This is a genomic window from Candidatus Defluviilinea gracilis (assembly GCF_057138825.1).
In genome coordinates, this window is sequence record NZ_DBNHEF010000046.1 from 1 (window position 1) to 115,343 (window position 115,343).

108 protein-coding genes (1 of these 108 running past the window's edge) are annotated in these 115,343 nt (G+C 51.8%); 33 read left to right on the forward strand and 75 right to left on the reverse strand.

Going from position 1 to position 115,343, the window contains the following annotated elements:
* The 7 genes from AC16KF_RS05685 to AC16KF_RS05715 all read left to right on the forward strand — a co-directional run.
* Positions 1-213, forward strand: a 213-nt coding sequence (locus tag AC16KF_RS05685; protein WP_484036328.1) for a transposase, incomplete at its 5' end; no start/stop codon positions are given.
* A 62-nt stretch (positions 214-275) separates the two neighbouring features.
* A complete protein-coding gene (locus AC16KF_RS05690) occupies positions 276-509 on the forward strand; it encodes a hypothetical protein (RefSeq protein WP_484036329.1) in 234 nt (77 codons plus the stop codon).
* 53 nt (positions 510-562) lie between these two features.
* Entirely contained in the window at positions 563-904 is a 342-nt protein-coding gene (locus tag AC16KF_RS05695) for an endonuclease domain-containing protein (protein ID WP_484036442.1), read from the forward strand.
* Between the two features lie 3 nt (positions 905-907).
* Entirely contained in the window at positions 908-1,297 is a 390-nt protein-coding gene (locus tag AC16KF_RS05700) for a hypothetical protein (protein WP_484036330.1), read from the forward strand.
* 147 nt (positions 1,298-1,444) lie between these two features.
* Positions 1,445-1,696, forward strand: a complete 252-nt coding sequence (locus tag AC16KF_RS05705) for a DUF433 domain-containing protein (protein WP_484036331.1) — start codon at positions 1,445-1,447, stop codon at positions 1,694-1,696.
* Complete coding sequence (locus tag AC16KF_RS05710) at positions 1,693-2,064, forward strand: DUF5615 family PIN-like protein (protein ID WP_484036332.1); 372 nt, start codon at positions 1,693-1,695, stop codon at positions 2,062-2,064. The genes AC16KF_RS05705 and AC16KF_RS05710 overlap by 4 nt, the downstream gene beginning before the upstream one ends.
* On the forward strand, positions 2,061-2,189 hold the full coding sequence (locus tag AC16KF_RS05715) for a DUF559 domain-containing protein (RefSeq protein WP_484036443.1): 129 nt from the start codon (positions 2,061-2,063) through the stop codon (positions 2,187-2,189). The genes AC16KF_RS05710 and AC16KF_RS05715 overlap by 4 nt, the downstream gene beginning before the upstream one ends.
* 153 nt (positions 2,190-2,342) lie before the next feature.
* Here the strand turns inward: AC16KF_RS05715 and AC16KF_RS05720 are convergent, their stop codons facing one another.
* From AC16KF_RS05720 to AC16KF_RS05880, 33 genes are all read right to left on the reverse strand, one after another.
* Entirely contained in the window at positions 2,343-4,331 is a 1,989-nt protein-coding gene (locus AC16KF_RS05720) for a hypothetical protein (RefSeq protein ID WP_484036333.1), read from the reverse strand.
* A gap of 99 nt (positions 4,332-4,430) precedes the next feature.
* On the reverse strand, positions 4,431-5,246 hold the full coding sequence (locus tag AC16KF_RS05725; RefSeq protein WP_484036334.1) for a class I SAM-dependent methyltransferase: 816 nt from the start codon (positions 5,244-5,246) through the stop codon (positions 4,431-4,433).
* A 197-nt stretch (positions 5,247-5,443) separates the two neighbouring features.
* The gene (gene rffA, locus AC16KF_RS05730) at positions 5,444-6,574 is read right to left on the reverse strand and encodes a dTDP-4-amino-4,6-dideoxygalactose transaminase (protein WP_484036335.1); all 1,131 of its coding nucleotides are present in this window, start codon (positions 6,572-6,574) and stop codon (positions 5,444-5,446) included.
* Positions 6,575-6,695: 121 nt separating this feature from the next.
* Complete coding sequence (locus AC16KF_RS05735) at positions 6,696-8,882, reverse strand: hypothetical protein (protein WP_484036336.1); 2,187 nt, start codon at positions 8,880-8,882, stop codon at positions 6,696-6,698.
* A 247-nt stretch (positions 8,883-9,129) separates the two neighbouring features.
* Positions 9,130-10,248, reverse strand: a complete 1,119-nt coding sequence (locus AC16KF_RS05740) for a glycosyltransferase (RefSeq protein WP_484036337.1) — start codon at positions 10,246-10,248, stop codon at positions 9,130-9,132.
* Entirely contained in the window at positions 10,248-11,399 is a 1,152-nt protein-coding gene (locus tag AC16KF_RS05745; protein WP_484036338.1) for an N-acetyl sugar amidotransferase, read from the reverse strand. The genes AC16KF_RS05740 and AC16KF_RS05745 overlap by 1 nt, the downstream gene beginning before the upstream one ends.
* A 93-nt stretch (positions 11,400-11,492) precedes the next feature.
* Positions 11,493-12,251 carry an AglZ/HisF2 family acetamidino modification protein gene (locus tag AC16KF_RS05750; protein ID WP_484036339.1) on the reverse strand — a complete coding sequence of 253 codons (759 nt, stop codon included), beginning with the start codon at positions 12,249-12,251 and terminating at the stop codon, positions 11,493-11,495.
* Positions 12,248-12,868 (reverse strand): imidazole glycerol phosphate synthase subunit HisH, encoded by a 621-nt coding sequence (gene hisH, locus AC16KF_RS05755; RefSeq protein ID WP_484036340.1) that lies wholly within the window; start codon positions 12,866-12,868, stop codon positions 12,248-12,250. Before hisH ends, AC16KF_RS05750 begins: the two co-directional genes overlap by 4 nt.
* A 55-nt stretch (positions 12,869-12,923) precedes the next feature.
* Entirely contained in the window at positions 12,924-14,375 is a 1,452-nt protein-coding gene (locus AC16KF_RS05760) for a lipopolysaccharide biosynthesis protein (protein WP_484036341.1), read from the reverse strand.
* Positions 14,376-14,578: 203 nt separating this feature from the next.
* On the reverse strand, positions 14,579-15,871 hold the full coding sequence (locus AC16KF_RS05765; protein WP_484036342.1) for an oligosaccharide flippase family protein: 1,293 nt from the start codon (positions 15,869-15,871) through the stop codon (positions 14,579-14,581).
* A gap of 188 nt (positions 15,872-16,059) precedes the next feature.
* Positions 16,060-18,087, reverse strand: a complete 2,028-nt coding sequence (locus AC16KF_RS05770; protein ID WP_484036343.1) for a hypothetical protein — start codon at positions 18,085-18,087, stop codon at positions 16,060-16,062.
* A 42-nt stretch (positions 18,088-18,129) separates the two neighbouring features.
* Entirely contained in the window at positions 18,130-19,440 is a 1,311-nt protein-coding gene (locus AC16KF_RS05775; RefSeq protein WP_484036344.1) for a hypothetical protein, read from the reverse strand.
* A gap of 22 nt (positions 19,441-19,462) precedes the next feature.
* A complete protein-coding gene (locus tag AC16KF_RS05780) occupies positions 19,463-24,094 on the reverse strand; it encodes an ArnT family glycosyltransferase (protein WP_484036345.1) in 4,632 nt (1,543 codons plus the stop codon).
* 78 nt (positions 24,095-24,172) lie between these two features.
* Positions 24,173-25,126: a glycosyltransferase family 2 protein gene (locus tag AC16KF_RS05785; RefSeq protein ID WP_484036346.1), complete on the reverse strand. Its 954-nt coding sequence runs from the start codon at positions 25,124-25,126 to the stop codon at positions 24,173-24,175.
* 176 nt (positions 25,127-25,302) lie between these two features.
* On the reverse strand, positions 25,303-25,428 hold the full coding sequence (locus tag AC16KF_RS05790) for a hypothetical protein (protein WP_484036347.1): 126 nt from the start codon (positions 25,426-25,428) through the stop codon (positions 25,303-25,305).
* Between the two features lie 42 nt (positions 25,429-25,470).
* Positions 25,471-27,822: a fused MFS/spermidine synthase gene (locus AC16KF_RS05795; RefSeq protein WP_484036348.1), complete on the reverse strand. Its 2,352-nt coding sequence runs from the start codon at positions 27,820-27,822 to the stop codon at positions 25,471-25,473.
* Between the two features lie 323 nt (positions 27,823-28,145).
* Positions 28,146-29,468 carry a nucleotide sugar dehydrogenase gene (locus AC16KF_RS05800; RefSeq protein ID WP_484036349.1) on the reverse strand — a complete coding sequence of 441 codons (1,323 nt, stop codon included), beginning with the start codon at positions 29,466-29,468 and terminating at the stop codon, positions 28,146-28,148.
* Positions 29,465-30,460 carry a Gfo/Idh/MocA family protein gene (locus AC16KF_RS05805; protein ID WP_484036350.1) on the reverse strand — a complete coding sequence of 332 codons (996 nt, stop codon included), beginning with the start codon at positions 30,458-30,460 and terminating at the stop codon, positions 29,465-29,467. Before AC16KF_RS05805 ends, AC16KF_RS05800 begins: the two co-directional genes overlap by 4 nt.
* Entirely contained in the window at positions 30,457-31,542 is a 1,086-nt protein-coding gene (locus AC16KF_RS05810; protein WP_484036444.1) for a DegT/DnrJ/EryC1/StrS family aminotransferase, read from the reverse strand. The genes AC16KF_RS05805 and AC16KF_RS05810 overlap by 4 nt, the downstream gene beginning before the upstream one ends.
* Positions 31,539-32,144, reverse strand: coding sequence for an acyltransferase (locus AC16KF_RS05815; protein ID WP_484036351.1), 606 nt, complete (start codon positions 32,142-32,144; stop codon positions 31,539-31,541). Before AC16KF_RS05815 ends, AC16KF_RS05810 begins: the two co-directional genes overlap by 4 nt.
* Positions 32,144-32,623 (reverse strand): winged helix-turn-helix transcriptional regulator, encoded by a 480-nt coding sequence (locus AC16KF_RS05820; RefSeq protein ID WP_484036352.1) that lies wholly within the window; start codon positions 32,621-32,623, stop codon positions 32,144-32,146. The genes AC16KF_RS05815 and AC16KF_RS05820 overlap by 1 nt, the downstream gene beginning before the upstream one ends.
* Positions 32,624-32,743: 120 nt before the next feature.
* Positions 32,744-33,808, reverse strand: coding sequence for a non-hydrolyzing UDP-N-acetylglucosamine 2-epimerase (wecB, locus tag AC16KF_RS05825; protein ID WP_484036353.1), 1,065 nt, complete (start codon positions 33,806-33,808; stop codon positions 32,744-32,746).
* Positions 33,809-33,811: 3 nt separating this feature from the next.
* A complete protein-coding gene (locus AC16KF_RS05830) occupies positions 33,812-34,219 on the reverse strand; it encodes a MaoC family dehydratase (protein WP_484036354.1) in 408 nt (135 codons plus the stop codon).
* Positions 34,219-35,091 carry a glucose-1-phosphate thymidylyltransferase RfbA gene (gene rfbA, locus AC16KF_RS05835; protein ID WP_484036355.1) on the reverse strand — a complete coding sequence of 291 codons (873 nt, stop codon included), beginning with the start codon at positions 35,089-35,091 and terminating at the stop codon, positions 34,219-34,221. The genes AC16KF_RS05830 and rfbA overlap by 1 nt, the downstream gene beginning before the upstream one ends.
* Positions 35,088-36,203, reverse strand: a complete 1,116-nt coding sequence (rfbB, locus tag AC16KF_RS05840) for a dTDP-glucose 4,6-dehydratase (RefSeq protein ID WP_484036356.1) — start codon at positions 36,201-36,203, stop codon at positions 35,088-35,090. Before rfbB ends, rfbA begins: the two co-directional genes overlap by 4 nt.
* A 224-nt stretch (positions 36,204-36,427) precedes the next feature.
* Positions 36,428-37,555, reverse strand: coding sequence for a glycosyltransferase family 4 protein (locus AC16KF_RS05845; RefSeq protein ID WP_484036357.1), 1,128 nt, complete (start codon positions 37,553-37,555; stop codon positions 36,428-36,430).
* A 2-nt stretch (positions 37,556-37,557) separates the two neighbouring features.
* On the reverse strand, positions 37,558-38,478 hold the full coding sequence (locus tag AC16KF_RS05850) for a lysylphosphatidylglycerol synthase transmembrane domain-containing protein (protein ID WP_484036358.1): 921 nt from the start codon (positions 38,476-38,478) through the stop codon (positions 37,558-37,560).
* Positions 38,475-39,434, reverse strand: a complete 960-nt coding sequence (locus AC16KF_RS05855) for a glycosyltransferase family 2 protein (protein ID WP_484036359.1) — start codon at positions 39,432-39,434, stop codon at positions 38,475-38,477. Before AC16KF_RS05855 ends, AC16KF_RS05850 begins: the two co-directional genes overlap by 4 nt.
* Positions 39,431-41,269 carry a hypothetical protein gene (locus AC16KF_RS05860; protein WP_484036360.1) on the reverse strand — a complete coding sequence of 613 codons (1,839 nt, stop codon included), beginning with the start codon at positions 41,267-41,269 and terminating at the stop codon, positions 39,431-39,433. Before AC16KF_RS05860 ends, AC16KF_RS05855 begins: the two co-directional genes overlap by 4 nt.
* Before the next feature lie 6 nt (positions 41,270-41,275).
* Positions 41,276-42,238, reverse strand: a complete 963-nt coding sequence (gene gmd, locus AC16KF_RS05865) for a GDP-mannose 4,6-dehydratase (protein WP_484036361.1) — start codon at positions 42,236-42,238, stop codon at positions 41,276-41,278.
* Positions 42,239-42,304: 66 nt separating this feature from the next.
* Positions 42,305-43,930 (reverse strand): hypothetical protein, encoded by a 1,626-nt coding sequence (locus AC16KF_RS05870; RefSeq protein ID WP_484036362.1) that lies wholly within the window; start codon positions 43,928-43,930, stop codon positions 42,305-42,307.
* A gap of 35 nt (positions 43,931-43,965) precedes the next feature.
* A complete protein-coding gene (locus tag AC16KF_RS05875; RefSeq protein ID WP_484036363.1) occupies positions 43,966-44,388 on the reverse strand; it encodes a CoA-binding protein in 423 nt (140 codons plus the stop codon).
* 210 nt (positions 44,389-44,598) lie between these two features.
* Entirely contained in the window at positions 44,599-45,978 is a 1,380-nt protein-coding gene (locus tag AC16KF_RS05880; protein WP_484036364.1) for a sensor histidine kinase, read from the reverse strand.
* A 44-nt stretch (positions 45,979-46,022) separates the two neighbouring features.
* Here AC16KF_RS05880 and AC16KF_RS05885 point away from each other — a divergent pair, with 44 nt between their 5' ends.
* Together AC16KF_RS05885 and AC16KF_RS05890 are read left to right on the forward strand one after the other, a co-directional pair.
* On the forward strand, positions 46,023-46,316 hold the full coding sequence (locus AC16KF_RS05885) for a BrnT family toxin (RefSeq protein WP_484036365.1): 294 nt from the start codon (positions 46,023-46,025) through the stop codon (positions 46,314-46,316).
* Entirely contained in the window at positions 46,279-46,530 is a 252-nt protein-coding gene (locus tag AC16KF_RS05890; protein WP_484036366.1) for a BrnA antitoxin family protein, read from the forward strand. The genes AC16KF_RS05885 and AC16KF_RS05890 overlap by 38 nt, the downstream gene beginning before the upstream one ends.
* 189 nt (positions 46,531-46,719) lie before the next feature.
* On the opposite strand, the gene AC16KF_RS05895 is transcribed toward AC16KF_RS05890, so the two are convergent.
* Positions 46,720-48,372 carry an FAD-dependent oxidoreductase gene (locus AC16KF_RS05895; protein WP_484036367.1) on the reverse strand — a complete coding sequence of 551 codons (1,653 nt, stop codon included), beginning with the start codon at positions 48,370-48,372 and terminating at the stop codon, positions 46,720-46,722.
* A 170-nt stretch (positions 48,373-48,542) separates the two neighbouring features.
* Here AC16KF_RS05895 and AC16KF_RS05900 point away from each other — a divergent pair, with 170 nt between their 5' ends.
* A complete protein-coding gene (locus tag AC16KF_RS05900; protein WP_484036368.1) occupies positions 48,543-49,457 on the forward strand; it encodes a VOC family protein in 915 nt (304 codons plus the stop codon).
* Between the two features lie 108 nt (positions 49,458-49,565).
* Here AC16KF_RS05900 and AC16KF_RS05905 read toward each other — a convergent pair whose 3' ends face one another.
* Complete coding sequence (locus AC16KF_RS05905; RefSeq protein ID WP_484036369.1) at positions 49,566-51,158, reverse strand: phytoene desaturase family protein; 1,593 nt, start codon at positions 51,156-51,158, stop codon at positions 49,566-49,568.
* A 306-nt stretch (positions 51,159-51,464) separates the two neighbouring features.
* Between AC16KF_RS05905 and AC16KF_RS05910 the strand changes: the two genes are divergently transcribed.
* Complete coding sequence (locus AC16KF_RS05910; RefSeq protein WP_484036370.1) at positions 51,465-52,010, forward strand: hypothetical protein; 546 nt, start codon at positions 51,465-51,467, stop codon at positions 52,008-52,010.
* A 168-nt stretch (positions 52,011-52,178) separates the two neighbouring features.
* Here AC16KF_RS05910 and AC16KF_RS05915 read toward each other — a convergent pair whose 3' ends face one another.
* Positions 52,179-53,774 carry a phytoene desaturase family protein gene (locus AC16KF_RS05915; RefSeq protein WP_484036371.1) on the reverse strand — a complete coding sequence of 532 codons (1,596 nt, stop codon included), beginning with the start codon at positions 53,772-53,774 and terminating at the stop codon, positions 52,179-52,181.
* Between the two features lie 767 nt (positions 53,775-54,541).
* Positions 54,542-55,303 carry a phosphate ABC transporter ATP-binding protein PstB gene (pstB, locus tag AC16KF_RS05920; protein WP_484036372.1) on the reverse strand — a complete coding sequence of 254 codons (762 nt, stop codon included), beginning with the start codon at positions 55,301-55,303 and terminating at the stop codon, positions 54,542-54,544.
* A gap of 435 nt (positions 55,304-55,738) precedes the next feature.
* On the opposite strand from pstB, the gene AC16KF_RS05925 reads away from it, so the two are divergent.
* The 11 genes from AC16KF_RS05925 (at position 55,739) to AC16KF_RS05975 (ending at position 63,045) form a co-directional block, all read left to right on the forward strand.
* Positions 55,739-56,608, forward strand: coding sequence for a phosphate ABC transporter substrate-binding protein (locus tag AC16KF_RS05925; protein ID WP_484036373.1), 870 nt, complete (start codon positions 55,739-55,741; stop codon positions 56,606-56,608).
* 172 nt (positions 56,609-56,780) lie between these two features.
* The gene (gene pstC / locus AC16KF_RS05930) at positions 56,781-57,677 is read left to right on the forward strand and encodes a phosphate ABC transporter permease subunit PstC (RefSeq protein WP_484036374.1); all 897 of its coding nucleotides are present in this window, start codon (positions 56,781-56,783) and stop codon (positions 57,675-57,677) included.
* Between the two features lie 159 nt (positions 57,678-57,836).
* The gene (locus AC16KF_RS05935) at positions 57,837-59,003 is read left to right on the forward strand and encodes an ATP-binding protein (protein WP_484036375.1); all 1,167 of its coding nucleotides are present in this window, start codon (positions 57,837-57,839) and stop codon (positions 59,001-59,003) included.
* Complete coding sequence (gene pstA / locus AC16KF_RS05940; RefSeq protein ID WP_484036376.1) at positions 59,000-59,872, forward strand: phosphate ABC transporter permease PstA; 873 nt, start codon at positions 59,000-59,002, stop codon at positions 59,870-59,872. The genes AC16KF_RS05935 and pstA overlap by 4 nt, the downstream gene beginning before the upstream one ends.
* Positions 59,873-59,931: 59 nt before the next feature.
* On the forward strand, positions 59,932-60,687 hold the full coding sequence (locus AC16KF_RS05945; RefSeq protein WP_484036377.1) for a phosphate ABC transporter ATP-binding protein: 756 nt from the start codon (positions 59,932-59,934) through the stop codon (positions 60,685-60,687).
* Between the two features lie 350 nt (positions 60,688-61,037).
* On the forward strand, positions 61,038-61,268 hold the full coding sequence (locus AC16KF_RS05950) for a DUF433 domain-containing protein (protein WP_484036378.1): 231 nt from the start codon (positions 61,038-61,040) through the stop codon (positions 61,266-61,268).
* On the forward strand, positions 61,265-61,627 hold the full coding sequence (locus AC16KF_RS05955) for a DUF5615 family PIN-like protein (protein WP_484036379.1): 363 nt from the start codon (positions 61,265-61,267) through the stop codon (positions 61,625-61,627). The genes AC16KF_RS05950 and AC16KF_RS05955 overlap by 4 nt, the downstream gene beginning before the upstream one ends.
* A gap of 353 nt (positions 61,628-61,980) precedes the next feature.
* Complete coding sequence (locus AC16KF_RS05960; RefSeq protein WP_484036380.1) at positions 61,981-62,250, forward strand: BrnT family toxin; 270 nt, start codon at positions 61,981-61,983, stop codon at positions 62,248-62,250.
* The gene (locus tag AC16KF_RS05965) at positions 62,247-62,501 is read left to right on the forward strand and encodes a BrnA antitoxin family protein (RefSeq protein ID WP_484036381.1); all 255 of its coding nucleotides are present in this window, start codon (positions 62,247-62,249) and stop codon (positions 62,499-62,501) included. Before AC16KF_RS05960 ends, AC16KF_RS05965 begins: the two co-directional genes overlap by 4 nt.
* Positions 62,502-62,605: 104 nt before the next feature.
* Entirely contained in the window at positions 62,606-62,818 is a 213-nt protein-coding gene (locus tag AC16KF_RS05970) for a type II toxin-antitoxin system HicB family antitoxin (protein ID WP_484036382.1), read from the forward strand.
* Complete coding sequence (locus tag AC16KF_RS05975) at positions 62,818-63,045, forward strand: type II toxin-antitoxin system HicA family toxin (RefSeq protein WP_484036445.1); 228 nt, start codon at positions 62,818-62,820, stop codon at positions 63,043-63,045. The genes AC16KF_RS05970 and AC16KF_RS05975 overlap by 1 nt, the downstream gene beginning before the upstream one ends.
* 383 nt (positions 63,046-63,428) lie before the next feature.
* Here AC16KF_RS05975 and AC16KF_RS05980 read toward each other — a convergent pair whose 3' ends face one another.
* The 15 genes from AC16KF_RS05980 to AC16KF_RS06050 all read right to left on the reverse strand — a co-directional run bounded on the left by AC16KF_RS05980 (position 63,429) and on the right by AC16KF_RS06050 (position 81,418).
* Entirely contained in the window at positions 63,429-64,331 is a 903-nt protein-coding gene (locus tag AC16KF_RS05980) for an Ig domain-containing protein (RefSeq protein WP_484036383.1), read from the reverse strand.
* 10 nt (positions 64,332-64,341) lie between these two features.
* Positions 64,342-65,322 (reverse strand): hypothetical protein, encoded by a 981-nt coding sequence (locus tag AC16KF_RS05985; protein WP_484036384.1) that lies wholly within the window; start codon positions 65,320-65,322, stop codon positions 64,342-64,344.
* Positions 65,323-65,337: 15 nt separating this feature from the next.
* Entirely contained in the window at positions 65,338-66,324 is a 987-nt protein-coding gene (locus AC16KF_RS05990; protein ID WP_484036385.1) for a hypothetical protein, read from the reverse strand.
* A gap of 264 nt (positions 66,325-66,588) precedes the next feature.
* Complete coding sequence (locus AC16KF_RS05995; RefSeq protein WP_484036386.1) at positions 66,589-68,925, reverse strand: molybdopterin cofactor-binding domain-containing protein; 2,337 nt, start codon at positions 68,923-68,925, stop codon at positions 66,589-66,591.
* 79 nt (positions 68,926-69,004) lie between these two features.
* Positions 69,005-69,787, reverse strand: a complete 783-nt coding sequence (locus AC16KF_RS06000; RefSeq protein WP_484036387.1) for a cyclase family protein — start codon at positions 69,785-69,787, stop codon at positions 69,005-69,007.
* 59 nt (positions 69,788-69,846) lie between these two features.
* The gene (locus AC16KF_RS06005) at positions 69,847-70,338 is read right to left on the reverse strand and encodes a four helix bundle protein (protein WP_484036388.1); all 492 of its coding nucleotides are present in this window, start codon (positions 70,336-70,338) and stop codon (positions 69,847-69,849) included.
* A gap of 44 nt (positions 70,339-70,382) precedes the next feature.
* On the reverse strand, positions 70,383-71,585 hold the full coding sequence (locus tag AC16KF_RS06010; RefSeq protein ID WP_484036389.1) for a YlbE family protein: 1,203 nt from the start codon (positions 71,583-71,585) through the stop codon (positions 70,383-70,385).
* Positions 71,586-71,699: 114 nt separating this feature from the next.
* Positions 71,700-73,373, reverse strand: coding sequence for an acyl-CoA synthetase FdrA (fdrA, locus tag AC16KF_RS06015; protein WP_484036390.1), 1,674 nt, complete (start codon positions 73,371-73,373; stop codon positions 71,700-71,702).
* 79 nt (positions 73,374-73,452) lie between these two features.
* Complete coding sequence (locus tag AC16KF_RS06020; protein WP_484036391.1) at positions 73,453-74,784, reverse strand: amidase; 1,332 nt, start codon at positions 74,782-74,784, stop codon at positions 73,453-73,455.
* 227 nt (positions 74,785-75,011) lie between these two features.
* The gene (locus AC16KF_RS06025) at positions 75,012-75,533 is read right to left on the reverse strand and encodes a (2Fe-2S)-binding protein (protein WP_484036392.1); all 522 of its coding nucleotides are present in this window, start codon (positions 75,531-75,533) and stop codon (positions 75,012-75,014) included.
* Positions 75,534-75,546: 13 nt separating this feature from the next.
* Positions 75,547-76,425 carry an FAD binding domain-containing protein gene (locus AC16KF_RS06030; protein ID WP_484036393.1) on the reverse strand — a complete coding sequence of 293 codons (879 nt, stop codon included), beginning with the start codon at positions 76,423-76,425 and terminating at the stop codon, positions 75,547-75,549.
* 62 nt (positions 76,426-76,487) lie between these two features.
* Complete coding sequence (locus AC16KF_RS06035) at positions 76,488-77,558, reverse strand: XdhC family protein (RefSeq protein ID WP_484036394.1); 1,071 nt, start codon at positions 77,556-77,558, stop codon at positions 76,488-76,490.
* A 55-nt stretch (positions 77,559-77,613) separates the two neighbouring features.
* Positions 77,614-78,915 (reverse strand): isocitrate lyase, encoded by a 1,302-nt coding sequence (gene aceA / locus AC16KF_RS06040; RefSeq protein WP_484036395.1) that lies wholly within the window; start codon positions 78,913-78,915, stop codon positions 77,614-77,616.
* Positions 78,916-79,010: 95 nt separating this feature from the next.
* Positions 79,011-80,588: a malate synthase A gene (aceB, locus tag AC16KF_RS06045; protein ID WP_484036396.1), complete on the reverse strand. Its 1,578-nt coding sequence runs from the start codon at positions 80,586-80,588 to the stop codon at positions 79,011-79,013.
* Positions 80,589-80,971: 383 nt separating this feature from the next.
* The gene (locus tag AC16KF_RS06050) at positions 80,972-81,418 is read right to left on the reverse strand and encodes an SRPBCC family protein (protein WP_484036397.1); all 447 of its coding nucleotides are present in this window, start codon (positions 81,416-81,418) and stop codon (positions 80,972-80,974) included.
* A 406-nt stretch (positions 81,419-81,824) separates the two neighbouring features.
* Here AC16KF_RS06050 and AC16KF_RS06055 point away from each other — a divergent pair, with 406 nt between their 5' ends.
* On the forward strand, positions 81,825-83,189 hold the full coding sequence (locus tag AC16KF_RS06055; protein WP_484036398.1) for a uracil-xanthine permease family protein: 1,365 nt from the start codon (positions 81,825-81,827) through the stop codon (positions 83,187-83,189).
* A gap of 211 nt (positions 83,190-83,400) precedes the next feature.
* Here the strand turns inward: AC16KF_RS06055 and aroQ are convergent, their stop codons facing one another.
* The 9 genes from aroQ to aroH all read right to left on the reverse strand — a co-directional run bounded on the left by aroQ (position 83,401) and on the right by aroH (position 92,108).
* Positions 83,401-83,826: a type II 3-dehydroquinate dehydratase gene (gene aroQ, locus AC16KF_RS06060; protein ID WP_484036399.1), complete on the reverse strand. Its 426-nt coding sequence runs from the start codon at positions 83,824-83,826 to the stop codon at positions 83,401-83,403.
* A 58-nt stretch (positions 83,827-83,884) separates the two neighbouring features.
* Positions 83,885-85,399, reverse strand: coding sequence for a 3-dehydroquinate synthase (gene aroB / locus AC16KF_RS06065; protein WP_484036400.1), 1,515 nt, complete (start codon positions 85,397-85,399; stop codon positions 83,885-83,887).
* Between the two features lie 44 nt (positions 85,400-85,443).
* On the reverse strand, positions 85,444-85,923 hold the full coding sequence (locus AC16KF_RS06070) for a VanZ family protein (protein ID WP_484036401.1): 480 nt from the start codon (positions 85,921-85,923) through the stop codon (positions 85,444-85,446).
* A 156-nt stretch (positions 85,924-86,079) separates the two neighbouring features.
* The gene (gene aroC, locus AC16KF_RS06075; protein WP_484036402.1) at positions 86,080-87,255 is read right to left on the reverse strand and encodes a chorismate synthase; all 1,176 of its coding nucleotides are present in this window, start codon (positions 87,253-87,255) and stop codon (positions 86,080-86,082) included.
* Between the two features lie 96 nt (positions 87,256-87,351).
* Entirely contained in the window at positions 87,352-88,233 is an 882-nt protein-coding gene (aroE, locus tag AC16KF_RS06080; protein ID WP_484036403.1) for a shikimate dehydrogenase, read from the reverse strand.
* Between the two features lie 63 nt (positions 88,234-88,296).
* Positions 88,297-89,667 (reverse strand): 3-phosphoshikimate 1-carboxyvinyltransferase, encoded by a 1,371-nt coding sequence (gene aroA / locus AC16KF_RS06085; protein WP_484036404.1) that lies wholly within the window; start codon positions 89,665-89,667, stop codon positions 88,297-88,299.
* Between the two features lie 43 nt (positions 89,668-89,710).
* Complete coding sequence (locus tag AC16KF_RS06090) at positions 89,711-90,580, reverse strand: prephenate dehydrogenase (RefSeq protein WP_484036405.1); 870 nt, start codon at positions 90,578-90,580, stop codon at positions 89,711-89,713.
* Between the two features lie 3 nt (positions 90,581-90,583).
* Complete coding sequence (gene aroF, locus AC16KF_RS06095; RefSeq protein ID WP_484036406.1) at positions 90,584-91,630, reverse strand: 3-deoxy-7-phosphoheptulonate synthase; 1,047 nt, start codon at positions 91,628-91,630, stop codon at positions 90,584-90,586.
* A 106-nt stretch (positions 91,631-91,736) separates the two neighbouring features.
* Positions 91,737-92,108, reverse strand: coding sequence for a chorismate mutase (gene aroH, locus AC16KF_RS06100; protein WP_484036407.1), 372 nt, complete (start codon positions 92,106-92,108; stop codon positions 91,737-91,739).
* Positions 92,109-92,536: 428 nt separating this feature from the next.
* Here aroH and AC16KF_RS06105 point away from each other — a divergent pair, with 428 nt between their 5' ends.
* From AC16KF_RS06105 to AC16KF_RS06135, 7 genes are all read left to right on the forward strand, one after another.
* Positions 92,537-93,730 (forward strand): hypothetical protein, encoded by a 1,194-nt coding sequence (locus AC16KF_RS06105; protein WP_484036408.1) that lies wholly within the window; start codon positions 92,537-92,539, stop codon positions 93,728-93,730.
* A complete protein-coding gene (locus AC16KF_RS06110) occupies positions 93,727-95,070 on the forward strand; it encodes an Hsp70 family protein (RefSeq protein ID WP_484036409.1) in 1,344 nt (447 codons plus the stop codon). The genes AC16KF_RS06105 and AC16KF_RS06110 overlap by 4 nt, the downstream gene beginning before the upstream one ends.
* Positions 95,071-95,290: 220 nt before the next feature.
* On the forward strand, positions 95,291-95,596 hold the full coding sequence (locus AC16KF_RS06115) for a hypothetical protein (RefSeq protein WP_484036410.1): 306 nt from the start codon (positions 95,291-95,293) through the stop codon (positions 95,594-95,596).
* Positions 95,547-95,846 (forward strand): hypothetical protein, encoded by a 300-nt coding sequence (locus AC16KF_RS06120; RefSeq protein WP_484036411.1) that lies wholly within the window; start codon positions 95,547-95,549, stop codon positions 95,844-95,846. Before AC16KF_RS06115 ends, AC16KF_RS06120 begins: the two co-directional genes overlap by 50 nt.
* 90 nt (positions 95,847-95,936) lie before the next feature.
* On the forward strand, positions 95,937-97,028 hold the full coding sequence (locus tag AC16KF_RS06125; protein ID WP_484036412.1) for an alpha/beta fold hydrolase: 1,092 nt from the start codon (positions 95,937-95,939) through the stop codon (positions 97,026-97,028).
* 100 nt (positions 97,029-97,128) lie between these two features.
* Positions 97,129-97,515, forward strand: coding sequence for a DUF6632 domain-containing protein (locus tag AC16KF_RS06130; RefSeq protein WP_484036413.1), 387 nt, complete (start codon positions 97,129-97,131; stop codon positions 97,513-97,515).
* A gap of 93 nt (positions 97,516-97,608) precedes the next feature.
* The gene (locus tag AC16KF_RS06135; protein WP_484036414.1) at positions 97,609-97,992 is read left to right on the forward strand and encodes a nuclear transport factor 2 family protein; all 384 of its coding nucleotides are present in this window, start codon (positions 97,609-97,611) and stop codon (positions 97,990-97,992) included.
* Between the two features lie 185 nt (positions 97,993-98,177).
* Here AC16KF_RS06135 and trpA read toward each other — a convergent pair whose 3' ends face one another.
* The 8 genes from trpA to trpE all read right to left on the reverse strand — a co-directional run bounded on the left by trpA (position 98,178) and on the right by trpE (position 107,286).
* Entirely contained in the window at positions 98,178-98,972 is a 795-nt protein-coding gene (gene trpA / locus AC16KF_RS06140) for a tryptophan synthase subunit alpha (RefSeq protein ID WP_484036415.1), read from the reverse strand.
* A 174-nt stretch (positions 98,973-99,146) separates the two neighbouring features.
* A complete protein-coding gene (locus AC16KF_RS06145) occupies positions 99,147-99,812 on the reverse strand; it encodes a hypothetical protein (protein WP_484036416.1) in 666 nt (221 codons plus the stop codon).
* A gap of 58 nt (positions 99,813-99,870) precedes the next feature.
* The gene (trpB, locus tag AC16KF_RS06150) at positions 99,871-101,061 is read right to left on the reverse strand and encodes a tryptophan synthase subunit beta (RefSeq protein WP_484036417.1); all 1,191 of its coding nucleotides are present in this window, start codon (positions 101,059-101,061) and stop codon (positions 99,871-99,873) included.
* Between the two features lie 55 nt (positions 101,062-101,116).
* A complete protein-coding gene (locus AC16KF_RS06155; protein ID WP_484036418.1) occupies positions 101,117-101,743 on the reverse strand; it encodes a phosphoribosylanthranilate isomerase in 627 nt (208 codons plus the stop codon).
* Between the two features lie 279 nt (positions 101,744-102,022).
* On the reverse strand, positions 102,023-102,832 hold the full coding sequence (trpC, locus tag AC16KF_RS06160; RefSeq protein ID WP_484036419.1) for an indole-3-glycerol phosphate synthase TrpC: 810 nt from the start codon (positions 102,830-102,832) through the stop codon (positions 102,023-102,025).
* Positions 102,829-104,442 (reverse strand): anthranilate phosphoribosyltransferase, encoded by a 1,614-nt coding sequence (gene trpD / locus AC16KF_RS06165; protein WP_484036420.1) that lies wholly within the window; start codon positions 104,440-104,442, stop codon positions 102,829-102,831. The genes trpC and trpD overlap by 4 nt, the downstream gene beginning before the upstream one ends.
* Positions 104,443-104,515: 73 nt before the next feature.
* Positions 104,516-105,568: a tryptophan--tRNA ligase gene (gene trpS, locus AC16KF_RS06170; RefSeq protein WP_484036421.1), complete on the reverse strand. Its 1,053-nt coding sequence runs from the start codon at positions 105,566-105,568 to the stop codon at positions 104,516-104,518.
* A 245-nt stretch (positions 105,569-105,813) separates the two neighbouring features.
* Positions 105,814-107,286 (reverse strand): anthranilate synthase component I, encoded by a 1,473-nt coding sequence (trpE, locus tag AC16KF_RS06175; protein ID WP_484036422.1) that lies wholly within the window; start codon positions 107,284-107,286, stop codon positions 105,814-105,816.
* A 683-nt stretch (positions 107,287-107,969) separates the two neighbouring features.
* Between trpE and AC16KF_RS06180 the strand changes: the two genes are divergently transcribed.
* From AC16KF_RS06180 to AC16KF_RS06190, 3 genes are read left to right on the forward strand one after another with little or no spacing between them, the layout of a single operon-like run.
* Entirely contained in the window at positions 107,970-108,911 is a 942-nt protein-coding gene (locus AC16KF_RS06180; RefSeq protein WP_484036423.1) for a DNA cytosine methyltransferase, read from the forward strand.
* Positions 108,908-109,909 carry a restriction endonuclease gene (locus AC16KF_RS06185; protein WP_484036424.1) on the forward strand — a complete coding sequence of 334 codons (1,002 nt, stop codon included), beginning with the start codon at positions 108,908-108,910 and terminating at the stop codon, positions 109,907-109,909. Before AC16KF_RS06180 ends, AC16KF_RS06185 begins: the two co-directional genes overlap by 4 nt.
* 14 nt (positions 109,910-109,923) lie before the next feature.
* Positions 109,924-110,343, forward strand: coding sequence for a very short patch repair endonuclease (locus tag AC16KF_RS06190; RefSeq protein ID WP_484036425.1), 420 nt, complete (start codon positions 109,924-109,926; stop codon positions 110,341-110,343).
* A gap of 11 nt (positions 110,344-110,354) precedes the next feature.
* Here AC16KF_RS06190 and AC16KF_RS06195 read toward each other — a convergent pair whose 3' ends face one another.
* From AC16KF_RS06195 to cimA, 6 genes are all read right to left on the reverse strand, one after another.
* Entirely contained in the window at positions 110,355-110,897 is a 543-nt protein-coding gene (locus AC16KF_RS06195; protein ID WP_484036426.1) for an MOSC domain-containing protein, read from the reverse strand.
* Between the two features lie 66 nt (positions 110,898-110,963).
* Entirely contained in the window at positions 110,964-111,218 is a 255-nt protein-coding gene (locus tag AC16KF_RS06200; RefSeq protein WP_484036427.1) for a CopG family antitoxin, read from the reverse strand.
* A 63-nt stretch (positions 111,219-111,281) separates the two neighbouring features.
* Positions 111,282-111,818 carry a hypothetical protein gene (locus AC16KF_RS06205; RefSeq protein ID WP_484036428.1) on the reverse strand — a complete coding sequence of 179 codons (537 nt, stop codon included), beginning with the start codon at positions 111,816-111,818 and terminating at the stop codon, positions 111,282-111,284.
* A 125-nt stretch (positions 111,819-111,943) separates the two neighbouring features.
* A complete protein-coding gene (locus AC16KF_RS06210; RefSeq protein ID WP_484036429.1) occupies positions 111,944-112,858 on the reverse strand; it encodes a branched-chain amino acid transaminase in 915 nt (304 codons plus the stop codon).
* A gap of 41 nt (positions 112,859-112,899) precedes the next feature.
* Positions 112,900-113,997, reverse strand: coding sequence for a 3-isopropylmalate dehydrogenase (gene leuB, locus AC16KF_RS06215; protein ID WP_484036430.1), 1,098 nt, complete (start codon positions 113,995-113,997; stop codon positions 112,900-112,902).
* A gap of 73 nt (positions 113,998-114,070) precedes the next feature.
* Positions 114,071-115,343, reverse strand: the 3' portion of a protein-coding gene (gene cimA / locus AC16KF_RS06220) for a citramalate synthase (protein ID WP_484036431.1). The gene runs 290 nt beyond the window's last position; only the last 1,273 of its 1,563 coding nucleotides appear in the window; its start codon lies beyond the right edge, outside the window; it ends in the stop codon at positions 114,071-114,073.

Sequence of the window (115,343 nt, forward strand, 5' to 3'; positions counted from 1 at the left end):
AATGAACTGCACTGGGTCTTGGATGTGGCTTTGCGGGAAGACCATAGTCGTGTGCGTAAAGATCAAGCTCCTGAAAACTTCGCCGTCCTTCGCCACATTGCGCTCAATCTGCTCAAACAGGAGAAAACCGCCAAAGGCGGTATGCATGCCAAGCAACTCCAAGCCGCTTGGAACCAGGATTACCTCCTCAAAGTCCTCGCCTCACCGATTTAGATGCGATTGCCCTACAGAGAGTTGGCTTTGGCAGGAAATTTTCGTGGTAACATCTCATTGAAATGATTGTACATCCTCCACGTCACCTTGTATGGAGCACGGACACGATTGATTTAAGTGATCCGTTCCAGAAACGCTGGCTGTTGCGTCAGACCTTGATGCGCGGGCGGGCGGAGGATGTCCGCGCACTGGATTTGGAAGAAATCAGGCGGGAACTTGACCAGTTGAATTTGCCAAAAGAGATCGAAAGCCTATGGCGGCGGTTCCTGGAGTATCTAGATGCCAGAGACAATTAAGGGTTTCGGAACGCTAACTCCTCTCCAATTGGACTGGGCGGTTAAATTATTGGATAAATCAACGAAGAAGTAGACGTGGTTGCCGCCGCGAGATGACTCCTGCCGAGAAACCGCGAAGCGTGTGGCAGGAAGTACGCGCGAAGAAGTTGGGAGTTCGGTTTAGACGGCAACAAGACATCGCGGGGTTCATCGTGGACTTTTACTGTCACAAGGCGGCGTTGGTCGTTGAAGTTGATGGGGATGTCCACGATTTGCAGAAGGAGGAGGATGAGAGGCGGGAGAAAGTTTTACACGAGATGAGGTTGGGGATTGTCAGATTCGAGAATGATGAGGTGGTGAAGAGTCTGTCCGCGGTGGTGAACAAAATAAAAGCAATGATTTCGTCAGAGAGTTAATCCATGCCAAGGAAATCCAAGAGAAGTCTACAAGATGTCGTTGGAAAAGAAACCTACGATGTGTGGGTGGACATGCTCCGTGAACTTGTACCGAACGGGCGGACACATCGTCTTTCGGTCGTTGTCGCGGGGATGTTGGAATACGCTGTGGATAAGTCCATGCAGATCAAACACAGGAACGAAAAAGAGCACTCGGTTGCTATGTCATTGATTGACGCAACTGATACAAGCGATCCTGATTCCATCAAAGAATTAATCCATGATGTTGTGGATCGGTTGTTCAAGGATGCGGGTGTGGAATATAAGAGAGTCAGCAAACGCGGCGAGCATTACAGTATTGCCGATGAAATCTACAATGAATTTTCAGGCTGGTACGATTATCCGTGGGATTAAGGCGTTTGTTTTGGGAATGATGAGGTGGTGAGGACGCGGAGCGGTCCGCGGTGGTGGGGAGGATAAAGCCATTTCTGACGAAACCAACATGATTTCCAACCTTGTAAACGGGTAAAATATGGACTGGCATAAGCAAAGGAGTCCAAGATGGAAATTCGACATTACAAATTTGACCGTATTACCCTTGACCCTGAAGTCTGCTTTGGGAAGCCGTGCATTCGCGGGATGCGGATGCCTGTCGCTTCGGTGTTGGGCTATCTGAGTTCGGGGATGGGGATCAAAGATATTCTCAAATCGTGGCCCGAACTGGAAACCGATGATATTTATCAGGCATTGGCATATGCTTCGTGGGCAATGGAGGAGAGTGTATTGCCCGTGCCTGGGTCGGTGGCGGGATGAACTTTCTGCTCAACATGAACGTCAATCGTGACATGGCCGCGCCGTTACAACAGCGCGGTCATGTTTGTCGTCATGCGGGCGATATAGGGATGTCGCGTTCAAAGGATGTTGAGATCGTTGCAGAAGCCAAAAAGACAGGCGAGACCATACTGACACATGATTTGGATTATGGAAATCTGCTGGCTTTTTCTGGCGAAAGCGCGCCCTTGGTGCTCATTTTGCGGGTACGAGATTTACGCACAGATGAGATTATGTCTCGTTTTGACATTGCCTGGAGTGAAATTGAATCTCCGTTGAACGAAGGCGCAATCGTTTCTCTTTCCGATAAAAGTCTACGGATAAGAAACCTGCCCATTGAGCTTGAATAGTCAAAGAACTCCGCCGCGAGATGACGCCTGCCGAGAAGATTCTGTGGCAGGAAGTCCGCGCGAAGAAGTTGGGAGTTCGATTTAGACAGCAACAGGTTATTGCGGGATTCATCGTTGATTTCTAAAGAATGCTAACTCTGGCTGGCATATATCAAATCTTTTTCGGTACGATGTGGCCATAGTTAATCGCGAAGTGTTTCGAAAGGTCGGCACACTGATCAACATCGGCACGTACGATTCCCAATCATCGACATAGCCTTCGCCTTTTATCAACCAGTTTACGGACACACCCTCTCCCCCTCCTGCGGGACATACAAAGCGATCTCATCCTCAGGGAAGGACTCTTCAAGCCGATAGTTGCACAGAATCGGGCGCATGATGCCGCGCACCCAGGCGTTGTTCTCCTCTGAGAACGCGCGGCGGCGGGCAAGGATCTTGAACGTCAGCGGGTCAACGACGATCAGGTCGAAGCGCTGGGATTCCATCTCTTCCTTGAAGTGAGCGAGGAATTCCTCGTTGTTCGACATCGCCATTTCCATCAGTTCTTCACGCTCGTATTCAGGGACAAGGGTCACATCCTGCAACATTCCCATTGAGATGAGATGCCGTTGCGTGATGAAGAGAATCTCGCCGCCGTCCGCATTGACCTCGTCCACGTGGGACTGCAAACTTTGCAAGACCGCGTCGGTTCGGGAGGGGTCGTAGGTTTTGAAGGCGATGCTCGATTGAGTCAAAAACAGGATGGGGATGACAATGACTGACATTGCGTTGCCCCAAGGTAGCGGAATGAATTCCGCAGTCCGTGTTTCCGCAGTCCGTGTTTCAGGCGTGTACCGAGCAAAGACCAAATACGAAAACACGATCAATAGCATGGTGAAATACGCGTCGAGGTTGTGCAGGTCCGCGCCGCCGCCGATCTTGAGGCTGACGATCAGACCGCCGACGAACAACGCGAGCAACGCGGCAACGATGAAAAATATTCGCACGGGATGCCAGTCCGCGCGGCGGGAGCGGAATTGAGCGTACAGCACGATCCACATTGGGAGGGAGACAAAAATTGCGGCGGGCAAAATGCCGAACGCGTAGGATTCATTCGGTAACAAGCGATACCACAACAAAGGCGACGATAAACTGGTGAAAAAATCTTCGGGGTTGGGGATGCCCGAAAAGGCGATGTAGATCTGCATCGAAGCGAACGCGGTTAGAGTCCCAACGAAAAACCATGAAGCGGGTTTGAAAATATATCGCCAGAAATTTTTTCCGTTGAACGGCACTTCCAACAAATACAACACGGCGGCGATCATGCCTGGCACCACGTACCAGTTGACGCGACTCGTCCCAGCCCAGAGAGAAGCCAAAAGAACGGCGAACCAAGCCCGCGTCGAGGAATGAGGCGAGAATATCCAGAGGAGAATCAGCACGGGGATTGCCAAATGCAAATAGATGGGTCCCATCAACACAAAGAGAATCATCCACATGCCTGCAAAAATTTTCACGCCGCGATTCTGAATCGAGAGGCGCGAGAGCAACGCGGGCGCGATCAATCCCGCGAGCGCGAGTCGCAAAAACGTTTGCCAGAAACGATGCGCCCACAACGGCGCGTCGAATAAATACGGCGGCGCGAGCAACGCGTGCAATGTTGGATGAAGGATCGGCAATGCAAATTGTTCGCCGAAAATTTTGCGCGAGAGAAACAGCGACGGATAATAATAGCGGCTCGTCTCCGACCAGCCCATCGAAAACGGATACGCGGTGATGGATGAAATGTTGGCGAGAAGCAAAAGCAAAACCGATTGACACAACATGAACACGATCAGCGCGATTGACCAATCGATTTCTTTGCGAAAAATTTTTACGCCCCACATGCCCGCGAGCGCGCACATCCAAAAGACGAGCAGTCGCACCCACGCCTCGCCGCCGAGAATTTGTTGAAAAAAAGAATTTGCGATGACAAGCGGGAAGCCCGCCAATGCGACGACGATGATAACGATGCCAAACTTTTTTTGGATGAAACCCAACGCTTCGACTCGACCCCATAGCTGGTCGCCCGCTTTCGTGAAACTGACTCCCAGCCCCAACAGCGCCAGCAACGCGAGAATCGCAAGCGCGGCGATCCCCGCCTGCCATGAGGTTTGTGTTGAAAGATTTACATCCAACTTCGCGGCGAGATTAATGAGATTCCAAATCGAAAGGAGAGGAAGCGCGGCGGTGATGATGAGGATCACGCGCCAGAATGTTGAACGGGAGGGAGGGGTGATGAGGTTCATAAATTCTTGGGCATGTCACCCTGAGCGTTAGCGAAGGGTCTCCAAGATTATCGTGGAGATTCTTCGCCGCAAAAACCAAGAGCGCGGCTCAGAATGACATTACCTTGAAGCAATCACCCGAATCGTTGCGGCGGTGTCTTCGTCCATGTTTCCGCTGACGAACTCGGGTTTGACGTGCGGCTGAAGTTTGATGAACGCATCTTTTTCACTGGTGAGGATCTCGATCTCGACATTGGCAAAACAATCCTCGAACGCTTTGCGATAATTCCACAAGCGATAGCGGTTGTGATTGCTGGACGGGTTCAGCCAATTCCTCCACACACTTTCGGAGAACCTCAGCATCTCGAAAGGATATTTGAAGAAGTGGTCGCGCAAGTCCACAAAATGGATGTGCAGACCGTTGGGCTTGGTCAACGCGGCGAGGGCGCGCGTGATGCCTTCCACATCGTCCACGTGTTCGTAGACCGAACTGCTCAACACAAAATCCACTGGCGGGATGTCGCCGCGTTTCTGCAGATCGCGGATGTCATCTTCGAGCAAGGTCATCCACTCAGGGCGCGGACGCCATCCGCTTTTGTCGGCGAAGAAATATTTATCTTCTGCGCCATACAAACGACGGTTGTGCGGTTCATCGGGCGGCGCGTACTTGTCGCACAGAATGACATGTTCCGCGCCTTCTTTCAGCAAGCCGAAGCCCATGTCGAAGCGACCGCCGTAGCCGAAGACGAGGACGCGTTTATCTTTGAACGAGAGTCCGCGCGCCGACAGCACATCCGCGTAACGTTGGACGGCGGCGAACGGGTTGCTCGTTTCAAGCCCAGGGCGGATGATGATGCTCCGCAACAACAATGCCCGCACAAGTTTTTCGGGCATGAAGTGACGGATGAGGCGAGGGAGGAGGTAGGAGAGGTTCAATGAAAAAACCAAAAATTATTTTCAATCGTACTTCGGTAGTTGAGTAGGGCGAAGCCCGTATCGAGACCACCACGCCGTAAAGTAATTTCGTAACAAAAGTTTGTATGCATACTTGTGGTTTCGATACGTCCTTCGACTTCGTGGCGCGAACATCACGCGCCACTCCGCTCAGGACTACTCAACCACCGAGGTAGGAATCAAACGGAAAATTCTTTCAACGCGGCGATGACGGTCTTCTGTTCATCTTCGGTCATGTTCGTATAAAACGGCAGGCGGATCAATTGGTCGCTGACCTGTTCGGTGACGGGACAATCGCCTGCTTTGCCGCCGTACTTCTCACCCATCGGCGAGAGATGCAACGGCAAATAATGGAACACCGCTTGAATGCCGCGTTCTTTGAGGTGAGCGATGGCTTTTGTCCGCGCTTCGAGGTTGGGGAAGAGCATGTAGAACATGTGATAGGTCTGTTCGCAATGCGCGGGGACGAACGGCATCTGCACGTGGTTCTCCTCCGCCCAGTCGGCGAGTTCCTTGTAGTACGTTTCCCAAATCCGTTTTCGCGCGGACTGAATCTCCTCGCGCTTCTCGAGTTGCGCCAGCAAATGCGCCGCGAGAATTTCGGAGGGCAGATAACTCGAACCGAGATTCACCCACGTGTATTTATCCACCTGTCCGCGGAAGAAGCGACTGCGGTTCGTCCCTTTTTCGCGCAGGATTTCGGCGTCCTCAAAATATTTCTCGTCGTTGATCAGCAACGCGCCTCCCTCTCCCGACGTGAGATTCTTCGTCTCGTGGAAGGACTGCGTCGCCATCACGCCGAACGTGCCGAGGTCTTTGCCTTTGTACTTGCCGAACAGTCCGTGCGCGTTGTCTTCGATGACGGGGATGTTGTGACGGTTCGCGATCTCCATGATCGCGTCCATTTCACAGCCGACGCCTGCGTAATGGACGACAACGATGGCGCGCGTCTGCGGCGTGATCAACGCCTCCAGCTTGGATTCGTCGAGGTTGAGCGTGTCAGGTCGAACGTCGGCAAAGACCGCTTTCGCGCCGCGCAGGACGAACGCGTTGATCGTCGAAACGAATGTGAACGAAGGGACGATGACTTCATCCCCTTCTTTTAAATCCAACAACAGCGCGGACATTTCCAGCGCATGCGTGCAGGAGGTGGTGAGCAACGCTTTGGGAACGTTCATCGCTTCTTCGAGGATCGCGTGCGACTTTTTAGTGAAGTTCCCATCGCCCGCAAGATGCGACGATTGAACGGCTTGCTGAATGTATTCGAGTTCGTTGCCGACGTTGGTGGGTCGGTTGAATGGAATGGGCATTAACTGATCTCCTTGAACTATTTGATCTATTCCTCAGCCACAGAGTCCACAGAGACCTTTGAGAAAAAACTCTTGTTTTCTCTGCGCGCTCTGTGGCGAAAAGACTTTGGCAAAAGGTCTATTATTCCAAATATTTCGCGCACGCTGAAATATCTTCTTTCGGCACGAGCAATTGGATTCTAACTTTTTTCAGCGTGTTCACAGGTTCATAAAAACACAACACAGGCGCGGAAACCCACTCGACCCAGGCATTATTTTCCTCGCCGAAATTATCTTCTTCGGTTTGAATCCGTTCGTGGAGGGGGTTGGTGATGATGAGCGAGAAACGATGCGCGGCGAGGTCGCGATAAAAATTTTGAAAATACGATTCGCTCGCGCTCATCGCTTCGTTGATCAGCACCTTTTTATCATACTCTGGCACAAGCGGAACGCCCGTGACGTATTTGAACGTGAGCAGTTGCCGCTGGTCAATAAAAAGAATGTCGCCGTTCGGCGCGGCTTCCTCGATCGCGTTGCGGATATCTTTCAACGCCTTATCTGAATCATTTTCATACGGAAGCAATTCAGGGAACGGACCTTGCGGCGGGATGTCGGCGAGAGTCATCACCCACGTCATATCTTCCTCCGCCACGCGATTCGGCGCGAGAAATTTCATCGGGTAATATGCGGGGTACACAACCATGAAGAGCAACACGAGTCGCATCCACACAGGCGAGGCGGCGCTTTCGAGAATCCATTTCGCGCCCGACTGATGCCACGCCATCGCGCCCGCGAATAGCAAGCCGATGATAAACATGTCCATGTTGTGCAGGTCGCCGCCGCCGCCGATCTTCACGCTGACGATCAAGCCGACGACGAGAAACGCAAGCAACGGCAGGATGACCGCGAGTTTCTGCAAAAAGGTCAACGCCCAGCGCCGCGTCACAGATAAATAAACGAGAACCGCGATCAACGGCACCACCGCGAACAGTAAGCCGAGCAAAATCCCTTCGGGGTATGTGGCATTCGGGAATAGGCGATACCATAACAACTCTTGCGAACCCGCCTCCGAACTAACGCCCGACAACGTCACACCCGAACCAAGACTGGAGACATCTGTCGATTCTGTCCCACCTGCGATTAACGTCGTTATTCGAGTAATCCACGCGGGGATAAAGAACGGCGCGGCATATCCGCCGAGTATGCCTGCCACGCCGACTGAAATTGCGCGCGCCCAGACGGTACGATCCGTCGAACCGCTAAGCCCGCTAAGCGCGCGAAGTTTTAAATCTTTCTTTGCGCTCTTCGCGCTCTTAGCGGTTAATTTTGACGCACTGCTGAACTCCAGCATCGCCGCCCACATGCCTGGCGCGAACATCCATGTGTAGCGACTCACTTCCGCAAAATAACTTGTGACAAAGATCAACGGAACTGCCAGCCACAACGGTTTGCCCCACGCGAACGCGACGAAGATCGCGCACCACAACAACGGCGGGTGGATGGGACCTTGAAGCACAAAGATCATCGTCCACAACGAAACGAGAATCCATTGCCAGCGTTTAAATTGCGCGGACTTGAACGCGACGAGACCGAGGATGAAATATGGAACAGCGTTTACCAGTCCCGTCCACAAACGGGCTTGCATGATGGTGACGTTCGGGAGCAGGAACGGAATCCCGCCGATGAACTGCCTGCCCACATCGAGCAACACAGGGATGGACTTGTCTTCGGGGTAGATATAAATGTCGCGCCCGAACATGATCGAATAATCCCACCAGCGATTTCCCTCCGACCAGCCCAGCGAGAACGGATAACTTGTCACGTTACCCAGCGAGAGGATAAAGACCGCCGCACCTGAGATCAGCGTCAACGCGGAGACTATCCCAAGCCATTCAATCGCGTTTTCATCAGAGCGAGTCAACAAGAAGCCGAGCAGAATCGCAGAGACCGCCCACAACAGCCAGCGGAGATATTGTCCGTGCAGGACGAGTCCCCAGGCGGTGTATTGCAGGATCCAAATGGGAAGGACGAGCACGACCGCACTCAACACCCAGCGCAACGCGCCAAGTTTGTTACGGAGTTTCGCAACGCGGGCGAGCGCAGAATTGAATTTTTCATTGCGCCAAGCCGCGAGGATCGTCCCTTCGAGGCAGAGTATGCAGAACAACTCGAACAGCACAAACGCGACAAACCACTTAAGCGAAAACAAGCCCAGCCATTCGCCTGTCCCCCATGTGATGTTATAGAATTCAAGGCTGGCGGCGGTTAATAAAAATGTGGCAAGCGCGATGACGAGCAATCGCAAATACAGTTCACGGGTGTTTGGCATTCGTTTCTCAAATCCATTTTTGTACACGGATAACACGGGTTTCACAGATTCTCATGAAAAAAATTCATTGTGTACGCGTTTGATTTTCTGCTTTGTATCGGCGGGCTAAAGCCCTGCCTCAGTTCGTGAAAGTCCGCTAAAGCGGACTCTTTGCGCCAGCCCCGAAGGGCTTCCATTCGCTGAGCCTTGGATTGAGCCTGTCGAAATTAGGCGGCTTCAGCTCCGCTCATTGCAAATAGTTCAGTAATTAAAAATCCGTGTTTGTCCGCGCGATCCGTGTACCAGAAAGAATCTCTTCAAAAAATTTCAGGCGGAGTTCTTCCTTGCGGGTCGAGTCAATTCTTTCTTTCAGCGCGGCGCGATCCGCGCGGACGCCGCGCATGCGATACGCAAACTCGCGGATGGCTTCTCCGTGGGTCTGAATGTTATCCTCTTTATTGGGAATCTTCAACAGGAAATCGAAACCCGCGTCGTCGAGGTCGGTGTCGGTGTATGCCGCCACGAGCGGAAGCCCCAACGCGAGACATTCGCGGCTCTTCAACGTGGATGCCTCATTCAATTGAATGCGATGCAACGCCAGCGAACTGATCGCAACGTCGGCACGAGCAAGCACTTTCAAATATTCATCCGATGAAAGATAACCATGCAGATATAAATTCGGCGGCAATGGTTCATGTTCAGGCAACGTATCATAACCGACGATGTCAAGTTGCACATCCGAGAAGCGACGCGCGAATTCAACGAGTTTGTCCACACCATGCCAGATATACCCAGGGCTTCCGATAAAAACCAATCGCGGCAATTCATTCGATGGCGCGGGCAATGGAGTAAACGAATCAACGTCAATGCCGTTGGCAATGACGCGCGTGGGCTTGCGATACAAAGCAAAGGCGGGAGAAACTTCCAATTCGCGCGAGACAGCCACAAGTCCGCGCACGAGGCGCAGAAAAATTCCGCGCGTGAGTCGGTTGTACAAACTATACATCCCGCCCAAATCTTCGTGCTGGGTCAAATCGTTCGTGTTGATCTCTTCGATCACGGGCGCGATCCGCATCAGGCGATGCGCGGGGTACACATAAATTCCGTAACGCAAATAGATGATGTCGGGCTTGAACTTTTTCACAGCATCGACAAGTTGACGCGCGGCGCGGATGCGATCGATCTCGGTGAAAATTTTTCCGCGCGATTCATACGGGATGACCTCCGCTTCGATCAACCTTTCGGCTGGTTCGCCCGTGGACGCGTGCATGAACAGCCGAGCCTCGTGCCCCATGCCGCGCCACGTTTCCAGTTGACTTTGCATCTTCTTCCCCACACCCGAATTTTTTGTGCGCGCCCAATGCAAACTGACATACGCGATGCGCATCACGCCTCAGCCTGATGCGCGCGTTTTTGGCGCGCGCGATACCAATCGCGCCCGATGTTGTACAACCCCTTCAACAGCGGACCTTCGACGACGCGCCCGTACGACGGATAATCCCAAAATGTTTTCTTCGGCGCATTGAGGATCAACTCGAACTCGTCATCGGTGAGACCGAGTTTCTTGACGACATACTCGCGGTCTTCCTCTTGCATCGTGGGTTGATACGTCGGCTTATCGAGTTCCTTCAACGCGGCGTCGCGTGTCGTTTCGCCTGAGCAGATCAAACTTGAAAGATGCGAGCGGCGTTTGTCGTAGCCGAACTTCGTGGGCAGAATGTATCCCTGATAAAAGCGCGTGTAAATCGATTCATAATGCTTGCCGCCGTAATATCGCCAGCCCAACTCTTGTTCGAGGATTTTCATGGCTTCGGTCTTGTTGAAATCAATATAATTCAAAATGTCCACGCGGCGATGCGTAAGCAAGCGGCGATAATACGTGAAGAAACCAATGTGCGGAAAAGTCTTGAGCCTGCCGCGCCCGAAGAGTTGATTTACACTGCGGATGTATTTCCAATCGAAATGTCCCTGCGACCAGGCGCGCGGCAAATGTGTTTCAGTGCGGACGTTGAATCCCGACACGATGTACTTCACGTTGAGTTTGTCCGCGAGGTCGCCCAACACCGCCCAGATGGCATGATCGCTGGGAATCTCCGAATCAGGCGTGGATGATCTGAGGAACGCAACTTGCAAACCTTTAAACTCTTCCCAGTCCAGCACTTCGGTGTGGAGGTCAATGCCGAGGCGTTTCAACGTCTCTTCGATATTTTTGACGGCGAGTTCCGAATCCCAGCCGTTGTCCATGTGCACCGCCAGCGGACGCAGTCCCATCTTCTTGACGAGATACGCCACGTACGTGCTGTCCACGCCGCCGCTCACACCGATGAGACAGTCATACGGTTTGCCGCGCCCGTCGCGCTTCATCTGCTCCACAAGTTTTTGCAGATGCTCCTCGCCCGCCTTACCCGCGATCACTTTTTGTTTCATCAAACGGTCATGGTCGTGGCAATGATTACACACACCGTTCTCATCGAAAACGATGTTAGGGTCGGTCGTGTCCATCAAACAGCGCGTGCAGATACGATACTTAGAACTCATTCGATCTCCCAAAACATCAGCCACGGATTTCACGAATTTTCACGGATTGTTTTTTTCCTTTGTGTTCTTCGTGTCCTTCGTGGTGAAAAATTATTACGGAATTGCTTTCTTCAACTCTTCCTGCGTGGGATAACTGATCAACACGCCTCGCAGCGGACCTTGGAACACGAACATGCTCCCCGCCGCCGCGGCGGACGCGCCAGCCTTTACCGCCTCCGCCAGATGTTGAACATTCCCCGCGCCGCCGCACGCGACGACTGGCACAGTCACCGCTTCTGCCACGCGCGTGATGAGGTCGAGGTCGTAGCCTTGCATCGTGCCGTCGCGGTCAATCGAGTTGACAAAAATTTCGCCCGCGCCTTGCTTCTCCATGTCCACGGCAAACTTCACGGGGTCGAGACCCGTGCCTTTCTTGCCCGCGCGCGTGAAGACTTCGTATTTGCCGAACAGCGTTTTCTTCACGTCAATCGAAATGACCACCGCCTGACTCCCCGCGTGATCTGCCGCGGCGCGGACGAGCGACGGGTTCTCCACCGCCGACGTGTTCAACACAAATTTCTCCACGCCGATGGACAGCAACTGCTTCACATCGTCCATGTCGCGGATGCCACCGCCGTACCCCAACGGCATAAAACATTCGCTCGTGATCTTTTTTAGCAACTCGAAATTCGGGCGGCGGTTTTCGGTGGTGGCGAGGATGTCGAGGAAGATCAACTCGTCCACTTCTTTGTCGTTGAAGATGCGCACGATGTTGATCGGGTCGCCGAGATATTTCGGGTCTTTGAACTTGACCGTCTTGACGAGTCCTTCGCCCTTCAACAACATGCACGGAATGACACGCGGGCGGATCATGACACACGCTCCGCAAAATTTTTCAGCAACTGCAACCCGAACTTGTGACTCTTCTCAGGGTGAAACTGCGCGCCGACGATGTTGCCCTTGCCCAGAATCGAATGGATGGTCACGCCGTACTCGGTCTCGGCAAGCACCGCGTCGGTGTCTTTCGCAACCACATGATACGAGTGGACGAAATAAAAACGCGAATCGGCAGGCAGACCATCCACGAGCGGATGTTGCCGCCGCACGTGAATCTCGTTCCATCCCATGTGCGGGATTTTGAGATTCGCGTGTTCTCCGTCGAATTTGAAGCGGATGGTCTCCGCATCGAACCACCCCAAGCCTGCTTCAGTTCCCTCTTCGGACCCTCTCGTCATCAGTTGAAGCCCCACGCATAAACCAAGCACGGGAATTTTCTTCTCCAACACAAGTTCACCGACTACTGGAACCAACCCCGTCTCGCGGAATTTTTTCATCGCCGCATCGAACGCGCCTACGCCAGGCAGGATCAACTTCTCGGCATCTCGAATCACCGCAGGGTCAGACGACGGCTCCGCTTTGAAGCCCGCCTTCTTGAACATATTTTTGATCGAGCCGAGGTTGCCGACTCCATAATCTACGATGACGATCATTGTTTCCTTTTGTGATCCGCGCAAACCAGACAGCCAGAATAATTCCTTACAAGAATCATAGCCATTTGCCAAACCCGCCAACCATCGAAAAAAGCTTCGATCGAAGAGTAGGCTTTGTAAGAACTAAAACGACATAATAGAGCGCAAGCAAAATCAAACTTGCCAGGACTACCAACGCAGGCGACTCGGCCCAAAACATTTTCGCCGGTAGCAGCGCCACCAGGATCATTGCGCTCAAATATATCATCTCAAAAAGCCAACCGGTGATTTTCTTCACAGAGACATTGCAAGCCTTGAGTATCCAAAGAGCAATCGCGGCATAGCAAATTACGCCTGTGATGGAAAATAAAGCAATGGCAATTCGGGCATCCTTTACCATCACGCCCACAATAATTGAAAGGATACGAGTTCCCAAAAGCGCAACATTAAAGCCCAGTCCAACCTCCTGCCTGCCCAACGTATTGAGAATACCATGTAAAGGCGAACTGATAAAAACAAACAAAGTCCATAACCCGAGAAGTTGTGCGTAGCGACCGGCTTCAACCCAGTTGGAGCCAAAAATCACCGTAAATATTTCCTGCCCGGAAACCATCAACACCACAACCGGGCAAACAGCAACGAGTATTAAAGTATATGTAACGTCTTCCACCATCGGAGCGAGAAGCCCGTCTTTTTTTTTCTGCTCCGCCTCCTGAAAAAACACTTGCGCGACAGATGTGCCAATCAATGAAAACGGCGAAAATACAACCCTCATCGCGAGTCCAAAATATCCAACCGCTTCAACAGAAAAATAGCGGGCAAGCACAAACGAAGGGAGTTGCCAGGATAACGTATTGAGCAAACCAGATGGAATATCGAAAAGCGGGTATTTTTTAAAGTATCGAATACCGAACCACATTCTTTTCCAATGCAAGGTAGGGAGTAGATCATGTATCCCCCAAAACCTCAACATTAATAATAGCGCAAACATGAAGCTTCCGGCGACTGTAGAAGCAATAAGAACAACTCCCCCAGCCTCTGTCAACCAACCCAGAATTAATATACTCCCCACCAGAACCCCAGAGGATACTATTCTCGCAATTGCTATTTTGCCAAAATTGCCGGCCCGTGATGTCCAAAAATATAATCCGTTCCCGACCCCTGAAAACAATACGACCAAAGGAACCAGATACAGAAAACTTTCAAATTCGGGAAGGTTGATCCAGTTCGCAAAAACACCGCCCCAGATCTTGACCGCAATCAAGGTCACGATGGACGAGAAGAATGAAAAAAATATACTGATGCCCAACTGCGACATCGCCTGTTCTTCATCATCAGCATTAATGATGGAAAATTCATACCGAAAACTGGCTATGCTCCCTAACACGGTTTGAATGGCAATAAAGACGGACCAAAAACCGAATTCATCGACGCTAAACATCCGGGTTATGAGAGGGGTTGCCAGAATAAGAAATGCCTGGCTAATACCAGCGCCAGCCATCAACTTGACCACATTCTTGGAAAACATTGGACCAGTCCTCAGAAATCGATGAAATCGCCATATCGCATACCACAGGGTTCAAAAAAAAGATCTCGTTGTAAGCCGGCTCACCTTGTAACCCTACGATCTATACAACTCTTGGTTTTATTGATTTGTGGTCGCTCAAGACGCCCGCACGGGGGTGGCGCGGGAAGTTGTCCGCGCCGTGAGTGATTCATTCACTCCTAGACTCAGACTCGGATACCAATGACACGGTAAGTCAACCATCGCATAAAAACAATTTGCAAAGCGAACGTCAAGCCGGTGCCAACTGCCGATCCAATCATCCCAAATGGGGGAACCAGTAGAATATTCAGGATTAGATTCGTAAGGAAAATAAGGAATATCAACAACGTCTGACTGGCAGGGTAACCCGTTTGATTAAATATCATTAGGAGCGGCAAATATCCCCCACCCAGTATCGCGCCTACCATAAGAATATACAGAGGCGCCTGCGAGGCGACGATATCCGGGTTTGGAAAAACCATATACAGCAACGGATATCCCAAACAGACAAGAACGCCCAATGGAACCAGGGCGAGATACGACAAATTCCTGATCTTCCAAAGAAACTTTTGAAAAACTTCTCGGCTCTGAGAGAAATAGTTTTGGGTGATGAGCGGATTCACAACCGTTCGAATCACGGTTGGGAGCTGTGAAAATCCTTCTACGACCAGGGCGGCGAAACTGTAGATTCCCACCACCCGATCAGTCGCGAACAAGCCCAATATAATCACATCGATACGCGTGTTGACATCCAATAAGATGTTTCCGCCCGCGGCTTTTAAGCCAAACACCGCATGCGAATGGTAGAGATCCCGGTACGATAAACATTGACGAAGATCCAGGTAATTGCGCGCAGGAACCAGCATGATGAATAACAACAAACCCTCCGCGCAAGAGAAAATAACAGGCACATAATAACCCGGGGCATCCAACCAAACGAGAAGCAGAAGAAAAAATAGCATGAAAATGAACCGTAACGCCTGAAAAATTGCGTATGCTTTCATCTTGCTTAATCCATTGAACAAGGCAAGCATGGTCTTGTTCAGGGAGAAAAACATCAGCCCCGGAGCAATGCATGCGACACCGATACTCACCTCCGGGCTTCCCAGAGCGGAACCGAAATAATCGCTCAATGCAAAAGCGAGCATTGCAAAAAGCATGGATGTCAAAAACGTAAGGATAAAACCTGATGAGAAGATTTTCTTTACATCATCCATCTCGTTGTGCGATTGCGAAACCGATTTAAGCACCGAAAGGTGAACGCCCCCCACCGCCACCTGCGACAGCAAAATGTATATCGCATACACCTGATTAAAGATCCCCAAAACGGCAACGTCATAGAAAAAGGCTACAACAAAATTCAGACCGAGCCCAACGCCGGCGATGATCCCAAAACTCGCCATATTCCACAAAATACCGTTTAGCTGTTGAGGAGATTTGACAATACCAGGAGGTAATACAAAAAACAATTTATTCACAAGATAGCGAATCCGTCCATACGGGTGAGTTTTAACGCGTCGAGGCTTTATTCACCAAAGCAGGTTCGTCTCCCTTCGCAAAATTCGCGGCTGTAGCGGGGAGGTCAACCAAAACGGCAAGCAAACTTCAGGGCATATTGCCATGCTTGAAGATGTATCTTCCACTTCGGTCAGCATCCATGCCAGGGTTAGCCATCATGTTTTTTATATAGCTTTTGAGCGGAGTTTATCTTTCGCATGGCAAAATCAAAATCGATCCCGAGAATATCGCAGTACCATTGAATACTGTCATAGCGGGGTTGGTTTTCTTCCCGCGACCGCGCCAACGCGTCTTCTCGAGAGAGCATCCCCTCGCGGATCTGGTTGCTTCGGAAGGTGTCATTCTCCGTGAGCCCGGCCATCGTATAGTAGATATAGTTGTAGAAAGAAGCCGTGCCGTCCCCAATGCGCCAGGTTGTTTTTGTATCTGCGGCCCGTTCCCAGTTGTACTCTTCGAGAATAGTCCGATCCACTTCCTGTTCGTTCCACTCGATGTATTGAAAAATATTCAGGTAGTTGTGCGGGATGAAATAATACGAAAGGTACGCGCCAAAGGTATCTAGAAGCGATGAATTCAAATATCTCGGATTCCCAAGGAACTGTCTCGCATAATACGCCGCCAGTTTGAATTTGTTGGACAACGACAAGGTATAGGTATGCTCGCTTTCAAAGCGAGGCGCTATGCCGCAGAAGCCCGACTTGAACTGCGTGGTTTCATATAAATTCTCACACAGAATGACGATCTTGTTTTCCGTTTGCTGCCTGACCTTGTTGGCATAATAAAAATATTGTTTGTCGCCAGCCATGAACAGCGGGACGGTCCCCAAATCGGGGGTCTCCAGCCAAGCCAGCACATTTTTGCGAATATTGCTTCGCTTTCGAACGATATCCGCCGATACCAGAATATTTTCAACGCCAAGTTTGCCGCAGATTCGCATTTGATTCCGGCGCCCAAGATCGGTGATCATACCCCAATCGTACGTGTAGGTTACAGGGTTCATACCCAAAACCTTCTTGAGCAGGTGAACGCCATAACTCGAGTCGCGCCCGCCGCTAAAAGCGACAAGACAATCGGGCTCTCCGTTCGTTTTTCGGTGGGGTTCCAAGATCGCCCGGAGCGCATCCATACCCAACACAGAGATCGGCTGGTAACTTCGGCAATAATTACAAACGCCATCTTCATCAAACTGGATAAAGGGCATTGTTTCCGGGAGGATGCATCGCGCACAGCGACGCAACGAGTCGATGATTTCCCGATTCCGCGGAAATTCATCAACAAAATGAGCGGGGAGTATGTATGGTCCTTCTCCGGGCGCGCGCGTATTCGTGGAACTTGCCTGCTCAGGGGCAGAGACGTCCTTTATCTCGCGCGAGGAAGCCATTGCAGGCAAGTTAAGATCGTCTCCCTGGTCAGCGTCAAAACCAAACCTGCTGATCTTCATGGAATTCAAGTCAACCAAAAGCGCTGTCCCCGCTTCGATGTGCTGAATGGAAAGTTCCCGCAGGGCGGAAGGAATATGGCTCGAGCGTTGGAAGGTCTTTAGGATATGCTTTTCGGAGGCGAAGACAATCGCCGTTTCAGCCTGATTCGTCCCGAAGTATAGCGAGCCATTATTGGTAGTCAGAAGGACGCTGTTCAGGTCTTCGAAGAAGATGGACATGGAGGCAACGCCTTCGATCACTGCAAAGGTCGAGCGCAGAGCCTGGATCAAATCGCCGCTTTGTGTAAAATTTTTACGCAGCACTTTGAGAAACGCTTCGGTATCCAACTGGGAGGAGCGAATCAGATCCGGATGGTTCGTCCACAGTTCATCCACATTGCACACGATGCCATTATGAATTGCCACCATGCCACCGGCAATGACCGGCTGATTGTTCGCGTGGAACTGCCGTCCGCCATTGGTGACCAGGCGCGAATGCCCCATGATGCACACCGGATACTCTTTATCAACGCCGTGTTGGTCAAACATCTCCCGGTAGGCGTTTCGCTTAATTACGTTCGACGCCGGTTCCGGGTATTTCGCAACCTGAATGGCGCCGGGCCGCATGTAGGCAATCCCAGCCGCCTCCTTGCCCCGCGACTCAGAGAGGAGAAATAATCTATCCATGGTCTTTCTGGCTTGTTCGCCAGAGAGGTTCAACTTGCCATCGGCAATCACGCCAAAGATTCCGCACATTTTTGGTCTCCTGAAATTTACTGTTGAGCGGTTCAAACCGCGCTATTTGCGCGCTCGAAAGAGATAATAGCGATATCCACAAGCCGACTCGCGCGCGCACGAAGCGATGATTTCTACCCCGGATTGCAATAAGTCGTCAAGTGAATAATACGGGTACAGCACTTCTCCGCCGCCATAGATCGTAAAATGAAGTTGCCCATCAAACCCAAGCAGGTTTTTTTCGAACAATTGCGCGTCCATGAGAAGATACTCCGCGCCCAACTCGCGCAGAGCAGAAGCCGATATCTCAGCCGGGGCTGGGTATTGTGGAAGCAGGCGGCGGGTATACGCGGGACCGAATAACGGGGATACCGGATATTTGCCGGGGTAAATAATGGCAAGCCCCGCATCGGGGGGAACAAAACGGTTGACATCTCGCGCCATTTGTTCAAACCTTTTCCACTCGCTAAACTGATAATCGTAACGATCTTTGGCGATGGCATACCCGCTAGCCACTGGAAACAGCATGAAGTAAATCAAATTTATGGGGTGCAGCAATAGAACTAATAGCCCAAACCCATTCGGATTGACAGGCAGGCGGCTGACAACTAACACACTTAAGAGAGTTAATACCGTCACCATTGAGATAAGATCAAAACACTTAAGGAACAAGAAAAAACTACTCAATGGAACCAATAGTTTATAAGTTTCGTGTTCGCGTTGAGGAGAATATAAATCAAAGCTAACGCTGTCGCCCGGCTCATTTTTTGGATGAAGCGAGACCTTTACATATCCGCTCTCCGGCGCTTGTATAAATACCAGTCTCACCTCACTGCCGGGCTGGGCAATAAACGAACATTGAAGCCCGGCGCCGGGGCGTATCTCGGTAAAACGACTCTCATCATTTGGCTCGGTCAACTCAATGTTGCAGGTTTGAGAGCCTATGAAAATCGCTTCCGCGCTGTCTTTTTCAGCCAGCATGATGCGCATTAATTTTACAGAATCGTCTACTGCCTCTGGATTCTGTTTTTCTTCGGCGGCAAGAGTTAGCGTAACTTCAGGAACGACGCCCGGCGGGAGACCGAAGCGCTCGAAGCGCTCGGAGACCGCCCACACTTCGTATACTACGATAAGAAACAACAACACATAAACGCCTTTGAGAAATTTGGCGGGTTTCTTAATCAAGAGCAGTATGAACCCCAACAATACCGTCAGCAGGGGTATCATAACCACAAGAATCAGCGTTTTCACCTCAGGTCGGCGCAGCCAAAATCGCAGGAAATGACCAGATACGCTTAGAGCAAGCGGCAACCCTAGGATTCCTCCAACAAGGAAGGCGTTGAGATTTTGGCGAGACAAATGAAACTTCGGCATGAAAACTCGGCGGTTCATCAGATTAGACAGGCGGATTGGATCGCCGCTGAGATTTCATCTCTTCCGCAATGCGAGCCAGCCCTGCGATACCTAAAGGCACAAACAAGATCATCGAAATCATCAAATACCTGGAAAGCGAGCCGGTAAAATCGCGCACAAGCAGGAGGATCAAAGCATTGGACACTGCCAGCGTCATCAGGGAGTACGCGGTCAGGTCCATTTCGCGCGATCGGACGCGACTGCCAACATATAAGAGAGAACAAAGGATCAAAACAAACAAAGCGGGGCCGGGCCAAACTGTCCCGTCGAAATTCCAGCCCATTAAATCAACTTTGAAAAGCACGCCAAGCAATGCCGCTCCATTGGCAAGAAAGCGGTCAAGGTATTCGATAAGCGATAAAGCCGCCCCTCTTTGGGTAAAGCCCTGATAGGTCACATCGGGTCCCAAGGGGCTTCCCCAATAAACAAAATTAGAAATATAAATATACGCGCCTGCAAGCAGGAAGGCGGCAAGGGACACTCCCGTCCATTTCAACAAGAGGGACCAGAGAGATTTTCTCGTGATCGCCAGATACATCAGGACTAGAAACAAGCCGGGGAGCGCGAACAGGATGGTCTGCTTCGTCCCCACAGCAAGACCAAGCGCCACTCCGGAGAGGATCGAGAGTCTTTCTTCCCGTACCATCAGGAAAAATAAATAGATGGCGCACAGAAACAGGGCGGCGCTGATCAGGTCGGTCATTGCCGTCAAGCCCTGCAAATATACGTTTGGGATAGAGAAACAGACCAAAGCGGCGATCACGGACCAATACCGATCCAATTGCAATAAGCGCGCAAACCCATACACCGCCAAAAAAACGATGGGAAGGGCGATCCATTGGGAGATGCCCGCGAGTTGATCGCTCCGCAGGAAAAGCAAACTCCATAAGATCTGACTCTGAGCATTGAGCGGATAGATGACTTGGGCAAGTTGGTACGTATCGGCGGGCCAGGGGCGGAGATTTCCATGCTGTAGCCAATACCCAACCCGCGCCAGATGGGCGGTGACCACATCGTCAATTTTTTGAGGAAGGATTAAATTCGAATAGCCAAGAAAGGCAAAGCCAGCCGCGCAAATCGCGGCAAATATCCAAATCTCCCAATGCGCCTTGAGCGAACTTAAGAGCGCCGACCGTTCGGGCAGGCTCGCCTGAAACAGAATCAGTCGGGGGTAGGCTACGCTCCGCGACCAGATGGCTATGAGAGCAAACAAGATCAATAGATGGAAAACGATGAAATATGCTGTGCTGTTCAAGAGAGAGAGCAACCCGCCCACTTCCACCGTCACAACGATCATCGCATACCCGATCAAGAAGATACCCATCAACCAAGGGATGGGTTTATCCACTTTCCAAATCGCGGATAAAACGATTGCCCCGCCCAAAACAAGTAGAACGTCCAGCAAATACAGACCCACCTGTGTCGCGCGAGGAGAGTCAGATTGGGTTAAGGATGCGGGGGTATTCATCTGATCGAACATATAGCGATAAGCCCAGAGCGAATCGCGCAGATCCGGTTGACCGGCAAAGCGCAAATATTTCCCGGCTAATTCCGACGAGACTTCGGGCATTTTGCCGTAACGCGCCAGATAGGGGCTGAGAAATAACTCCAACCCATCCATCTCGACCCCGCGCCGGTAATATTCTACAATGCCGCCGGGCAAGATGCCGGGTGAATGTTCGCCCGCGATCAACACCGCCATTGCGTCGAAGGTTCGATAGACGGGGATGGCGACATTGTTTCCATCGCCCGCCCAGTGGGGCGTGTTTACAGAAATCGCGTCGCTTTTCTTCCAGCCCGCCTTTCCCCAGCCCCACCAGTAATACCATTCAAAGTATTCGGGAGACTTCGAGTTCCAAACGCCATGTTTTGCAGGAAAACCGGAAAATCCTTCCAGATCGAGAACCTGTTGGGGAATATCCATGACAGCTTGCCGGGTTTTGGGGGGAAATTTAGATTGCTGGTCGTTATACAACAAGCCCGCCGCCCACATATTTTGATGGTTGTAAGGAATCCCCGCGCCATCTGCCCAAAAGGGCGAGCCTTTGGGCCACATCAAGTAGTACTTGTCTTCATCCAGCCAGCGGTCCGATGGGTCTGCCTGCGCCAGGACCTCGATATGCCCTTCCAATCCCATAACCTGCTTGCGGAATTTGGGATAGCTTTCCAATGGCAATGAATTCGGCAGGCTTTGATAGCGCTTCATCAACAGAAGCATCTTGCCGGTTTGTACCGCGTGAAGCACAGGGCTGCGGTCCACTGTAAAGGCTTTGCACAACAAACCGGAGCCTTCGATCATTAATCGATCGATCAACGCCATTTCAAAATCGAGACGCCGTTTGATCTGGGGCTTTAGATCGCTCAGCGGGAACAGCGTTCGCGGGTCCGAGTTCTCTTCAAGAAAATCAACGAAAGCGTTCAAGTAGTACGATTGGGTCCATATCACTTCGCCTTCGAGGTTATTCACGCCCGCGCTCATCATGCCCGAGGCAGGCATGTTACGCATGTCGATGAGAAATACCTCTTGCAAATCTTCGGGCGTTTCGAGCAACTGTACCCGCGGCTTTCCATCTTCCACCGTCAACCCATAGGGGACAAACCCGTTAAAATCCGTCTGCGCGACTGTTTGAGTTGCAAGATCATACAATACAAAGGGAAAGTTTTGTTCTGTCTGCGGTTGCGCGGCGGAATAATCCACATTGCGATATAACGCAAATATCCCGGTGTGATCGGCGGCAATTTCAAGCGCGTTAAACTGATTGGAAAGGCTGAAGTTTGTCAGGCTTGTCGCCGTTTCGCGACCGGGTAAGTAGCGATATTCATATACAACCGAATCGGAAGCAAGATAAAGCCGCTCTTGAAATTCCACGGCAAGAATGTGGGGTTGTTGACGGTAGCCATATCGTTGATCGATGTAATATTCTTCCTGGAACGACCGGTCAAATTGAAGCGCCTGCCCCGCTTCTTTGCCCGGCAGTAAACGATACAGGAAGTTTGTTTTTCTAACGGGGTCGAACAAAATAAATACGATGTGATGTTGATATAAGACCGCCTGACGGAATATGAGCAGGCTTGTTTCTGCAGGGAGGGGAATCTCGCGGTTTTCTCCCGTTGTTAAATCGAGACTCCAAATTTGAGTTTGGTTCGACCACAACCGCCGCGTAAACACGACCAGAGTTTGCGGGTCCCATTCGATTATTTTTAAGGGCAACGTTTGCTCTGGAAGAGAGAACCTCTTCTCATTGACGAGGAGTTTCCCCGCCATTTGATTCACATCGAATTCCAGTTGAATATCATAGTCTTCGACATCCAGGAAAGTAAAAGGAACGAGGATGGGCTGTTTCAAATCTGTGACGGGCAGGACTTCATCGACAGCGGGGTCATTCCCCGCAAGATTGGAAGGTTCCGACAAGACGATCAGCGGGGGTTGAAAGAGCAGTGAACTCCAACCATACAACAGATAGGACATATATTCGTTGATCACCAGCGGTTGTTCGCCGTCCGAGGCAGAAACAGGAAATTTTGCATACAAGCCGTCTGGCGTCCGATAGTCCAGAGAGTATTGATAGAGCGAAAGTCCTTCTTTGTGTTTGCCGGCCATCGCCATGAAGCGCAGTAACATCCCAATCTCGTACAAACGCGGGGGGTCTTGCGGCGAGTCGGGCGAGAGTTGAGGGAAACGCATCCAACGCTCATTCGATGACGAATAAAAAAGATCGATGTGTTTGACGATATTACTCCAGTCAAATTCATCGGCAAACTTGCCTTGATGCGCGATATATTGATAGATACCGTCCACAATATAAATGGCATGAGCGGCATCGTTGGGGCTAGATTCGCCAACGCCATATAACCAATACCAACCTCCATGCGGATCCACCAGCCGCGCATCCAACAAGACGGTCATGGTTTGGTCCGCTGTCGAGCGAAGCCGGTTCTGCTCTTCCGGGTCGCCTGTTAACGCGCTGAAGCGCTGCATCTGCCCCGCCATGTATGCCGCCGGATTGTAAGTGACGTAAGGCCGGTCATTCGCAGACAAAGAATATAACAGGAGTCCTTCGGGAGTCTTTGCTTCAGGCTCTAAAAATGGTTGAAAGGCGGCGCTGACAGTGGACATGATCCGATCCGCCGGCGCGTTCGGATCAACTTCCAGCCAATCCAAAAGACCATTAATGGCAATCGCGGTGGTGATTGTATACACGGTGTTTGGCGGATTTAGCGTGCCATCCCCGTAGGCATCCCAGGCTACCGGAAGTCCCCACCCGATCACGCCGTCCTGGTCTTCATCCGCATGGTCTAACAACCAATATCCCGCATTTTTCGCGGCGGATGATAACTCAAACGACGACTCGCTCCGCGCTCTGATCAAATCGGCGCTGAGGAACATGGCGTACGATTTGGCATAGTCTGCCGAGATGTTTTCCGGATAATCCAAAGTTCCGCGGCCCGGATGCTCCACCGAAAACTCCGCAAACAAACGGTCGTAGTCGTTCCGCAGAGATGCTTGCCCCCCTGTTTCTGGATTCTTCTTCCCATAGAAGATTATAAACGCCGCAATCAGCAAAACCAGGATAACGCCTGCCGCGGCAAAGAGAGGTTTGCGTCTCTGGCTCATTTGGCCGACCCGCAGAAAGACGCCCACAGCAAGGATAATCGCAATACCGTACCGGAAAATACCATCATTCCGTTCAAGTTACCCTTTCAAGGAAAGGTTATATTCCATGTCGAACAGCATGGCGAACAGAACGAATAACAGGCTGGAGAACGAACAAAACACGATCAACAGCATGGTAATCTCAGGAACCGCGCCTTGCAACATCCATAGCCTGAAAAAGCGAAACAGGAATAACGCATCGAGTACAAAAAAGAAGAAGCCTGTCAGGTAAAAAAGCACCAAGGGATGAAAATCGCGAATAATATACTTTTGGACCATACGGAATAAGAATAGTTTAAACATCAACAGCGCCAGCTTGGGCATGATGCGAAACGGACGAATACCGCTTTTTTCGCCGATGTTGTAGACCGGCTTCACCATCACATCGCTCACGCGCAGACTGTAAATGTTCAACCGCACCAGAAGGTCGTTGGGCTGTCCGTAGCGTTTATACATTTTGTCCCAATCGATCAAATGCAACGCTTTTTTGTTGATGGCGGTATAGCCTGTTTGCGAATCGGCGATATGCCAATACCCCGAGGCGATTTTCGTCAACAGCGAAAGCGCCGAGTTCCCCAGGTAACGAATCTTGGGAATCGTGTTCCATGCGTCTCCGGTTACCAAACGGTTCCCCTTCGAGTAATCCGCGCGATCCGCAAGAATTGGTTCTATTACGGCTGGCAAATCGTCGGGATCCATTTGCGCGTCTCCCGCCATGACCACCGCAATATCAATATCATGATCCCGGCACCACTTATACCCGCTGGCAATAGCGCCCCCAACGCCCTGGTTGATTTCATGACGGATCAACACGACCTTTTTCGGTTTTCGTTTCGCGTACCCTTCCACAATTTCCGCCGTCTTATCCGCGCTGCAATCATCCACCACAACGATCTTGTCAACAAAACCGGGCATGGTTTCGATGACGCGACCAATGAGCAGTTCTTCCTGGTACGCGGGGACAACGACAGCGATTTTTTTCTTCTTGACCATTCTGGACTCCATTACCTTGCTTCAACAAGAGACTCTTACGAACCATAATTATACGGCTTTAAAACCAGGTTTGAGAGCAAAGAAAGATCGAAAATTCTCGCTTGCTCTTGCGCCTGATCCTATCAGGAGCATCGTACTCAGAGTTATTCACCGATGTTACGCGCCGTCTTGAGGGTTTAGGTAAAGACCCAACCTGATTCACGAGAACCTTCGGGGCGCTCGGCGTAAAGCGAGTTATTCAGGATCAGCGCTTCACGAAAGTTCATGCGCCAGTTCGATTGGGCAAGCAAATCGTGTCGCATGCCTTGACGCAGCGCGACCGCGTCAAGAACCTCGTTTCGGAGTTATTCAGTATACCTGACAGGGATCTTAAGATAATCGCTATCATCAAGCGGAAGTTCAGATATATCAACTCGCGGATCCAAAAATTCGCGCGTAAGATCGTTGATCCAATAATATTCAAAGACGGGATGATCGTCCGTATTGTACCGGTAACCTTTCAAATCGTCCGCGTGAAGGGTCACGAGGGAGATTTCGCGATAACGAAGATCATCTTGATCGACCTCAACATTCCCGGGGGTTGTGGCAAAATACTCGGAATAGATATCGTTGGTGATCAACGCTTCCTGAAAATCGATATCCGCATTACGTCCAAAATACATGTGATAATCGCCTGAGGGCCAGATCGCGGTTTCAAACACGGTTAACGCATCCACCGCATGGCCAACTTTCGGGCGAACAGCAACGTAGCCATTCGGCGATAACAGATCATGCAAAACGCCAAAGAATTCCACCGTGAACAAACTCGCCGACCCGCTATGCCAGGGTTCGTTCACCTTGTTCTGAATCAAATCGAACTTTTCGCCGGCAATCAGCGCCCGTTGCGCATATCGCCTTCCGTCGTCAATGACAATTTTTACACGCGGGTCTTGAAACATTCTCTGATACGGCGGGGCTGTATGTTCCTTGACGGCGTCGATAATTTCATCCGAAATGTCCACGATTACGATCTCTTCGACAAAATCATAATCAAGCAATGCGTTAACCAAATAACCATGTCCCAACCCTATGATCAAAACCCGTTTAGGTCGAAATTCAGGGTCCAACGCCATCATGAGAGACATATTCCACCGCCAAGCTTCGTACTGCTCATAAGGTTCCGGGTCTCTTACAATGGCAGATGCGGACGCCGTTCTATACATGTCGACAATTGTATAGAATCGATCCGTGGGGACGACTGTCACTACGCCATTTCGTCCCTCATAAATTTCAACCGGCTTATAACGACCCAAACTAAACCGCATAAAATAATCTCGCGGGATTAAAGTCATGCAGATCGCAAAAATCATCACCAATAACAGCATTCGCCTACCATTGACCCGAAACGGTTTTTTCTCCTGTGACGCCAAAAGAACAGATACGCCTATGAGGATCAATGCCAGTACGATAATCAATGAACCAACGGCGCCAAACCATTCAAAGAAAAACAGCCCGGCAAAAAACGAGCCCAGTATGTTTCCTACGGTATACCAGAAAAGTAACAAAGCAAAGCGGCTGCCAGCCATCCCAATGGTGGTCGTTGCAATTCGCGCAATCAGCGGGAAAAAACCCGCCAAGGGGACAATACCTATCATGAAAACCAGCGAAAAAACAAATGAAATAACAGGGTTGGGATCTCCAACTCGCGCATAGGTCACTTCGCTGACCAATTGTCCGTTGAACGACGTGAATACGAGGGCGCCCAATCGCGCAAACAAACTCGGGGACAGAAGAAATGGAATTGTCAATAAGATTATTGCGCCCGCGCCTAAGCGGAGAATCAAATTTGATCGATTGGAAAAATTGCGGTCAACCCACAACCCGCCGATATAGTTTCCAGCCGCCATCAACACAAGAAAACCAGACAACATCACCGGATAGACCAACGACGCCATAGTGAGGTAATTGCTCAGCACGCGAAACAATATCATTTCCAAAGCCAGGCTGGAAAACCCGAGCAAAAAAGACGGGACAATTAACTCTACTGGGAATTTTAGGGGATTTTGCCTAAACGGCTCTTCGGCTTCCTGGGAACCCGGCAGAAGCGCCTCTTTTTTGTATACAACATAAACCACGAATGAAACGATCAGATATAAAACCGAAGACAATTGAACCACGCCCGTAAAACCCACGCTTTCGATCAACAAGAAATTAGTAATCAAAGCGCCGATTGCCGACCCAAATGTATTAATCCCGTAGAAGAATCCTTCTGTTTTTCCAAGCGTCCCCAGATCCTTTTTCATTAATTCAATCACAATGGGCGTCGTCATTCCCATAAAAAAAACGGGGAGAAACATCAATACTAAATTGATCAACAAGTCAGAAAGGATCGAAGTGGGAACGACCGGGATCAACCACTTGTTTACAGCGCGTAAAATCCAAAGCGAGAAGAAACCGTACACGCCGATAAAACAATTGATAAGACTATAATTACGGAGCAGGTTATCTTTATAACGATAGACAAAGTATCCCGCATAAAGAGACCCAAAACCAAGTCCGCTCATAAAAATAACCACGATAATGGCAACCGATATCGAATCAACCCCCACTACTTGAGCAAGAACTTTCTGCCAAATTACCTGAAACGAGATTGCGGCAAATCCTGACAGAAAGAATAATACGGTAAATATTGATTGAATTGTGAAGTTTCTTTTCATGTAAAGCGCCTCATTTCTTTAGAGAATTACTTTGACGATCTGGCTTAATCGGAAGAAAACATGAGGGATCAATCTAAAACAACCAGGCGCTTCGCACGTCGATCATCAAGCGACGCGCTGGCGCATGTGAAATAAATTCCTTTTCACTCGCAGTGAGCGGAACGCCCTCTTGTCTTATTCCTGAAATGCTACCCAAGCCGAGGACATTTCCAATCCAGGCGCGGATATTAAGAACCTATCAGAGGTCCGCTTTGCCTCAAGTCGAAAACGGACACCTATCGATACTTCATGTCTGTTGTTTCGTCTCACCGGGAAGAATTCTTTCACCCTGCGCCCAGTTTGTGATAAACAAGCCCGGCAGATTGCGCGCCTTCCAAACTGTAAACCCGCCTCCCATCCACCAGCACAGGCGAGCTCAGCGCAGACTTCAACTTACTCAAATCCATCGTCTTGTATTCGCTATGCGCCACCATCACCACCGCTGCGTCGCAGCCTTTGACCTTTTCATAGACATCACCGTTATATTCCGCGATCCATGGGTCGTGGATGACCGGCTCCGCGCCGAGTTCATAGAGACGCGCGACAAGCGAACGAGTCGGGCTATTGCGGGTATCGTCACTGTCTTCGAGATAGGCATATCCCAGCACGGCAATGCGAGCATCAAGGATAGGCTTGCCAACACCCGCGAGCGCGTCTTCCAGCAGTTTAACCATGTGAAGGGGCATCGAGTCGTTTACCGAACGCGCGGCAGGGATCAAACGTAACTGGACTCCTTTTTCCTCCACACCGTGGACGAGAAGCCACGGGTCTTTCGGGATGCAGTGCCCGCCGACTCCCGCGCCGGGCAGGTGCATCTGTCGTTGCGGGCTTTTATTCACCAGTTCGCGCACTTTCCACACGTCGCCGCCCGCCGCTTCGGCAACCAGCGCCACTTCATTTGCAAACGCGATCTGCACGTCGCGATAGGCATTCTCCACCGTTTTCACCAGTTCAGCGGTAATGCAATCTGCCGGGTCGAGATCAGCTTCGACAAAATTCTTGTACAGCGCGATCATCGTCTCCGAGGTTTCAGGCGTCATGCCGCCCACTACGCGACTCATCTTGCGCAGATTGTTCAATAGTTTGCCGGGCATCACACGTTCGGGACAATTGCCGAGGAAGAAGCCTTCGTTCACTTTCTTTCCGCTTTGTTTTTCGAGCAACGGCAGAACAAGGTCGTTCATCGTGCGCGGCGCGATCGTGGATTCGATAATGACCAGCGCGCCATGCTTCATCACCGACGCGAGGCTGGTCAATGCCGCGCGTAACGCGTTATAACGCGGAATATGGTTATCGTCCACCGGCGTTTCGACGGCTACGATAAAAACGTCACGGTCAGCCAGTTCTTTATAATCAGCGGTGGCGCGCAAACGACCGGAGGAAATCCCTTCCTGCAAGAGTTCCGCCAACCCCGGCTCAAAACCTTCAATAGGGTTAATGCCGGCGTTGATCTTCTCAGCCAGCCCAGGTTTAATATCCACACCGAGAACGTCCAGCCCCTGACCGGCAAACAGCGCGGCAACCGGTAAGCCGACATATCCCTGCCCGATGACAGCCAGTTTCGCAGTCTTGGTTTCGATGCGCGCGCGAAGTTCATTGAGATTCATTGTAAATCAACCACCTGATGCGTGTGCCCCGATTCCACAAGGGCGAGAGAAATTTTCAAGGCGGCGAGGCCATCTTCCCCGGTGATGGGAACGGGGTTTCCATCCTGTAATGCTTTGAGGAACGATTGCAACTCCGCTTTCAACGGCTCGAAGCGCGGGATGGCGTAACGGGTCATACTGCCTTCGCTCACGCCCTTGATGGTCTGGAGCGTTGCCCATTGCACCGTGTTGACAAGGGAATTCTCGTAAAAATACAGATCCTGCGTGAGCGCGTCGGCGCGGAACATGCCGCGCTCGCCCAGCACGCAGACTTCGCGGATCTTCGTCGGCGTGAGCCAGTTGATCTCAAGCCCGCCAATGATCCCGTCGGGGAAACGAAGCGTCGCCCACAGCAGGTCTTCATGATCGGTGTGAATCCGCTGTTCGATCTCGGAGTAGACGCGCGTGGGATTCGTGCCGGCGAGGAAACGCATAATATCCACATCGTGCGGCGCGAGGTCAATGACCACGCCCACATCCTGAATGCGCGCGGGGAACGGACCCGCGCGGCGGCAGAAAATTTGATAGATGCGCCCGAGTTCGCCCGCGTCCAATTTTTGTTTGAGCGCTTGCAAGGCTGGGTCGAAACGCACCACATGACCCACCATCAATTGTTTGTTCATCGCGCGCGCTTTGTCGATGAGGCGCGCGCCTTCTTCCACCGTTGCGGCAATCGGTTTTTCGATCAGAACATTCACGCCAGCGTCAAGCGCGTCCATGCCCACTTTTTCGTGCAATGCTGTGGGAACAACGACCGAGACCGCATCGGGTTTTTCTTTGTCAAGCATTTCGCGATGGTCGGTATACGCGCGGATTCCAAATTTCTCCGCAGTCGAATCGGCGCGGATCGAATCGGAATCGGAGATCGCAACCAGGTCCGCTTCGGGGAGTTCGCTGTACACGCGGGCGTGATGCCGTCCCATCGTGCCAACGCCGATGACTGCTACTTTCATCCGCTCTTCTCCATGAAATCATTGACCGTGCTCACGATGGTCTCAAGATCGGAGGGACTCAACGCGGGATGCACAGGCAGAGATAAAACTTCGGTTGTTGCAAATTCTGTTTCAGGCAAACTTTGGTTATAGCCCAAATCTTTCACGTAAAAATTTTGCTTATGGATCGGCACCGGATAATAGACTTCGGAACCAACTCCGTTTTCGTTCAGGTAGGCGCGGAGCGTGTCGCGTTTGCCGTTCGGAACGCGGATCGTGTATTGATGGAAGACATGCGTCTGCCCTTCGGGGGCGAAAGGCGTTCGGACGCCCTTCAAGTTGGCGCTCAAGAATTCGGCATTCGCGCGCCGTTGGGCATTGAACTTCTCGAGCTTCTGCAATTGCGCCAGCCCGATCGCGGCATGGATGTCGGTCATGCGGAAGTTGTACCCGAGCATATCGTGATAGTAACGCACGCGCATTCCATGCTGGCGGAAGACGCGGCACAACTCGTCAATAGTCGAATCGTTGGTCGTGATCATGCCGCCCTCGGCGGAGGTCATATTTTTGGTCGGGTACAACGAGAATGTTCCCGTCCCCATCGAACCGACCTTTTTGCCTTTGTACTCCGCGCTGTGACTCTGACACGCGTCTTCGATGACCGCCAGTCCGTGTTTTTCGGCGATCTTCATGATCGGGTCCATGTCGCAGGACAAGCCGTAGAGGTGCACAGGCAGGATCGCTTTTGTTTTTTTCGTGATCGCGGCTTCGATCTTTGCCGGGTCCATGTTGAACGTGCGCGGGTCAATATCCACGAACACAGGTCTGGCGCCGGTGAACAACGCGCTGTTGGCGGAGGCAATGAACGTGAACGCGGAAGTGATCACCTCGTCGCCTTCGCCGATCCCGTGCGCGAGCATGGCGAGATGCAATGCGGTTGTGCCGGAGGATGCGGCGATGGCATGCTTCACGCCGCACATCGCGGCGAACCCTTCCTCGAAGGCTTTCACGCGCGGTCCCTGCGCAATGATGCCCGAATCCAAAACTTCCATTACCGCTTGTTTTTCTTCCGCCCCCATTTGAGGTTTCGCCATGTGGATCATTGAGTCATCTCCCATTCCTTTATGGATACTTCATGCGCGCGCCCGCATTTCGGGCATTTTAATTTCACAGCATTACCAGCCTGTGAATCTTTTTCAAACATCTCGCCGCACGCGCAGACGAATCCGCGCAAACGCGCCGGGTTGCCGAAGACCAGTCCATGCGCGGGGACATCTTTCGTCACCACGCTTCCAGAGCCGACCATTGCCCACTCGCCGATGGTGATCCCGCATCGAATTGTAGAGTTAGCCCCGAGCGCCGCGCCTTTTTGGATGCGCGTTTCACTCAGCACCCAATCGTCCGCGGCTTTGAGCGAACCATCTGGGTTAACCGCGCGCGGGCGCATATCATTGGTGAAGCAGACGTGAGGTCCCACAAAGACGCCGTCTTCGATTGCCACGCCATGATAAACCGAAACATAGTTTTGGATCTTCACGTTATCCCCAATCGGCACGCCGGCATCCACATACACGCCTTTACCGATGATCGAATTGGTTCCGATCTTCACGCCCTCGCGTACCTGCGCGTGATGCCAGATGCTCGAGCCTTCGCCGATCTCTGCTTTGTCTGAAACTTCTGCGGTTGGATGAATGCGGACTCCCATTATTGGTTTCCCTTCTTGGTTTTTTCGATCAAACGATAATCTTGTCCTACTACTTTCAACAATATGCCATTCGGCGAATCGAGCAGGCGGATTCCTGCTTCGATGCAGGTCAGCCGCAAAATATCTACAAGTTCATCCTCGCCTTGAATGTAGGCTTGGGTGATTCCCTTGTGTTGGAGGTCGCCGACAAAAGACTTTGCCTTGTTGCGAAAATCGCCATAGACTTTGAGCGAGTCGCGGGCGTAGTTCAAGGCGCGTTGGGTGAACACAGCCATCCCGTCGGGGGTGAGATCGTACTTCAGCCGCGTGCGGTCAAGATGCGAAACCTTGATCCAGCCGCGAACGATCAGCCGCTTCACGTACCAGTTGACGCTTCCGACGGCGATGCCGAGGCGGTCCGAAAGATTCGACTGTGTGACCATCGAATCCTGGGCGATTTCATTGAGCAGGGAGTATTCGTGAGGTTTGATTTCGGTCATGCGAGCATTCAGTTTCTGAATTCTCACACAGAAATTTGTCCCTGTCAAGTCAAAACAAACCGTCCAGCAGGTTTCTACTCAGGAGTTATTCCTTAAATCAAACCTGCGGGAAATTCTCCGTTAATTCAATTCGTCTCGCAAAATTTGAGCAATCTTCTCCGCCGCGTGACCATCCCCATACAACAGCGGACGCTCCCTTGCCGGCTTCCATGTTCCATATAAAGCACGGATACGCTTCGCGTCCACGCCCGCGAGGCTGTTCCAACCAGCGGAGACCGTTTCCACCCATTCGGTTTCATCGCGCAACGTGATGCACCGCGCACCGAGCAAATATGCTTCCTTTTGCATCCCGCCGGAATCAGTGAGAATGCAATCCGCGTTTTCTTGCAATTGCAAAATATCCAACGGACCCAGCGGCTCGATCAACGACACATTCTCGTTGATGGCAAACTTCCACTCTTCGATTCTCTTCCGCGTACGCGGATGCACTGGGAAGATCACCCGCGTCGGCAGTGAGCCAAGCGCGTCTAAAATGGATTGCATGTTGGTTCGATCATCCGTATTCCCCGCGCGATGCACGGTCGCCAGCGCGTACTCCCCTTTCTTCAAACTCATCCGCTCCAAGATCTGCGACTTCGCGCGCGCGATCTCAAGATTACGCAACAGCGCGTCATATATCACATCGCCGATCTGATGGACACCTTTCGTGATTCCCTCTTTTTGCAAATTTTTGATCGCCGCGTCGGTGGGACAAAACAACCAACTGGATACGTGATCGGTCAGCACGCGGTTGACCTCTTCCGGCATTGCTCGGTTATAGGACCTCAAGCCTGCCTCCACATGCGCGAGTGGAATCCCCGCCTTTGCCGCCGTCAACGCGCCCGCCAGCGTGGAATTTGTATCGCCATAGACCAGCACACAATCAGGCTTGACCGCTGAAATTACTTTTTCCAACTCGATCAGCATCATACCGGTTTGCGCGCCGTGAGTCCCGCCGCCGATGCCGAGATTGAAATCGGGCTGGCGCATGTCCATCTCTTTGAAGAAGAGGTCAGACATCTCGTAATCATAGTGTTGACCTGTATGGATCATCACTTCATTAAAATGCGAAGTCAGCGCGCGCGACACCGGCGCGGCTTTGATGAATTGAGGTCGTGCGCCAACAATGGAGGCAATTGTTTTCATTAGCTATTCCGGCAGCCACACTTCCGCTGAACCGGCAAGGCAGATCTTCCCGTCTGAGTTGAGAATCGTTGTATCTAACACCAATCTCCGTTTTTCTACATTGACTTGCGTTACTTTCACTTCCACCTTCACCGTCGAATCAACAAAGACCGGGCGTTTGAACGAAGAGTTTTGCGAAATGTACACCGTGCCTTCGCCGGGAAAATCCATGCCCAGCGCTTTCGAGATCAACCCGCCGAGGAACGCGCCGTGAACAATTCTCTTTTTAAAGAACGAGTTCTCGGCAAAACTTTCATCGAGATGGATCGGATTCGAATCGCCGACCACCTCGGCGAAACGATTCACATCATCCGCCGAAATGAACCGCTCGAACGAAAAGCCGTCGCCTTCTTTGAAATTGAATTCTCGCATCACTTCTCTTTTTCGACGATTTCAAGCAGATAGTCGCCGTAGCTATTGCCGCGCAACGCTTCGCCGAGTTTTCGCAACTGCTCGCGATTGATGAAACTCATTCGATAGGCGATCTCTTCCGGGCACGAGATCATCAATCCCTGCCGGTTCTGGATCGCTTCGATGAACATCGCCGCCTGCAACAACGAGTCGTGTGTGCCGGCGTCGAGCCAAGCCACGCCGCGCCCGAACACGCGCACTTTCAGATTCCCTTGTTCAAGATAAAGTTTGTTCAGATCCGTGATCTCGATCTCGCCGCGCGCCGAGGGCTTGACCTTCTCAGCCAATTGCACCACTTGATTATCGTAAAAATAAATGCCCGGCACAGCAAAATTGGACTTCGGCGATGCGGGTTTCTCTTCGATGCTGATCACATTCTCGTCAGCATCGAACTCGACAATACCGTAGCGCTCCGGGTCGGTGACGCGATAGCCGAAGATGAACGCGCCCTCGGTCAACGACGCGCACTTTTGCAACAGCGAGATCATCCCTTCGCCGTAAAAAATATTGTCGCCCAAAATTAAACACACCGGGCTGTCGCCGATAAACTCGCGCCCAACCAAAAACGCATCCGCAAGTCCGCGCGGCTCGGCTTGTTCTTTGTATTCGAATTTCATTCCCCAGTGCGAGCCATCTTTCAACAATTCACGAAACGCGGGCAGCGCGTCCGGTGTGCTGATGATCAACACCTCGCGTATCCCCGCCAGCATCAACATCGAAAGCGGATAATACACCATCGGTTTGTCGTACACGGGCAACAACTGTTTGCTCATGGCGATCGTCAACGGATAGAGCCGCGTGCCTTTGCCGCCCGCCAAAATGATTCCCTTCATTTCGACTCCTTCTCGGCGCGCCACGCATAATTTTTCTTGATCCACTCGCCGTACGCGCCGCCGCTTACTTGATCCACCCACTCTGGATTTTGCAAATACCATTCAATCGTTTGACGTAAACCCGCTTCAAACCGGACCTCAGCCTGCCACCCCAATTGACGCTGAATCTTCCCCGCGTCGATCGCGTAGCGGCGGTCGTGCCCCGGGCGGTCGGTCACAAAACGGATCAGCTCTTTGTAGCTCTTCAATCCCTGCTCACGGAGTTGATTCACTTCCTCCGGCGGCGCGACCTCATCGAGGATACTGCAAATTTGATTCACAAGATCGAGATTCTTCTGCTCGTTGCTCCCGCCCACAACATACACTTCGCCCGGCGCTCCTTTTTCAAACGCGAGTCGAATCGCCTTGCAATGATCCTCCACGTACAACCAGTCGCGCACATTTGAGCCGTCGCCATAGACTGGAAGTTGCTTGCCCGAGAGCGCATTCAGGATCATTAAGGGGATCATCTTCTCGGGGAATTGATACGGACCATAATTGTTCGAACAATTCGTAATGACTGTCGGCAAGCCATACGTGTGATGGAACGCGCGGACGAAATGATCGCTCGAGGCTTTGGATGCGGAGTAAGGCGAGTTCGGCGCGTAGGGCGTCTCTTCGGTGAAATAACCGTCCGCGCCCAGCGAGCCAAAGACTTCATCTGTCGAAACGTGCAAAAAGCGGAATGATTCCTTTGCTTCGTCAGTCAACTTGTTCCAATACGCGCGCGCGGCTTCGAGCAGGGTGAACGTGCCGATCACATTCGTTTGCAGGAAATCCTCCGCGTTGACGATGGAACGATCCACGTGCGATTCAGCCGCGAGGTGGAAAACGCCTATGGGTTGATATTTTTCAAACAACGAGGCGACAAGTTCGCGGTCGGTGATGCTCCCCTTCACAAACACATAATCAGGGTTGCCATCCAAGTCTGCCAGCGACAGCGGGTTGGCGGCGTACGTCAGCGCGTCGAGGTTGACGACGCGGTATTGTTTGCTCTTCATCAGCAGGCGCGCGAGGTTCGCGCCGATGAATCCGTTGCCGCCTGTGAGGAGAATGGTTTGTTTCCCGGTCATGGTTATCCTTTCAAGATTACGTGAACAATCCGTACCGCAAGATTTATCTTGTGATTTGCCTTTTTGTTGTCATCCGCAAGCGCAAAGTGAACTTTGCGGTACGAGCCTTTAACTGTGGTTGTCCTTTCAATAGTGCTTGAGCACTCCGTACCGCAAGATTTATCTTGCGATTTGCCTTTTTGTTGTCATCCGCAAGCGCAAAGTGAACTTTGCGGTACGAGCCTTCAATTCACGATCTCTTCAAATATCTTTTCGTATTGCCCCGCGATCTGGGTGATTTCGAATGAATTTGCCTTTTTCAAACTGGCTTGGCGCAATGATAACAGGCGGCTGGGGTTTGTGAGCAATTCTTGTAACCTGATTTTGAAACCTTCTTTATTCCCCACTTCGATCAGGTAGCCATTTTGATTTTCATCCACCAGGTCAACAAACCCGCCGACGCGGCTGGCGACGATGGCGAGTCCCTTCGACAATGCCTGCACCCCGACGACGGGAAGTCCCTCTGAAAGCGAGGGCATGAAAAGGATGTCACTCTGCTCGAACTGTTTCATCACTTCGTCGGGCGTGATCCAGCCTGTTAATACGAAACGATTCCCTAACTCAAGTTCTGAAATGGATTTTTTCACTTCAGGCATTAAAGGTCCGTCGCCGATCATCACGCATTTCCATGGGAGGTCTTTTATTTCGTTCAGGATTTGGACGATCATCAACGGAGATTTTTGTTCCATGAAGCGACCGGCGAAGACGATCACGGGAGGATTGTTGATTCGAATCGAAGATTGGCTTTCACCATCCACATCTATTCCGTTGGGGATGACGAGAACTTCTTCGTTGTAGTGTTTGAGCGCGAGGCTCCGCGTGAACTCACTGACTGCAACTCTCGCGCTTGCGTCGTGCCAGATCCAGCGCGTGGTGGGAAAAATCCAGCGGAACCAGTCGCCCGTTTTTTCGGGGACGCCGCCTGGCACATCGCCGAGGTGAGCGGTCAACACGTAAGGGACTTTTGTGAGCCGCGAAAGCATCCACGCGAGCGCGCCTGCTGGAACGGCGAAGTGGACGTGGATCACGTCGGGGTGAAAAAGGCGGACAAGGCGGAGCCCAGCCCAAAGTCCCGAAAGAACGTAGACGACCATCGAGAGAAAACTCGCGCGGAAGGCTTGAGTCCGCAGTGTGGGAATCCGAAGGATGTCGTATCCATCCCGTTGTTCTTCGCGCGGCAGGTCTTTGAAGTGTGAAGTTAACACTTTGATGTTGTGACCGCGCCTCGCGAGAGTTTGGCAAATGCTTTCCGCCGCGCGTCCACCCCCGCCACCGACTGGAGGAAACTCGTGATTCAAAACGAGGATGCGCATGGTTACGATGACCCTTTGGAGGAGTTTGCGTTGGGGTCAGACATGGCGGATAACACGGAGGGGAGAAACGCCGCGCCGGGCAAACTTGCTACAAGGAAGACGATGCGAATCAACACAGCAACAGCCAAACTCGCAGCAGGACTGACGCCAGCAACCCGCGAAAGCAAAAAGGCAAGCGTAAGTTCTTGTACGCCAAAACCATTGATTGAAACTGGGATGATGGTAACAAAATAGGTGAGACTCCAGATACCCGCGACGAGCGAATAGGAAACGTGTTCGCCCAAGCCTTCGATGATTATGTACAACGAGGCAAAGATAAAGATCATGTTGCCCCACGTGTAGAGGAGGGACGAGATCAGCGCGGCGGGTTGTTTGAGCCAGATGGAAAATGAATGAAGTGTGCGGCGGATGAAGTCGGTGACTTTTGCGACGAACGGAGGCATGGCGCTGAGTTGCAGAGGCGTCGCGTGCAGCATACCCCACGCGGGGATGAGTCCGAATGGCACGGCGCAGAACATGCCCGCCATGCCGATGACGCGGTCTGCGGCAATGGAGGCGAGGCAAACCGCGCGGTCATAGCCGAGGCGCATGGCTCCGCCCAAACGCACCACGTCGCCGCCGATGGTGGTGGGTAGATAGTTGGACGCGAACAAACCTGTGAGAGTTAATTGAGCGGTTCTTGAAAATGGAATATCTACGCCGCCCGAACGAAGCAGAACATGCCAGCGCAAAATAACGAACAGGCGCGAGACCAACAAGGAAAGCAATGCCAATGCAAAAACAGGGAGTGAAATTTCTTTCAACGAACTTGTGATCTCGTTCCACCCTTCGCGTTCGATGAGCAGGACGATCAAAAGGATCGCCAACGCGGTGCCAAACACGCGCAGAATCAGATTCTTGTTTTTTGAAAACCAGCCGATCATTTTTTCTTCTTTTTCCCCTGAATGATCTCCCTCAGGGTGTACGTCGGTTTTTGTTGCGACTCGTGATACGTTCGCGCGAGCAATTCGGCGATCAAGCCCATGAGAATGGATTGAAAGCCCAGAATGAACAACATCACGCCGATCAACAACAACGGCGACGTGGATGCTGGCACGCCAAAAAATGTGCGGCGGATGAACACATACGCAAGATCGAGCATGCCCAACAGCATGAGTCCCACACCCGCGCCGCCGAACAAGCGAATGGGTTTGTGCGAATATTCAAGCAGGAATTTCACTGTGAACAGGTCAAGGATGACTTTCGCGGTTCTGTCCAAGCCGTAGTTTGCTTTGCCAAATTGACGCGGGTGGTGACTGACGGGAATCTCGGTGATGCGCGCGCCAACGGAATGCGCAAACACGGGGATGAAGCGGTGCATCTCGCCGTACAAACGGAATCCGCCCAGCACTTCGCGGCGATAGGCTTTCAGCGTGCATCCGTAATCGTGCAGGTGAACGCCCGTTACGGTGGAGATCAATCCGTTGGCGATGTTCGATGGGATGGTGCGCGTGAGGCGATTGTCTTTACGATCCTTGCGCCAGCCGCTGACGAGATCGTAGCCTTCGTCCAGTTTTGCCAACAGACGCGGAATATCAGCGGGATCGTTTTGCAGGTCGGAATCCATCAACACGATGGTCTCGCCTTGCGCGTGGTCAATGCCTGCCGAGATGGCGGCGGTCTGCCCGAAGTTGCGGCGGAAGACCAGCACACACACATGATTCGGATTCTTCTCGGCGAGCGATCGTAACACGTCGAGACTATTGTCGCGGCTTCCATCGTCAACGAAGATAACCTCCCATTGTTGTTTGAGAGGCTTCAACGCTTTTTCGATCGCGTCGTACAACAAGGGGAGGCTTGCCGCTTCATTGTAGACGGGGATCACAAGGGAGAGATTCATGGACGTTTCCTAAATAAGTACAGCACATCTTCACACTGGTCGAGGTTTTCCATATCGAACGGGACAGGCTCGTAGCGCGGGTCGTTTTGAAAATCGTCCAGATTCGTATTTGGATAGCCTTTCCAAATAATAAAGTAATCGGCAGATTCCCGCCACTGCAAATCCATTTCATCGTTGAACAAGCCGAAGCGGAGCAACCGCTCGGGGTCGCCCGCGCGGACGTAGCCCGCTCCCGCCGTGATCTGCGGAGGAAAGAAGCGAACATCGTCCATGTACAACAGCATGGCAATGTGCCTGCCGCTTCCCTTCCAGTAGATCAAACTATCTGGCGGAATCGCGTCTGCGAGAGCATGCCCTGCCTGCTCGTAATACGTTAGAAAGTTCGTTGAGCATGGAGTGGCGTACGTCCCTGCGTTTGCGGCGGGGGGGAGAATCACGCCGACGAGGAGAAACAGGTTGAGGGTCGCGAGAGAAGCGTTTTGTCCCGTCCAGATTTTGAGGAGGGAGAATCGTTGGACGATCCAGTAGAGGATCAGGAGAATGATTCCAGCATGCGCGCCTGTGAATGCCGCGCCGACGCGTTTTTGAACATCGAGCGGCAAATTGAAAATGTATGTGAGGATTTCGCCAAGCGATGCAAATGTGAATTGACCCGCGCTATTCACGCGCGGAAATTGAATCGTTGCGAGCGACCATTCGCCGATCCGTTGAAAATAATATGATGCAAGCCCTGCGGAGAAGAGCAACAGCATAACGATGAGAAGTGCACGGCGGAAGGTCGAGTCGTAGATGCCGTTGGAAAAGACAATGACAATGAATAACAACCCCGCAACCGAATAAAACATTTGATACGGCGAAAAACATTGGATGCAAAATTGATTGAACAACGACGCCCATGTGTGCATGAGGAACAATGCGATGAACGACAAGCCCAAAAATATCGCGATCTTGAATTGACTCGCACTCTTCCATTTTGATCTTGGTGGAAAAAGAATCAACGCACCTGCGAATCCGCACAAGAGGAAGAAGTGATGTTGAATGCCGATGGCAATCGATTGGATGCGACTCAGGTTTCCAATTTCAAAGGTATCGTATCCAAAGACTGCAAACGGGCGCGAATAGTTTAGGAAAGGAGTCAACGATTCGGGCAACCACAACGACCACAACTGCATGATGTTGGGCCAGTAGATGATGTGAAAGAGAATGAACAAAGCCGCGCTCGAAGCCAGCGACCATGCGCCCGCGTTCTTTCCATGTTGCCAAAAAATGTACAGCGCGAGCAGAGGAAGAAAAACAACCATGTTCTGCCGTGTCATCACAATCACAACGGAGAACAACGAGGCAAGGATCAATTGCCACAACGGACGTTTCTCGCCGAGCGCGCAAACGAATACCCACGTGAGCATACACGCGACGAGTCCTTGCGACAGCGCCTGACTATAAATCGATGTGTTCGCATCGGAGAGCGCAAAGACCCATATGACGACTGCCGTCCATTTTTTTCCGCCCAGGCGATTCGTCAGAATCCACACGCCTGCCAGCATGAAGAAACTGACGGCGAGCGCAAAGTAACGCGCCTCGCGCAAGCCAGCGCCGAGCCAATATTGAATCTCGCCAGGGATCAAAAAGGCGAGCGGCGCTTTGTTCGTCCAATAACCATAATCTTCAAAGGGAACAAATTCGCCGCGGGCGAAGACAAGTCCCTTGAAGAGATACGCGCCTTCATCGCCGATGGAGAGGGAGGAGTGAGCAAAATACAACGATCTCGCTACAAAGAGAATCACCCCCAGCAATGTGATGATCTCGATGAGCGGAAGTTTTCTTTCAGACTTCATTGAAGATTATTTGCCGTTCAAGCGCGCAAGATCTGCATCCACCATCATCGTGACGAGTTCCTTGAAGCTGACAGAAGGCTCCCAGCCCAACTTGGAGCGCGCCTTCGAGGGGTCGGAGATCAACAGGTCCACTTCGGCGGGGCGGTAGAAGCGTTCATCTTGCACGACGAATTCTTTGTAATCCAAGCCCACATGAGCGAAGGCGATCTCGCAAAACTCGCGCACGGCATGGGTCTCGCCCGTGCCGATGACAAAGTTGTCGGGTTCATCCAGTTGCAACATGCGCCACATGGCTTCGACGTAATCGCCCGCAAAGCCCCAATCGCGTTGGGCTTCAAGGTTGCCGAGGCGGAGTTCCTTCGCCAGTCCGAGTTTGATGCGGGCGACGCCGTCGGCGATCTTGCGCGTGACGAATTCCAATCCGCGGCGCGGACTCTCGTGATTGAACAGAATCCCCGAAACGGCGAACATATTGAACGACTCGCGATAGTTGACGGTGATCCAATGTCCGTACACTTTCGCCACACCATACGGACTGCGCGGATAGAACGGCGTCTCTTCGCTTTGCGGCACTTCAAGCACCTTGCCGTACATCTCGCTCGACGACGCCTGATAAAAACGGATCTTCGGGTTGATGAAGCGGATGGCTTCCAACATGCGCGTCACGCCAAGCGCGGTGATCTCGCCCGTCAACGCGGGCTGGTTCCACGAGGTCGGCACGAACGATTGCGCGGCGAGGTTATACACTTCGGTGGGTTTGTATTCTTCGAGGAACGAAAGCAATGAGCCTTGATCGTGCAAGTCGCCTTGAACAACGGTGATGTCGTCCAGTAAATGATTGATGCGTTCATAGGTCATCGTGCTGGAACGACGAGCCACGCCGATCACGCGATAGCCTTTGGCAAGCAATAGCTCGGCGAGGTACGAACCGTCTTGACCTGTGATGCCTGTAATGAGAGCGGTGGGCATAAATCTCCTAATCCAAAATTCAGTGACTGAATTATAACCGATAAAACGTCCCACAGGTTTTTTGAATCACTGAGTTTCGTTAGGAAACCTGTGGGACGATTCCATCGCGCGCCGTTTATCCAGCCACCAACCGCCGCCCAGAATAGCCCCCCACAAGCCAACGATCAACGCGATCATCACGGCAAACGGCAGTTGTCCGCCCACATAAAAATATCGGCTCGCGTACCATTGCGTGAAGATCAAAATGAAAATTACCTCGCACGCGACCACGCGCGCGAACCATGCATTGCGAGTCTCGCGCCACCACACCCAAACAATTCCCGCGATGAGAGCCTGCCACATGAACATGATCGTCCGATAGCGCGGATTATCCCACTGGTCGCCTCCACCTCGAAGAGCGGCGAGCAGGATCCACGTCCAGACAAGAAGCGAGAGCCAGATGAAGATGGCGCGGCTGTTCTCGCCACGCTTCGCTCCGACGGGGAGGCTTGCCCCGGCTAACGTCGAAAGGATCAACAGGGGAAGCAGGGCATACCATCCCAGCGCGCGCAACACGTAGATGATCTTCCAGATCGGGAGCGTCGGCACGACCAGCGCGGCGGGGAGCACGGGTTGAAGAATCCCGTAGACCGCGACGAACGGAAGTCGCACCCCCTCAGGCATCTCGTCGAACAGTTTTTGCACCCAGCCCGATTCGCGCTCGATCTGATAGACATTCCATTTGACCGAGAGTTGAATCCAATCGTTGAGCACAGATAACGGAGAGGTCGTGTCGAACACACCCTTCCGATTGAGCGACGACGATAGCGCGAACAAACCGATCAGAAACACAATCGCGAAGATGAGGATCGGCTTCCACGAGATGCTCGCGCGTTCGCGTGAGAAGAACATCCAGCCTGCGAAGATGAACAGCGTCGCTACGGCAACCGATGGAGAAAAGAGCAACATGCCGAGGAGGCTGAGACCAAGAGCAATTCGCGGCGCTTTGGAGTCAGACGGCTTGCCGTCCGATTGCGCTCCAAAAACGAATCCCCAAAACGCCACCGCAGATAAGGTCATCAAATATGGTTCGCGCATGGCAGAGCCGCCCAACAAAACGGATTCAGGGTACAGCGCGAAGATCCACACAGATGCCCATGCCGCTTTGTTGCCAAACGTCGCGCCTGCCGCCTTCCATAAAAATGGAAGTCCCAGCGCGGCAACGAACGCCGCCAGCAGGATCATCATCAATGGGCGGTGCGCGTCAGGTGAAAGGTAACGGTAGACAAACCCGCTCAACGCCAACAGCCCGCCATATTGATCGGAGGAATACTCCCGGCTGAACGCGTCGAAGACCGGCTCGTCTGAAACCGCCAACCTCCACGCCTGCTCATCGCGCCGGTGCGCGTCGGTGTAAGTGTAGCCAGCCAAACCATCTTTGGAATTTTGATACCCGTAGACAGGCAACAGTTCATACGCCGCGACACCGCCCGCCAAACGGATGGCAAACGCAAACGCCGCGATCCAAGCCAGGGTTCTTCCGCCTCCCGCCCATTTTGTGGAGGCGACAAGCGCTAGCAATGCCAGCAAAAAGAGGGCAGAGAAACCGAGCCAGCCCGGCAACCAATTTGCCCCCTGAAACCACGACAAAACTGCCCCCGAAACGAGGGCAGTCGGAAGTGTCCAAAAAACATCTTGCTTATTGAGATTCATCGGGGTAATTCTACCCCAATCTCCTTGCCCCGCTTCTACAAGCCGAGCGGCTTTGCCCGGAATAATCTGCGATGGGCAGATCGCATGCAGGCGTCCATCACCACTTGCAATCCCGCCTCGCGCGCTTTCTGCGCGGCTTCTTCGTTGACGATGCCCTCCTGCATCCACACCACCTTTGCGCGAATCTTGATGGCTTCCTCCACAACAGGCGGCACATCCTCGGGCTTGCGAAAGACCTGCACCACGTCCACCGCTTCGGGGATGGAAGATAGATCGGGATACGCCTTCTCGCCCATGATCTCGTTTGCGGACGGATTCACAGGAATGATTTTATATCCCTGATCTTTGAGATATTGCACAATTCCAAAACTTTCCTTTGCGGGGTTCGACGATAATCCCACCGCCGCAACCGTCTTTGCCGATAAAAGGATATCTTTCATTTCTTTTTCGCTGTTCATTGTTTAATTCTCCTTTTCATTCATATTTCGGTGGTCGAGTAGTCCTGAGCGAAGCCGCCGCGCTGAGCCTGTCGATGCGGCAGCGGAGACGAAGAACGTATCGAGATCACCATGCCGTAACATAATTCTTGTTGCAAAAGTTTGTATGCGTACCTGTGATCTCGATACGTCCCGCGAATTGCACGCGGGACTACTCGACCACCTATGTGTTTATGAAATTTTAATCGGCAACACTGCCTTGAACACGGTCTCGCCTGGCTTCGACTTCACCAGCAACTGCCCGCGATGATGATTGGCGATGATGTCGTGCGAGATGTGCAAGCCGAGTCCCGTTCCGCTCCCTGGCGGCTTGGTGGTGAAGAACGGCTCATAGATTCGCATCAGAATATCCTCAGGAATACCGGGACCGTTATCCATGATTTCAACGACTACATTATGGTCTTCAATATATGTTCGCAAAATGATCACACCGCTTCCATCCATCGCGTCCACAGCGTTATCAATAATATTCGTCCACACTTGATTTAACTCGCTGGCGTACGCTTCGATGCGCGGCAGGTTGGGCGCATACTCGCGCTTCACCGTTACGCCTTGTTTCAATTTGTGTTGCATGATGACCAGCGTGTTTTCGAGTCCCTCATGCACGTCCACTTCCAACAGCGGCGCCTGATCGAGATAGGAATATGATTTCATCGCGCGCACGATCCCCGCAACACGCGCGGCGGTCAACTGCACTTCCGAAAGCAATTCCATCATCAAGCAACTTGCGCCAAGCCACTGAACGGACAACTGGAATGATACGGATGTCTTCAACTCTTTCAGCGATTCGATCGTCCACCCACAGTTGACCATTGCAGGCGCAAGTTCCCACGCAGATTCAACTCCACTCGCTTCCAACCACGCTTGAAGCTGGTCCACCAAGTCAATTTTTTCCAACGCCTCAAGTTTGACCCGCGACTCGAATCGCCGCGCCGACTCGCTCATCAATTGATTCAACCAGTCCGTTTGATTCTCTTTGAACGCGACCGATTCGATCTCGTGAGTCAACGCCTGCCACTTGACGAGCGTCCTCTGCAACTCAGCCGCGCTCCTCTGCGCCGCCGCGGCGGGATTGTTCAACTCGTGCGCCAGTCCCGCGCTCAATGTTCCCAGCGCCGCCATCCGTTCCTGTTGATGAAGCAAGGCATCGTTCTGGCTGAGACGGTTCATCACCCAATGCAAAACAGCCAACGCCGCCGTCGAACTCGTGGACAGTAAATTTTCGAAGGCTTCGGGTGAAATTCGCAACACTTCACAATCGGTGATCGCCTGGACGCTTGCCGAACGCGGTGATCGCGAGAGCAACGCCATCTCGCCCAACACATCGCCTGGATTCCGCACGTCAATTTTGATGAGCGACTGCCCCGATTGTTTGCTGACCTCAAACTCGCCGCTCACCACCACGAACGCCGCGTCGCCGTCATCTCCCTGCCTCATCAGAAACTCCCCCGCGCGCAAAGAGACAGGCTTGGCATCCTCCATGAGTTGTTGCAACTCCTGGTCGGTCAAGCCTTCGAAGAGGGCGGATTTGCGGAGGTCGGAGAGGTTCATGCCTTATTGTCTCACGCTGAATTGAATCGTGCTATACTTTCCTCATGAAGTACATTTGGGATCGGCAGAAAAACGAAACCAATGTCAAAAAGCATGAACTTGATTTTGCCGATGCCTACAAAGTGTTCGAATCGCCGATGCTGGTTGACCTCGACAAAAGAGAAGAGTACGGCGAGGACCGCTGGATCGGCGTTGGACTAATGGAAAATCGTGTTGTTGTGGTTGTGTTCACCGAGCCAGACGAGGATACCATTCGCATCATCTCATTTAGAAAAGCAACTTTGAGTGAGAGAGAATATTATGAACAAGAACATAAAAACCAATTTGGATCGCTTTGATGCCCTGACCGACGATATGATTGACACGTCGGATATTCCGCCATTGACTGAAGAGTTCTTCCAGTCTGCAAAATGGCGGATCCCGAAAGACAAGGTCAAGGTTCTGGTAGAAGTCGAACCCGATGTTGCGCAATGGTTCAAGGCGCAAGGCAAGAACTATCAACAACTCTTAGCAGATGCGTTGCGCCGTTTTGCGCAAGAACATCGAAAATAGTTTGATCAAGCCCTCGTGAAAGCGGGGGCTTTTTTATTCTATATCGGTGGTTGAGTAGACACGAGCGAAGCGGGTGTCGTACACCTGCACCCACCGCAGGTGCGGTGTCGAAACCACCGTGCCACATGTGAACAATCATATAACTTGAATACTGCTGGTTTCGACTGCTTGCGCTCAACCAGCGAAGTATTATAGACTCTTCAAATACTCCTTCATCAACGCGTAAGCAATTGCGCCCTCGCCAACCGCGGAGGCGACGCGGTGATTGGTTCCGTAGCGCACATCGCCTGCCGCGAAAATTCCAGGCGTGGAGGTTTCCAAAAGAAACGGATCCCGTTCGAGGGTCCAGCCTTGAGGCGTTTTCTTATCCTTCATCAAATCGGGACCTGTGTAAATATATCCTTTGTCGCTGCGTAGAGTTAAATCCGCCACCAGTTGACTTTGCGGGCGCACGCCGATGAACACGAACAACGCCGAGGCGTTGCATGTTTGCGTTTCATCCGTCTTCGTGTTTTTGATGACGATCGCTTCGAGCGTGTTGCTTCCCTGCACTTCGAGCAGATCGGTGTCGGTGAGAATTTCGATTTTCGCGTTGCCGCGCATCGCGTCCACGAGATGTTTCGACGCGGTGGGTTCGTGCCCGCGCACCAGCACCGTGACCTTGCGCGCGAATTGACTCAAATAGATCGCGCCCTGCGCGGCAGAGTTCGCGCCGCCCACCACGAACACATCGCCGTCTTTGTAATTCATCGCCTCGGTGTATGCCGCGCCGTAATAAATTCCCGCGCCTGTGAGCGCATCCGCGCCTGGCATCTTCAACATGTGGAACGACGCGCCCGTTGCGATCAACACCGCGTGACAGGATATCTCAGCCCCATCTTTTAACTTGACGATGCGATACGATTCCTTCACGACGATCTGGCTTGCCTCCTGCGCCGACAGAATCTCGACCCCGAATTTTTTTGCCTGCGTGACCGCGCGGCGCGTGAGATCGTCGCCAGAGATTCCCGTTGGGAAGCCGAGATAATTTTCGATCCGTGGGCTTGAGCCTGCCTGCCCGCCTGGCGCGGCTTTCTCGATGACCAAGCATTTGTATCCCTCTGAGCCTGCATACACCGCCGCGGCGAGACCCGCAGGTCCACTGCCGATGATGATGATATCGTAAAACGGAAGCGCAGCGCGCGTTTGCAAACCGACTTTGTCTGCGAGTTCTTGCAGGTTGGGTTCGATCAACGTTTTGCCATCGGGGAAAAAGACGACGGGAAGTTTCGTCTCAGCCGAAACGCCCTCGACTAACTTTTGCGCGTTGGAATCTTTTTCAATGTCGAGCCATTGATAGGGAATCTGGTGCCGCGTGAGAAAATCTTTTACTTGATGACTGCCCAGCGACCACAACGTCCCCGCCACGCGGATTCCCTCGTACGGCATCCGCACATGCGCTTTCCAGTCTTCAAGCAATTCATCCAGAATCGGATACAGCCGTTCGCTTGGCGGATGCCACGGCTTCATCAGATAATAGTCGAGCCGCACCTCGTTGATCGAGTCAATCGCGGCTTGGGTGTCGGCGTAGGCGGTGAGCAGGACTCGTTTGGCTTGCGGATAGGTCTTCATCGCTTCGGCGAGAAACTCAGTGCCGCTCATTTCGGGCATACGCTGGTCAACCAAAAACAGCGCGACGGTCTCGTTGCGCTGTTCCATCTTCTTCAAATAATCGAGAGCCGCTTTGCCAGAATTAATAGGGAGGATGCGATAATCCTGCCCGTAGTGCGAGCGCAGGTCACGTTCGATGGAGTTTAAAACGGAGGGGTCGTCGTCTATCGAAAATATGACAGGCTTGGGCATGAAGCGGATTTTATCACCATCGTCCTTGCGAAAGTAAATCTGGCTTAGCCACAGAGCGCACAGAGTTCTCAGAGAAAATCTCAAAATCTCTGTGTTCTCTGTGGCTGAAATTTCTCCACGTGGGGAAAGTTTGTCGGTTGCGAAGTCGTCTCAATTGCGCTGGAGAAAATATGAACCAAACACAAACAGAAACAAAATCAGAGTTCTCAATCCACCCGAAAACCAAGATTGGGCATATCTCGCTCACGGTGGCGAACCTCGACAACCAGATCGCTTTCTATCAACAGGCGATGGGATTCAAACTGCACTGGAAGGAAAACGGAAAAGCGGGGCTGGGCGCTGGAGGGGCGGACATGCTGAGGTTGGTGGAGCAGGCAGACGTCAAGAAATACCGAGGCGTGACGGGGTTGTATCACGTCGCGTACCTGTTTCCGAATCGCCGCGAGTTGGCGATCGCGGTCGGTCGTCTGTTCGCGTTGAAATATCCCAACTCGCCCACCGATCATATTATGACGAAGACCACGTATCTCGATGATCTTGAACACAACGGTATCGAACTATACGCCGAGTCGCCCGAAGACGGCACGTGGACGATGAAAGATGGAAAATACATCACGCTCCGCAAAGACGGTTCCCTCAGCGATGGGCGCGAGCCGCTCGATGTGGACGCGCTGTTCGAGAATTTGAACGAAGGCGACAAGCTGGACGCGCCCATCCCGCCCGACGCGCGAATCGGTCACGTCCATTTGCATGTGCGCAATTTGGATGAAGCGGTGGATTTCTATCACGGCGTTCTTGGATTCGATGTGATGGGCAACGTCAAAGATTTTCAAATGGCGTTCGTTTCCGCGGGCGGATATCATCACCATCTCGGACTCAACACGTGGCAGGGACGCGGCGCGCCGCCGCCTCCGCCCGACGCGGTGGGTCTGCGTTTCTTCACCATCGAGTTGCCGAATCAACAAGCGTACGACGATGTCGTCGCGCGCGTGGACAAGGCTGGCATCCCGTCGAATCAAATTGATGAAGGGTTGTTGATCTACGATCCTTCGCAGAATGGCATAGTGTTGACGGTGGCAAAGTAAAAAAGTGACTGTCACGTTTAACGTGACAGTCACTTCGGCAAAAAGGCGGGATGGCATCCCGCCCCACGGAAAACATCCGAAGTCTTCGCGGCTTCGGATGTTTTGATTCTAATTCAACACCTTCACTACATTCCTTCCGCTCACCCCGCTGACCCCGCCTCCGCCGTGGACTCCGCTTCCGCACAGATATAAATTATCAATCGGCGTTTTGTGATTCGACCAGCCTGGAATCGGACGCATGAATAAAAATTGGTCAAGTTGTAATTGTCCGTGGTTGATGTCGCCTTCGGTGAGACCGTACGTGGTTTCCAAATCAAGAGGCGTAATTACATGAGAATTAGAGATTAGAGAATTGAGATTGGGGAAGTATTCCGCCAGAGTGTCTATTGCAAGTTTCTCAACTTTTTTGGTCTCCAGTCTCCAGTCTCCAGTTTTTAACTGATATGGCGCGAATTGGAAATGAATCGAAACCACATTCCCCGAAGTTGTGATTTCAAGATAGGGCTTTTCTGAAATTTCGCCGTATTTCGCCGCGTCGTAAGCCTTTTCCAAATATTTTATGGAAGGTGCGACGCACAATGTTCCCTGTGGGGGAAATCCTGTGTGATTGCCCTGCTCTGGGCGGACACGCAGGTCCGCCCCTACGGGTTCATTCAATAACAAATGAATCTTCGCCACCGATCCGCGCATTTTGATGGATTGTGTGTGCCAGACAAATTCAGGCGGCAGATCCTGCGCGCCGACGAGTTTGAGCAAGGTGTGCTTCGGGTTTGCGGAGGAGAGAATCACATCCGCAGAAATTTCTTCGTCGTTTGCAAGAACTACTCCTTTGGCGATTTGATTTTTGATTTTGATTTTGGCAACTTCGGAATCGGTTCGTATCTCGCCGCCAAAAAATTTGACTGCATTTGCAAGCGCTTGGGTGATTGCGCCAATTCCCCTCACCCCTAGCCCCTCTCCCGCAGGGAGAGGGGGATTCGCCAGCCCGCCACGATTCAACCAATTATGGATTAACGTGTATCCCGTCCCAGCAGACATCGGTCCCAGCGTGGAGCCGTGAATCGCCACCGAAGCAATCGCGGCGCGGATAATTTCCGATTCAAAATATTCCTCCACTAACTCTTGAGCAGACATGGGCAAGGCGCGGATAAAGTTGAGCATGTCTTTTCTGCCAGCCAAACGAAGTTCGAGACCCAATTCCAAAAGTCCATAGCCATCGCGTAGACTCATATTCTTCGGCAAGCGCGGCATGATGGTGGCGTATGCGACATCGAGAATGCTCGCGGCTTTATCCATAAAGCGGACGAATTCATTCCATCTACTCGCATCTTTTTCAGAGAATCTCTTTATCGCTTCGGCGGCTTTGACGGGGTCAGGGTCGAGAACCAGATGATCCGCGTAGGTCACGCTTGAAGCGTGACTTGCAGATTGGAGCGCAATAAAAGGCTGATGGACAGAGTCAACTTGAAGTTCGTGTGAGGCGAGTTTTAGGTCTTTGATTATGTCAGGTCGCAGACTTCCGCCCGCGTGGATCGAATCCGCTTGAAAATTTTCGCCGAAGGATTCAGTCACCACCGAACCGCCGATGATGGAACGGCGTTCGAGGACCAAAACTTTTTTGCCTTGCTTGGCTAGATACGCGGCGGCGACTAATCCGTTATGCCCCGCGCCGATGATGATGTAGTCATAAATGTTTGACATAAAATTCCTTTTTATTGCAATGTACTTTGCTTGCTTTGTCCGTCGGGCTGAAGCCCTGCCTCAATTCGTGGAAGTCCGCTGAAGCGGACTTGCTCGAAGCCCGAAGGGCTTCCATGTACTGAGCGGGCGGCTTTAGCCCCGCTCACCCCGCCCCGCGCCGATGACGATGGTGTCGTAGTAATTTGTCATGAATGATTCCTTTGTTAAGAATTGAAGGATAACATTGTTGATTCAGTCGATTTAGTCTATACTATTAATCGGAATATCTAAGCTACAATTAATTAGAAATCATGCAGGAGAATTAATATGGAAGCAACTATTATTACGGGAATTATTGGTGCTATTGCTACAATTCTTGCCGCATTGATTACTGCTCGCACTAAAGATAAAGCCAATGACCAATTGAAACAGGAATGGGTTAATTATAAAAATGCAGCTGTTTCTCAAGATTCATACCTCACTGTTGATTATGGTATCAAAATTATTTATCCAAAGAATGAAACTGTATCAGGAACCACAACAGAAGTAAAAGGTACATACCAAGTGATGCCTCCTCCTGGAACATTAAGACTTTATTGTGTATTTCATGAAAGAACACTTTTAGGTGAAAGATTCTGGCCTCAGGAAATTGTTCAAGAATTCTTTCCAGAAACAAAAACATGGCGTGCAAAAGTTAATATTGTAGGATTGCCTCAAGCAGGTGGCGCAATTATTGCAGCTATCGTGAGTCAACCAGCCATTATCCTATGGGATTATTATTACAAGGTTGGACCTCAAGTAGGCTGGTGGGATTTTGAGGGATGGCCAAATGATTCCATGGTATGTGATAGGGTGTCAGTGTTAAGAACTTAGTCCAAAGACTTGACTAAACTCCACTCAACAGAACCAACTTCCAGTCAAGACCGAAGCGGCTCTTTATCCTCAAACCAATTCTCCAATCCTCTAATTCTCAATCTCCAGTCTCTAGTCTCCAATTACCAATTACCAATCTCCAATTCTCCAATCTCCAATTACCACTTACTAATTACCATCCTTCAAAATCTCCTTCGCCGCCAACATCCCCGCCGCGCCCATGACTCCGCCGCCAGGATGCGCGCCGCTGGCGCCGAAATAATATCCTTTGAGCGGCGTGCGGAAATCTGCCCATTGCGGCGTGGGGCGCAGGAAAAAGATTTGATGCAGCAACAACTCGCCGTGAAAAATATTTCCGCCCGTGATGCCCGCGATGCGTTCGATATCTTTCGGCGAAATGACTTGCATGCCCACAATACATTTGCGAATGTTTGGCGCATATTGCTCGATGGTTGAGATCACGGCTTCACCGAGTTCGTTTCGTTTTTCATCGTTCCATCCGCCCTCCAAATCATACGGCGCATATTGCACAAAACACGACATCACATGCTGACCAGGCGGCGCCATATCGGGGTCAATCATCGAAGGGAAAATCATATCGAGATACGGTCGCTTCGAAATCTGACCATACTTCGCGTCGTCATACGCGCGCTCGATATAGTCAATGCTCGGGCTGATCGAAACCGCGCCGCGATGCAGGATCGATTCGTGTCCCTTTTCAAACGGCATCGCCGTAAAGTTTGGCAGTTCGCTCAACGCGATATTAACTTTTCCCGACGAACCGCGCGTGCGAAAATTTTGAATGGACGTGACAAAATCATCGGGCAAATATTTTTGTTCAACAAATTGCAGGAACGTCCGCTTTGGATCGGCGGCAGACATGACGACTTTGGATTGAATCTCGTCGCCATTTTCAAGGATGACGCCCACTGCGCTTCCATTCTTGACCTTGACCTGACTCACCGAACAACCAACTCTGATCTCCACCCCGAGCGCTTGCGCCGCGTTAAGAATGGAGCCGCTGACTCCGCCAGAGCCGTTCTTGGCAAAACCCCACGCGCGGAAGGCGCCGTCAATTTCGCCCATGTAATGATGGAGCAGAACATACGCCGTCCCAGGCGAGCGCGGACCTAAAAATGTACCGATGATTCCGCTGGCGGCTTTTGTCCCTTTGAGCGCGTCGGTCTCGAACCACTCTTCAAGCAAATCCGCGGATGATTGTGTGGCGAGTTTGGCAATCGTATAAAGTTCTTTTTCTTTTAAACTTGCCGCATATTGACCGACTTTCAATAATCCCAGCATGTCACGAATACTTAACGAGGATGGGTCGGGCGGAATCAAATTGATGATCGGCTTGATCGCCTTTGCCGCACGCGCCATCACACGCGCATACTCATCATACGCTTCTGCATCTTTCGGCGAGTGACGATAAATCTCACGGCGGGTTAGATCATGGTCATCCCACGCGGCGAGATAATCTCCGTTTTCCATCGGCGTGAATGTGCTTGGTAACGGCAGGATTTTGAGTCCATGCTTAGGCAATTCCAAATCACGGATGATCTCTGGGCGCAACAGACTCACCACATACGAAAACTCGGTGAACTTGAACCCAGGAAAAATCTCCTCCGTCACCGCCGCCCCACCGACGATGTGTCTGCGCTCCAGCACGACAACTTTCTTGCCCGCTTTGGCTAGGTAAGCGGCGGCGACAAGTCCGTTATGTCCCCCGCCGATGATGATTGCGTCGTATTGATTGGATGTCATGAACAATTCCTTCTCCATGTTTTCAACAATAATGAAATGTCGATATTAATCCACGCGCCAAATAGGTCAAGAAAAAAGCGAAAATATAGGCTCAAAAAACACCTCCCATAAATTTTACCCGAGAGCGACAAAGTCGCCACTGCTAAAGACGCGCTCCTTTTATGTCAAACCTCGAACGAGTTGACGTCTTCCGATCTGCGTCCAGCCAGATCAAAATTTCTTAAGGCTTGCGAAATCCCTTCCTTTCGATTCCGTTAGGTCGACCATTGCATAATTGTTGTGCGTCCGCAAACCTATTGCAAAGCACAAGTGGATGACTCCGTGCTATCCTGTGCGCATGGAAATATTCCTGTTCGCCGCGACATCAATGCTCATCGCAGTTTTCATCACCGATACATTTCAAAAGCGGCGCGCCTTCCTGTGCCAGCAGGTTGAGGTCGCAAAGCAACAGCCGACGATCAGGAAATAGTTTCATTCTCTCCTCAGCGCACAAGAGCCGGGTCTCCTCCCCGGCTCTTGTGCCGTTAAATGATAGGTGAAGCCCAATCTCCACCGCGTGACGAATATCTGCGAACGGACGGTGTTCATTGTGACGGGTGACATGAAAGAGATCAAAGCGACGGATGATGAGTTCTGGAAGGGACAGCATTCGTGAGGCGGTAAGTGGTAATTGGTAAATAGTAATTGAACAGCGCGGACATTGAATATTGTCCGCGCTGTTCCTTGTTTACGTGTTTATTTTTTTACCTGTCTACTTGGTTTACCCCTCATCCCATCCTCCCTGTGATGTATGCCTCCGTCAATTCTTGCTTCGGCTTCGTGAACATGGAGTTGGTTTCTGAAAACTCCACCAGCTCCCCCAGCCAGAACAGACCTGTGTAATCGGACACGCGCGCGGCTTGTTGCATGTTGTGCGTGACGATGACGATGGTGTAATCCTGTTTCAGTTCGGCGATGAGTTCCTCCACGCGCAGGGTGGCGATCGGGTCGAGCGCGGACGTGGACTCGTCCATCAGGATCACTTCGGGTTGCACGGCGATGACACGCGCGATGCACAGTCGTTGTTGCTGACCCAGCGCGAGACTCAACGCGTCGGCTTTGAGGTCGTCTTTCACATCGTCCCACAGCGCGGCGCGTTCGAGGCTTTCGCGGACGACCTTGTCCATGTCCACATCCATACCCATCACGCGCGGACCGAACGCCACGTTGTCGTAAATGGACTGTGGAAACGGATTCGGCTTCTGAAACACCATGCCCACGCGCTGACGTAAATTGACCACGTCCATTTTCTCGCCGTAAATGTCTTCACCGTTGAGGAAAATCTTCCCATCCACGCGCGTGCCTGCGATAGTGTCGTTCATCCGATTGAGACAGCGCAAAAACGTGGACTTGCCGCATCCCGACGGACCGATGAGCGCGGTCACTTTGCGCGGCTGGATCTCGATGTTGATGTTCGAAAGAGTCTTCGCGTTGGTGTTGTAGTAAAAGTCCAAGTTTTGGACGGAGAAGGCGGATTGAGTCGAACTCATGGGGAGATTTTATCAGAACAAGGCTTGCGTTGAGTTCATCGAAACGATGAAAGCTTGCCCTGAGCCGCGTCGAAGGGATGAAGCCCACTTTTGCAAACTGATAAATGATACTAGCGATAAACCCGATATGAATTTTGCCACAGAACCAATCCCGAAGGGATGACAAGATTCTAAACACAGCGAAATGAGTATCCAAATCCCGAAGGGATGACATAAATTTGCCGCCTCTGACACCCCTTCGGGGTCTGTGGCTGATTGATGTATTGCTCAGTTTAATTGTTGACCTGCAATAGCGGGCTTGGTAGGAATAGCGTGGACATTTACGTCCATGTGGGACTGAAGCGGAGAAAAATGTTGAAGAAACAGAATCAGCCCGAAGGGAGTCTGAAGCGCAGTTCTTCATCCAGTGAATGCTTTCGACTATAATTCGTCTCAATGAAGCGCATCTTTATTTTCTTTCTTCTTTCCTCTTTCATTATTGTCTCTTGTAGTTCATCGTCACAATCCCCATCCAACCCGTCAACAAAATATATCGAAAACAAAGGCTCGGATACGATCGTGAATCTCGCGCTCGCGTGGGCGGAACGATACCAAAACGAACACGCCGATGTGCGCATTTCGGTGACGGGCGGAGGCTCTGGCACGGGTATCGCCGCGCTCATCAACAACACCGTGGACATTGCGAGCGCGTCGCGCAGTATCAAAGAGGAAGAGATCGAAGCGGCGAAGGCGAACGGCGTGAATCCTGTGGAGCATGTCATTGCGCGTGATGCGATTGCGGTGATCGTGAATCCTGAAAATCCTGTTTCAGAATTGACGCTCCAACAGATCGCCGATATTTACAGCGGCAAAATCAACAACTGGATCGAAGTCGGCGGCGAAGACAGACCCATCGTGCGGCTTTCGCGCGAGACCAACTCTGGCACGCATGTCTATTTTTTAGAAACGGTCTTGCGGTTGGGTGAGAAAGAAAATAAAACATTGTTTTCAACGGATACATTGCTATTGCCTTCATCGGAGGGTATCATTCTCGAAGTGCGTCAAAACCCGAACGCGATCGGCTATGATGGCTTGGGCTACGTGCCGCATGATTTGAAAATGATCGCCATCGCAAAAGAAGACGGCGTGCCATACGTTTTGCCCGCCATTGCAACCGTCAACGATAAAAGTTATCCGATTGCGCGCGATCTGTACATGTACACGGACGGCGAACCGACGGGCGTCGTCAAGGAATATCTCGATTGGATTCTTTCGGACGAAGCGCAGGAAATCGTGGCGGAACTTGGCTTTGTGCCTGTGGAATAAATCTTTAAACACAAAGGACACGAAGTACACAAAGTTGTGTTTAAGCGATGGTTGTGAAGCCTTACCCTAGACCAGCTCGAAAGATGATCGAAAAGAAATCCTCAAGTTGCGCTGACCATTAAACCTTAGTGACCTTAGTGACCTTCGTGTCCTTCGTGGTAGGAAAAAGAAAATGGAAAAATCTTTGAACTGGCGTGAACACGTCATCACGCGACTCATCCAAGCCTCGGGCTACTCAGCCATCGTGTTCGTCGCGCTGATCTTTTTCTTCCTCATCCGCGAGGGTAGCCCGACTCTCGGCGAAGTAAATCTCTCCAACCTCTTCAGCGCGCGCTGGTATCCCATCGAAAATTATTTCGGCATCTTGCCGCTCATCACAGGTTCGCTCGTCGTCACCATCGGTGCAATGCTCATCGCATTTCCATTGGGCATCGGCACCGCAGTCTACATCGCGGAGATCGCCCCGCGATGGATGCGCGAGATTCTCAAACCTCTTGTGGAATTGCTTGGCGGACTCCCCTCGGTCGTGTTGGGATTTCTTGGGATTCTGCTCGTCTCCCCATTCTTACGCGTCTTTCTCGACCTTCCAACTGGTCTCACAGCGTTTACTGGGTCCATCCTCCTCGGCGGGATCGCCGTGCCGACAATCGTGTCCGTGGCAGAGGACGCGCTCGACGCAGTCCCGCGTTCGTATCGTGAAGGCGCGTGGGCGCTCGGCGCGACTCGCTGGCAGACGATCTGGCGCGTGACATTGCCCGCCGCGAAATCGGGCGTGCTCACCGCCGTCATGCTCGGCATCGGACGCGCCATCGGCGAAACAATGACCGTGATGATGGTGACGGGCAACGCGCCTGTGCTGGCGGTCAAACTCGGCAGTTGGTTCTCCCCCGTCCGCACGATGACGGCGACCATCGCCGCGGAAATGGGCGAGGTCGCAAATGGAAGCGTCCACTATCACACGTTGTTCTTCATCGGTATGGTGTTGTTCCTGATCTCGTTAGGCGTAAATATCGCCGCCTCGTCGGTTGTCTTCCGCGCCAAGAAACGGGCGGAGAGGATCCTTTCCTGAACGGGACTTACGCAGTTGGCGGGCAGTTCGATTTGCCAAGCAAATCGTGCCGCCGCCGCAGTGCAACTACGGCGGTACAGGTTAACTGCGTAAATCTACGGAAAATACTTTCTGTTAACCATGCTTGACAAAAAGTATGGCATTGTGTAAAGTATAGATATGATTATCGAGAGAGACATCTACAAATCGATTGCTCCTGTGCTTCAATCTCCTGAAGCAATTGTTATTACAGGAATGAGGCGGGTCGGGAAAACCACCCTGCTTAACTATATCTATGAACAAATACCTTCCCAAAACAAACTATATCTCGACCTTGAAAATCCTCGCAACCAACTCTATTTTCAAGAAGTGGACTATAACGCCGTAAAAAAGAATCTGGAGTTGCTTGGCTTGCAAAAAGATTCACGCGCGTATGTGTTTCTGGATGAGATCCAATGGGTAAAACAACTGCCCTCCGTTGTGAAATACCTCATTGATACCTATCAAATCAAATTCATTTTGAGCGGGTCTTCCAGTTTTTACCTGAAGAATCAGTTTTCCGAATCGTTGTCAGGACGCAAATTTATTTTCGAACTCTATCCCCTGAACTTTTCCGAGTTCTTGCGAATTCAACAGGCGCCCGTGCCTCAGGAAAAATATACGCAGGCGTCGCCCGCCCTGTACGCCACCTATAAATCCTATGTGGATGAATACTTGAAGTTTGGCGGATTCCCAGGCGTTGTGGTGAAAACGACCGAGGCTGAAAAACGCGCCGCGCTCGATGATATTTTCACTTCCTATTATCAATTGGAGGTGTTGCAATTTAGCGATTTTCGCAAGAGTCATAAATTAAGAGATTTGCTTTTCCTGGTCATGGAGCGGACGGGCTCCAAATTCGACGCCCAGAAACTTGCGACCGTTTTGGGGGTCGCGCGACAGACGTTGATGGAATACATGGCTTTTCTGGAAGGCACGTATTTCATCAAAATCATCAAGCCTCATACGGTTAATAAAGACGTGGAGATCCGCAAGTCGGGAAAGATCTATGTGTGCGACCCTGGTCTCGTTCGTCAATTCTCCCAAGTGGACGAGGGCGCCTTGTTTGAAAATGCTGTTTTTTGGAATTTGCCGCAGACGGAAAGAGTGCAATACTATCAACGAAAGAACGGCGCGGAGATCGATTTTGTCGTCAATGGCAGTCATGCGTATGAAGCAAAACTTCACGCTAGTCGGGAAGATTTTAATAAACTGCAAAATCTCGCGCGAAATATCGGCATCGAAACTGCCAGCATCGTCAGTCGCGAATATGTTTCCATACAAAATGCTTTGTACCTGTTCAATTTATGAAATCCATCGCCAAACTCTTCACCCTCAACCGCCACCTCACCGAACGAATCGGATTCACCGCCATCACCCTTATGGCGATGGTCACTGTGTTGCCCATTGTGGGCACGGTCATCTACATCCTCGTCCAGGGCGCGCCCGCGATCTCGTTGGAATTCATCACAGGCTTTCCGCGTGACGGGATGCGCGAAGGCGGAATCCTGCCTGCCATCATCGGCACGCTGTATCTCGCACTTGGCACAGCCATATTTTCTGTTCCGTTGGGGATTGCGGCGGCGATCTATCTTTCAGAATATGCCTCCGACACGCCGTTGACTCGCACGATTCGAATCGCCATCATCAACCTCGCAGGGATTCCATCCGTCGTCTACGGCTTGTTCGGGCTGGGACTGTTCGTGCTCTTCCTCAACTTCGGCACATCCATCCTCGCCGCCTCGTTGACACTTTCGATCATGACCCTGCCTGTCATCATCAGCACAGCGGAGGAGGCGTTACGCGCCGTGCCGCAATCGTTCCGCACCGTGAGCATCTCCCTCGGCGCGACACGCTGGCAGACCATCCGTCGAATCGTGTTGAAAGAAGCGTTGCCTGGAATTCTCACAGGAGTCATCCTCGGTCTCAACCGCGCTGTTGGTGAAACCGCGCCAATTTTGTTCACAGGCGCGGCGTTCTTTTTGCCGCGTCTCCCCAACTCACCCTTCGACGCGACGATGGCATTGCCATATCACCTCTTTGTGATCTCAACGCAAGTCCCTGAGATGCCAGTAAAAATTCAATACGGCACTGCGCTTGTGTTGCTTGCCTTTGTGTTGACCATGAATCTTATCGCCACCGTCATCCGTTCGCGGGCGAGGGCGAGGAGACAATGGTGAATTCGTTACGCAATACGCAGTACGGAGTATCGTATTGCGTATTGCGTACTGCGTAAACAATGAACAAGATAATTGTCGAATCCCTCTCCCTCCAATACTCCGACGGCACCGAGTCGCTACGGGATGTCAGCCTCAACATCCGTCAGAACGCGGTGACGGTGTTGTTCGGTCCCGCGGGCGGAGGCAAATCCACCCTGCTCCGTTGTTTGAATCGACTCAACGATCTCGCCGAAGTCAAAGCCTCGTCGGGGCGTATCCTCATTGACGGGGAAAATATCCTCGACCCAAAATTGGACGTGATCGCGTTGCGTCGCAAAGTGGGCATGGTCTTTGCGCGACCTGTGCCTCTGCCGATGAGCATCCGCGAGAATGTCACGTATGCGCTGGAACTCGCGGGCGAAAAACGCCGCGTCAAATTGGATGAAGCGGTGGAGCGCAGTCTCAAACTCGCCGCGATCTGGGATGAAGTGAAAGACCGCCTCGACGCCCCCGCCATCGCCCTCTCAGGCGGACAGCAGCAACGCGTCTGCCTCGCCCGCGTGCTGGCTCTACAACCCGAAATTATCCTCCTCGACGAGCCGACATCGGGACTTGACCCGATCTCCACAGGAAAAGTCGAAGCCGCGTTGCAGGAATTAAAAAAGGATTACACCATCATCCTCGTGCCGCATTCCGTGCAACAGGCGGGACGCACCGCCGATTACGCCGCGTTCTTTTTGCAAGGCGAGTTAGTTGAATACGGCGAAGGCAAGTCGCTATTCACCGCGCCGAAGCAGAAAAAAACAGAGGATTATGTGACGGGGAGGTTTGGGTGATGAAATTTATCAGAAGAGGAAACGACCAAAGAAACGCTATTGATGATGGAGAGGGGCTAACGGACACGCCGATCAATCGTCGCAATCGAGGTGAGGTCCAAAACCCCTCTCCCATCTGCCCCTAACCCTAAAGGGCGCTTCGCGAGGGGGAGATGCCCAAACATCTCAAACAAAACTTTTCCTTGGAAACCCAACGACCTCATCAGCCAGAAAAGAAATCAAGCCCATGCCATCTCCTTTAGGAGAGGGGCAAGCCGTCGTGCCGAGTATTACGGTTATCTGGGTGAGGTCCAAAAGGACGGATAAGAAAGAATATCAGGTTGGGGTAAAATACAAGCAGGAGCACGAATATGAAAAACCTGAAACGCATAACCTTTGATCCCAACGTAATGGGCGGCAAGCCAACCATTCGCGGTCTGCGCGTGACGGTAGGGACGATTATCGGTCTCATTGCTGCTGGACGAGATTTCAAAGAGATTCTCAAGGCTTATCCATATCTTGAAGAAGAGGATATTCGCGAAGCCTTGACTTATGCCGCGTGGCGCGTGGAAGAAATTGAGTTGCCGCTGGCGAGCGCATGAAGATCGTCATTGACATGAACCTTTCGCCCGATTGGGTGAAAGTGTTGAAAGATGCAGGTTGGGAATCAGTTCATTGGTCAACAGTGGGGGATATGCGCGCCACAGACGATGTCATCATGTCATGGGCGCGTGAAAATGGTTATGTCGTTTTCACTCACGATTTGGATTTTGGCGTTCTGTTGGCATTGACACAGGCAGAAAGCCCAAGCGTGATTCAAGTTCGCACGCAGGATGTGTTTCCCGAAGCTCTAGGCAAACGATTGGTAAAAGTTTTGCAGGAACATCAGGCGACTTTGGAAAAAGGCGCATTACTGACGGTGGATGAAGTTAAAGCGCGAGTTCGTGTCTTGCCGTTTTGATAAACAAAACCCCTCTCCCGTCTACCACTCGCTACGCTCGGGTACGATGTCCCCCAAGGGGGAGATGCCAATCCTCCTCGAACAAAACATTGACCTGGAAAATCAACAAAGCCATGAACCGAACAGCCCCCTTCCCGTCCTTCGACAGGCTCAGGGCAAGTTTGGGAAGCGCCGCGCTGAGCGTGCCGAAGCGGGCGGGGGGATAGGTCAAGCCGTCGCGCCGAGTATTACGATTATCGGGGTGAGGTCAAACGGATGCGCGAATCAATCATCAAAATTGAGGTGAGGCTCAACCGAAAAAGAAGAATTTGCAGTCTTGCGCCTGTGTACATTTGTGCATATAATGGTTGATAATGAGTTACGAATGGGATCCCAACAAGGAAAAATCGAACTTCAGAAAACACGGCATTAAATTTGCGGATGCTGTGGGAGTCTTTGAGGATGAGAATGCCATCACGATTGAAGACGATGATGCAAGAGAAAGCCGCTTCATCACCATCGGCATGGACTTTTTGAACCGCATCCTGGTCGTGGTTTATACGTTTCGTAACATTGTTATTCGGATTATTTCCGCGCGAAAAGCGACCGCGCGCGAAAGAAAGATATACGAGGAACAGAGATGAAAAAAGAATACGATTTCAGCAAAGGCAAGCGCGGAGCAGTTCGCCCTGCGCCGAAAGGAAAGACCCGCATTACCATCCGCATTGACGATGACATTCTGGATTGGTTTCGCGGTGAAGTTGACGCGGCAGGAGGCGGGAATTACCAAACGTTTATCAACAATGCTTTACGCGAACACATTACGCGCCAGCAGGAACCCATCGAAGTAATTCTACGGCGGGTGGTTCGTGAAGAATTGCAAAGCGCTGCGTAGTCAGCAGAAAACTACCCCTCTTCATTTCCCCCTAACGCTAAAGGGTTCTTCGCGAAGGGGCAAACATGAGAGGTATAATACCGTCAATCTTCGAAAGGATGAAAATGACAAAGGAATTCAACGTTGTGATCGAACGAGACGAGGAAGGTTATTACGTTGCCAGCGTCCCTGAATTGCAGGGATGTCACACACAAGCCAAGTCATTGGATAAACTGATGGAGCGAATCCGTGAGGCGATTGAGTTGTGTCTCGAAATGGAAGGGGATTTCGTTTCGAACGAGTTTATCGGCGTGCAAAGGATTGCCGTTGAAGTATGATGGCGAAAATGGCGCGGCTGACAGGGCAGGAAGTTATCGCCGCATTGAAAAAGGCGGGATTTGAAGTCTTGCGTATCAAGGGAAGTCATCATTTTATGGGGCACACAGACGGCAGGCGAACCGTTGTGCCTGTGCATCGCGGCGAAATTATTGGACCAGGGTTGATGCTGAAAATTCTACGCGACTGCGAGATCGAGCGCGATGAATTTATGAAGTTGACGAAATGAAGAAGGTTCGAGAAATCCGAAGTCGTGTGGCTTCGGATTTTTTGTTATGGCAGAAACCCCTCTCCCGTCTCCCCCGAGGGGGAGATGCCCAAGCCTCCTCGAACAAAACATTGACTTGGAAAATCAACAAAGCCATCAACCGACCAGCCCCCTTCCCATTTGGGAAGGGCGGGGGGATAGGTCAAGCCGTCGTGCCGATCATTACGTTTATCTGGGTGAGGTCCCAACACTTCGATCAATCGTCAGAATTGGGACGGAGTCTCTTGCGATGCAAGCATAGGATAGGAGGCATGCCATCAAAGACCGTCTTAAGAAAGTTCTGTCAGTTTGGATCATTTTGCACTTCACAAACTCACACGACAAAACGAAACTTGTAATCATCACTACCTTCGGAATCTCTTACGAAATCGAGTCCAAGGAGATTCATATGCTTCTTGACGAATTATCCCTTCCTCCCGATCTACAAAAAGTGTAACATACAGAATTATTACTAACAAAATATAGGCAATTACTCTCAATACAATTTCCAAATAGACAAACATCTTCTTCCACCATGAATCTGGGCCAGAATTAACAACTAAATGTATTTTCTGATTTAGGGATTCGCCTTGGCTATCTTTTACTTCTACCTCGAAGTCTCCATCAGATATTGTTGTGGGATTTCCTGTGATTTGACCATCTTCCGTCAAGTCAATCCCAGAGGGTAAATTTCCTTTTATGAGAACCCACGAGTATGGCGGAACTCCTCCAAAAGCAGATAATTGAAAAGAATAAGGAGAATTTATTTGTCCATCGGGAGCATAAACAGCATCACCTATTACATAAAGATTACGTTGGATATCCACCTCTTGCGAGCCGACTTGTAAAATTTCTAAAAAATACTCTTTCTGAGACGAGCGTTTATCATTATCATTTAAAGAAATAATAAACTGTGTTTGCTGTATCTTTTCGGGCGTTCCAGAAATAATACCGTTCTCTTCATCTAAACCGAGTCCGCCAGGTAGTGCGCCACTAATTATCTTCCAAGTATATGGGGTAGACCCACCTATTCCTGCAAGGGTTACGCTATACGGGCGGTTTGCTAACCCTGCAGGGAGTTCCACAGATATTATTCTCGGGGAAACTTCTGCAAGAGCATTCGAACCACCAACAAAAGCACTGACAATACTCAACATTACTATCATAAACATCAGTGCGGTGACAATAATCATAAACAAATCGACAAACCGCATTTCGATAGGCGGTTCGGCGGACCCATGTCTTTGTCCAAAGGATTTTCCAAACATATATTATCCTTTAGCGGGACACCCTTCTAAGGATGACCTCTTGGTCTTTATCCACGCTATTTTTCAATTCGCCAACTTTTTGTTGAATATTAGAAAGATTAGTATTGATCGATTCGAGATGTCGGTACAGACTACTATTATCTTGATTAATTTGAGATAATGCAGAAGAAAGCAAGTTTAGCTGCTGGCTTAGAGTCCTCATGTCACCAGATAAATTTTCTTGGCCGATAATATTACCTGGTGCTGCTTGAGCATCCTGAATTCTTGAAATTACCTTCAAGCACAGGGTGTCCGCCTCAAAGACAGCTCTTTCTTCTCGATGAAATACTAAAGATAAAAGTAGAAACATCAATACACTGCTGCCTAAAGCAAAAAGCGTAATATCAAAAGCTCCTGCTAAATGAGGAACGACATTGCTTACTAACAGGTTTCTTAAACCACTATAATCTTGTGTCGTTGTTAGCGCGGTACCTAGTCCTCCAATCGAGGCTGCCATCTCGTATGCTGTACCCATAAAACCCAATCCAGGAAGTGCCCAAACAAGGGCGCGCAAAGGTCCATACCCGCTATGGATATGTGCAGAATCTACACCTGACTGACCACCTAGTAATGTAGAAACCTTGTCGCTTGCGTTATGATCGTGCAAATTTTGTGAAATCAGCTGAAATCGTTCTTGTAATAACGAGCCCTTAAACCGTGTTTCTATCTTCTGAATATATCCTAATAATGAAGTTGCTTCACCTAACTCGAAACCACTCATTGCAATAATCCTGAGTTCCTTTGTTGCCCAATTGTTTCTAAAGTACAAAGAAATCAAACCCCAAAGAACTACCACCAGCACAAGGGTTGCGATTAAGCCTGGAATTGACGATTTCGAAATTAAATCATTGACAAACTCTACTCTGCTAAGCCACTGAAAGCGTGAGGCCAAGGCGACAAGGATTACACTTAAAATGCCAGGCCACCAAAATGAAGTAAAGCTACTTTTCATTCTTCCTCCCAGACACTAGATTTCTAAATTTTCAACATATGCAAAGGTCGTATTTGCTAGCGACTCTATAAATGTCTCTGTAATTCTGCCGCGCGCCCTTTTTGCTACATCTCTCTTAATTAATTCTTGTATCTGATTGCTATCATACTGGATTGCACCCTGCGTCGCCTCTTCGTATTCTTTTTCCTCAATTTCATCAACCCAAATGGTAGTAATCATTAACTCGACTCGTTCCCCATTTACGATACCAAGGTCTGAAAGCCTAGAATTTGAAACCAATTTGCCGTTATAAGACATTTGATAAGCAAAGTCAAATCTGATCATTAGCTCAGGAAACGGCTTGGTCTGTAGCAAGTTAAGCCTTTCCATAATAATATCTGCAAACTCACTTATATACAGGTCTTTTTCTACGCGAAACTTAAAGGATTTTTTGAAGCGATTTGATTTCACTCCTACCTCAATGAGGTTTTTTGGTTTTGCGACAGGTTTGTTCTTTTGATCGTCATAGATTGGTGCAATGAATTCTTTTATCTGATCTATAGCTTTGGAAGGATCAGAACCAGACACAAAAAAAGCTGTTCCGATATTCGTACCCCCTGAGATTGAACCTGCTTGAAAAGCAGTGTTAGCATTAGCGACATTTGAATTGATTTGTTCGCGGCGGATTTGTTCGAGTTCGTGTACTGAGCGACTTAGTTTTTGCAACAAATCCGAATCGCTTAACAAATACTGACTGAGGTGATATTCAACAACCGATTGGGTTTTTGGGTCTGTCGGATTTTTTTCAAAATTATCAATTAAGTCAGATGTGGTTTTTTCTTGTTCAAACTTGGGCTTGACAAGGTCGTATAAGTTTTTTGTTTTATCAAATAGAACGTCCGTTGTTTTCGTCCCTGCCTGTTTACCAATTCCCTTAGCGAACTCATCAACCAAACTTTTCAGATAAGGTATTAGAAAAGAAATCGCTGTTGATGTTATTGTTGAAATTAGAGTGGGGTCCATGCAATCATCTCCTCCAACATTTTGCCTATTATATTACTAATTTCCCAGATTGGAAATGACATCTTCATGGTTTCGCCCATTTGCCTTCATCGCGACTATACGAGAGTTTCATTCTCGCGAGGAAAAGCGCGACGATGCCTCTCGAAACAGAGTCAATCATTAGTAAAGAATGAAGCGAAACACTTCTCCCCCACCAAATTCTCCAATCCTCTAATTCTCCTCTTGCCAACCAGTCTCCAATCTCCAGTCTCTAATCTCTAATCTCTAATCTCTCTTATTCACAATCTCCCACAACCGATTCGAATTAATCGGTATCTCCAAAATCTCAAACTCCCGATCCCACAGCGCGTCCTCCAACGCCTGCGCGAACAGCGGACCGACGGGGATCGCGCCCGCTTCGCCCGCGCCTTTTACGCCCATCTCGTTGAGCGGCGAACGCGTTTCGCCATGCGCGGTTTCGATGCGCGGCACTTCGAGGCTGGTGGGCAGGTGATAATCCATGAACGTGCCGTTGAGCAGTTGCCCGTTTTCGTCGTAGGCGAGCCGCTCGTAAAACGCGTTGCCGATGCCCTGCGCCACGCCGCCGTGAATTTGCCCGTCGAGAATGAGCGGATTGATGACTCGTCCGCAATCGTGCGCCACCAAATATTTTTGGATGTGGATCTGCATCGTGTCGGGATTCACTTCCACGATCATCGCGTGGATGCCGCTCGCGGTTGCGCCTCTTTCTGGACCGAAATAGTTGGTCGCTTCCAACCCAGGCTCGGTGCCAGGCTTGACGGCTCCGCGCGTGGGATTCGCCTTGCCCGCCAGTTCGCCCAATGAAATGGACTGTCGCGGAATATCCTGCACGCGCACGAAGCCATCGTCGAGTTCGAGTTCATCTTCGGGCGCGTTGAAATGTTCTGAGGCGAGTTTGAGGATTTTCTTGCGCACAACTTTTGCGGCTTCATGGATGGCGTTGCCCGCCACCACCGCGCCGCGACTCGCAAACGTCCCCGCGCCCCAATAGAACTGGTCGGTGTCGCCCGTGACCACGTCAATCTTATCCACGCTCACGCCGAGTTGCTCCGCCACGATCTGCGCAAAACTCGTGAAGTGTCCCTGCCCCTGCGTGCCGACTCCCGTCACGACCGAGACTCGTCCACTGCTCATCACTTGCACCTTCGCGCCTTCGTACGGACCGATGCCTGTGCCTTCCACGTACGCCACGAGTCCAATGCCGACGTGTTTTCCTTCGGCGCGCAACTTCGGTTGAATCTCGGCGATGAATTTGTGATAGCCGATTTTTTCCAGCGCTTCATCGAGCAACGGTTCGTAGTTGCCGCTGTCGTACACGATCGGCGCAAAGTCTTGATAGATGATCTCGTTGTTGTATGGGAATTGATTCGGCTGGATAAAATTTCGCCGTCGGATTTCGGCGCGGTCAATCTTCAACTCTTTGGCGGCAATGTCCAACGCGCGTTCGATGACGAACACGCCATGCTGCCGCCCCGCGCCGCGATACGGCGTGACGATGGTCTTGTTGGTAAACACCGCCGTAAATTCGCTGTAATAATTTTTGATTTCATACAATCCCAACACATTGGCTTGCGAGTTGAGCGGCACGGTCAGTCCATACGGCGCATACGCGCCCGTGTCGTGCAGGAAAATATCATGCACGCCGAGAATGTGTCCCTCGATATCGAACGCAATTTCCGCATCGTGGATTTGTCCGCGTTCGTGCGTGGTCGCCACAAAATTTTCAGCGCGGTCTTCGATCCATTTGACGGGGCGGTTCAACTTCATCGCCGCCCACGGGACGAGCACTTCCTCCTGATAGAACATCATGATCTTCGGACCGAATCCGCCGCCGATGAACGGCGCGATCACGTGGACTTGCCGCTCCGACAGCCCAAGCATCCCCGCCAGCCCGTTTCGAATCACGACGGGAGCCTGAGTCGTGTCCCAGACGGTTAATCGCCCCGCGCGCTTATCCCACTCCGCCACGATGCCGCGATTCTCCATGGCGGCGGCGCATCCATGCTCGTAACTGAATCGCCGCTTGACGACGAGCGCCGCATCTTTCTTGATTGATTCGTAATCGCCCTTCGTCTGCACCACATGCGCCGCGACGTTCGATCCGATCTCCTCGTGGATGAGGACGCTATCGGACGCGAGCGCCTTTTCCATATCAACGACAGCGGCGAGCGGCTCGTAATCCACTTGGATATCCGCCAGCGCGTCTTCGGCGATGTAGCGACTCTCCGCCACCACCATCACGATCGGCTCCCCCGCAAACTTGACCTTGTCTTTTGCGAGCGGAACCTGCGTCTTTTCATTGAATGTAATATCCTTCACGGGCGGCGGCGAAACCAACAACGGACCAGGCTTCCAGTAATCGCCCAAGTCATTTGCCGTGTACACCGCAACCACGCCCGCGCGTCCCAACGCCTGCGAAACGTCAATATTATTTATCCGCGCATGAGCATACGGACTTCGCAAAAACGCCACATGCACCATGTGCGGCAAATCCACATCGTCCACATACAATCCCTGCCCCGTCAGCAGGCGCGGGTCCTCGTTGCGCTTAATCCGTTCGCCGAAATATCGAGTGGTCATAATTCTCCAATTCTCGTTCGTCCAATTCTCCAATTCTCAGACTCACGAATGCCGAGAATTGGAGAATTAGAGAATTTTTCTACGCCCACGCCACCGCCCTGCAAAACGCCGCCTCGCCGCCTTTGAACTTCCACGGGAAGACGCCGAGGGTGATGCGTTTGTTGTGCAGTTCTTTCAGTCCAATGTCACCGCCGAGATTTTCGACGTGCATGCAATCATGCGGGAACAAGGCGTTATGCGTGAGTTGATACGCCGAATCGGGGAACAACTCGTCCATTTTATCCGCGCCGAATTTCTTTTCTGTCAACGCGCGAACCTTCTGCCAATGTTCCAATCCGCCTTTGCCGAGGAAGCGACCGATGGGCAGGTTCATCGGATGGTCGGTGGAGATCATGTCCACGCCCCAGATGTGGATTTTCTTCTTCAACAACCAGTCGCAGATGCTGTAATGCGGACCTGGATGCCGTTGGATATATCTTTCCTCATCGCCATCTGGGCTAAAGAACGAATATTTGTGCCAGCCTGTGTGGATGAAGAGGATGTCGCCGTCTTTCACTTCGGCGCGCTTTTCGATATCCTCTGGCGTAAACATGCCGAGATCGTCGAGCATATCGCTCAGGTCAACGATAACGCCAGGTCCGTAGCACCATTCGATGGGAATCTGGTCAATGGTCTTGCCCTTCGTCACGAAATGCTTTGGCGCATCCAAATGCGTGCCCATGTGATTGGACGTCATAATGTATTGCGCATTCACTCCATGCTCCGATTTGCGCTTGATGTACTTCACCTCAAACGGCGGGTAGAAGGGCCAGAAGGAAGCGTCTTGGTTGAGGTCTTGGGAGAGGTCGTAGATTTTGGTCATGGTAGAACTCCTTTTTGATTTTGTTGGATGATTAAGAGAATTAGAGAATTGGAGAATTTTTAGGGTGGTGATTCGAGCCAGGCGAAGTCGGTTTCGTCAAAGAGGACATCGGGGAAATTATCTGGCAGGCGTGAGGTGAGATATTCGACGGGGCTTTCCTTCACGGTTTTGGCAACGGTGATTTCACCCGAGCGCTGACTTTTGAAACTGGAAATATACAAATTAAGTTGACGAGCAATTTCTGTCAACTTTGCGGCGTAATTCTTTGAATCGGCAACAGACATTAACTCTCGCGCAGATGAGCGATTTAGCCAATACTTTGTCTCAAACAAACTACCGCGAGCATAATACAAAAACTGAATCTTTTCCCCAAAATGATAACGCCCAAACGACTCGGCAATATTCGCTCCAATTGAATCCGCCGCGCGTGAAATCTGCTTGCCGACAACATCTTTGGCAAACTCATCCCAGCGTGAGGCGGCTTTGTAGACAGCATCAGTAATCTGCTCAACGCTCTTCAACACTCGCACATCTTCCAACGAAGTCGGCATCTCAACCTCCAACACCCAATTCTCTAATTCTCCAATTCTCTTCTTTAAAGCTCATACTTCTCCGCAAACGCCACCAACGCATCCTCAAAAATCTTCAACGGCGGTCTCACCAACCCAGCCCCCACCTGCCCCACCCCTGCATTTTTATGTGCAATACCCGTGTTGATGCGCGGCGTGATTCCTAATTCCACGACTTTGCGTAAATCAATTCCCGTCGGTGTGCCGCGAAATTCGAGCGATGGCATGGTGAAGAATTTGCTTTCGGCAAAAGTAATTTCATACATTTCGAGAGTCGCATTCATCGCATCTTTGGGCGTGCCACCGACGAACGTCACGATCGCGGGCGCGGTTGCCATGGCGAAGCCGCCGATGCCTGCGGTTTCGGTGATGGCGCTGTCGCCGATGTCGGGGTTGGCGTCGGCTTGAGAAAAGCCTGAGAAAAACAGACCAACTGGAATTTCGGCAGGAGCCGTGAACCATTGTCGCTCGCCGAGTCCGCTGACTCTGATTCCAAAATCCGTTCCATTGCGCGCCATCGTTGTGACGATCGTCGAGCCCTCAACGCCATGCGCGGCATCGGTCATCGCTTTGCACGCCGCCATCACGGGATTCAAAACACTCAGCGCATTGTCGCCGAGAAATTGCAACACCTCCGACTCCACCGAATCATCTTTGACAACTTTTGCGATCAACGGCGCGATCAATTTCAAATACAACAACGAGCCCGCCTTATTGCGATTGTGCCCCTCGTCGCCCATGTGCAACGCCTCCGCGATCAACGCGCGCATGTCGAGTCCGCTCGAACTCGCCAGCGCATCTGCCAACGCGACGCCCAACACATCGTTCATCCAATGCAATTTTTTCAACACCTCATCGCTGTACGCGCCGTATCGCAAAACTTTTCCGTAGCCTTCATTCAAATTGGAAAACGATTTATTTCCATGTTCGACATTTTCAACGACATAGACTTTCATCGAAGCGGATGTGACTCCCGCCATCGGACCGACCGCGCCATGATGATGACACGAATCAAACTCGACCTCGCCTCTTTCCACCATTGAGGTTGCCTCTGCTTCGGACGCCGCTACGCCCTCGAACAGCATCGCCCCGATGATCGCTCCGCGCAACGGACCCGACATCCGCGCCCACTCGATCGGCGGACCTGCGTGCAAAAATAAATTATCCTTCATTCCAGGGATAACATCCCGCGCAGTGGCGACGGCTTTGAGAATTGGTCTTGCATTCATTATCTTGTCAACAGCGATTTGGTTTGCATTGTTAATATCCATAATTATCTCCATTTTATAACTGGAGACTAGAGACTTGAGACTGACTAATCTCTAGTCTCCAATCTCTAATCTCTATTTCTTCATCTTCGCCAGCAGACTCGCCAGCCGTTCATTCCCACCCGCAGGCGGCTTCCACTCCACATGCACGGCTTGCGCGCCTTGGGATATGAGGCTTTCATAAAACGACTCCAAACCGACATTGATTCCAGCCAGCGGTTGTTTGAGTTGCGCTAAATTCACAGGCGGGAATTGATTCGCTTCACGATGGCTAAACTTCAAACTGATGTATTCGACTGCTTCTGATGCAGTGCGAAAAACTTTTACTCCCGCATCTTCTAATTGGGAGATTTGAGATTGGAGATTCTGCGGGTCTTCATCCGTCCCAATCACAATCGCCACAAACTCCAATTCTCCAATTCTCTTCTCTCGAATCTCCTTTATCACAGGCGCTAACTCCCCCGCAGGGTCAAGGTGCGAACCTTCGCCGAGAACCACGTCGAAGAGGATCATCCCCACTTCCGCATCCGCCGCTTCCTGTTTCATCCGTCTGATTCGCAGATCGTTATCAATCATCGGATGCAAACGTCCGACCATGAAGAATTCGTCGCCGAGATCAATGATGGTGTGGGCGTGGCTATGAAGAGGGTCATCCAAATTCTGAGAATTAGTGATTGGAGAATTGGAATAAAGCGGAGAAAGACTTGCTTGCAACCCGACCATAGTTTCGTAGGCGAGAGTTCCACCTGAATACAAACCTCGCAAAAACCGAGAATTAGAGGATTGGAGAATTCTCTGATTCTCTAATTCTCCAATGGAAATCTCCGCCGCCTCACTCAAACTGACCGCAAAATGCAAATTGCCGATCTTCCTCGCAGGCGCGGGATAGCCAATAAAATAAACGACAACAGGCTTGCCAGTGGATTGCGCCGCAGAAATTAATTGCGTGGCAACGTCAGGCGACGGCGGCTTGGAGATAAGCGCAATGACTTTCGTATCAGGGTCGCGGGCTAACACATCGAGGGCTTGATGCGCCGTGATCGCGCCAACATCCGATTTCAAATCCCGCCCGCCTGTGCCGATGGCGTGAGAAATTCCCGCGCCGAGATTGTGAATTTGCGCCGTAACCGCCTGCGTGCCCGTTCCCGATGCGCCGACGACTCCTATCGAGCCGCGCCGCACGCGGTTGGCGAATCCTAGCCCGATGCCGTTGATGATGGCTGTGCCGCAATCAGGTCCCATCACGAGCAGACCTTTTTCACGCGCCGTTTTCTTCAATGAAATTTCATCTTCGAGTGAGACGTTGTCGCTATAAAGGAAAACGTGCTTGCCAAGTTCCAACGCTTCGCGCGCGACACCCGCCGCATAGCGTCCAGGCACGGAGATCAACACCCAATTTGCCTCAGGCAATTGTTTCACCGCCGCGCTCAAACTTCGTGGGCGGAAGTCAAGAGAATCTTGAGAATTAGAGGATTTTCGGCGTGCGAGAAGTTCATCTACTTGACCAATCGCATTTTCGGCAGAGGTATCATCATTCGCTTTGACGACGATCAGCAGATCATCGGGGTTGGCGGAAATGTCTGCTGGCAGGAGGTTGTTTGTTGCAAGCAAATCTCGATTGGCTTGAGTTGCCATGACGACGCCCGCATCAAGCACGCCGTTCAATTCAAGCAAGCCGCGTTGAAGCTGCATCAGCACAACCGAGTCGTAATACGCTCCCGCGCGGACGTTCCATTTGACGACTGTCATATTTTGCTCATCTCACGTAGCGCGACATTTATGTCGCTTGCAAGCAGTAGGCGACATAAATGTCGCGTTACAAATTTTGTCATATCTTTCTCACAACCTTTTCAATCTCTTTTGCCCAGGCGAGCAATGATTCATCCGCATTCCATTTACCGACGAGTTGTAATCCCATTGGCAAACCATCTCCATTTTTTGTTGTAGGGATGTTTATGGCGGGGAATCCGATCTGCGTCCACGGCAGGCACATGACGGGGTCGCCTGTAGAGTCGAGTCCCTTCGGGGCGGGCCCGATCGCTGGAGGGCAAATCCATAAGTCAATGTTGTTGTCGTTCATGGTTTTGGTAATTTGTTCTCGGAAGGTATTGCGGGAAGAGATTAGAGACTGGACGCTTTGCGTGGAGACTTTTTGTCCGCGTTTGATGAGATCGGAGAATTTAGAGGAGTACAGCGATTCGTATTTTGCAAACCATTCTTTGTGTACTTGTGAAGCATCGTAAGACATGATGGCGTCGTGACGGGATTTGATCTCACCAAATTCATCCATAACTTGGACAGAACGCAATTCGTAATTTGCGCTTAGTAATTTACACACCTCATGAAAATGCTTGAGACCTTCTTCAGTTGTATTCTCCAAATATTTTCCTTCAGGAATCCCAAGCACAGGTTTTGAATCTCCAGTCCGTCGTGCTGAGCCTGTCGAAGCATCTAATCTCCAGTCTCCAGCACCCAATTCTCCAATTCCCCAATTCTCTACCAACACAGTCGCAACTCGCCCCACCGTCTCCACATCCTTCGCAAACACCCCAACATGATCCAACGTCGGCGAAAGCGGAATGACGCCCGCGCGCGAAATTCTCTCGTACGTTGGTTTGAAACCGACCACGCCACAAAACGCGGCGGGACGAATCACCGAGCCGATGGTCTGCGTGCCAAGCGCGAGGTCACAAATCCCCGCGCCGACTGCCGCGGCAGAACCACTGCTTGATCCGCCAGGCGTGTGATGTTTATTGTGCGGATTTCGAGTTGGACCTGGTGTGAAATAGGCAAACTCGGTCGTGACCGTTTTGCCAAGGATCAACGCGCCTGCATTTTTTAATTTTGTAACGCTTGCGGCTTCATCGCCTTGTAAATCTTCTGCGGGCAGTTTGCTTCCCGCCTGTGTGACGAAACCACCCACATGGAAAATATCCTTCACGCCGAGAGTCATCCCAAACAACGGCGGACGACTTTTCACGTCGGGAAATTTCTGAGTTAATTCTTCCGCGTCTTTTTGCAATCGTTCAAAGCGATTGGGTTCGGGAAGGAAAGATAGAACTTCGGGTTCACGAGAATCGAAGAGAGACTGGAGACTGGAGACTAAGTCTCTTGCAGAGATTTCGTTGTTGCGGAAGGATTGGGTGACAGATAAGTTCATATTTCCATAAATATCTCGTTGGTCGAGTAGCGAGTGGCACCTTGCGCCATTGCGAGCGTATCGAGACCAACATGGAAGCAACGCGATTTTGTCATCAGGATTTCACTTGTAACTGGTCGTCTCGATACGTCCCGCGATGCTTCGTCTTCGCTATCGCTCAGCACGCGGGACTACTCGACCACCGAAGTCTCTAATCTCCAGTCTCTAATCTCTAATTCTCCAATTCTCTATTTCTCTGCCTCTCTCATTTTCTCACTCGCCAACCTCACCGCATCCACAATATGCTGATACCCCGTACAGCGACACAGATTCCCAGAAAGCGCGTGGCGGATCTCCTCTTCGGTTGGATTTGGGTTTTGTTTCAGGAATGGAATCATGCTCATCAAAATGCCAGGCGTGCAGTAGCCGCATTGAAGTCCGTGCGCTTCCCAAAAGGATTGTTGAAGTGGATGCAGACCCCCCTCTTTCTCTCCCCCCATTTCTCCGAAATGGGGGGAGACGGAGGGGGGCGCAAGTCCTTCAACAGTTGTAATCTCATGCCCATCGGTTTGGACGGCGAAGGTCAAACATGACCTCGCCGATTCGCCGTCGAACATGATCGTGCACGCGCCGCAGACTCCATGTTCGCAACCGACGTGCGTGCCAGTGAGTCCAAGTTCGTGGCGCAGGAAGTCGCTGAGCAACATGCGCGCTTCCACATCGCGGGTATATTTTTGTCCGTTGACCGTGAGGGTGATGGTGTGCGTCATAATGATCAATTCTCTAATTCTCTTGTGTTGCTCGTTCCGCCGCGATCTTCAACGTCTTCATCGTCAGCGTCTTCGCCAAGTGATGTTGGAACTCAACCGAAGAGTGGATATTTCCGAACGGCGAAATTTCTTTTTCGCTCGCATGTAACGCGGCAGATTCGATCAACGTGTCGTTCAACGCTTCGCCCACCAAACTTTGCGCGGCTTCGACGGCGTCCACAGGCCCATCGCCTGCATTCAAGTACACCAATTTCACCGATCTGCATTTTCCGTTTTCATCCAACGTCACAGTTGTAGCAACGCCCATCATGGCGTAATCGCCTGAGCGCGGCGCGACTTCCATAAACGACCAGCCTGTGCGCGGCGCGGCAAACGGCAATTCGATCTCCACCAAAACTTCATCGGGTTCAAGCGCAGTGGTGAACATCCCTGCAAAAAAATCTTTGGCGTCAAGCCATCGCTCGCCAGATGTGTTTTTCGCTTTCAATCTCGCGTTCAGCGCGATCATCAACACGGGCAACTCAGCGGCGGGATCGGCGTTGACAATGCTCCCGCCGATCGTGCCGCGGTTGCGGATCTGCGGATGCGCGATGGACGGCACGGCTTCATGCAACAGCGGCGCATATTTTTTTATCGAAGCGTCGAATTCCAAATGTCGTTCGCGCGCCATCGAACCGACTCGAATCACGTTCCCCTCTTCGCGAATGTAACTCAACTCCCTCGCGCGATTCAAGTCAATCAACACGCTCGGTTGCACAATGCGGAAATTCATCGCAGGCACAAGGCTTTGTCCGCCCGCCAAAAATTTGGCGTCGTCGCCGTATTGACTTTTCAAAATCACAACTTCTTCGATGGAGTTTGGAGCGTGGTATTCAAAGGGGGCTGGTTTCATTTATTATGTCATTGCGAGGGCGATGCTGTTCGCCTGAAGCAATCTCCTGTTCGATAAGAAATTTAGAGATTGGAGACTAGAGATTGGAGATTCTGCGCTTCTCTCTTCCCTTCAAGTTGATTCTGTTTCCTGAAAGTTTGCACGATCTGCGACATGACGGCGAGCGCGATCTCCTCGGGGTTTTGCGCGCCGATGTCCAAGCCGATCGGCGCGTGGACCTTGTCCATCTGCGATTCGCTCACGCCGTCGCCCAGCAATCTTTCTCTTCGTTTTGCATTTGTGCTCTTGCTCCCCAACGCGCCGATATAAAACGCGGAACTATTCAATGCCAATTTTATCGCAGGGTCGTCAATCTTTGGGTCGTGTGTCAGAACGGCGATGGCAGTGGACGAATTGATCTTGACTTGTTCAAACGCATCGTCAACCCAAGTTTGGATTAATCTATCCACATGCGGGAATCGGGTTTCGTTGCCCCAAGCCTTGCGCGGGTCAATGAGGATAGTCTGATAGCCAAGCGTTTTTGCGAGTGACGCCAACGCAATGGCAATATGCACGCCGCCGACGATGACCAACGTTGGCGCGGGTCGAATGACATTGATAAAAACCTGCGCTTCTTCTATTGTCAATTGTTGCGGCGCTGAAATTTCTGGTGATAGGCTTAACACACGCGAGTCCATTTCGTTGCCAAGCGAACCCGCGATGATTTGATCTTCTCGAATCAGAATTTGCTCCCCGAGCAATTCATCTGAGCCGCCAATTATCGTGACGTGAATCACGCCCTCTTCATGATTGATCACTCGTTTTATTTCTTGAAAAACTTGCGCATCCAACGGCTGGACGAAAACGTCAATGCTTCCCCCACACGCCAAGCCAACACTCCACGCCGTTTCGTCTGCCACACCGAAATGCAACAGTTGCGGATGATTTGTCTTCAACACCCGCATCCCCGCTTCGATGACCGCGTTCTCCACGCACCCGCCGCTGACCGAGCCTGTGATCTTTCCGCTGAGGGTGAACGCCATGTGCGAGCCGATCTTGCGCGGCGCGGAACCCCACGTTTGAATCACGGTGGCGAGCGCAATAGACTCCCCCTCTTTCTCCCAGTGTTGAATATCAGTGAGTATGTCGCGCATGACCGCAGAGGCTGAAAAGCGCCTTCAAACTCCGCGACCGGCGACCCATGAGCGGTTAATGACTGACGCTAAATTGCTGTTCTTCTGTGGAACCTTTCATGGCAGACGTGGAGACATCGCCGCCGGTCACAGCCATTTGCACCTGGTCGAAATATCCCGCGCCCACGAAGGATTGATGCTTCACAGCGCGGAAGCCCATCTCGCGTTCCATCTTGAATTCGTGTTCCTGCACGTTCACAAAGGCGGTCATACCTGCGCGGGCGTAATTCCATGCCAGATCGTACATGCTGGCGTTGAGGGTATGGAACCCCGCCAGCGTGATGAACTGAAACTTGTAGCCCATGTCGCCTAATTCTTCCTGGAACGCCGCGATCTGCTGGTCGTTGAGTTTGCGCTTCCAATTAAACGATGGAGAGCAATTATACGCCAATAATTTACCGGGATGGCTGGCGTGGATCGCTTTGGCAAATTCGCGCGCTTCGTCCATATCGGGCGTGGAGGTTTCGCACCAGATCAGATCCACATACGGAGCGAATTCGAGCGCGCGCGCCACAGCATACTCAAGCCCGTTTTTGACGACCCAGAACCCGTCGGCGGTGCGTTCGCCGCTGAGATGTTCCTGGTCCACGCGGTCGATGTCGCCGCGGATGAGCGTGGCGCTGAGCGCGTCTGTGCGCCCGATGAAAAGGGTGGGCACGCCCTGCACGTCTGCCGCCAGCCGCGCCGCGATCAACTTCTGCACAAAATCGTGGATCGGCACCAACACTTTTCCGCCCATGTGCCCGCACTTCTTCATGGAAGAGAGTTGGTCTTCGAGATGAATGCCCGCCGCGCCCGCCTCGATCATGCCTTTGATCAATTCAAAAGTGTTGAGCGGTCCCCCAAAGCCAGCCTCCGCATCGGCAATGATCGGAGTGAAGTAATGCACTTCGCCGTCGCGCCCCTCCATGTGCTGGATCTGATCGGCGCGGATCAACGCGTTATTGATGCGGCGCAACACGGTCGGCACGCTCGTCACCGGGTACAGGCTCTGGTCCGGATACATCGTCAACGCGTCGTTCGCGTCGCCTGCCACCTGCCAGCCGCTGAGATAGATCGCCTTCAACCCCGCTTGCGCCATCTCCACCGCCTGGTTGCCCGTCAATGCGCCGAGCGCGCGAATAAATTTTTCGGCGTGGAGAAGTTCCCACAACCGTTCCGCTCCCATGCGGGCGATCGTGTAATCGTGTTGAAACGTCCCGCGCAGGCGGTCCACTTCCTCGGCGGAATACGGGCGCTTCACGCCCGCCCAGCGCGGACTTTGCGCCCACTCGCTCTTCAATTCATCGACAGACTTGGGTTGGTATTTATGATACATGGTCCATTCTCCTTTGTAAAATTTGTGGTCGGGCGAACCAGCCCGCGCGTCGGCGAAGAAGCGGCGTACGAGGCGAGTCTCAATCAGGAGGGCGGTCAATCCAAATAGTCATATGCGGGAAGCGTGAGAAAATCGGCAAAGGATGTGTCCAACGTCAGGCGATCGAACAACTGTTTCGCCTCTTCGATTCGGCTCGACGGGTAAGCCTGCTCGCCATACTGCGACCGAATCTTCCCCATTTCTTCCTCGAGAAAACCGCGATACAGTTCAGCCGTCATCGCGCGCCCGTCTGCCAGCGGCGCGTGATGATGAATCCACTGCCAGACTTGCGCGCGCGAAATTTCCGCGGTGGCGGCGTCTTCCATCAAGTTGTAAATTCCCACCGCGCCCGAGCCGCGCAACCAGGCATCCAGATATTGCAAAGCCACATTGATGTTGAGTCGCGCGCCCGCTTCGGTAATGCTGGATTCGCGTATTTTGAAATCCAAAAGATGCCCCGCTTCAACGCGGACATCCTCCCTCAACTTTTCTTTTTGATGAGGTCTCTCGCCCAGCGCCTGATCGAACGCCTCCGCCGCGACCGGCACAAGGTCGGGATGCGCCACCCAGGTGCCGTCGAAGCCGTCGCTTGATTCGCGCTGTTTATCGGCGCGGACTTTTGCCAGCGCGGCTTCATTGACCTGCGGGTCTTTTCGGCTGGGTATGAACGCCGCCATGCCGCCCATGGCATGCGCGCCGCGCGTATGACAGGTCTTCACCAGCAATTCGGTGTATGCGCGCATGAACGGCACGGTCATGGTGATCTGGGAACGGTCGGGCAGAATCACGTTTGGATGGTTGTGAAATTTTTTGATGATGCTGAAGATGTAATCCCAGCGACCCGCGTTCAACCCGGCGATGTGATCGCGCAGTTCGTAGAGAATCTCATCCATTTCGAAGGCGGCGAGGATGGTTTCGATCAGCACGGTCGCTTTGATCGCGCCGCGCGGCAGGTGTAGCGCGTCTTGCGCGAAGTTGAAGACGTCGTTCCATAAGCGGGCTTCAAGATGGCTTTCGAGTTTGGGAAGATACACATAGGGCCCGGAGCCCTTATCGAGCAGGCGTCGCGCGTTGTGAAAAAAGTACAAACCAAAATCGAACAGCGAAGCGGAGATCGGTTTACCGTCTACCAGCGCGTGCTTTTCAACGAGGTGCCAGCCGCGCGGTCGGACCATGAGAACAGCCACCCGTTCGTTGAGGCGGTAACGCTTGCCGTCGGGAGAGGTAAAGTCAATTGCCCGTTCGAGCGCGTCGCGCAGGTTGATATGCCCCTCGATCATATTATTCCAAGTGGGAGAGTTGGCGTCTTCGAAGTCTGCCATGAAGACGTTTGCCCCGGAGTTGAGGGCGTTGATGACCATCTTGCGGTCGGTGGGACCGGTGATCTCGACGCGGCGGTTTTGCAGGTCGGCTGGAATGGGCGCGACCTTCCAATCGCCTGCGCGGATGGGACGGGTGGCGGGCAGAAAATCGGGCAGGCCGCCGGCGTCAAACTCCTCCTGACGCGCAACGCGCGCCCTTAGCATGCTAAGTCGGCGCGCGCCAAATTCTCGTTCGAGTTGTTCGAGGAACCGCAGGGCATCCGCGGTCAGGATTTCATCGAAGCCCGGTGATACTGTGGTCGTTAGTTCCATCAAGATTCCATCATGATCGATTCACTTCTTGTTGATGTATGGACGGTAACGTTGAAAGAATGTTACCATACTCTCGCGCTGGAACGAAGATTAAATGAGATATTGAAACAGGAATCTGGATAACATTGGTATTATTTTTTTCCCACCATACATTGTGCCGCAAAGTTTACTTTGCGACTATAGGTTGAGAAAAAACGGGCGAATGGCAAGATTCTCTACCATACATGAGAAGATTTTTACCGCAAAGCACGCTAAGGTCGCCAAGTTAAAAAGGTTTTCTTTGCGTTCTTTGCGGGTGTCGCATGGCGCCATGGCGACACTTAGCGGTGCAAATGTACGGTAGAGAGTGGCAAGATAAATCTTGCCGTACTGCGTAAGGTGAGTTAATGATCCTCAACCCTTCTCTTCACTTCATCATAGAACAATCCCGCCAGTTTTTGCGATACAGGCAACATCAACCTTGAGACCAAACTCGCCAGTTGACCAGAGACGTTGACATCCGCCGTCCATTCGACGAGGGTGCAATCGTCGGGCGCGTCGGACATTTTCATTTCGCTGACGGCATCGGCTGTGCTTCCTGTGGCGTTGCCATGCGCTTTGAGTTTGGCAAAGTTTGGCTCGTCCAGTTCGAGAATGTCCACATCGCCGTTGAATTTCGCTTTGACGGAGCCCAGCCCCACCGAAACAACACCGCGATATTTTTTGAGTTTCTCGATCTCTTCCACTTTTTCGATGCCCGGCACGCACTGACCCAGTTGATTCGGGTCGGTGAGGAAATCCCACACTTTTTTGCGCGGCGCTTTGATGGTGACGTTGCCTTTGAGTTGCATGGAAAGAATCTCCTCGAGGATTGCTGGCAATACGGATAGTAGAGCGGACGTTAGAGAGCGTCCGCTACACGGGGTAGTGTAGCACAGTGACGATGCGAGCGTCAACGGGAGAGAAAGGCGTCCATGCCGAGGCAGGCTGAGGTCCGGAAAGAAGCGGGGTTCAATCCCAAATCGGCGTATCCCCACCTGAATTCGAGGGTTATGAAGGGTAAGATGAGAGTAGTCGGGTTGCCGGAATTTGATCTCATGAGGAACACGCTCATTGCCATGAGTTCGTCTACCGCGTATGTTGTCGCCATGCAAAAGCCGCTGGCGACTTTTTATTTGGAGGTGCGAGGGGTTGATATTTACGATCGCAATTAAATAAGCATGGCAAGACCAACCCATCAACAAGAGGAGAACTGCAATGGCTAAAAGTAATGTGATCGGCTACATGCCCAACGATACGCCCCCGATGGGGCAGACTATTCTATTGGGCTTTCAGCACGTGTTGACGATGTTCCCCGCGACGGTGCTGGTTGCCGCGTTATGCGGGTTCCATGTGAGCACCGTCCTGCTCGCTTCGGGAATTTCGACGATCGTCGCGCTGGTGTTATCGCGGCGCGGCATCGGCAACTTCATCCCGCTTTTCTACGGTTCAAGTTTCGCGTATATTGCCGCGTATATCGGCATCGCGACAGCCATGACCGGCTCCGCGCCTCAGTTCGGCGTGCCGGTTCCCAACGAGGTCATCAGCACCATGCAGGCTGGCATCGTGGTGACCGGTTTGTTGAACATCCTGGTCGGTTTTATCATCCGCGGTGTGGGGAAGGATAAATTTGACATGATCTTGCCGCCCATCGTCACGGGTTCGGTCGCGGCGATCATCGGTTTCGGTCTGGCGTTCGCCGCGCTGGGGCAAATGGCAAGCGCCAACTTCACGGTTTCCTTTGTTACCCTAATCGTGACGATTATGCTCTCGGTCTATTTGCAGGGCAGAGGGTTCATCGGAATGCTTCCCATTTTGCTGGGCGGCATTTTCGGGTACGTCTTCTCGATGATCGTGGATCCGGGTTCCGCCAACACGGCGGCAATCGGCGCCGCGCCGTTATTCGCGATGCCCAACATCACCTTCCCATCGTTCAGCGGCGAATTGTTCCTGACCGCCGTCATCAGTATTTCGATCATGGCGATCGCCACCATCCCCGAGTCGACCGCGCATCTATATCAGATGAGCCTCTACGTAGACCGCTTCGCTGAAGAATCGGGCCGCGAAAAGATTAAACTCGACAATTACATCGGTTACAACCTGGTCTTCGACGGCGTCGGCGATTTCTTGAACGGTCTGATGGGCGCCACCGCCGGCACCAACTACGGCGAGAACAACTCGCTCATGGCGATTACCCGCAACTACTCCGGGCCCGCGTTGATCGCGGCTGGCGTCATTGCCATCCTGCTCGGCTTTGTCGGAAAATTGCAGGCGCTTGTGGCATCCGTTCCGCTGGCGGTGAGCGGCGGGTTGGCGATCTATCTCTTCGGCGTGATCGGTATGCAAGGCATCGCGCTCATTCAAGAGAATAAGGTCAGCCTGTTCAGCCCGCGCAACCTCGCCATCGGCGCGGTCATCATGATCGTGGGCATCGGCGGGAATATCGGATACCCCGGCGGATTCCTTCCGATCACCATCCCCGGCATTTTCCCCAGCGGATTGCCCGCCATTGCGACTGCGGCTGTGTTGGGCATTCTCATCAACGCGGTCTTCCTGATCTTCAAACCGCCGTCGGATTCATAATTCAACCCGCTTCACCCTCGACGGGACGGCCGAATCGGCTGTCCCGTTTTTTGTTCGTCCCATTTTTTGACCCGCGAAGTCTGCCAAGGGTTCGTAAAAATATAAAGTTCCTATTGGGGATGCAATTCGATTTGCTTGGCAAATCGCGCATCCCGCTCGCAGTTGCACTGCGAGCGAACAGACATACGGCGGCGCATTTTGAGGCTTGTCTTTATTTCTCCACCAACGCGCGCAACGCGAGCGCGTACGATTTCCATCCCAGCCCTGTAATTTTCCCTTTGCAGACAGCCGAGATCAACGATGTGTGACGAAACTCTTCACGCGCGTACACATTCGAGAGATGCGCTTCGATGACGGGGATCTGAATCGCGCTGATCGCATCGCGCAACGCGACCGATGTGTGTGTGTACCCGCCAGGATTAAACACCACGCCGCTTGCCCACGTCCGCGCGTCGTGTAATGCGTCGATCAACTCGCCTTCGTGATTCGATTGCAAACATTTCACTTCCGCGCCCAACTCTTTTCCCAACTCGATCAACTTCGCGTTGATGTCATCAAGAGTCATCGAGCCGTACACGTCAGGCTCGCGTGTTCCCAGCAAATTCAAGTTTGGTCCATGCAAGATTAAGATTTTCATGTTGACTCCGTAACGCGACATTCATGTCGCGCATTGCAAAGGCGACATAAATGTCGCGTTACAAAACTTCATCCACATTCGTTACATCCACCAACTCCACCCTGCCGATCTCAACAGGCAACGCAAAGCGGATGGACTTCGCGCTCTTCTTCTTATCTACCCTCATCGCGCGGATGATCTCCTCGCGCGGCATCTCGTCGGGGATGCGAGTCGGCAACCCCAAATTTGACAACGTGGACTCAATCGCTTCATCCGACCCTCGACCTGCCACGCCAACCCTGACAGCGTACGCCGCCTCAGCGACCATCCCAATCGCAACGGACTCGCCGTGACTCAACTTGAATCCGCTGACGAGTTCCACCGCATGTCCCACTGTGTGACCGAGATTCAGCGCCGCGCGGATTCCTTTTTCGTACGGATCCTCTTCGATAATATTTATCTTCACCGCCATCGCGCGTTTGACGATCTCTTCGAGATTATTCTTTACCCAATCCATTCCATTTGAACACAATGCAAACAACTCGGGGTCGGCAATGATCCCGTGCTTGACAACCTCCGCCATGCCAGAGCGCAGGTCGCGGTCGCTGAGGGTGAGCAAAAGGCTGGGGTCAGCCAGAACCAGTTTGGGAGGGTGAAAAGAACCGATTAGGTTTTTTCCCTCGGGCAAGTCGAATCCAGTTTTGCCTCCAATTGAAGCATCCACCATGGCGAGCAGAGTCGTCGGCACGGCGATCCAATCAATGCCGCGCATGTACGTGGACGCGGCAAAGCCAGCGAGGTCGCCGATCACGCCGCCGCCGAGGGCAACGACCGTACTTTTGCGGTCGAGTCCGTATTCGAGAAAGGCTTTCCATAAACGGGAGACGGTTTCAAGATTTTTATGTTCCTCGCCCGCAGGGATGATGATTGATCTTTCGATGTTGATTTTATCGAGATGATGTTTGGCAACATTTTCGTCGGTGACGATGAGGCTTCCGTACGCAATACTGCGCAAATTTCCAATTTGTCCAACCCGAACATCATACTCACCCATCGCAGAGAGATGATGGCGACCCAACATAATTTGCGCGCGGTGCGCGATCTGCTCAGCGGATTGATCGTCAACATCGAGTTTCAACGTGAACGAATCATAATGCTCGCGGCGATTTTCAAGCAACGACTTGAGTTTCGATTTCAAATCACCCACAAGCAATGGACGTTTGTTTGAATCTTCGTTGAGTCTTGCGAGAAGCGTATCCAACTCTGCCGTGAGCAAAACAATCTTGCCACTGCTCTCCACGTGTTGACGATTTTCATCGCGCAACAACGCGCCGCCGCCGAGGGCAACCACCGATTCCCCTCTCCCAGTGGGAGAGGGGTTAGGGGTGAGGGTGATCTCCCTCAACGCCGACGATTCCAAATCACGAAACGCCGACTCGCCCTGCCCCTCCATGATCTGCGGAATGGACATGCCCGCCTTCGATTCGATGACGCGGTCGAGGTCAATGAATGGAAGTTTGAGATTCCGCGAAAGGATTTCTCCGATCGTGGTTTTGCCTGTGGCGGGTGGTCCGTAGAGGAAGATGTGGGTCATGGTAAATAGAAAGTAGGGAGTTGCGAGTGAACAGTGAGCAGTTATCAGTGGTTATGCTGGCAGACTATATCATGGACATAGGCAAAGATGTGGCGAGGTTGGCTCTGAATTTTTTGAATGACGTAGAGATAAATCGCTCCAAAAATGCGGAAGATGCCATAGCCAAGTAAAACTCCAATGGCGTTGAGGATGAGGTCGTTGATGTCTACGGCGCGGAAGGGACTACGCAATAAGAGAGAGATAACGAGTTGGACAAACTCAAACGTAAAGCCGACAACCAGCGCCAGCCAAAAAATGTTCTTTGGCTTGATGCGGGCGATAAAGTTGACGCCAAAGCCGAACGGAATGGTAAGCAGGATGTTCTGATAGATTTCCCGAATACAAAGTTCCAGTCCGCGCGGGTCGCAATAACCAAAATCAAACGGAATAAGATTGATGTTCGGCTTGAAGTCGGATACGGCGTATCCGATTGGAAACGGAAATACAACAACACTGACGACATTAATGATATAGACGCCAAACACAAAAGAGAAGAGGACTCGAAAAGGATCTTTCCATTTCAGCCATATCCCAATGAGAACTAAGACGAGAATCGCAAATGCAACACAGAAAGCATTTACATCCATGAGGGCTAACATGTCTACGTGTATACCTGTTTACCTGTTTCCATGTTTACACCCTCACTCCCAAAACACGTGCGGAGTATTATCCATTTGCAAATCGTCAAGTGTTGCTTTGCGCAACGATTCAAAACGCGGTTTGATCTCGTTCATCGAGTCGCCGCCGAGTTTTTCGAGGAGCGCATCCGCCAGCACGAACGCGACCATCGCTTCCAAGATCGGAACAGCGCGAGGCACGGGGCAAAAATCGGAGCGTTCATATTTAGTGGGAGCATTTTCGCCGAGAGCGAGGTCAACGGTATGTTGCGGTATGAGAGTCGTGGCAATCGGTTTCATCGCGGCGCGGATGATGATCGGCTGTCCGTTGGAGATTCCGCCTTCGGTGCCGCCTGCCCTGTTGGTCAAACGTCGAAGGTCAAAGGTCGAAGGTTGAAGGTTGATCGCGTCGTGGGCTTGTGTGCCAAGTCGTTTGGCGTTTTCGAACGCGTCGCCGACTTCGACACCTTTGATGGCTTGCACAGACATGATCGCCATGGCAAGTTTCGCTTCGAGGCGTTTGTCCCATTGAACGAAACTTCCCAGACCAACAGGAAGATTCAACGCGACGATCTCAAGGATTCCTCCCAGCGTGTTTTTTCCGTGTATCGCTTTTTCGATTTCATCCCGCATCCTCTGCGCGGACGTGGGGTCTGGGCAACGCACATCGGACTCTTCCGCAAGCTGGAAGCGTTCTTCATAAGGCATGTCGCCGAAGTCTGCTTGAGTTTCGCCGATGGATGAAACGTATCCGCCGACGACGATACCAAACTGCGCAAGAAAATGTTTGCATACCGCGCCGACCGCGACGCGCATGGTCGTCTCTCTCGCGGAGGCGCGTTCGAGCGCGGGACGTAAATCTTTGTAGCCATATTTGACCGCGCCTGTTAGATCCGCATGCCCAGGGCGCGGACTCGTCATCGGCTCGACGGCTTTACCCTTCCATTTAATGTGATCGGCATTTTCGACGAGCATGGCAATCGGCGCGCCTGTGGTTTCTCCCGCCATCACGCCGCCGAGGATCTGCACAGTGTCTTTTTCAATTTTCATCCGCCCGCCTGAGCCGTACCCTTGTTGGCGGCGAGTCAATTCTTTGTTGATGATGTCAGGCGCGAGAGGAAGTCCAGCAGGCATACCGTCGAGGATAGCGGTGAGCGAGGGTCCGTGTGATTCGCCTGCGGTGAGGAAGCGTAGGGGCATGAGGGGCTCCGAGTGGAAAGTGGAAAGTCAGTGAGCAGTGATTAGTTATCAGTGAACAGTAATCAGTGAAGTGAGGAAAGACGAAAGAGGAAAGAATTATGATTCGACTGATTGATGGAGTATTTCTCTGGAAGGTATGCAACCTGTCCATAGTTCAAAAGACAGCGCGGCTTGTTCGATGAGCATACCAAGTCCTGTGGCGGCGCGAAGTCCTTGTTGGCGGGCTTCTCTAACCAATTTTGTTTCTCTTGGGTTATACACTAGATCATAAATGAAAGCGTTGGAAGGCAATGACAGATTTTCGGGGAGGGGGGATTCGTCAATGTTTGGAGTCATGCCCAATGGAGTGGTGTTTACGAGAAGAGAGAGATTAGAGACTAGAGACTGGAGATTGGCGTAATTAGTAATTGGTAATTGGTAATTGGGGAATGAGATCGCAAGTTCTTGCGCTTGTTCGATGCGGCGGGCGGAGATGGTTACGTTCCAACCGTCATTCAGTAACGCGTAAACAACCGCTCGCGCTGAGCCGCCTGCGCCTAAGACGATTGCCGATTTTTCCCTCACCCCTGCCCCTCTCCCAAAGGGAGAGGGGGATTCTGCGAGGAATTTTCTCAAATCCGTCAAAAATCCAGCCGCATCGGTGTTATCGCCGATGAGTTTGGATTCTTTCAGGTAAATGGTGTTGACCGCGCCGATGGCTTTGGCTGTGGGAGTCAGCTCATCGAGAAACTCGATCACGTTTTGTTTGTGTGGGATGGTGACGTTGAGTCCGTGTAGTTCGCCTGTGCGGAGGCGGGCGAGGAGGTCTTTCAATCCTTGTTTGTCGTCGGGTGCAATTGGGAAGAGAGAGTAGTCGCCCTGTAAGTTGCAAGCCTTTAATGCGGCGGCATGAATAGTTGGCGATAACGAATGGCTTAACGGGTAGCCGATCAAACCAAGATGGAAGGATGAAGGATGAGGGATGAGGGGTGAAATCATGGGTACGAGTTACGGGATACAAGTTACTTGTTTACGTGTCTACCTGTGTACTTGTTTACCTGTCTACGATAATTGTTTGAGAACCTCAAAAAAGTTTGGAAAGGTTTTGGAAACACAATTTGGGTTTTCAATCGTGACACCATCGAAAACCAAGCCGATGAGGGAGAATGCCATTGCCATGCGGTGGTCGTTGTAGGTTTGGATGGTGGCAGGCTGGAAAGTTTGGCACGGGTAGATCGTCATGCCGTCTTCGTGTTCGTCCACTTGGACGCCGAGGCGGGCGAGTTCGGCGCAGGTGGCGTGGACGCGATCCGTTTCTTTGTGGCGGGCGGAGGCGATGCCGCGGATTCGAGTTGGCGAAGTCGCAAAAGGCGCGATCGCCGCGAGGGTTTGGGCGGTGTCGGGGAGGTCGCGGAGGTCAATGTCAATGCCGCGAAGTTCGGAGTGACCAGTGACCAGTAAGCAGTGATCAGTTTCGGTCACAGTGCATCCCATCTGCGCGAGAACATCGAGAAATTTGATGTCGCCTTGCACGGAGTTGCGCGAGATGTTCTCCACTTTGACGGTTCCTCCGCAGATGGCTGGCGCGGCGAAGAAGTAGGAGGCGGCGGAGGCGTCGGATTCAATAGGATAGGAAGAGAGAATTGGAGAATTGGAGAATTGGGTGTTGGAGATTGGAGACTGGAGACTGGAGATTGGAGATTGGTATTTAGTAATTGGTACAGTGAAGGATCGGTAATCGTTTCGTTGAACTTCAACTCCGAAGTCTTGCATGATGGCTATGGTCATATCCACGTAGGGCTTTGAATTCAGTTCGGTGGTGAGTTCGATTTCGATGGGAGATTCGGCGTATGGGGCGACCATGAGGAGGGCGGAGAGGAATTGGGAGGAGATGTCGCCCGCGATTTTGGTTTTGCCGCCGCGCAGACCGTCTGCGGTGATTTTGACGGGAAGGAATACCTGACTACTATCCACGGAAGATGGACGAAAGTTCATAGCCCAGGGTTTATCGTCCGCAGTGGTAATGTTTGCTCCTAATTGAGTCAAAGCATGAACCAAATCATGAATCGGGCGTTCGCGCATGCGCGGCTCTCCATTTAAAACATACTCGCCGTGACCGAGCGTCAGAAACGCGGAGAGGAATCTTGCGGCGGTGCCCGCATTGCCGATGAAGAGTTCGGCGTTGGGCGCGGGGATTTTTCCGCCGAGACCTTGCACGGTCATTTCGGAGTTTGTTTCGTCGAGTTGAACGTCAAAGCCCAATTCTTGTAATGCTTTCGCAAAATAGTTTGAATCGTCCGAGAATAACGCGTTGGTTAATTTTGTTCTGCCGTTTGCAAGAGCCGCGATGAGCAAGGCGCGATTCGTCAGCGACTTGGAGCCAGGGACGCGGACGCTGGCGTTGAGGGGATGGGAGATGGGAGTGATGCGCATTGAGGAGTAGAGAGTAGAGGATTAGAGAATAGAGATTGGAGGATTAGAGAGTGGAGAGTGGAGATTTGTGGGTTATCTCTTGATAAGCAAACCGCGACTTATTCAACAATTCTTCCATCTGAAAGTAGTTTTCGTTCTGCAAATTTTCTTCGAGTTCCGTTAGCGATGCGCGAAACGACTGGATCGCGCTCAAAACATTTTCACGATTCGATTGCAGTATGCCGATCATCATGCGCGATGGCGTGTCTGCAAGGCGCGAGTTGGAGCGGAAGCCTGGTCCGATCAATGCGGCGAATTCTTCGGGCAGTGTGTTAACCAGAGCCGAAGAGAGCAGGAAGGGCAAATGGCTTGTAAACGCCAGAATGCGGTCGTGCGCTTCGGCAGACATTTCAATACAATTCGCGCCAACGGTTGAAATTATTTGTCGAGCCGCAGATCTCGATTTTGGCGTGGTCCGCTCCGATGGCGTGATGACGAACGGCGCGTTTCGGTATAGATGGGCGTCGGCGTTTTCCAAGCCGAGTTTTTCCTTGCCGCAGATCGGGTGCGCGCCGATGATCTCAAAGTTTTCGGGCAGTTGATCCATGGATTCGACGATCAATTTTTTTGTCGAACCCACATCCATCACGATGCAGGATTGTGTAATGAAGGATGGCAGTTTTGGAAGGATGTCTACCATCACATTCACAGGCGTTGCCAGGATCAAGACATCCAGTTGCGACATGGAGGACAAGTCGCTCGAAGCGTGGTCAACGATCCCTACGGCGAGCGCAAGCTCAACCGTGGGAAGATGCGTGTCGAATCCGATCAGGCGGGCGCATTTCCCTTTGAGACTCATCGCCAGCGAGCCGCCCATGAGTCCCAATCCAAGAATCCCAATCGCAGAATCTTCGAGCGAAAAGCCATCCTCCATGGATCACCAGCCCACAGTCGCAGGCTTTTCGATGGGCGCGATGCGGCGTCCCATCACTTCGGCGATGGCTTTCACTTGTTTGACCATCTCGGCGAATTTTTCGGGCTTGAGCGATTGCTTGCCATCGGAGACGGCTTTCGCGGGATCGGGATGGACTTCGACGATGATGCCGTCGGCGCCCGCCGCAATGCCCGCGCGCGCGATGGGCGCGACGTAATCGTAATGACCTGTGGCGTGCGACGGATCGAGGATGACGGGCAGATGCGTTAGATTTTTCAACACAGGGATCGCGTTGATGTCGGTCGTGTTGCGCGTGGACGTTTCGAACGTGCGGATGCCGCGCTCGCACAGGATGACCTGCTTGTTGCCGCCCGCGAGAATGTATTCGGCAGACATGAGCAGTTCTTCGATGGTGGCGCTGAGACCGCGTTTGAGCAAAACACTTTTGCGCGTTTCGCCGAGCATACGCAACAGATTGAAATTTTGCATGTTGCGAGCGCCCACTTGAAAGACATCCACATAGTTCAGCATGAGATCGAGTTGCACCTGCGACATGATCTCGACGACGATAGGCATGCCCGTTTGCTCGCGCGCCTCGGCAAGATATTCGAGTCCCTCTTCGCCGAGTCCTTGAAACGCATACGGCGACGTGCGCGGTTTGAAGACTCCGCCGCGCAACGCGTTCGCGCCCGCTTCTCTCACCGCGTGGGCTGTCTCCAAAATTTGACTCTTCGACTCCACCGCGCACGGACCTGCGATGATCACAATGTCGTCTCCGCCGACGCTGAAGCCGTCGATCGGGAACACAGAATTTTCAGGATGCACTTGCCGCGAGCCAAGTTTGAACGGTTGCGAGATTCGTTTCACTGATTCAACTCCATCGAGAATTTCAAACGGGTCGAGCGACGGGATGTGGAACTCGCCCACCGCGGCGACGATGGCGGTTTCGACTCCGTAGGTGATGTGCGGCGTCAGCCCGTGTTGTTTGATGACGTTCACAACTCCTTCGAGTTGTTGCGGGGTGTAGTGCGGTTTCATTACGATGATCATGGTGGTTTCTCCTAAAGGGTGAATGATGAATTATGAAGGATGAATTTCTGGTCGAAAGTCTTAGGTCAAAGGTCAAGCGACTTGTGACTTTCGACATTTGACTTGTTCATTGAGCCGCAACCAGATCGGGTCTCAGTTTCACCGCGTCACGCAGATAGACGTGGGTGATTTCATTTTGAGGCACATCGGTATTCCATTGGATTAAAACCCGAATCACTCGCGGCAGGCTGTTTGGCACGGGGATTTCGCGCGCGCACATCATCGGGACGAGTCCCCAGCCGATCTGCCGCGCCCCCTCTGCGGGGAACGTGGAGACGAGATCGTCGGTGACGGTAAAGAGCGCGCTGGCGATGTCTTCGGGGATCATCCCTTCGTTAGACGCGAGAATCGCAGTGAGCAATTCCCGCGTCGCTTCGAGGATGAGGTCTGGTTCGTCTGCGGCGACAGTGATCGCGCCTCGGATTCCGCGTGTGGGCATACATGGCTCCTTGTGCAACGCGAGATCGTATCTCGCGCTGCGAATAAAATAAAAGAGCGAGACCGTGTGGTCTCGCTCTTTGCGTGAACAGAGTTACTTTCTGTCTACTTAAGCGCCACCAACGGCAACCGAGTCTCGGAAACCGTAAAAATAAAAGTACGCAAACCAGCGGGCTGACTTAAGCATGTTGGGCAGTATTCTATGCTAATGAAGTAATTGCGTCAAGAGTCGTTTCTTGTACACGGATTTCACGGAAACCACGGATTGAATCTTTTTATCACGGTTTTTCCGTGAAGGTCAGTCAATCGTAGGTCAGGCTTGTAGCCTGACGTTCTTCTGATGTACAGCAATTGGCGGGTTAAAAACCCGCCCTACAATTACTTGTGCAAGAAGTCTACAGTATAATTTTTGGTTCGAGGAATCCCACCATGTCGTTATCAAACAAAATCGAAGAATGGATGAAAGAAGCCGAGGCGCGACCCGAGTCCGCGGTGACGATTGTGCGGCTGATCGCCAGGCGTTTGCGCGAGTTGAGCGAACGGGACGAAGAACTGCTGGCGGAGAATATCGCCTTACAGAACGGCACGCGCGTGGAGGAGTATCAGAAGCGCATCGCCCATCTCGAATATCAACTCGACCTCATCAAGCGGCGGTTCGGCGTGGACGAAGGCGCGCTGGTCGAACTCCCCGCGCAACCTGTCGAAGCGGCAACGCAAAATTTGTTGATCTACAACGCGCAGGGACGGATCCTCCGCCTCGAATTAAACTCGGATGTAAAAGAACTCGGTCGCATCACGAGCGACATGTCCAACGACCATGAGCCGCCGCGCATCCTCGCCGTCCCATCGAATGAAGAAGCGTTGTTGCTGTACACATCGGGTCGGGTCAGCACATATAAAGTGAGCGACATTCCGCTCATCAAAGTCGGCGGCGCGTGGGAGTGGAGTCAAGCCGCGTTGCCCGATGAGCCGCGCGCGGGCGAACTGCTCGCTTGCATCACGCCGTTCTCGCGCCTGCCCCTCTCCGATTTCTTCCTCCAAATCAGCCGCCGCGGTTGCGCCAAGAAAACGATGACCTCCATGGCGCAGTCCATTCTCGGCAATCATTACATCGGCAAAGGCGCGATACAAAAATCCGACCAGCCATTTGATCTCACGCTCTCGCACAAAAATGATCGCGCGGTCTTCGTCACATACGAAGGCAAGGTCATCGCTTTCGACGTGGACGACCTCTCGTACGCCACCGAGGAGCGCGTCCGCCTCGCCGCCACCGATTATGTCATCGCGTCGTTCATCACGCGCGCCGACGACTCACTGCTCTTCGTCACGCAAACGGGCAAAGTGATTCACCGCGAAAGCAAAAGCATCGAGACATCCAAATCGTCCGCCGCAAAAGGACAAGCGTTGATTCCCCCCTCGCGGCTTGAGCAGGGAGTCCGTTTTGTGGGCGCGGCATCGGTCAAGGATTCGGATTCGATCATCGTGCTGGATGCGACGGGGCGTCTCCAACTCCTCGAAGCGGATTCCATGACGGGAAGCGGTTCGATCTCAGCCGAGGCTTGGATCCTCTCCATCGGGCTGATCCAAGCTGACGGGGGAAAGACGCGGAGCGTGTCGTCATGAGTCTCAAAGTCGGAATTGACTTCGGCACATCCAATTCGGGAGTCGCAGTCTACGATGGGCAACGAGTCCGCGTGTTGCCTGTTGACCCGAAAAATGTTTTGCCTGAAGTCATCAAGACCGTGTTGTACATCACGAAAGAGTATCGCGCGTATCTCGGGCAGGAGGCGGTGGAGACGTATTACCGCGATAACGTCAATCGTCAGCGGCGGTATGTGAAGCAATGGGCGGGCGAGATCGAATATCGCGGCGCGGATCTGTTTTACATGCGCGATATTTTTGTGTACGTGGACGAGTTGAAGCCTGGGCGTTTGTTGCAATATCTCAAGACCGCGTTGCGCAAGGACAATTACAAAGGCACGCAAATCTTTGAACGTTATTACAGCGTGGGTGATCTGGCGCAGACGTATTTGAGTCTGTTGAAGCACCGCGCCGAAGATGTGTTGGGCGAAACGATTGAGGCGGTGACGTTGGGACGCCCCGTCAAATTTTCCGAGTCGGCTGAACTCGACTCCAAAGCGCAAGAGACGTTGCGCGCGGCGGCGCATGAGGCAGGCTTCAAAGAAGTGGACTTTGAACTGGAGCCGATCGCCGCCGCGTTGGATTACGAACAATCCATTACGAAGCCGCAGAACGTCGTCATCTTCGACTTCGGCGGCGGCACGCTCGACATCGCCGTAATGCGACTCGGCGATGCGAAGAGTCGTAAGGTCTATGCCAGCGGCGGAGTGGACATCGCAGGCTCCGACTTCGACCGCGCGATCATCGAGAAGCGCATGTTGTCGCATTTTGGTTTCGGCAAAGTCAAACATCACCCCGAGATCATGCAGATGATCGAGGCTGTCCCCGATTGGATGGCGCTCCCCGAAATGGGCACGCCCATCAACAAAAATATTTTAGATAAAGCCATTCAAGCAAAGGTTGCGCCCGTCCGCTTGAGGGCGTTGGAGCATTTGATCTACAACGATCTGGCGTTCACTTTCTACAACCGAGTCGAAGCAGGGAAGATCGCCCTATCTAATGAAGGCGCGACGGTCATCACCCTCGAAGATAAAGACATCGCGCTGTGGGAACTGTACACCCGCTCGCAATTCGAATCCGATATTCAGCATTATCTGGTGGATGTGGAAAAAGTTCTGCTCGATACAGTTGCCAAATCGGGACTTGAGATCGGTCAAATTGACGCGATCGTGAAAACGGGCGGCTCGTCGAATATCCCATTGTTCACGGGGATGCTGGGGAGACTCTTTGGCGCGGAGAAAGTGAAAGAGTCGAACGCGTTCAGCAGTGTGGTCGCTGGGCTGGCGATCAAGGCGTTCAACCAGTCATCGGTGGTTGAGTAGCGATGAACGGAGTGAGGAGCGTATCGAAACCACCAAATTTCAAGAAGAAATCTTGTAACAAGAATTGTTTTACGGCATGGTGGTCTCGGTACGTCCCGCTACGCTTCGACTTCGTGGCGCGAACATCACGCGCCACTCCGCTCAGCGCGAGCGGGACTACTCGACCACCGAGGTAACTTTTGGTCTATGATAGAATCCACTCAACGCGAAGGAGTTTGATATGAAACCTGGCGACTATGTTGGCTTATACATTGACGACAAGTTAATCTACACAGGCGTCTTGAAAGACATCGGCAAGATGGATAGCGGGCGGACGATCTATCAGGTCTTGCTGGTGAAGAATATTTTTCAGCGCAATTACCCCGAAATCCACTTTGACCCTGATATTCGACCTGCTACATTCGAACAATTGCAGGATGAAATCAAACGCCTCAAGATCAAATTAATGAAGGGTCTCGAAAAACTGGAGGGTGAACATGTCGCAGAACTCATCGAAGAAAAAGAACTCCATAACATCATTGGATGAATACGACCAATTGTTGCAATTGTATTCCGACGCGTGGGATCGAGTCCATTCTGGCGGCACGGGCGCGGGATACAGCGGTATTCATTACGAAGTCTTTGAGGCGCTTCGCAAGTATAGCAGGGTCGCCAACAGCCGCGACGAAGCCTTGACCGAATTGAAAAAATTGCTTCGTGAATATGAAGTTGAGCATTTGGGGGAAAAAGATAAATCAGATGAAGAATACCTGAGCAAGTTTGATGACATTGAATGAAAGTCGGCGCAGACCATTGGATTGCAGATCGGACAGGCGCATAATTGGAGTAAAATTTCCTAATTCCTGTAAAAAGAATCTGAAGCTCATATGAAACAGGAAATCCGTTTCTGCACAGCCTTCGATGGGATCCGCCTTGCTTATGCCAAAGTTGGGCAGGGTCCGCCATTGGTGAAGGTCGGCAATTGGATGAGTCATCTGGAGTATGACTGGAACAGTCCCGTTTGGGGAGCGTGGATGGAGGGCTGGTCGCGGTTTCATACGTTTTACCGATATGACCCGCGCGGCTGTGGTCTCTCGGATTGGAATGTGACCAATTTTTCCTTCGAGGCATTGGTTAGCGATTTGGAAGCGGTAGTGGATGCGGCTGGGTTGGAACAGTTCGATCTGTTTGCCATGTCGCAGGGCGGATGTGTATCCATGGCGTACACGGCAAGGCATCCCGAACGAGTTCGAAGGCTGATCCTGTACGGCGGTTATCTTCAAGGAGGCTTGGCAAGGAATCCCACGCCCGAAGCGGTGGAAGAGGTGGAGGTGTGGCTCAAACTTCTCAAGTTGAGTTGGGGAAATGAAAACCCAGCCTATCGGCATGTATTTACAATGACTTTAATTCCAGAGGGGACCCCCGAACAATTGGACTGGTTCAACCATTTGCAATTCATCTCCACATCCCCTGCCAACGCCATGGAAGTTCAGCGAATGTTCAATCAGGTGGATGTGTGCGACCTGGCGAAAACGATCAAGGCGCCAACCATGGTCATTCAGGCAAAACACGATACAGCCGTTGCGTTTGAAGAGGGACGGAAGACTGCGGCTCACATCCCAGGCTCACAGTTCGTCATTTTGGACAGCAAGAATCACGTCTTGATGAAGAACGAGCCAGCATGGTCAAATTTTTGGGATGAGTTCTATCGCTTCCTTGAGGTGGGCAGGGAATCCTCCACAGCGAGGCGCGAGGCTTCAGTGGAGGAAAAGGTCTGGTCCCAGCTCACCAGCCGCGAGCGTGAGGTGATGCGGCTGTTAGCCGAAGGCAAATCCAATTTGGAGATTTCACAAAAACTCGTTTTGAGCGAAAAGACCATCCGTAATTACGTCTCGAGTATTTACGAGAAATTGCAGATCAACAGTCGAGGCGAGTTGATCGTGCTGGCGCGCAAATTGGGATTGATGACGGATAAATAAGGTCGGGACAAAATCGGGACACGCGTCTCTTTGCGATGGGACAGGTTGAGGGCTATGCTACGGACAGTCATCCAACCGTTTTATTCAAAAGGAGAACACCATGAACGAATCGGATCGCGTCAAATATTTGCGAATTGCGCTATGGGTCTTTGGACTCGCTTTCATCTTTGGCATTTGGTTTCTATCAAAGGTTTGGGCTTCTGGCTGGTCATGGCATACGGAAGGACGCTCATATTACTTTGAAATGATCCTGGGCGTATATGCCACACTGGGCGTGTTTCTGATTCTTGCCGCGCGCGACCCGCTCAAAAATCTTAGCCTCATCTGGTTCACGGTTTGGTCAAGCGCGGTGCACGGCGGAATCATGGCAGTGCAATCATTTGACAGCCCGCACAACATGGGTCACCTATACGGAGACGTATTGGTATTGTTCGTCGTTGCAGCGGTGTTGGGTTTTCTGACTCCTCGCAAAAGCACGATGGCTTGATCGTAATACAGGGTGGAATACCAACACAGTCTGGCAGGGAGAATACCTGCCAGACTGTCATAATAAAGCCGAGGTCTTTGAAAGGATCAAAACATGAACACTCAATCAAGAGATACGGACATCAAAGCCATCCACGAAGCGGTGGAGGATTATTACGTTGGCTGGTATTCAGCCAATGCCGAACGAATGAGGCGTTGTTTGCATGAAGGGCTGGCAAAACGCGCCATCGATTTGGACGAGGCAGGAAAGCAATATCTGCTCCATCTCACCAAAGAGATCATGGTGGATGACACGTCAAAAGGCGGTGGAAGTGACACGCCCGCCGAGAAACAAACCTGGACAATTACCATTTTGGATTGCTATGAGGAAATCGCAACGGTCAAAGTGGCGTCGGGAGAATATATGGAATACATTCACCTTGCCAGGCAGGATGGTCAATGGCTGATCGTGAATGTACTTTTTGCAGTTCGTCCTTAAAATTTCAGAAGGGGGTATTCCAAATTAAGATTATCTTATCGGGTCAATGCGCTTCGGAACTCAGCAATAAATTGTTTCGCCGCCTCAACACCGCAGGGCTAAAGCCGCTTGCTCAGCACATGGAAGCCCTGCGGGCTGACGAGCGAGTCGGCTTTTAGCCGACTTCCACGCACTGAGGCAGGGCTTCATCCCGCCGATTCACGCAAAGCCTCCCGAAACATCCTCGCCAACTCCCTCGCCGCATCAACGGGACTTTCACTTCCTCCAATTGTCCTCACACAAGCCGTTCCTACAATGACTCCATCCGCCATTCGACCAACTTCACGCGCTTGCTCAGGCGTGCTGATCCCAAATCCCACACACACAGGAATATCCGTATGTTGGCGGACATTTGCAATTAAATCCGACAATCCTTCAGCGACTGTTTTTCTTTCTCCTGTTATTCCAGTCACCGAAACTAAATAAATAAATCCTTTTGCATTGCGCGCGATTTTTTCCATACGTTCGGATGATGAGGTCGGCGTAAGCATGGGAATCAACGGTAGGGGCGGACTGCCGTCCGCCCCTACAACGGACATAAATTCCTCCGCCTCCTCCATCGGCAAATCTGGGACGATGAATCCATCCGCGCCTGCCTCCACCGCATCATGGACGAATCTCTCCAGTCCATACGCCAGCATGGGATTGTAGTAACCCATCAAGATCAGCGGAATATCCACGCCGCGTTGACGTAACTCCTTCACCGCTTCGAGCGACTTCTTGACCGTGATTCCCATCTCCAACGCAATTTGTGTGGCGTGCTGAATCACGGGTCCATCGGCGAGCGGGTCAGAGAACGACAGCCCCACCTCGATCAAGTCCGCGCCGTTATTGGCGAGCGCCTCGATCACGTCAATGGATGTGTCCAAGTCAGGGTAACCCAGCGGGAAGTAGGGCATGAAGATCGGTTTGTGCTTGAAGGCAGTTTCGATTCGGTCCATTTTTCCTCTTTACCGCGAAGCACGCGAAGATCGCTAAGAAAATCTTTTGGTTTTCTTCGCGTCCTTTGCGCTCTTAGCGATTCATTTTTTTATTCATCCAAATTCGTTGGTCGAGCAGTATCCTGAGTTTATCGAGGGGCAGGCGGCGTTCGTCCGCCGTATCGAAACCAACCTCTAATCTCTAATCTCTTTTTTTCTTGAACTCGCGCTCAACGCCATGACCAATAAAAATACATCGGTCAGAATCCAAAATATATTCGGTACTATGCCGCCCGATAACGGGGGAAAAACATACTCGGTGAGGTTGAGCGTGTTGGCAATGCCATAACTGGTTACAGCGCAGAACAAAAGCCAGGCGGTTCCGTGCCAAATGGTCTCGCGCGAAGCGCGCGCTCGTTGCCAGGCAACGACAATTAAAACGGCATCGAACATTGGGTAAAGGGCTAACCCTAAAAAGCCGATCCAATCTCCGCCGTTGGTTGCCATCGCTGAACGGAAATAAAAAGCCCACACCAGCACGGCTGTGATCAGGGCGGCTGAGCCGACCCATTTCCAAGTCTTTTGAGTTAACGCGACTGGATACAACCAGAGCGCAAGCCCAACCAGCGCGTAACGAACGATATAGAATACATCCACAAGAGAAAATGTGGATAACGCCGCACCCGTGACAAGGTCATGAACGATCCACGCAATGTTGCCCAGCAGATTCATCGTCCATGCCCATGCAAAGAACAGCCAAAAATTGCGCGGTTCACGCCGACGAATGACCTGTCCCCAAAGAACAAGCAGAATAGCCAGTAGCGTCAAATATCCAACTGCTTGCAGAGTTTGTAAAAGCATCTCGGTGTATTCCTCCGTTGATTATTTTTACGTTATCAACAGGAATTTTATCAACTTTTCAAACTCCAATCTCCTTTATCACCGTATTCAAGTCCTTATCCCCTCTCCCCGAAAGATTCACCAGAATCACCTGATCCTTCCTCATCTTCGGCGCGCGCTTGATGACCTCTGCCACAGCATGAGACGACTCCAACGCGGGGATGATTCCCTCCGTATGGCACAACATCTGAAATGCGCTCAACGCTTCCGCATCCGTTGCGGATGTGTAAAAGGCGCGTTCGGTATCGCGCATCAGCGCGTGTTCAGGTCCGACCGCCGCATAATCCAACCCTGCCGAGACGGAATGAGTCTCCGCGATCTGACCATCTTCATCTTGCAACACATACGTGCGCGTGCCGTGAATGACTCCCACGCGCCCCTTCGACGGGTCGCCGAATCGCGCCGCGTGCTTGCCTGTTTCGATTCCGCTTCCGCCCGCTTCGACGCCGATCAACTCGACCTGTTCATCGTCCACGAATCCGCTGAAGACGCCGATCGCGTTCGAGCCGCCGCCGACACATGCGATGACAGTATCGGGCAAGCGTCCCACTTCCATCATGATCTGTTCTCGCGCTTCCGTTCCAATCACCGATTGAAACTCACGCACGATGGTCGGGTATGGATGCGGTCCCAATGCCGAGCCAAGCAAGTAATGTGTGTCGCGCACATTCGTCACCCAATCGCGTATCGCTTCGTTGATCGCGTCCTTCAACGTTTTTGTCCCAGAGTTCACGGGTCGCACTTCCGCGCCCAACAACTTCATGCGAAACACATTCGGCTCCTGCCGCGCAATGTCCACCGAACCCATGTATACGACACATTCCAATCCCAACAACGCCGCCGCCGTCGCCGACGCGACTCCATGTTGCCCCGCGCCTGTCTCAGCCACGATGCGTCCCTTCCCCATCCGCTTCACCAACAATGCCTGTCCCAACGCGTTGTTAATTTTATGCGCGCCCGTGTGCGCCAAATCTTCGCGCTTCAAATAGATTTGCGCGCCGCCCAATTTTTCCGACAATCGTTTTGCATACGTCAACGGCGTAGGTCTGCCGACAAACGACGCCATCAATTTGTTGAACTCCGATTGAAACGCCGCGTCCGCTTTCGCCGCCACGAACGCCTCTTCCAACTCGATCAACGCGGGCATCAACGTTTCGGGGACGAATTGTCCGCCGTACTTTCCAAATTTTGGGGATAAAAGTGTTGTCATAATTTCTCTCTTGGAAAGTGGAAAGTAGAAATTCGACTCGTCCACTTTCCACTTTCTATTTGGATTCTGCGACTCGGACGGCTTTCACAAATGCGGACATCTTCCCCGCGTCTTTCGCACCGACGGCTGATTCGACCCCCGAAGCCACATCCACGCCCCAGGGTTTGACTCGGCTCACCGCCTCCGCGACATTCTCAGGCGTGAGTCCGCCCGCCAGCAACAGCGGATACGTCTTCGCCAACTCCGCCGCGCCGTTCCAATCGGCAGTGACTCCGCTCCCGCCGTAGATGCCCTTCACGGAAGCATCCAGCAAGAATACGGGCGACTCAGTTCTCACAAAGCCAATTATGTTTTCAGGGATTCCACGAAATGCTTTGAATGCTTTGCCATTGAGTTCATTCAACATCTCAACCGTTTCATCGCCGTGAAGTTGCGCCAGATCAAGCGAGCAGGTTGCGAGAATGTCCTTCACTTCCTCCACCGACGAATTGACAAACACGCCAACAAGTTTAATGTGCGAATGTTCTTTTTTCAAAACAGCAGTGATTTGAGCGCAGCTTTGTTTCTCAACAAAGCGCGGGCTTTTGGAATAGAAGTTGAATCCCAAATAATCCGCTCCCGCGTGGATGGCGGCGAGGGCATCGGTCAATGTTTTGATTCCGCAGATTTTGATTTTGGTCATAGGTTTTGTACTGCGACACGCTTCGCGGTGTCGCTTTTCCTTGCAAACGCGACATAAATGTCGCGTTACGAATTATTGCAACCCCGAAGGGGTAGCATGATTCTAGAATTAGGCATAAACGATTTTGAAACTCCGAAGGAGTGACATAATCCTGTCATCCCTTCGGGATTTGCGATTCGGTACGGCATTATTACAATCATTTCATCCCTTCGGGATTGGTAGGTCGCGTTTTCAACGTGACGTATTCCATTAATTTATCTGTCACGCTGCAAGCATGACCTACGTGTCCATTCCTGAAAGTTCTCTCACTTTCGCGCCAATATCCTCCGAAGTAATCAACGCTTCGCCAACGAGGATTGCATCCACATTTGCATTTGCCAGGCGGTCAACATCTTCGGCGGTGAAGATTCCAGATTCAGCAACAACAGCAATATCGGGGGGAATCATCGGGCGGAGGGTTTCGGTCGTTTCGAGCGACACGTCGAAGGTGGCGAGGTTGCGGTTGTTGATGCCGATGAGTTGGATGTTGGGAATCTTCAAGGCACGTTCGGTCTCGGCTTCATCGTGGACTTCAACCAATGCTGTCAATTTCAATTCAAGAGCGAGAGTATGTAAATCAGCGAAGAGGGAATCATCGGGCAGGGCGGCGGCGATGAGAAGGATGGCGTCTGCGCCGTTGACTCTGGATTCGTAGAGTTGGGTTTCGTGGAGGATGAAATCCTTTCTCAAGAGAGGTGTCACGTGCGAAGTTTCAAGTTTCAAGTTTCGAGTGCGGAGTTCTCGGAGAGTTTCAAGATTGCCCATGAAGAATTTTTCGTCGGTCAACACAGAGATGGCGGAGGCTCCGTTTTGGGTGTAGAGGTCTGCCACTTGGAAGAGGTCGAGGTGGGGGGCGAGGAGTCCCTTGGAGGGCGAGGCGCGCTTGAGTTCGGCGATCAGGCTGGGGCGGGGAGAGAAGCGGCGGCGCTTTAGTGCGGCGAGAAAATCTCGAGGCGTAGGAGAAGAGTCGACGGCGCGGCGTAAGGCTGAGGCGTCGAGCGCCGCTATCTCCATCTTTTTTTGCTCGATGATTTTTTCGAGAATACTCATTGCGCAAAACTTTTTGAATATTCAATCAAGGCGTTGAGTTTGTTGAGGGCGTTGCCGCTTTGCAGTGATTCGTTTGCTTCATGCAATGCGGATTTGAAATCGCCCGACTCGGCGGCGAGCGCGGCGGCGGCGTTGAGGAGGATGGCATCGCGCCGCGCGCCCTGCAATTGATTGGAGAGAATCGCTTTCATCATCACAGCCGCTTCGTCGGGCGTGCCGCCGCGCAGGTCTTGAACTGTTGACGATGCAAGACCCAGATCGTTTGGATTCAAGTCGTATGTTTGCACTTCGCCATTTTTCAAATGACTGATTTTATTGATGCCCGTTGTGTTGAGTTCATCGAGATGATTCGCGCCGTGAATGACGAGGGCGGCTTTGGAACCGAGTCCGTTGAGGACTTGCGCGAGAGGCTCGGTGAGTTTTGGATCGAAGACGCCCGTGAGTTGAATGTTTGCGCCAGCGGGATTCGTGAGCGGACCGAGAATGTTGAAGATGGTGCGCTGACCGATCTCTTTGCGCGGACCGACGGCGTGCTTCATGGCGGGATGAAATTTTGCGGCGAACATAAATCCGACGCCGATCTGCTCGATGGCTTGCGCGATCTGTTCGGGCGTGAGTTCGAGGCTGATGCCGAGGGCGGAGAGAACGTCGGCGCTTCCGCATTGCGACGATGCGGCGCGGTTGCCATGCTTGGCAACTTTTTTCCCTGCACCCGCCAACACAAACGCGGCGGCTGTTGAGATGTTGAACGTGTGCGCTCCGTCGCCGCCTGTGCCGACGATGTCGTAAATTGATTCGTTCGTGTTGAGTTTGACCTTCACCGCATTGGCGCGCATCGCACGCACAGAGCCAGTGATCTCAGGTATCGTCTCGCCCTTCATGCGGAGCGCGACAAGATACGCGCCGATCTGCGCTTGCGTGGCTTGTCCCGTCATGATGACGTTCATCGCTTCTTCGGCTTCAACATCAGTGAGGTCTGCCCGATTGATGGCTTTAGCAATAAAAGGTTTGAGCATGGATGGTTCTCCTTTTGCGGCAGGAGCGGGATTCAGATCGAGAAAATTTTTGAGCAATTGCTTGCCATGTTCGGTGAGAATCGATTCGGGATGAAACTGCACGCCGTATGTTTGATGCTCACGATGTTTGAGTCCCATGATTTCTTCTTCGGGCGTGATAGCGGTCACTTCGAGTTCGGATGGCACGGGATCGTAGACGACGAGCGAGTGATATCGCATCGCTTCAAACGGCGACGGGATGCCTTTGAAGATTCCCTGTCCATTGTGAGTCACTTTGGATGTTTTTCCGTGCATGAGACGGGACGCCCGCTTCACTTCCCCGCCGAAAACTGCTCCCAGCGACTGATGCCCTAAACACACCCCGAGCACGGGAATCTTGCCGTCGAAGTATTTGATGGCGTCGGAGGAGATGCCGTCGTCTTTGATCGGTTCGCCTGGTCCTGGCGAGATGACGAGGTGACTCGGATTGAGCGCGATGAGTTGGTTCATCGTCACCTGATCGTTGCGGAAGACGCGAATGTCCGCGCCGAGTTCGCCGAAGTATTGGACGAGGTTGTAGGTGAAGGAGTCGTAGTTGTCGATTAGAACTAGCATGGTTGATTTCCTTATCCAAGTCGAAAGTCAAAGGTCAAAGGTCGGACGACTTTTGACTTGTGACTTTCGACCTTTAGTTGTCGTATTCTCCAAAAATATCCACTTGATCGGCGAAGAGATCGAGGGAATAGGACAAGCCTGTCTTCTCGCGGACGAGTTGCATGGTCGCTTTGGCTTCGGCTTGCATACGGCTGATGCCATGCGCGAGCACGTCGCTGGGAATTAAGGGATGCGCGAGGAAGTAGGCACGCTTCTCACGGATCGGTTCGAGGAAGTTGTTGATGGCGACGGCGAGTTTCTGCTTGACTTCCACGTCGCCGACTTTGCCAGCGCGATAACGCTCCTTGAGATCGTCCACTTCGGCTCTGGAGGGATTGAACGCGTCGTGATAGATGAACACAGGATTGCCTTCGACTGTTCCTGGGTCGGTGGCGCGGAGACGCTTCGGATCGGTGTACATGTTCATCACTTTTTGTTTGACGGCCTCGGCATCGTCGGAAAGATAGATCGCGTTGCTGAGGGACTTGCTCATCTTGCCCTGTCCGTCTGTGCCGACGAGGAGTGGGACATCGCCGATGATCGAGTCGGGTTCGGGGAAGACTTCGCCGTAGAGGTTGTTGAAGCGACGCGCCATTTCACGCGCAAGTTCAACGTGCGATTGGTTGTCGCGCCCGACGGGGACAACTTGCGCGCGAGGGAGCAAAATGTCCACGGCTTGCAACACGGGATAACCGAGCAGACCGAACGGCATCGAGTCGATGTTGGCGTCGCGTGCCATGTCTTTGAGTGTGGGCATCCGTTCGAGGCGCGGCACGGTAACGAGCATCTCGAAGAGCAGATTCAGTTGATATGTTTCAGGAATCGCCGATTGGACAAATATTGTGCTGACATCGGGGTCGATGCCGACGGCGAGATAATCCAACACGGTCTCTTTGATGAAAGTTGGAATCTCTTTGATATATTGCGGTTCGGGTTTCGTTGTGAGCGTGTGCAAATCCGCGATGATGAAGAAGGATTCGTATTGATGTTGCAGTCGCACACGATTCTCCAGCGAGCCGACGTAGTGACCGAGGTGGAGGCGTCCTGTGGGGCGATCACCTGTGAGGAGGCGGGGTTTGGTGGGCATGGGTAAGTTCCTTTCGTTGTGTGATATGGGTTACAAGGTACGAGTTACGTGGCGGGTGGAGTAATTGGTAATTGGTGATTGGTAATTGGTGATTAGAGAATTAGAGAATTGGAGAATTGGAGAATTGGAGACTAGAGACTGGAGACTCAACGCTGAGGAGAGACGTATCTTGTATCGCGTAACTCGTAACAGCGACTTCATCATTTCGACTTCGCTCAATGCAAGCCTTCATCCTTTCTCCTTCATCATTTATTTTCTTCTGCCATCTCAATCGCTTTCAACATCGCGCTTGCTTTATTCACCGTCTCTTGAAACTCCGTGTTGGGATTTGAGTCCGCGACGATGCCTGCGCCTGCCTGGACGCTGAACGAATTACCTCTTGCGATCATCGTGCGGAGGGCGAGGCAGGTGTCCATGTTGCCGTCGAAGCCGAAGTAGCCGACCGCGCCTGCGTACGCGCCGCGCGCGTCGGGCTCGAGTTCGGAGATGATCTCCAACGCGCGGACTTTCGGCGCGCCGCTGACTGTCCCAGCGGGGAAGGCGGCACGCACCAGGTCGAACGCGGTGAGGTCGGGCTTCAACTTCCCTTCGACGTGCGAGACGATGTGCATGACGTGCGAATATTTTTCAACGGTGAAAAAATCGGAGACTTTGACTGTACCATATTCGCAGACGCGTCCCAAGTCGTTGCGACCCAAGTCCACGAGCATCACATGTTCGGCGCGTTCTTTCGGATCAGCGAGCAACTCTTGCGCGAGCGCGGCGTCGGCGGCAGAGTCGGCTCCACGAGGGCGCGTCCCAGCGATCGGTCGGAGTGAAGCGGTTCGTCCCTCCAAACGCACAAACATCTCAGGCGACGATCCGACAATGAAGAGCGGCTCATCGTCCACGAGTCCGAAATCAAAAAAGAACATGTACGGCGACGGGTTGAGGCGGCGCACGGCGCGATAGACATCGAACGGCTCGACGTTCGTTTCGCGCGTGAAGCGTTGCGAAAGCACCACTTGAAAAATATCGCCCGCGCGGATGTGCTCCTGCGCGTCGCGCACCATGTCTTCGTAATGTCCCTGCGTCATGTTCGAAGTTGTTTTTGAATTTTTTATTTCACGCGGTTGCGTTGCAGGAAGCGGCGCATGGATGCGCGACTCGATCTCATCCAGTTTTCGATTTGCGGATTCGACATCGCCATCGAGGACGTTCGCAACGAGAGACAGACTCCGCCGCGCGTGATCGAACGCGATGATGGTGTCGGCGAGGAGGAAGATGCCATCGGGGATACTGCGTACTGCGGATTGCGTATTGCGTATCGCGTTGCGGTTCATTCTCGACTGGAGAGTTGGTTCAAAAAACCGAACGGACTCGTACCCGAGATAGCCCACCATCCCGCCGATGAATCGCGGCACGCCTGTTTGAGGCTTGAAGTTGAAGCGATTCATTTCTTGTTGGAGAAATAATGTTGGATCGCCTTCATATTGCGTATTGCGTACTCCGTATTCATCTTTGATTTCGATGTCCGTATCGCGGATGATGTATTGCGCCTTGGGTTGAACGCCGATGAACGAGTAACGCGCGATCCGCTCCCCGCCTTCGACGGACTCGAGCAAAAACGACGCGCCCTCTCCCCGCAGTTTCATGTACACGCTGATGGGCGTCTCAAGGTCCGCGCTGATTTCGCGGATGATTGTTTGGGTTGTGGCAGCAGTTGCTTCGAGTAGCATAAACGCTCCTTTTTGAACCGCTAAGCCTGCTAAGAAGACCTTTTAAATCTTTGCGTTCTTCGCGCTCTTCGCGGTTAATTCTTTATAATTCTTCTTGAACCGCTAGGCTCGCTAAGGTCGCTAAGAAAAATCTTTTGGTTTTCTTTGCGCGCTTTGCGCTCTTCGCGGTTAATTCTTTCACGATTAAATTAAAAGCCCCTCCGTCCAATTGGGACGAGAGGGGAGTCTCGTGGTGCCACCCAAGTTAACGCCTACTGCTTTAACAAAAAATTCCTGCGTGATGCACACAGGAAGTCAAAGCCAGCGTCACTCTTGTAGTTTGCTAGTTCGATAGTGGACTAGTTATCTAGTCTCTACTCGTCTACTTTCTATCTCGCTAAGAAACTCTGCGGGGTAACGGGTGCAGTTCCCGTCTCTGGTACTCGATACTAGTCTCTAACTATCTATTCTCTAGTATCTTTCACTTCACAACTCGGAGGTCCATTCGGCTTCTGCGCTTTTGCCTTGCTTGCACCATCCTCTGCTCGGCTCTCTGAAAATCGCTTTGAAACGTACTCGTCCTCGTCAGCGTTTTTAATTATGTTGGGCGGGATTGTATGACGGAGGGAGGAGGATGTCAAGAGGATTTACAAAACTGCTATAATAGAAACTCTCAATGGAAATTTTCTAGGAGCATTAAATAAATGTTAATCGAAGAACGAACCATCAGCGTTATATCTTTATTCTCTGGGTGCGGGGGAATGGATTTAGGGTTTAGCGGGGGATTCGAGTTTCTTGGAAAAGATTATTCCCAAACGCCTTTTGAAATCATTTGGGCAAACGATCTAAATAGCGCCGCATGCCGCACATACAAGAAAAATATCGGCGAGCATATTGTCGAGGGCGATATTTGGAAGATGATGGATGAAATACCGTTGGAAGCGGACGTTGTGATAGGCGGATTTCCCTGCCAGGATATTTCAATCAACGGAAAAGGCTTGGGGATCGAGGGAAAAAGAAGCGGGCTGTACCGCGCAATGGTTGAAGTCGTGTCGCGAGTTCGTCCGAAAATTTTTGTAGCCGAGAATGTCAAAGGGCTATTGATGAAACACAACGAGAAATCCCTACAGCAAATTTTGACAGACTTTCGCGCGCTTGGCTACGATGTCACCTATCAACTCTACAACGCGGCGGACTATGGCGTTCCTCAAACACGCGAACGGGTCTTTATTGTGGGAACGCGTTCAGACATCAATAAATTTATTCCCCCCATTCCTGTAAGCGATGAACATATTACTTCACAAGAAGCAATCGGGGACCTCGAAGCCATCGGGCTAGACGAGTCATTCAATCATATCTGGAGTTTTGCAAACAAAAGCTCCGATCAAGGCAATCGCAAACTCAAAGCAGACCGACCAGGCTATACCATCCGAGCCGAATGTCACGGAAATATACAATTTCACTACGCCCTCCCGCGTAGAATTTCTATGCGCGAAGCCGCTCGTTTTCAATCGTTTCCAGATAATTTCATTTTCGACTCAAAATTGCGGGAAACAGAACGACAGGTAGGAAATGCCGTTCCTCCAGTGTTGGCATGGCACATGGCAAACGCCGTACTAGACACCTTGCTAAGTAGCGAACAATGAATCAAGAAGAATTTGAGCAGACTCTAGATGTTGCCTGCAAAAAACTAACAGCCGAAGCCAACAGGAAAACATTTCAAAAGGCTGATCAATTTGAGAATCGAGTTCGCGAGGTTTTACGCGAGTTGTTCAAAGACGATTCGTCAATCTCAATCAGCACAGAACCTCATCCACAGGCTTTTCCAGATATTGCGATAGGACAATTTGGCGTTGAAGTCAAATTCACTTTAAATGACACATGGCGTAGCGTCGCCAATAGCGTGTTGGAAACCAATCGCATTGAATCGGTCGAGAAGGTTTATTTAGTTTTCGGAAAAATGGGCGGAAAGCCCGAAGTACGTTGGGGGGATTACGAGCAAAGCGTAATTCATGTCCGCACTTCGCATGTGCCGCGCTTTGAAGTTGAACTCTTCGCCAGTCGCTCTCTGTTCGATTTAATGGGGATTACTTACGACGAATTTCGCCATCTCCCAATGGAAGAAAAAATGGGACACATTCGCGCGTACGCGCGCTCGCGTCTCGGCGAAGGAGAAAGATTATGGTGGCTGGAAGATACCCCCGACGCTGAACACACCTTGCCAATTCAAGCCCGCCTTTACACAAGCCTTTCCGTTGATGAGAAAAAACGTCTTCGAGCCGAAGCCGTATTACTCTGTCCAGGCATTGTCGCTTCAGGACGTTCCAGAAACAAATACGATGATGTTGTTCTGTACCTGTTGACATATCACGGAGTTGTCGCTCATCAGGCGCGAGACCTTTTCTCCGCTGGAAGTGTGGCAAATCCAGATAATGACGACTCAGGCGGTCTTTACATCGAACGAGCCTTGAAATTAATCGAGGGTGAAATGCTAGAAGCCGCGTCACGAATGGATGACGCTCTCTTTGTAGAATACTGGGGCGAATCAGTTCCTCCAGAAAAAAGGATCCGCCGCTGGCTTGAAAAAGCGGACGCCATAGCTAAAGATTGGAAGCCTTCTAAAAAATTGTTTTTATCAAAATAATCGGAAGCGGTATTATGACCGATGTTTTTAACGCGAAAAAACGTTCGCAAGTAATGAGCGCGGTCCGCTCGAAAGGCAATAAGTCCACCGAACTTGCGCTTATAAGTATTTTTAGATCACTCAAGATTTCTGGATGGCGGCGAAACGTCAATCTAATTGGAAAACCAGATTTTGTATTCCCAAAACATAAAACTATCGTGTTTGTCGACGGATGTTATTGGCACGGTCACACTTGCAGGATTCGCAAACCTGGCCATAACAATAAATATTGGAAAGAAAAAATCCTTCATAACAAGCTGAGGGATGGTTTTGTAACAAAGGAATTAAGAAGGAATGGGTGGAAAGTTATTAGAATCTGGGAATGTGAAATCAAAAAGCGCAAGTACGTTCGAAAATTAAATCACATTCTTTTTCTCATAAATCAGGCTCGGTAGCCCGCTTCGACTTAGACTGGCTGAAGCGACCGAAACTCCCCCTCTGGATACTCAACCCGAATCAAATCATTCGGGAACACATCGCCGCCTGCCAGCACAATCCCCATCACACCCGCCTTGCGGATTAGATTTCCTTCTTCGTCATGGTCAAGGCAGGCTTTGAGCAAACCTTTCTGAAAATCATCCAACTGATAACACGGGTTGCGTAAACCAGTTATTTCAATCACCGCCTCTTTCCCCAAATGCAGACATGTCCCTGTCGGCAGACCGAGCAAGTCCACGCCGCGGGTGGTGATGTTCTCCCCCATCTGCCCAGCCGAGACGTTGAATCCCTGCGCGTTCAGTTCATCGTGCAACTCCGCGTGAATCAAATGGACTTGTCGCAGGTTCGGCTGGGTCGGGTCACGCTTGACGCGGGAGCGATGCTTGACCGTGACACCCGAGTGCGCGTCCCCATCCACGCCCACGCCAGCGATCAGGCGGATACTTTTTTGAGTTGACTTGCTGAAGGTATGTCCCGAACTGAGACTGACGGCAGTGATGATCGATTCCATGTGGGGCAGTATACAATAAAACAGGCACGTCAAATTGATGTGCCTGTTCCTCGATTCCCAATGAAGTTACCCCACCTTCGACTCTACAAGTTTTTCCTTCAACCAAAGATTGACCAAGGTTTCCACGTTGATTCCGCGCCTGTGTGCCAATTCTTCAATATCAGAAAGTAAGTCTGGCTCAACGGGAATTGCAACAGAAACATGAAACTCGACATCAGGCGCGTTGGGATCGTCGAATTCGGTGAAGTCTTGCTTGTCCCAGAATTCGCCCAATTTTTCAGGGGAGTCGCCTTTTGAAACGGAAGTCTTATTTGCAGGCATAGAGACAGTATACAACAAAACAAAGTCCGCTTTAGCGGGCTTTGTAAGAATAGGCGGGGGGTTTCAATCCCCGCCGAGCTTCCCCCACTCCGCATGACGGAGTTGCAATAAATCCTCCGACTTGATCATCGTCAACAGATCGGGGCGCGACGTGCGCGAATAGACTTTGTACAGCGCATCCTTTGGTGAATCCACTTTCGCGTCGAAGTCCACGAGTTTTTCGACGAGGGCGAGCAGTTCGATGCGGTCTACGATGCGGAAACTATTGGCAAGTTCGAAGGCGATCAAGTCTGCCTTGCCGTCATACAGCCAGCCTTTGTTATTTTCCCGAACACTATGTAACTCGATCCACAAAAATTCATCTTGAAGTTCCTTGTCCTCCCGTGACTTGCGCTTGATACTTTTCACATCCACTTTATGGGACTTTCCATCCCGCTCGATGACGTAATCAAAATGTTCGTCAATATTTCCCTTTTCAGACGAAGCCGTGACTTTGAATCCGTGCCGAATCGCAAGCCGCGCAAAGGAATCCTCCGCGCGGCGACCGAGTTCCAGCGAATCCTTTTTGTCGTAGCGATTTCTGGAATTCTTTGTGAACATGAAGCTGATTATAGCCCCAAAAATTTTTCCGCAGATTTATTAACCGCCAAGAACGCGAAGATCTCTAAGAAGAAAAGGTTTTCTTCGCGTTCTTAGCGACCTTCGCGGTTCATTTTTTAACTATTTTATCCAACGAAATCACACCACCCCTCATACTTCTTCACCTTCCCGCGGATCGCATCGTGATACACGTTTTGGATCTCGCGCGTAATTTTCCCAGATTTCCCGTCGCCAATCGCGCGGAAATCGATCTCGCACAGACCGATCACCTCCGCGGCGCTGCCGCAGACAAACACTTCGTCGGCATTATACAGTTGGTCGCGTGAGACTGGCGCTTCGGCAACTTCATACCCCAAATCCGTGGCAATCGTATAAACCGACTGGCGCGTAATGCCCTCCAGGATCGGCGCGGTGGAGGGCGTGACGATCTTCCCATCGCGCACGACAAATAAATTCTCACCCGTGCATTCGGCGATATACCCTTGCGGATCGAGCATGATGGCTTCCTGAAAACCCAGCCGTTCCGATTCCGTTTTCGCCAAAATGCTGTTCACATAATTGCCAGCGATCTTCGCCTTCGTCATCGAAATATTCGGATGATGACGAGTGAACGAAGAGATATTGGCGCGAATGCCTTTTGCCAGCGCGTCCTCGCCGAGGTAATTCGACCATTCCCACACCGCAATCATCATCGAAAGCTTGCCTTTATCCACATTCAGATTCCAGCCGCCGCCGTCCAAATACATCAACGGACGGATATAACAATCCGTAAATCCGTTGGCGCGCACCGTATCTTTATGCGCCTTGATCGCCTCTTCCACGCTCCATGGAATTTCGCGAAAGCCCAACACGCGCGCCGAATCAAATAATCGTTCCACATGTTCGCGCAGACGAAAAATCGCGGGTCCCTTCGGCGTGTTATACGCGCGAATGCCCTCGAACACCGCCGCGCCATAATGCAAAGCGGGCGTCAGAAAATGCAGTGTCGCCTGTTCAAACGGCACGAGTTCGCCGTTCTTCCAAATAAATTTCGATTCCATGCCCATCGCTCAATCTCCTTTTTGTTTTCGTAGTTGCGACTTCAGTCGCAGAATGCATACAATCTCTTTAAAACCTCATCCGTCATCTCACAAGTCTTCAACGCGCCGCCGAGGTCAACCGTCCGCGCGCCATCGGTGATCGCGCAGTCCACAGCCTGTTCGATCGACTCCGCCTCCGCGTCCAACTTGAACGAGTGACGCAGCATCATCGCCGCAGACAGGATTGTGCCAACTGGATTCGCGATTCCCTGCCCCGCGATGTCGGGAGCGGAGCCGTGGATCGGTTCATACAGACCCATCCTCGCTTCTTTCTCCGACGGGGAGGCTGGTTCGCCCAAACTAGCCGACGGCAACATCCCCATCGAACCCGCCAGCACCGAAGCCTCATCCGTGAGAATATCGCCGAACATGTTCTCGGTGACGACAACATCGAACGAGGCTGGGGATGTGATCAACTTCATCGAAGCGGTATCTACAAGCGTGTGCTCAAGCTGAATGGCTGGATCAGCCGTCCCGACGTTTGAAGCGATCTGTCTCCACAGCCGAGACGATTCCAAGACGTTGGCTTTATCCACCGAGGTGACTTTCTTCCTCCTGTTCTTTGCAAGTTCGAATGCGAGTTCGATGATGCGCTTGATCTCGTAATCATAATATTCCAGCGTGTCGACCGCGTACTGCTTGCCATCGCGCATCTCGCGCATTTTGGGTTGACCGAAATACAGCCCGCCCGTCAACTCGCGGATGACGAGGATGTCCACGCCGTTGAGTTTCTCAGGCTTGAGCGGCGACGACTCGATCAGCGCGGGATGCACTTTGACGGGGCGCAGATTCGCAAACACGCCGAGACCTTTGCGCAGCGCGAGCAGTCCGCGTTCGGGGCGGTCTTTCGCGTTCGGGTCATCCCATTTCGGTCCGCCCACCGCGCCAAGCAAAACTGCATCCGATGATTTGCAATCGGCAAGAGATTCATCAGTTAAAGATGAACCATATTTATCAATCGAACAACCGCCCATCAATCGTTCTTGAAAGTTGAAGGTGTGGTTAAATTTTTTCGCAACGACATCCAACACGCGAGTTGCCTCATGCACAACTTCGGGTCCAATGCCGTCGCCTGGGAGGAGGGTGATTTTATATTCCAAGTGAATCTCCAATGGTTTTTACGCAGTACGAAATACGCAATACACAACTGCGTACTGCGTATTTCGTAAAACGCTAATGAGCCACCATCAACCCATACTCCATCGAATCAGCCAGCGCGCGCCAGGAGGCTTCGATGATGTTGGTGCTCGCGCCGACCGTGCTCCAGCGCGAGGTTGAATTGCGCGTGTCAATCAACACGCGGGTGATGGCTTCCGTGCCGTGATCCGAATCCAAAATTCTCACTTTGTAATCGGACAGATGAAACTTTTGAATTTGCGGATAATACCCAGCCAACGCTTTGCGCAATGCCAGATCAAGCGCGTTGACGGGACCGTTCCCCTCCGCCGCCGTGTGAAGCAGTTCGCCCTGCACCTTCACCTTGACCGTCGCTTCGGCGAACGTGCCGCGCCCATCTCGATGCTCCACGTTGACGAAAAAATCCACCAATTCAAACGGAGGTTTGTAGCCGTATTCCTGGCGCTTCAACATCATGGCAACAGAGGCTTCGGCGGCTTCGAATGAAAATCCGCGCGCTTCGAGCTCTTTGATCTCGTTCAACACGGGCAAGACTTCCGCGCTTTCCACTTCCACGCCGTGTTCTTCGGCTTTGCTGAGCAAATTTCCGCGACCCGACAGGTCCGAAACCACGACGCGCATTTTGTTGCCGACGAGTTCAGGCTCCACGTGTTGATACGATTGCGCGTTACGTCGCATCGCCGCCACATGCACGCCGCCTTTGTGCGCGAATGCCGATTTCCCAACGAACGGCAAATGCTCATCGGGAGTGATGTTCGCCACCTCCGCCACAAAATGGGACAAGTCGTACAAATGCTGAATATTCCCTTCAGGCAAACACGGATAACCCATCTTCAACTCAAGGTCTGCCATGATGGACACGAGATTCGCATTGCCGCATCGTTCGCCGACTCCGTTGATCGTGCCTTGCACTTGAACCGCGCCTGCGCGGATGGCGATCAACGAATTGACAACGGCACATTCCGAATCGTTATGCGTGTGAATCCCAAACGGATGAGCAATCGCCTCTTTCACCACGCTAACAATTGATTCGACCTCCCAGGGCATTGTGCCGCCGTTCGTATCGCACAACACAACTATCTCGGCTCCTCCGCGAATCGCGGCGCGGAGAGTTTCGAGGGCATATGAGGAATCCGTTTTGTAGCCGTCGAAGAAATGTTCCGCATCATAAATCACACGCTTGCCGTTGGCTTTGAGATACGCGACCGATTGTTCGATGATCCGCAAGTTATCCTCGAGCGTGGTCAGCAACACTTCTTTGACGTGCAGAGTCCACGTTTTGCCGAAGATGGTGCAGACGGGCGTTTGC

Excerpts from the sequence above, each read along its gene's own strand:
- AC16KF_RS05960 (WP_484036380.1), top strand. The coding sequence starts at position 61,981 with ATGAGTTACGAATGGGATCCCAACAAGGAAAAATCGAACTTCAGAAAA.
- AC16KF_RS06125 (WP_484036412.1), top strand. The coding sequence starts at position 95,937 with ATGAAACAGGAAATCCGTTTCTGCACAGCCTTCGATGGGATCCGCCTT.
- AC16KF_RS06020 (WP_484036391.1), bottom strand. The coding sequence starts at position 74,784 with ATGAACTTATCTGTCACCCAATCCTTCCGCAACAACGAAATCTCTGCA.
- trpA (WP_484036415.1), bottom strand. The coding sequence starts at position 98,972 with ATGGACCGAATCGAAACTGCCTTCAAGCACAAACCGATCTTCATGCCC.
- AC16KF_RS05995 (WP_484036386.1), bottom strand. The coding sequence starts at position 68,925 with ATGACCACTCGATATTTCGGCGAACGGATTAAGCGCAACGAGGACCCG.
- AC16KF_RS05900 (WP_484036368.1), top strand. The coding sequence starts at position 48,543 with ATGAACCAAACACAAACAGAAACAAAATCAGAGTTCTCAATCCACCCG.
- AC16KF_RS05815 (WP_484036351.1), bottom strand. The coding sequence starts at position 32,144 with ATGGGAGTCCGCATTCATCCAACCGCAGAAGTTTCAGACAAAGCAGAG.
- AC16KF_RS06035 (WP_484036394.1), bottom strand. The coding sequence starts at position 77,558 with ATGCGCGACATACTCACTGATATTCAACACTGGGAGAAAGAGGGGGAG.
- AC16KF_RS05935 (WP_484036375.1), top strand. The coding sequence starts at position 57,837 with ATGATTATCGAGAGAGACATCTACAAATCGATTGCTCCTGTGCTTCAA.
- AC16KF_RS06195 (WP_484036426.1), bottom strand. The coding sequence starts at position 110,897 with ATGGAATCGATCATCACTGCCGTCAGTCTCAGTTCGGGACATACCTTC.
- aroA (WP_484036404.1), bottom strand. The coding sequence starts at position 89,667 with ATGCGCATCACTCCCATCTCCCATCCCCTCAACGCCAGCGTCCGCGTC.
- AC16KF_RS05985 (WP_484036384.1), bottom strand. The coding sequence starts at position 65,322 with ATGAAAAGTAGCTTTACTTCATTTTGGTGGCCTGGCATTTTAAGTGTA.
- AC16KF_RS06115 (WP_484036410.1), top strand. The coding sequence starts at position 95,291 with ATGAAACCTGGCGACTATGTTGGCTTATACATTGACGACAAGTTAATC.
- AC16KF_RS06055 (WP_484036398.1), top strand. The coding sequence starts at position 81,825 with ATGGCTAAAAGTAATGTGATCGGCTACATGCCCAACGATACGCCCCCG.
- AC16KF_RS05860 (WP_484036360.1), bottom strand. The coding sequence starts at position 41,269 with ATGAAGTCTGAAAGAAAACTTCCGCTCATCGAGATCATCACATTGCTG.
- aceB (WP_484036396.1), bottom strand. The coding sequence starts at position 80,588 with ATGGAACTAACGACCACAGTATCACCGGGCTTCGATGAAATCCTGACC.
- AC16KF_RS06155 (WP_484036418.1), bottom strand. The coding sequence starts at position 101,743 with ATGACCAAAATCAAAATCTGCGGAATCAAAACATTGACCGATGCCCTC.
- AC16KF_RS05770 (WP_484036343.1), bottom strand. The coding sequence starts at position 18,087 with ATGTGCGGAATCTTTGGCGTGATTGCCGATGGCAAGTTGAACCTCTCT.
- AC16KF_RS06185 (WP_484036424.1), top strand. The coding sequence starts at position 108,908 with ATGAATCAAGAAGAATTTGAGCAGACTCTAGATGTTGCCTGCAAAAAA.
- AC16KF_RS05745 (WP_484036338.1), bottom strand. The coding sequence starts at position 11,399 with ATGAGTTCTAAGTATCGTATCTGCACGCGCTGTTTGATGGACACGACC.
- pstC (WP_484036374.1), top strand. The coding sequence starts at position 56,781 with ATGGAAAAATCTTTGAACTGGCGTGAACACGTCATCACGCGACTCATC.
- AC16KF_RS05915 (WP_484036371.1), bottom strand. The coding sequence starts at position 53,774 with ATGACATCCAATCAATACGACGCAATCATCATCGGCGGGGGACATAAC.
- AC16KF_RS05700 (WP_484036330.1), top strand. The coding sequence starts at position 908 with ATGCCAAGGAAATCCAAGAGAAGTCTACAAGATGTCGTTGGAAAAGAA.
- AC16KF_RS05820 (WP_484036352.1), bottom strand. The coding sequence starts at position 32,623 with ATGACCGAAATCAAACCTCACGAATACTCCCTGCTCAATGAAATCGCC.
- trpE (WP_484036422.1), bottom strand. The coding sequence starts at position 107,286 with ATGCTACTCGAAGCAACTGCTGCCACAACCCAAACAATCATCCGCGAA.
- aroC (WP_484036402.1), bottom strand. The coding sequence starts at position 87,255 with ATGCCCCTACGCTTCCTCACCGCAGGCGAATCACACGGACCCTCGCTC.
- AC16KF_RS05845 (WP_484036357.1), bottom strand. The coding sequence starts at position 37,555 with ATGCGCATCCTCGTTTTGAATCACGAGTTTCCTCCAGTCGGTGGCGGG.
- AC16KF_RS06110 (WP_484036409.1), top strand. The coding sequence starts at position 93,727 with ATGAGTCTCAAAGTCGGAATTGACTTCGGCACATCCAATTCGGGAGTC.
- AC16KF_RS06190 (WP_484036425.1), top strand. The coding sequence starts at position 109,924 with ATGACCGATGTTTTTAACGCGAAAAAACGTTCGCAAGTAATGAGCGCG.
- AC16KF_RS05760 (WP_484036341.1), bottom strand. The coding sequence starts at position 14,375 with ATGTTTTCCAAGAATGTGGTCAAGTTGATGGCTGGCGCTGGTATTAGC.
- AC16KF_RS05710 (WP_484036332.1), top strand. The coding sequence starts at position 1,693 with ATGAACTTTCTGCTCAACATGAACGTCAATCGTGACATGGCCGCGCCG.
- aceA (WP_484036395.1), bottom strand. The coding sequence starts at position 78,915 with ATGTATCATAAATACCAACCCAAGTCTGTCGATGAATTGAAGAGCGAG.
- AC16KF_RS06025 (WP_484036392.1), bottom strand. The coding sequence starts at position 75,533 with ATGACGCACACCATCACCCTCACGGTCAACGGACAAAAATATACCCGC.
- AC16KF_RS05910 (WP_484036370.1), top strand. The coding sequence starts at position 51,465 with ATGGAAGCAACTATTATTACGGGAATTATTGGTGCTATTGCTACAATT.
- AC16KF_RS06050 (WP_484036397.1), bottom strand. The coding sequence starts at position 81,418 with ATGCAACTCAAAGGCAACGTCACCATCAAAGCGCCGCGCAAAAAAGTG.
- AC16KF_RS05850 (WP_484036358.1), bottom strand. The coding sequence starts at position 38,478 with ATGATCGGCTGGTTTTCAAAAAACAAGAATCTGATTCTGCGCGTGTTT.
- AC16KF_RS05720 (WP_484036333.1), bottom strand. The coding sequence starts at position 4,331 with ATGAACCTCATCACCCCTCCCTCCCGTTCAACATTCTGGCGCGTGATC.
- AC16KF_RS05740 (WP_484036337.1), bottom strand. The coding sequence starts at position 10,248 with ATGCGCATCGCGTATGTCAGTTTGCATTGGGCGCGCACAAAAAATTCG.
- rffA (WP_484036335.1), bottom strand. The coding sequence starts at position 6,574 with ATGCCCATTCCATTCAACCGACCCACCAACGTCGGCAACGAACTCGAA.
- trpD (WP_484036420.1), bottom strand. The coding sequence starts at position 104,442 with ATGCTAGTTCTAATCGACAACTACGACTCCTTCACCTACAACCTCGTC.
- wecB (WP_484036353.1), bottom strand. The coding sequence starts at position 33,808 with ATGAAAACAATTGCCTCCATTGTTGGCGCACGACCTCAATTCATCAAA.
- AC16KF_RS05975 (WP_484036445.1), top strand. The coding sequence starts at position 62,818 with ATGGCGAAAATGGCGCGGCTGACAGGGCAGGAAGTTATCGCCGCATTG.
- aroQ (WP_484036399.1), bottom strand. The coding sequence starts at position 83,826 with ATGAAAATCTTAATCTTGCATGGACCAAACTTGAATTTGCTGGGAACA.
- trpS (WP_484036421.1), bottom strand. The coding sequence starts at position 105,568 with ATGCCCACCAAACCCCGCCTCCTCACAGGTGATCGCCCCACAGGACGC.
- AC16KF_RS06090 (WP_484036405.1), bottom strand. The coding sequence starts at position 90,580 with ATGGAGGATGGCTTTTCGCTCGAAGATTCTGCGATTGGGATTCTTGGA.
- aroB (WP_484036400.1), bottom strand. The coding sequence starts at position 85,399 with ATGACCCACATCTTCCTCTACGGACCACCCGCCACAGGCAAAACCACG.
- pstB (WP_484036372.1), bottom strand. The coding sequence starts at position 55,303 with ATGAGTTCGACTCAATCCGCCTTCTCCGTCCAAAACTTGGACTTTTAC.
- rfbB (WP_484036356.1), bottom strand. The coding sequence starts at position 36,203 with ATGACCGGGAAACAAACCATTCTCCTCACAGGCGGCAACGGATTCATC.
- fdrA (WP_484036390.1), bottom strand. The coding sequence starts at position 73,373 with ATGACAGTCGTCAAATGGAACGTCCGCGCGGGAGCGTATTACGACTCG.
- AC16KF_RS06210 (WP_484036429.1), bottom strand. The coding sequence starts at position 112,858 with ATGGAATCGAAATTTATTTGGAAGAACGGCGAACTCGTGCCGTTTGAA.
- AC16KF_RS06135 (WP_484036414.1), top strand. The coding sequence starts at position 97,609 with ATGAACACTCAATCAAGAGATACGGACATCAAAGCCATCCACGAAGCG.
- AC16KF_RS05735 (WP_484036336.1), bottom strand. The coding sequence starts at position 8,882 with ATGCCAAACACCCGTGAACTGTATTTGCGATTGCTCGTCATCGCGCTT.
- AC16KF_RS06200 (WP_484036427.1), bottom strand. The coding sequence starts at position 111,218 with ATGCCTGCAAATAAGACTTCCGTTTCAAAAGGCGACTCCCCTGAAAAA.
- aroH (WP_484036407.1), bottom strand. The coding sequence starts at position 92,108 with ATGCCCACACGCGGAATCCGAGGCGCGATCACTGTCGCCGCAGACGAA.
- AC16KF_RS05870 (WP_484036362.1), bottom strand. The coding sequence starts at position 43,930 with ATGAATCTCAATAAGCAAGATGTTTTTTGGACACTTCCGACTGCCCTC.
- AC16KF_RS06120 (WP_484036411.1), top strand. The coding sequence starts at position 95,547 with ATGTCGCAGAACTCATCGAAGAAAAAGAACTCCATAACATCATTGGAT.
- AC16KF_RS05950 (WP_484036378.1), top strand. The coding sequence starts at position 61,038 with ATGAAAAACCTGAAACGCATAACCTTTGATCCCAACGTAATGGGCGGC.
- AC16KF_RS06145 (WP_484036416.1), bottom strand. The coding sequence starts at position 99,812 with ATGCTTTTACAAACTCTGCAAGCAGTTGGATATTTGACGCTACTGGCT.
- AC16KF_RS05925 (WP_484036373.1), top strand. The coding sequence starts at position 55,739 with ATGAAGCGCATCTTTATTTTCTTTCTTCTTTCCTCTTTCATTATTGTC.
- pstA (WP_484036376.1), top strand. The coding sequence starts at position 59,000 with ATGAAATCCATCGCCAAACTCTTCACCCTCAACCGCCACCTCACCGAA.
- aroE (WP_484036403.1), bottom strand. The coding sequence starts at position 88,233 with ATGATTTCACCCCTCATCCCTCATCCTTCATCCTTCCATCTTGGTTTG.
- AC16KF_RS05750 (WP_484036339.1), bottom strand. The coding sequence starts at position 12,251 with ATGATCCGCCCGCGTGTCATTCCGTGCATGTTGTTGAAGGGCGAAGGA.
- hisH (WP_484036340.1), bottom strand. The coding sequence starts at position 12,868 with ATGATCGTCATCGTAGATTATGGAGTCGGCAACCTCGGCTCGATCAAA.
- AC16KF_RS06180 (WP_484036423.1), top strand. The coding sequence starts at position 107,970 with ATGTTAATCGAAGAACGAACCATCAGCGTTATATCTTTATTCTCTGGG.
- AC16KF_RS05800 (WP_484036349.1), bottom strand. The coding sequence starts at position 29,468 with ATGAATCTCAATGAACTTCGCGCGCGCATCGAAACCAAGACTGCGAAA.
- AC16KF_RS05955 (WP_484036379.1), top strand. The coding sequence starts at position 61,265 with ATGAAGATCGTCATTGACATGAACCTTTCGCCCGATTGGGTGAAAGTG.
- AC16KF_RS05855 (WP_484036359.1), bottom strand. The coding sequence starts at position 39,434 with ATGAATCTCTCCCTTGTGATCCCCGTCTACAATGAAGCGGCAAGCCTC.
- AC16KF_RS05805 (WP_484036350.1), bottom strand. The coding sequence starts at position 30,460 with ATGAAAGTAGCAGTCATCGGCGTTGGCACGATGGGACGGCATCACGCC.
- rfbA (WP_484036355.1), bottom strand. The coding sequence starts at position 35,091 with ATGAAGGGAATCATTTTGGCGGGCGGCAAAGGCACGCGGCTCTATCCG.
- AC16KF_RS05690 (WP_484036329.1), top strand. The coding sequence starts at position 276 with ATGATTGTACATCCTCCACGTCACCTTGTATGGAGCACGGACACGATT.
- AC16KF_RS05785 (WP_484036346.1), bottom strand. The coding sequence starts at position 25,126 with ATGGTCAAGAAGAAAAAAATCGCTGTCGTTGTCCCCGCGTACCAGGAA.
- AC16KF_RS05945 (WP_484036377.1), top strand. The coding sequence starts at position 59,932 with ATGAACAAGATAATTGTCGAATCCCTCTCCCTCCAATACTCCGACGGC.
- AC16KF_RS05880 (WP_484036364.1), bottom strand. The coding sequence starts at position 45,978 with ATGAACCTCTCCGACCTCCGCAAATCCGCCCTCTTCGAAGGCTTGACC.
- AC16KF_RS06030 (WP_484036393.1), bottom strand. The coding sequence starts at position 76,425 with ATGAAACCAGCCCCCTTTGAATACCACGCTCCAAACTCCATCGAAGAA.
- trpC (WP_484036419.1), bottom strand. The coding sequence starts at position 102,832 with ATGAGTATTCTCGAAAAAATCATCGAGCAAAAAAAGATGGAGATAGCG.
- gmd (WP_484036361.1), bottom strand. The coding sequence starts at position 42,238 with ATGCCCACCGCTCTCATTACAGGCATCACAGGTCAAGACGGTTCGTAC.
- AC16KF_RS05990 (WP_484036385.1), bottom strand. The coding sequence starts at position 66,324 with ATGGACCCCACTCTAATTTCAACAATAACATCAACAGCGATTTCTTTT.
- AC16KF_RS06105 (WP_484036408.1), top strand. The coding sequence starts at position 92,537 with ATGTCGTTATCAAACAAAATCGAAGAATGGATGAAAGAAGCCGAGGCG.
- AC16KF_RS05830 (WP_484036354.1), bottom strand. The coding sequence starts at position 34,219 with ATGCGAGAATTCAATTTCAAAGAAGGCGACGGCTTTTCGTTCGAGCGG.
- AC16KF_RS06000 (WP_484036387.1), bottom strand. The coding sequence starts at position 69,787 with ATGACCAAAATCTACGACCTCTCCCAAGACCTCAACCAAGACGCTTCC.
- AC16KF_RS05970 (WP_484036382.1), top strand. The coding sequence starts at position 62,606 with ATGACAAAGGAATTCAACGTTGTGATCGAACGAGACGAGGAAGGTTAT.
- AC16KF_RS06010 (WP_484036389.1), bottom strand. The coding sequence starts at position 71,585 with ATGAATGCAAGACCAATTCTCAAAGCCGTCGCCACTGCGCGGGATGTT.
- aroF (WP_484036406.1), bottom strand. The coding sequence starts at position 91,630 with ATGATCATCGTAATGAAACCGCACTACACCCCGCAACAACTCGAAGGA.
- trpB (WP_484036417.1), bottom strand. The coding sequence starts at position 101,061 with ATGACAACACTTTTATCCCCAAAATTTGGAAAGTACGGCGGACAATTC.
- AC16KF_RS06130 (WP_484036413.1), top strand. The coding sequence starts at position 97,129 with ATGAACGAATCGGATCGCGTCAAATATTTGCGAATTGCGCTATGGGTC.
- AC16KF_RS05885 (WP_484036365.1), top strand. The coding sequence starts at position 46,023 with ATGAAGTACATTTGGGATCGGCAGAAAAACGAAACCAATGTCAAAAAG.
- AC16KF_RS06205 (WP_484036428.1), bottom strand. The coding sequence starts at position 111,818 with ATGTTCACAAAGAATTCCAGAAATCGCTACGACAAAAAGGATTCGCTG.
- AC16KF_RS05790 (WP_484036347.1), bottom strand. The coding sequence starts at position 25,428 with ATGCGACACGATTTGCTTGCCCAATCGAACTGGCGCATGAACTTTCGT.
- AC16KF_RS05890 (WP_484036366.1), top strand. The coding sequence starts at position 46,279 with ATGAACAAGAACATAAAAACCAATTTGGATCGCTTTGATGCCCTGACC.
- AC16KF_RS05810 (WP_484036444.1), bottom strand. The coding sequence starts at position 31,542 with ATGATCCACATGGCGAAACCTCAAATGGGGGCGGAAGAAAAACAAGCG.
- AC16KF_RS06005 (WP_484036388.1), bottom strand. The coding sequence starts at position 70,338 with ATGCCGACTTCGTTGGAAGATGTGCGAGTGTTGAAGAGCGTTGAGCAG.
- AC16KF_RS05795 (WP_484036348.1), bottom strand. The coding sequence starts at position 27,822 with ATGAAAAGAAACTTCACAATTCAATCAATATTTACCGTATTATTCTTT.
- AC16KF_RS05875 (WP_484036363.1), bottom strand. The coding sequence starts at position 44,388 with ATGAACAGCGAAAAAGAAATGAAAGATATCCTTTTATCGGCAAAGACG.
- AC16KF_RS05895 (WP_484036367.1), bottom strand. The coding sequence starts at position 48,372 with ATGCCCAAGCCTGTCATATTTTCGATAGACGACGACCCCTCCGTTTTA.
- AC16KF_RS05965 (WP_484036381.1), top strand. The coding sequence starts at position 62,247 with ATGAAAAAAGAATACGATTTCAGCAAAGGCAAGCGCGGAGCAGTTCGC.
- AC16KF_RS05780 (WP_484036345.1), bottom strand. The coding sequence starts at position 24,094 with ATGAGCCAGAGACGCAAACCTCTCTTTGCCGCGGCAGGCGTTATCCTG.
- AC16KF_RS05980 (WP_484036383.1), bottom strand. The coding sequence starts at position 64,331 with ATGTTTGGAAAATCCTTTGGACAAAGACATGGGTCCGCCGAACCGCCT.
- AC16KF_RS05905 (WP_484036369.1), bottom strand. The coding sequence starts at position 51,158 with ATGTCAAACATTTATGACTACATCATCATCGGCGCGGGGCATAACGGA.
- AC16KF_RS05705 (WP_484036331.1), top strand. The coding sequence starts at position 1,445 with ATGGAAATTCGACATTACAAATTTGACCGTATTACCCTTGACCCTGAA.
- AC16KF_RS05775 (WP_484036344.1), bottom strand. The coding sequence starts at position 19,440 with ATGCCGAAGTTTCATTTGTCTCGCCAAAATCTCAACGCCTTCCTTGTT.